General features: G+C 38.5%; 103 protein-coding genes, 4 tRNA genes and 1 pseudogene (1 of these 108 running past the window's edge). 63 read left to right on the top strand and 45 right to left on the bottom strand.

Annotation, left to right across the window (positions count from 1 at the left end):
* Positions 1 to 805, top strand: the final stretch of a protein-coding gene (lepA, locus tag AOB46_RS14160; RefSeq protein WP_062700486.1) for a translation elongation factor 4. The gene continues 992 nt to the left of window position 1, outside the view; 805 of the gene's 1,797 nt are visible here — the last part of the coding sequence; its start codon lies beyond the left edge, outside the window; it ends in the stop codon at positions 803 to 805.
* Between the two features lie 44 nt (positions 806 to 849).
* Here lepA and AOB46_RS14155 read toward each other — a convergent pair whose 3' ends face one another.
* Positions 850 to 1,056 (bottom strand): hypothetical protein, encoded by a 207-nt coding sequence (locus AOB46_RS14155; protein ID WP_062700482.1) that lies wholly within the window; start codon positions 1,054 to 1,056, stop codon positions 850 to 852.
* 112 nt (positions 1,057 to 1,168) lie between these two features.
* Positions 1,169 to 1,807, bottom strand: a complete 639-nt coding sequence (locus AOB46_RS14150) for a DUF1579 domain-containing protein (RefSeq protein WP_062700480.1) — start codon at positions 1,805 to 1,807, stop codon at positions 1,169 to 1,171.
* A gap of 124 nt (positions 1,808 to 1,931) precedes the next feature.
* Between AOB46_RS14150 and AOB46_RS14145 the strand changes: the two genes are divergently transcribed.
* From AOB46_RS14145 to AOB46_RS14060, 17 genes are all read left to right on the top strand, one after another.
* Entirely contained in the window at positions 1,932 to 2,627 is a 696-nt protein-coding gene (locus AOB46_RS14145) for an NUDIX hydrolase (RefSeq protein WP_062700478.1), read from the top strand.
* A gap of 376 nt (positions 2,628 to 3,003) precedes the next feature.
* Positions 3,004 to 3,546, top strand: coding sequence for an NADAR family protein (locus AOB46_RS14140; protein WP_062700475.1), 543 nt, complete (start codon positions 3,004 to 3,006; stop codon positions 3,544 to 3,546).
* A gap of 31 nt (positions 3,547 to 3,577) precedes the next feature.
* Positions 3,578 to 4,126: a prolyl hydroxylase family protein gene (locus tag AOB46_RS14135; RefSeq protein WP_062700473.1), complete on the top strand. Its 549-nt coding sequence runs from the start codon at positions 3,578 to 3,580 to the stop codon at positions 4,124 to 4,126.
* Positions 4,127 to 4,206: 80 nt separating this feature from the next.
* Positions 4,207 to 4,542, top strand: a complete 336-nt coding sequence (locus tag AOB46_RS14130; RefSeq protein WP_062700471.1) for a hypothetical protein — start codon at positions 4,207 to 4,209, stop codon at positions 4,540 to 4,542.
* A 2-nt stretch (positions 4,543 to 4,544) separates the two neighbouring features.
* Positions 4,545 to 5,399 carry a hypothetical protein gene (locus AOB46_RS14125; protein ID WP_062700469.1) on the top strand — a complete coding sequence of 285 codons (855 nt, stop codon included), beginning with the start codon at positions 4,545 to 4,547 and terminating at the stop codon, positions 5,397 to 5,399.
* A gap of 3 nt (positions 5,400 to 5,402) precedes the next feature.
* Positions 5,403 to 6,473: an adenylosuccinate synthetase gene (locus tag AOB46_RS14120; protein ID WP_062700467.1), complete on the top strand. Its 1,071-nt coding sequence runs from the start codon at positions 5,403 to 5,405 to the stop codon at positions 6,471 to 6,473.
* A 15-nt stretch (positions 6,474 to 6,488) separates the two neighbouring features.
* A complete protein-coding gene (locus AOB46_RS14115; protein WP_241489215.1) occupies positions 6,489 to 6,899 on the top strand; it encodes a hypothetical protein in 411 nt (136 codons plus the stop codon).
* Between the two features lie 2 nt (positions 6,900 to 6,901).
* Positions 6,902 to 7,372: a macro domain-containing protein gene (locus AOB46_RS14110; protein ID WP_062700465.1), complete on the top strand. Its 471-nt coding sequence runs from the start codon at positions 6,902 to 6,904 to the stop codon at positions 7,370 to 7,372.
* 12 nt (positions 7,373 to 7,384) lie between these two features.
* Positions 7,385 to 8,617, top strand: coding sequence for a TIGR02452 family protein (locus AOB46_RS14100; RefSeq protein WP_241489214.1), 1,233 nt, complete (start codon positions 7,385 to 7,387; stop codon positions 8,615 to 8,617).
* Positions 8,618 to 8,673: 56 nt separating this feature from the next.
* On the top strand, positions 8,674 to 9,372 hold the full coding sequence (locus AOB46_RS14095) for a DUF4291 domain-containing protein (protein WP_241489213.1): 699 nt from the start codon (positions 8,674 to 8,676) through the stop codon (positions 9,370 to 9,372).
* Complete coding sequence (locus tag AOB46_RS14090) at positions 9,369 to 10,280, top strand: ADP-ribosylglycohydrolase family protein (RefSeq protein WP_062700463.1); 912 nt, start codon at positions 9,369 to 9,371, stop codon at positions 10,278 to 10,280. Before AOB46_RS14095 ends, AOB46_RS14090 begins: the two co-directional genes overlap by 4 nt.
* Positions 10,270 to 10,788, top strand: a complete 519-nt coding sequence (locus AOB46_RS14085; protein ID WP_062700461.1) for an O-acetyl-ADP-ribose deacetylase — start codon at positions 10,270 to 10,272, stop codon at positions 10,786 to 10,788. The genes AOB46_RS14090 and AOB46_RS14085 overlap by 11 nt, the downstream gene beginning before the upstream one ends.
* A gap of 60 nt (positions 10,789 to 10,848) precedes the next feature.
* Positions 10,849 to 11,535: an SIR2 family NAD-dependent protein deacylase gene (locus AOB46_RS14080; RefSeq protein WP_062700459.1), complete on the top strand. Its 687-nt coding sequence runs from the start codon at positions 10,849 to 10,851 to the stop codon at positions 11,533 to 11,535.
* Complete coding sequence (locus tag AOB46_RS14075; protein ID WP_062700457.1) at positions 11,535 to 12,476, top strand: ADP-ribosylglycohydrolase family protein; 942 nt, start codon at positions 11,535 to 11,537, stop codon at positions 12,474 to 12,476. The genes AOB46_RS14080 and AOB46_RS14075 overlap by 1 nt, the downstream gene beginning before the upstream one ends.
* A gap of 23 nt (positions 12,477 to 12,499) precedes the next feature.
* Positions 12,500 to 13,042: an RNA 2'-phosphotransferase gene (locus AOB46_RS14070; protein WP_062700454.1), complete on the top strand. Its 543-nt coding sequence runs from the start codon at positions 12,500 to 12,502 to the stop codon at positions 13,040 to 13,042.
* Between the two features lie 31 nt (positions 13,043 to 13,073).
* A complete protein-coding gene (locus AOB46_RS14065; protein ID WP_062700680.1) occupies positions 13,074 to 13,808 on the top strand; it encodes a metallophosphoesterase in 735 nt (244 codons plus the stop codon).
* A gap of 170 nt (positions 13,809 to 13,978) precedes the next feature.
* On the top strand, positions 13,979 to 15,703 hold the full coding sequence (locus AOB46_RS14060; RefSeq protein ID WP_062700453.1) for a hypothetical protein: 1,725 nt from the start codon (positions 13,979 to 13,981) through the stop codon (positions 15,701 to 15,703).
* Between the two features lie 68 nt (positions 15,704 to 15,771).
* Here the strand turns inward: AOB46_RS14060 and AOB46_RS14055 are convergent, their stop codons facing one another.
* The gene (locus tag AOB46_RS14055; protein ID WP_062700451.1) at positions 15,772 to 16,653 is read right to left on the bottom strand and encodes a cupin-like domain-containing protein; all 882 of its coding nucleotides are present in this window, start codon (positions 16,651 to 16,653) and stop codon (positions 15,772 to 15,774) included.
* Positions 16,654 to 17,177: 524 nt separating this feature from the next.
* Here AOB46_RS14055 and AOB46_RS14050 point away from each other — a divergent pair.
* A complete protein-coding gene (locus tag AOB46_RS14050; protein ID WP_062700442.1) occupies positions 17,178 to 19,928 on the top strand; it encodes a Plug and carboxypeptidase regulatory-like domain-containing protein in 2,751 nt (916 codons plus the stop codon).
* 62 nt (positions 19,929 to 19,990) lie between these two features.
* On the opposite strand, the gene AOB46_RS14045 is transcribed toward AOB46_RS14050, so the two are convergent.
* A complete protein-coding gene (locus AOB46_RS14045; protein WP_062700679.1) occupies positions 19,991 to 20,488 on the bottom strand; it encodes a DinB family protein in 498 nt (165 codons plus the stop codon).
* Positions 20,489 to 20,781: 293 nt separating this feature from the next.
* Between AOB46_RS14045 and AOB46_RS14040 the strand changes: the two genes are divergently transcribed.
* From AOB46_RS14040 to AOB46_RS14005, 8 genes are all read left to right on the top strand, one after another.
* Positions 20,782 to 21,705, top strand: coding sequence for a GLPGLI family protein (locus AOB46_RS14040; protein WP_062700440.1), 924 nt, complete (start codon positions 20,782 to 20,784; stop codon positions 21,703 to 21,705).
* Positions 21,706 to 21,852: 147 nt separating this feature from the next.
* The gene (locus tag AOB46_RS14035) at positions 21,853 to 22,107 is read left to right on the top strand and encodes a ferrous iron transport protein A (protein ID WP_062700438.1); all 255 of its coding nucleotides are present in this window, start codon (positions 21,853 to 21,855) and stop codon (positions 22,105 to 22,107) included.
* Entirely contained in the window at positions 22,107 to 24,140 is a 2,034-nt protein-coding gene (gene feoB, locus AOB46_RS14030; protein WP_062700436.1) for a ferrous iron transport protein B, read from the top strand. Before AOB46_RS14035 ends, feoB begins: the two co-directional genes overlap by 1 nt.
* Before the next feature lie 221 nt (positions 24,141 to 24,361).
* Positions 24,362 to 25,381, top strand: coding sequence for a DUF4421 family protein (locus AOB46_RS14025; protein ID WP_062700435.1), 1,020 nt, complete (start codon positions 24,362 to 24,364; stop codon positions 25,379 to 25,381).
* A gap of 72 nt (positions 25,382 to 25,453) precedes the next feature.
* Positions 25,454 to 26,836: a phosphoglucosamine mutase gene (gene glmM / locus AOB46_RS14020; RefSeq protein WP_062700433.1), complete on the top strand. Its 1,383-nt coding sequence runs from the start codon at positions 25,454 to 25,456 to the stop codon at positions 26,834 to 26,836.
* Positions 26,837 to 26,889: 53 nt separating this feature from the next.
* Complete coding sequence (locus AOB46_RS14015; protein WP_062700431.1) at positions 26,890 to 27,465, top strand: Crp/Fnr family transcriptional regulator; 576 nt, start codon at positions 26,890 to 26,892, stop codon at positions 27,463 to 27,465.
* A gap of 200 nt (positions 27,466 to 27,665) precedes the next feature.
* Positions 27,666 to 28,634, top strand: a complete 969-nt coding sequence (locus AOB46_RS14010; RefSeq protein ID WP_062700429.1) for a zinc-binding alcohol dehydrogenase family protein — start codon at positions 27,666 to 27,668, stop codon at positions 28,632 to 28,634.
* A gap of 362 nt (positions 28,635 to 28,996) precedes the next feature.
* Positions 28,997 to 30,379 (top strand): tetratricopeptide repeat protein, encoded by a 1,383-nt coding sequence (locus AOB46_RS14005; RefSeq protein WP_062700427.1) that lies wholly within the window; start codon positions 28,997 to 28,999, stop codon positions 30,377 to 30,379.
* A 326-nt stretch (positions 30,380 to 30,705) separates the two neighbouring features.
* Here the strand turns inward: AOB46_RS14005 and AOB46_RS14000 are convergent, their stop codons facing one another.
* From AOB46_RS14000 to AOB46_RS13990, 3 genes are read right to left on the bottom strand one after another with little or no spacing between them, the layout of a single operon-like run.
* Positions 30,706 to 31,590 (bottom strand): DMT family transporter, encoded by an 885-nt coding sequence (locus AOB46_RS14000; RefSeq protein ID WP_062700424.1) that lies wholly within the window; start codon positions 31,588 to 31,590, stop codon positions 30,706 to 30,708.
* Positions 31,577 to 32,230: a leucyl/phenylalanyl-tRNA--protein transferase gene (aat, locus tag AOB46_RS13995; protein ID WP_062700414.1), complete on the bottom strand. Its 654-nt coding sequence runs from the start codon at positions 32,228 to 32,230 to the stop codon at positions 31,577 to 31,579. Before aat ends, AOB46_RS14000 begins: the two co-directional genes overlap by 14 nt.
* 58 nt (positions 32,231 to 32,288) lie before the next feature.
* Positions 32,289 to 32,666: a DUF3127 domain-containing protein gene (locus AOB46_RS13990; protein ID WP_062700412.1), complete on the bottom strand. Its 378-nt coding sequence runs from the start codon at positions 32,664 to 32,666 to the stop codon at positions 32,289 to 32,291.
* Positions 32,667 to 32,847: 181 nt separating this feature from the next.
* Here AOB46_RS13990 and AOB46_RS13985 point away from each other — a divergent pair.
* The 4 genes from AOB46_RS13985 to AOB46_RS13970 all read left to right on the top strand — a co-directional run bounded on the left by AOB46_RS13985 (position 32,848) and on the right by AOB46_RS13970 (position 33,635).
* Positions 32,848 to 32,929: transfer RNA gene (locus AOB46_RS13985), tRNA-Leu, on the top strand.
* A gap of 4 nt (positions 32,930 to 32,933) precedes the next feature.
* A tRNA-Gly gene (locus tag AOB46_RS13980) sits at positions 32,934 to 33,009 on the top strand.
* Between the two features lie 6 nt (positions 33,010 to 33,015).
* Positions 33,016 to 33,099 (top strand) — tRNA-Leu (locus AOB46_RS13975).
* A gap of 200 nt (positions 33,100 to 33,299) precedes the next feature.
* On the top strand, positions 33,300 to 33,635 hold the full coding sequence (locus AOB46_RS13970; protein WP_062700409.1) for a hypothetical protein: 336 nt from the start codon (positions 33,300 to 33,302) through the stop codon (positions 33,633 to 33,635).
* 13 nt (positions 33,636 to 33,648) lie between these two features.
* Here the strand turns inward: AOB46_RS13970 and AOB46_RS13965 are convergent, their stop codons facing one another.
* The 4 genes from AOB46_RS13965 to AOB46_RS13950 all read right to left on the bottom strand — a co-directional run bounded on the left by AOB46_RS13965 (position 33,649) and on the right by AOB46_RS13950 (position 36,186).
* Positions 33,649 to 34,176: a hypothetical protein gene (locus AOB46_RS13965; protein ID WP_062700407.1), complete on the bottom strand. Its 528-nt coding sequence runs from the start codon at positions 34,174 to 34,176 to the stop codon at positions 33,649 to 33,651.
* Positions 34,177 to 34,236: 60 nt separating this feature from the next.
* On the bottom strand, positions 34,237 to 34,827 hold the full coding sequence (locus tag AOB46_RS13960; protein ID WP_062700405.1) for a hypothetical protein: 591 nt from the start codon (positions 34,825 to 34,827) through the stop codon (positions 34,237 to 34,239).
* Positions 34,828 to 34,877: 50 nt separating this feature from the next.
* The gene (locus AOB46_RS13955) at positions 34,878 to 35,363 is read right to left on the bottom strand and encodes a hypothetical protein (RefSeq protein ID WP_062700403.1); all 486 of its coding nucleotides are present in this window, start codon (positions 35,361 to 35,363) and stop codon (positions 34,878 to 34,880) included.
* 259 nt (positions 35,364 to 35,622) lie between these two features.
* A complete protein-coding gene (locus AOB46_RS13950; RefSeq protein ID WP_062700401.1) occupies positions 35,623 to 36,186 on the bottom strand; it encodes a zinc-ribbon domain containing protein in 564 nt (187 codons plus the stop codon).
* A gap of 366 nt (positions 36,187 to 36,552) precedes the next feature.
* Between AOB46_RS13950 and AOB46_RS13940 the strand changes: the two genes are divergently transcribed.
* A tRNA-Leu gene (locus AOB46_RS13940) sits at positions 36,553 to 36,634 on the top strand.
* Positions 36,635 to 36,854: 220 nt separating this feature from the next.
* On the opposite strand, the gene AOB46_RS13935 is transcribed toward AOB46_RS13940, so the two are convergent.
* Positions 36,855 to 37,466: a helix-turn-helix domain-containing protein gene (locus AOB46_RS13935; protein WP_062700391.1), complete on the bottom strand. Its 612-nt coding sequence runs from the start codon at positions 37,464 to 37,466 to the stop codon at positions 36,855 to 36,857.
* Positions 37,467 to 37,588: 122 nt separating this feature from the next.
* Between AOB46_RS13935 and AOB46_RS13930 the strand changes: the two genes are divergently transcribed.
* From AOB46_RS13930 to AOB46_RS13815, 24 genes are all read left to right on the top strand, one after another.
* Complete coding sequence (locus AOB46_RS13930; protein WP_062700389.1) at positions 37,589 to 37,984, top strand: YbjN domain-containing protein; 396 nt, start codon at positions 37,589 to 37,591, stop codon at positions 37,982 to 37,984.
* 18 nt (positions 37,985 to 38,002) lie between these two features.
* Positions 38,003 to 38,704: a PspA/IM30 family protein gene (locus tag AOB46_RS13925; RefSeq protein ID WP_062700387.1), complete on the top strand. Its 702-nt coding sequence runs from the start codon at positions 38,003 to 38,005 to the stop codon at positions 38,702 to 38,704.
* A 1-nt stretch (position 38,705) separates the two neighbouring features.
* Positions 38,706 to 39,356: a hypothetical protein gene (locus AOB46_RS13920; protein ID WP_062700385.1), complete on the top strand. Its 651-nt coding sequence runs from the start codon at positions 38,706 to 38,708 to the stop codon at positions 39,354 to 39,356.
* 122 nt (positions 39,357 to 39,478) lie between these two features.
* Positions 39,479 to 41,500: a flotillin family protein gene (locus AOB46_RS13915; RefSeq protein WP_062700382.1), complete on the top strand. Its 2,022-nt coding sequence runs from the start codon at positions 39,479 to 39,481 to the stop codon at positions 41,498 to 41,500.
* Between the two features lie 223 nt (positions 41,501 to 41,723).
* The gene (locus tag AOB46_RS13910) at positions 41,724 to 46,526 is read left to right on the top strand and encodes a DNA repair ATPase (protein WP_062700380.1); all 4,803 of its coding nucleotides are present in this window, start codon (positions 41,724 to 41,726) and stop codon (positions 46,524 to 46,526) included.
* A 179-nt stretch (positions 46,527 to 46,705) separates the two neighbouring features.
* Positions 46,706 to 48,106, top strand: a complete 1,401-nt coding sequence (locus AOB46_RS13905; protein WP_062700378.1) for a T9SS type A sorting domain-containing protein — start codon at positions 46,706 to 46,708, stop codon at positions 48,104 to 48,106.
* Between the two features lie 300 nt (positions 48,107 to 48,406).
* Positions 48,407 to 48,772, top strand: a complete 366-nt coding sequence (locus AOB46_RS13900) for a hypothetical protein (RefSeq protein ID WP_062700376.1) — start codon at positions 48,407 to 48,409, stop codon at positions 48,770 to 48,772.
* A 44-nt stretch (positions 48,773 to 48,816) separates the two neighbouring features.
* Complete coding sequence (locus tag AOB46_RS13895; protein ID WP_062700374.1) at positions 48,817 to 50,232, top strand: PLP-dependent aminotransferase family protein; 1,416 nt, start codon at positions 48,817 to 48,819, stop codon at positions 50,230 to 50,232.
* 131 nt (positions 50,233 to 50,363) lie between these two features.
* Positions 50,364 to 50,843 (top strand): GNAT family N-acetyltransferase, encoded by a 480-nt coding sequence (locus tag AOB46_RS13890; RefSeq protein WP_062700372.1) that lies wholly within the window; start codon positions 50,364 to 50,366, stop codon positions 50,841 to 50,843.
* Between the two features lie 60 nt (positions 50,844 to 50,903).
* Positions 50,904 to 51,611, top strand: a complete 708-nt coding sequence (locus AOB46_RS13885) for a response regulator transcription factor (RefSeq protein WP_062700370.1) — start codon at positions 50,904 to 50,906, stop codon at positions 51,609 to 51,611.
* A gap of 3 nt (positions 51,612 to 51,614) precedes the next feature.
* A complete protein-coding gene (locus AOB46_RS13880) occupies positions 51,615 to 53,015 on the top strand; it encodes a sensor histidine kinase (RefSeq protein WP_062700368.1) in 1,401 nt (466 codons plus the stop codon).
* Positions 53,016 to 53,419: 404 nt separating this feature from the next.
* Positions 53,420 to 57,073: a hypothetical protein gene (locus AOB46_RS23105; protein ID WP_131724383.1), complete on the top strand. Its 3,654-nt coding sequence runs from the start codon at positions 53,420 to 53,422 to the stop codon at positions 57,071 to 57,073.
* Positions 57,074 to 57,098: 25 nt separating this feature from the next.
* Positions 57,099 to 58,661: a hypothetical protein gene (locus AOB46_RS13870; RefSeq protein ID WP_131724382.1), complete on the top strand. Its 1,563-nt coding sequence runs from the start codon at positions 57,099 to 57,101 to the stop codon at positions 58,659 to 58,661.
* A 19-nt stretch (positions 58,662 to 58,680) separates the two neighbouring features.
* Positions 58,681 to 59,160, top strand: a complete 480-nt coding sequence (locus AOB46_RS13865) for a hypothetical protein (RefSeq protein WP_062700364.1) — start codon at positions 58,681 to 58,683, stop codon at positions 59,158 to 59,160.
* A 56-nt stretch (positions 59,161 to 59,216) separates the two neighbouring features.
* Positions 59,217 to 61,610: a hypothetical protein gene (locus tag AOB46_RS13860; RefSeq protein ID WP_062700362.1), complete on the top strand. Its 2,394-nt coding sequence runs from the start codon at positions 59,217 to 59,219 to the stop codon at positions 61,608 to 61,610.
* Complete coding sequence (locus tag AOB46_RS13855; protein WP_062700360.1) at positions 61,610 to 62,140, top strand: hypothetical protein; 531 nt, start codon at positions 61,610 to 61,612, stop codon at positions 62,138 to 62,140. Before AOB46_RS13860 ends, AOB46_RS13855 begins: the two co-directional genes overlap by 1 nt.
* A gap of 340 nt (positions 62,141 to 62,480) precedes the next feature.
* On the top strand, positions 62,481 to 62,975 hold the full coding sequence (locus tag AOB46_RS13850; protein WP_062700358.1) for a hypothetical protein: 495 nt from the start codon (positions 62,481 to 62,483) through the stop codon (positions 62,973 to 62,975).
* Positions 62,976 to 63,004: 29 nt separating this feature from the next.
* A complete protein-coding gene (locus AOB46_RS13845) occupies positions 63,005 to 63,832 on the top strand; it encodes a YoaK family protein (protein WP_062700356.1) in 828 nt (275 codons plus the stop codon).
* Between the two features lie 237 nt (positions 63,833 to 64,069).
* The gene (gene mutL, locus AOB46_RS13840) at positions 64,070 to 65,857 is read left to right on the top strand and encodes a DNA mismatch repair endonuclease MutL (RefSeq protein WP_062700355.1); all 1,788 of its coding nucleotides are present in this window, start codon (positions 64,070 to 64,072) and stop codon (positions 65,855 to 65,857) included.
* Positions 65,858 to 65,859: 2 nt separating this feature from the next.
* Positions 65,860 to 66,588 (top strand): rhomboid family intramembrane serine protease, encoded by a 729-nt coding sequence (locus AOB46_RS13835; RefSeq protein WP_062700353.1) that lies wholly within the window; start codon positions 65,860 to 65,862, stop codon positions 66,586 to 66,588.
* Between the two features lie 9 nt (positions 66,589 to 66,597).
* Positions 66,598 to 67,602, top strand: a complete 1,005-nt coding sequence (locus tag AOB46_RS13830) for an endonuclease/exonuclease/phosphatase family protein (protein WP_062700351.1) — start codon at positions 66,598 to 66,600, stop codon at positions 67,600 to 67,602.
* Positions 67,603 to 67,678: 76 nt separating this feature from the next.
* Positions 67,679 to 68,653 (top strand): endonuclease/exonuclease/phosphatase family protein, encoded by a 975-nt coding sequence (locus tag AOB46_RS13825; protein ID WP_062700349.1) that lies wholly within the window; start codon positions 67,679 to 67,681, stop codon positions 68,651 to 68,653.
* Positions 68,654 to 68,657: 4 nt separating this feature from the next.
* Positions 68,658 to 69,017, top strand: a complete 360-nt coding sequence (locus AOB46_RS13820) for a hypothetical protein (RefSeq protein WP_062700346.1) — start codon at positions 68,658 to 68,660, stop codon at positions 69,015 to 69,017.
* A 29-nt stretch (positions 69,018 to 69,046) separates the two neighbouring features.
* Entirely contained in the window at positions 69,047 to 69,457 is a 411-nt protein-coding gene (locus AOB46_RS13815) for a hypothetical protein (protein WP_062700344.1), read from the top strand.
* Between the two features lie 85 nt (positions 69,458 to 69,542).
* Here the strand turns inward: AOB46_RS13815 and AOB46_RS13810 are convergent, their stop codons facing one another.
* Complete coding sequence (locus AOB46_RS13810; RefSeq protein ID WP_157845066.1) at positions 69,543 to 71,360, bottom strand: helix-turn-helix domain-containing protein; 1,818 nt, start codon at positions 71,358 to 71,360, stop codon at positions 69,543 to 69,545.
* Positions 71,361 to 71,680: 320 nt separating this feature from the next.
* Between AOB46_RS13810 and AOB46_RS13805 the strand changes: the two genes are divergently transcribed.
* Together AOB46_RS13805 and AOB46_RS13800 are read left to right on the top strand one after the other, a co-directional pair.
* Complete coding sequence (locus tag AOB46_RS13805) at positions 71,681 to 71,881, top strand: hypothetical protein (RefSeq protein WP_062700341.1); 201 nt, start codon at positions 71,681 to 71,683, stop codon at positions 71,879 to 71,881.
* Between the two features lie 2 nt (positions 71,882 to 71,883).
* Positions 71,884 to 72,102, top strand: a complete 219-nt coding sequence (locus tag AOB46_RS13800) for a hypothetical protein (RefSeq protein ID WP_062700339.1) — start codon at positions 71,884 to 71,886, stop codon at positions 72,100 to 72,102.
* Positions 72,103 to 72,359: 257 nt separating this feature from the next.
* Here AOB46_RS13800 and AOB46_RS13795 read toward each other — a convergent pair whose 3' ends face one another.
* From AOB46_RS13795 to mraZ, 16 genes are all read right to left on the bottom strand, one after another.
* On the bottom strand, positions 72,360 to 73,874 hold the full coding sequence (locus AOB46_RS13795) for a GH3 auxin-responsive promoter family protein (protein WP_062700337.1): 1,515 nt from the start codon (positions 73,872 to 73,874) through the stop codon (positions 72,360 to 72,362).
* Between the two features lie 103 nt (positions 73,875 to 73,977).
* Positions 73,978 to 74,388 carry a BrxA/BrxB family bacilliredoxin gene (locus AOB46_RS13790; protein ID WP_062700336.1) on the bottom strand — a complete coding sequence of 137 codons (411 nt, stop codon included), beginning with the start codon at positions 74,386 to 74,388 and terminating at the stop codon, positions 73,978 to 73,980.
* A gap of 424 nt (positions 74,389 to 74,812) precedes the next feature.
* Positions 74,813 to 75,259 carry a GatB/YqeY domain-containing protein gene (locus AOB46_RS13785; RefSeq protein ID WP_062700334.1) on the bottom strand — a complete coding sequence of 149 codons (447 nt, stop codon included), beginning with the start codon at positions 75,257 to 75,259 and terminating at the stop codon, positions 74,813 to 74,815.
* A gap of 87 nt (positions 75,260 to 75,346) precedes the next feature.
* Positions 75,347 to 77,272 carry a cell division protein FtsZ gene (ftsZ, locus tag AOB46_RS13780; protein WP_062700332.1) on the bottom strand — a complete coding sequence of 642 codons (1,926 nt, stop codon included), beginning with the start codon at positions 77,270 to 77,272 and terminating at the stop codon, positions 75,347 to 75,349.
* 115 nt (positions 77,273 to 77,387) lie between these two features.
* Entirely contained in the window at positions 77,388 to 78,767 is a 1,380-nt protein-coding gene (ftsA, locus tag AOB46_RS13775) for a cell division protein FtsA (RefSeq protein WP_062700330.1), read from the bottom strand.
* 89 nt (positions 78,768 to 78,856) lie between these two features.
* On the bottom strand, positions 78,857 to 79,825 hold the full coding sequence (locus tag AOB46_RS13770; RefSeq protein WP_062700328.1) for a cell division protein FtsQ/DivIB: 969 nt from the start codon (positions 79,823 to 79,825) through the stop codon (positions 78,857 to 78,859).
* A gap of 53 nt (positions 79,826 to 79,878) precedes the next feature.
* Positions 79,879 to 81,237: a UDP-N-acetylmuramate--L-alanine ligase gene (murC, locus tag AOB46_RS13765; protein WP_062700326.1), complete on the bottom strand. Its 1,359-nt coding sequence runs from the start codon at positions 81,235 to 81,237 to the stop codon at positions 79,879 to 79,881.
* Positions 81,238 to 81,283: 46 nt separating this feature from the next.
* On the bottom strand, positions 81,284 to 82,381 hold the full coding sequence (gene murG, locus AOB46_RS13760; RefSeq protein ID WP_062700324.1) for an undecaprenyldiphospho-muramoylpentapeptide beta-N-acetylglucosaminyltransferase: 1,098 nt from the start codon (positions 82,379 to 82,381) through the stop codon (positions 81,284 to 81,286).
* A gap of 93 nt (positions 82,382 to 82,474) precedes the next feature.
* The gene (locus AOB46_RS13755; protein ID WP_062700322.1) at positions 82,475 to 83,713 is read right to left on the bottom strand and encodes an FtsW/RodA/SpoVE family cell cycle protein; all 1,239 of its coding nucleotides are present in this window, start codon (positions 83,711 to 83,713) and stop codon (positions 82,475 to 82,477) included.
* 22 nt (positions 83,714 to 83,735) lie between these two features.
* On the bottom strand, positions 83,736 to 85,073 hold the full coding sequence (murD, locus tag AOB46_RS13750) for a UDP-N-acetylmuramoyl-L-alanine--D-glutamate ligase (RefSeq protein ID WP_062700320.1): 1,338 nt from the start codon (positions 85,071 to 85,073) through the stop codon (positions 83,736 to 83,738).
* Between the two features lie 63 nt (positions 85,074 to 85,136).
* Positions 85,137 to 86,378 carry a phospho-N-acetylmuramoyl-pentapeptide-transferase gene (gene mraY / locus AOB46_RS13745; RefSeq protein WP_062700318.1) on the bottom strand — a complete coding sequence of 414 codons (1,242 nt, stop codon included), beginning with the start codon at positions 86,376 to 86,378 and terminating at the stop codon, positions 85,137 to 85,139.
* Positions 86,379 to 86,412: 34 nt separating this feature from the next.
* On the bottom strand, positions 86,413 to 87,873 hold the full coding sequence (locus AOB46_RS13740) for a UDP-N-acetylmuramoyl-L-alanyl-D-glutamate--2,6-diaminopimelate ligase (protein WP_062700316.1): 1,461 nt from the start codon (positions 87,871 to 87,873) through the stop codon (positions 86,413 to 86,415).
* Between the two features lie 63 nt (positions 87,874 to 87,936).
* Complete coding sequence (locus AOB46_RS13735) at positions 87,937 to 89,928, bottom strand: penicillin-binding transpeptidase domain-containing protein (RefSeq protein ID WP_062700314.1); 1,992 nt, start codon at positions 89,926 to 89,928, stop codon at positions 87,937 to 87,939.
* A complete protein-coding gene (locus tag AOB46_RS13730; RefSeq protein ID WP_062700312.1) occupies positions 89,912 to 90,277 on the bottom strand; it encodes an FtsL-like putative cell division protein in 366 nt (121 codons plus the stop codon). The genes AOB46_RS13735 and AOB46_RS13730 overlap by 17 nt, the downstream gene beginning before the upstream one ends.
* Positions 90,278 to 90,373: 96 nt before the next feature.
* On the bottom strand, positions 90,374 to 91,267 hold the full coding sequence (rsmH, locus tag AOB46_RS13725; RefSeq protein ID WP_062700310.1) for a 16S rRNA (cytosine(1402)-N(4))-methyltransferase RsmH: 894 nt from the start codon (positions 91,265 to 91,267) through the stop codon (positions 90,374 to 90,376).
* Positions 91,268 to 91,308: 41 nt separating this feature from the next.
* Positions 91,309 to 91,767 carry a division/cell wall cluster transcriptional repressor MraZ gene (gene mraZ / locus AOB46_RS13720; RefSeq protein WP_062700308.1) on the bottom strand — a complete coding sequence of 153 codons (459 nt, stop codon included), beginning with the start codon at positions 91,765 to 91,767 and terminating at the stop codon, positions 91,309 to 91,311.
* A gap of 272 nt (positions 91,768 to 92,039) precedes the next feature.
* Between mraZ and AOB46_RS13715 the strand changes: the two genes are divergently transcribed.
* The 3 genes from AOB46_RS13715 to AOB46_RS13705 all read left to right on the top strand — a co-directional run bounded on the left by AOB46_RS13715 (position 92,040) and on the right by AOB46_RS13705 (position 93,936).
* On the top strand, positions 92,040 to 92,801 hold the full coding sequence (locus tag AOB46_RS13715) for an alpha/beta fold hydrolase (RefSeq protein ID WP_062700306.1): 762 nt from the start codon (positions 92,040 to 92,042) through the stop codon (positions 92,799 to 92,801).
* A gap of 69 nt (positions 92,802 to 92,870) precedes the next feature.
* On the top strand, positions 92,871 to 93,494 hold the full coding sequence (gene yihA / locus AOB46_RS13710) for a ribosome biogenesis GTP-binding protein YihA/YsxC (RefSeq protein ID WP_062700675.1): 624 nt from the start codon (positions 92,871 to 92,873) through the stop codon (positions 93,492 to 93,494).
* Positions 93,487 to 93,936, top strand: coding sequence for a GNAT family N-acetyltransferase (locus AOB46_RS13705; RefSeq protein ID WP_062700304.1), 450 nt, complete (start codon positions 93,487 to 93,489; stop codon positions 93,934 to 93,936). The genes yihA and AOB46_RS13705 overlap by 8 nt, the downstream gene beginning before the upstream one ends.
* Before the next feature lie 71 nt (positions 93,937 to 94,007).
* Here the strand turns inward: AOB46_RS13705 and AOB46_RS23220 are convergent, their stop codons facing one another.
* The 6 genes from AOB46_RS23220 to AOB46_RS13685 form a co-directional block, all read right to left on the bottom strand.
* Entirely contained in the window at positions 94,008 to 94,298 is a 291-nt protein-coding gene (locus AOB46_RS23220; RefSeq protein WP_131724381.1) for a hypothetical protein, read from the bottom strand.
* A gap of 17 nt (positions 94,299 to 94,315) precedes the next feature.
* Positions 94,316 to 94,684, bottom strand: coding sequence for a DUF6232 family protein (locus AOB46_RS13700; protein ID WP_062700302.1), 369 nt, complete (start codon positions 94,682 to 94,684; stop codon positions 94,316 to 94,318).
* Between the two features lie 19 nt (positions 94,685 to 94,703).
* Positions 94,704 to 94,910 carry a hypothetical protein gene (locus AOB46_RS23655; RefSeq protein ID WP_082377141.1) on the bottom strand — a complete coding sequence of 69 codons (207 nt, stop codon included), beginning with the start codon at positions 94,908 to 94,910 and terminating at the stop codon, positions 94,704 to 94,706.
* A 124-nt stretch (positions 94,911 to 95,034) separates the two neighbouring features.
* Positions 95,035 to 95,700 carry a response regulator gene (locus AOB46_RS13695; RefSeq protein WP_062700300.1) on the bottom strand — a complete coding sequence of 222 codons (666 nt, stop codon included), beginning with the start codon at positions 95,698 to 95,700 and terminating at the stop codon, positions 95,035 to 95,037.
* Positions 95,701 to 95,712: 12 nt separating this feature from the next.
* Complete coding sequence (locus tag AOB46_RS13690; RefSeq protein WP_062700298.1) at positions 95,713 to 97,350, bottom strand: tetratricopeptide repeat-containing sensor histidine kinase; 1,638 nt, start codon at positions 97,348 to 97,350, stop codon at positions 95,713 to 95,715.
* 75 nt (positions 97,351 to 97,425) lie between these two features.
* A complete protein-coding gene (locus AOB46_RS13685) occupies positions 97,426 to 97,626 on the bottom strand; it encodes a hypothetical protein (protein ID WP_131724379.1) in 201 nt (66 codons plus the stop codon).
* 382 nt (positions 97,627 to 98,008) lie between these two features.
* On the opposite strand from AOB46_RS13685, the gene AOB46_RS13680 reads away from it, so the two are divergent.
* Positions 98,009 to 98,863, top strand: coding sequence for a hypothetical protein (locus AOB46_RS13680; RefSeq protein ID WP_062700290.1), 855 nt, complete (start codon positions 98,009 to 98,011; stop codon positions 98,861 to 98,863).
* A 40-nt stretch (positions 98,864 to 98,903) separates the two neighbouring features.
* Here AOB46_RS13680 and msrA read toward each other — a convergent pair whose 3' ends face one another.
* From msrA to AOB46_RS13635, 9 genes are all read right to left on the bottom strand, one after another.
* A complete protein-coding gene (gene msrA / locus AOB46_RS13675) occupies positions 98,904 to 99,458 on the bottom strand; it encodes a peptide-methionine (S)-S-oxide reductase MsrA (protein WP_062700288.1) in 555 nt (184 codons plus the stop codon).
* Positions 99,459 to 99,804: 346 nt separating this feature from the next.
* Positions 99,805 to 100,773: an ROK family protein gene (locus AOB46_RS13670; protein ID WP_062700286.1), complete on the bottom strand. Its 969-nt coding sequence runs from the start codon at positions 100,771 to 100,773 to the stop codon at positions 99,805 to 99,807.
* Between the two features lie 82 nt (positions 100,774 to 100,855).
* Positions 100,856 to 102,067 carry a PepSY-associated TM helix domain-containing protein gene (locus tag AOB46_RS13665; protein WP_062700284.1) on the bottom strand — a complete coding sequence of 404 codons (1,212 nt, stop codon included), beginning with the start codon at positions 102,065 to 102,067 and terminating at the stop codon, positions 100,856 to 100,858.
* Positions 102,068 to 102,118: 51 nt separating this feature from the next.
* On the bottom strand, positions 102,119 to 104,242 hold the full coding sequence (locus AOB46_RS13660) for a TonB-dependent receptor (RefSeq protein ID WP_062700673.1): 2,124 nt from the start codon (positions 104,240 to 104,242) through the stop codon (positions 102,119 to 102,121).
* Positions 104,242 to 105,438 carry a PepSY-associated TM helix domain-containing protein gene (locus AOB46_RS13655; RefSeq protein WP_062700282.1) on the bottom strand — a complete coding sequence of 399 codons (1,197 nt, stop codon included), beginning with the start codon at positions 105,436 to 105,438 and terminating at the stop codon, positions 104,242 to 104,244. The genes AOB46_RS13660 and AOB46_RS13655 overlap by 1 nt, the downstream gene beginning before the upstream one ends.
* A 41-nt stretch (positions 105,439 to 105,479) precedes the next feature.
* The gene (locus AOB46_RS13650) at positions 105,480 to 107,687 is read right to left on the bottom strand and encodes a TonB-dependent siderophore receptor (RefSeq protein WP_062700280.1); all 2,208 of its coding nucleotides are present in this window, start codon (positions 107,685 to 107,687) and stop codon (positions 105,480 to 105,482) included.
* A gap of 152 nt (positions 107,688 to 107,839) precedes the next feature.
* Positions 107,840 to 110,914, bottom strand: a complete 3,075-nt coding sequence (secA, locus tag AOB46_RS13645; protein ID WP_062700278.1) for a preprotein translocase subunit SecA — start codon at positions 110,912 to 110,914, stop codon at positions 107,840 to 107,842.
* Positions 110,915 to 111,038: 124 nt separating this feature from the next.
* Entirely contained in the window at positions 111,039 to 111,260 is a 222-nt protein-coding gene (locus tag AOB46_RS13640) for a DUF2795 domain-containing protein (RefSeq protein WP_002662059.1), read from the bottom strand.
* Between the two features lie 143 nt (positions 111,261 to 111,403).
* Positions 111,404 to 112,426: a GDP-mannose 4,6-dehydratase gene (locus tag AOB46_RS13635; protein WP_062700276.1), complete on the bottom strand. Its 1,023-nt coding sequence runs from the start codon at positions 112,424 to 112,426 to the stop codon at positions 111,404 to 111,406.
* Positions 112,427 to 112,512: 86 nt separating this feature from the next.
* Between AOB46_RS13635 and AOB46_RS13630 the strand changes: the two genes are divergently transcribed.
* Positions 112,513 to 113,367 (top strand): DUF2797 domain-containing protein, encoded by an 855-nt coding sequence (locus tag AOB46_RS13630; protein WP_241489212.1) that lies wholly within the window; start codon positions 112,513 to 112,515, stop codon positions 113,365 to 113,367.
* Here the strand turns inward: AOB46_RS13630 and AOB46_RS13625 are convergent.
* Positions 113,295 to 115,313: pseudogene (locus AOB46_RS13625) on the bottom strand (cytochrome c biogenesis protein CcdA); the annotation flags it as partial. The gene AOB46_RS13630 and the pseudogene AOB46_RS13625 sit on opposite strands and share 73 nt — an antisense overlap.
* Positions 115,314 to 115,343: the final 30 nt, after the last annotated feature.

Raw genomic sequence — 115,343 nt, 5'->3', positions numbered from 1 at the left:
AGCACTTGGTTTTGGTTTCCGTTGCGGATTCCTGGGAATGCTTCACATGGAGATCGTACAGGAGCGTCTGGACAGAGAATTTAATATGAACGTAATTACTACAGTACCCAACGTTTCTTATTTCGGATATTCCAAAAAAGAACCTGAAGTGCCGATCCTGATTAACAACCCTTCAGAAATGATGGATCCTTCAATCATGGACAGAGTAGAAGAGCCGTTCATCAAAGCTTCAATCATTACCAAATCTGATTTCGTAGGACCGGTAATGACACTTTGTATCGAAAAAAGAGGAGAAATCGTCAATCAGAGCTACCTTACCTCAGAAAGAGTAGAGCTTATCTTTAATATGCCTTTGGCAGAAGTTGTTTTCGACTTCTATGACAGACTGAAATCAATTTCCAAAGGATATGCCTCGTTCGATTATCACCCAATCGGATTCAGAGCATCCAAGCTGGTAAAAATGGATATCCTGATCAACGGAGATATGGTAGATGCCCTTTCTTCACTGATTCACGACAGTAATGCTTACACCATCGGTAAAAAGATGTGCGAAAAGCTTCGTGAGCTGATTCCTAGACAACAGTTTGATATCGCTGTACAGGCAGCGCTTGGAACAAAAGTTATTGCGAGAGAAACAATCAAAGCTTTAAGAAAGGACGTTACCGCAAAATGTTACGGAGGAGATATTTCCAGAAAACGTAAACTTCTGGAAAAGCAGAAAGAAGGTAAAAAGAAAATGAAGCAGATCGGAAGGGTAGAAGTACCACAATCTGCATTCATGGCAGTTTTAAAACTCAACGACTAATCATAAAAAAGACCGGTAATTTCTTTACCGGTCTTTTATTTTCATCAGTTTCTCTGCTTTTCAATCATATTAGACTGTATTACCAAAGCACCAATTCCGAGAATAATTTCGGCAATGCCCAGTGTTCTTATAAGATTGATCCCGCATACAATACACTCCGGTTCGGGGAACGGTTTTTTCCCTACAACAATGATTAATACTCCGCCTATGATAATAATAATTACTATTAAGGCTGTTAATAAGGTTTTCATGATGGTATAAATTATTTTGGTGTTTCGGTTTTATCTATACCAAAGTTCGTCATAACATTATATAAATCAGCAAGTAAAATCACTGTTTCCGAGAAGGTGTTTTTCCTGTATTTTATTTTTTGCGGGTGAATTTAATTTCCATTGTTTTCATTTCCTTGCCGGTTTTCCAGTCGGGACCATACATTTCCAGGGTGTGATTGTTGTCATCGGTAAATGTATAGACCTCTCTTACGTCACAGTCTTTTTCCGGACGGCTGGGATCTGTCATTTTTCCTTTAAATTCAATGGATTTTTTGGCAGCGTTCCAGTCACCTTCAGCATGCATCATTCCTGTTCCCATATTATCGATCCAGGTACTGACAAATTTTTTCTTGGCATTGTCATAGCCCATAATGCTCATTCCTTCGAATGGCATTCCCATAAAATCACCTTTATAGGTGCTGTATTGATAGCGTCCGTCAAAAATCATTTTATTAGTACATTCAGACTGGCTGGTTATAGGCTTGGCACCTTCCTCCATCCATGTAGTGGTGGTACCGGTCCAGTTTCCGTCAAATTTAGCCAGCATCTTATGAAGTTCACCAGGAGTGGCAAATTCCATCCAGGCTTTAGTGGCGGCAGCAGAATCTACAGGCTTCCATGCTGTTACAGCAGAATCCTTTTTATCAGATCCTTTATCAGTGGTAGTTTTACCTTTTTCACAGGCAGTAAATAAAAATACAGCCCATAAGGCGAATAGCAAATTTTTCATAATTAATTAATTTTAAGTGGTTTATATTAATAACATAAAGGTAGGTCTTTTTATTATTCCGTAAATTTTTTTTCTTATGTTATTATTAATTGTACCTTTGTGTAATCGTAACGCAAATTAATCAATGGAATCTCCAAAAAAATTACAGGATATAAAAGTGGCTGTGGATGCCGTTATTTTCGGGTATTTTGATAAAAAAGATCTTCAGATCCTTTTAATAAAGAGAAATATTGAGCCTTTTAAAGGAGGCTGGGCACTTCCGGGAGGGCTTGTTCTGGATGATGAGGATGTAGATACCGCAGTAAAGCGAGAATTATACGAGGAAGCAGGTATAAAACCTGATTTTCTGGAGCAGCTCTATACTTTTGGAAAAGTAGGGCGTGATCCTAGAAACAGGGTTGTTTCTGTAGCTTATTTAGGTCTTGTGAACCCTTCCTATCATGAATTATTTGCCGATTCTGATGCTGAAGACGCACAGTGGTTCAGTGTCAATAAACTTCCGTCTCTGGCATTTGATCATAAAACCATTATTGATACCGCGCTGCAAAGATTGCGCACCAAAATTCGTTATCAGCCTATAGGTTTTAATCTTCTCAATGAAGAATTCCCTTTTTCAGACCTTGAAAACCTTTATAAAACAATTATAGGACAGGAAATAGACCGCCGTAATTTCCGCAAAAAGATCATGAGTTACGGACTTCTCAACGAAACCAATAACGTTAAAAAAGAAGGCAGCGGCAGGCCTGGCAAGCTCTTTACTTTTAACCAGGAAAAATATGAAGAACTTGAAAAAGAAGGGTTTTATTTTGAGATCAAATAATTCTTTATTTCAATTTATATCTAGCTCTATTCAATAACAGGAGTTTTTCTAACCGAAGCTATGATATATATTATAGTTAATTGACACCGTATTTTAATTTGTTATACAAGATACATTCAGATCTATAACCAAACATGCATTCTGATCAAAAGACCTCCTTATTCGATAGAGGAAGGTATTATTCTGCCTTGAAATTTCATGATCAAATAATCGGTATATCCCATTTCAGTTAAAACCATTCCCAATCCTTCTCATATTTTATTAAAAATTTATTCATTGATAATCAGTTGTTTAAATTATTTAGCGTAAAATAAACACAAATAAATTTGGAAGCTAGAATAATTATCCTTTAAATTTGTGTAAAAATAACGCAATAATGAATTACACCTTACAGCATATTATAGAAAAATTTCAGAAAAATGAAGCATTACAGTTTTTATTTTTCTGGGGACATACAGTAAAAGAGGAAATTACCAAATCATGTTTCAGTCAGTGGTTTCCTGCCTCTTTTAAAGAAGAAGGAATAGAATATCACACGGCAGAACATTATATGATGGCCGGAAAAGCAAGATTATTTAATGACAGGAAAATATTGGAAAAAATTCTGCTGTCCAAAAACCCGAATGAAGTAAAGTCTTTGGGCAGAAAAGTGAAAAACTTTGATCCGAAACTTTGGGATGAATATAAATATGAAATTGTGAAAAAAGGAAACTTTTTAAAATTTTCTCAAAACCCAAAGTTAAAAGCATTTCTTTTATCTACCGGGGACAAAATTCTTGTAGAAGCCAGCCCATATGATAACATCTGGGGAATCGGAATGCTGGAATCAGATTCAAGAGCGCTGGATCCATCTTTGTGGAACGGAGAAAATCTTTTAGGTTTTGCATTAATGGAAGTCAGGGATGAATTAAGAAGGTAAAAACACAATCACCAAACGCAGAATATTGATTATGAAAAAAACAGAATTACATCCACAGATTTTTTTGATAGAAAATTTCCTTACAGATGCAGAATGTGACGAATGTATTGATAATTCTGAAGAAAAAGTTTTTGAAGAAGCCAAAATCACCATGTTCGGAAAGCAGCTGATGAGTAAAGGGGTAAGAAATAATGACAGGCTGATGATCTTTGACCGTGATCTGGCAGAAAAGCTATTTACCAGAGCATATGATTTTCTTCCTGAAGTTCATGAAAATTATAAAATTCACGATTTTAATGAAATGTTCAGGGTTTATAAATATACTCCGGGACAACGATTTAAGATGCATCATGACGGAAGCTATATCCGTAACGAAAATGAAAAAAGTTTCTATACCTTCCTGATCTATCTGAATGATGATTTTGAAGGAGGAGAAACCGAATTTGAATGCTTATTTACGGTAGCACCAAAGAAAGGATCAGCATTGGTTTTCTATCATCCGTTAAGACATGAAGGAAAAATCCTGATCAGCGGAACAAAATACGTATTGAGAACCGATATAATGTATACCAACATTTAAAAATGCTCTGTGCAGAAAGGAAAAACTATGTCGTTTTTAATTAGCGTTAAAACAACACAAAAAACTCAAATGCAGCCAATATGGAAAACGAATTGAAATCAAGGTTCATTGAATCACTACAGAGGAACAATGACCAGATCAGAAAAGACCGTGCACACACAATCGGAGAAGATTCAGAATTAATCTACAGAAGAACAGTGGAGGATATTGAACTCAGGATAAAAAGACTGGAACGTGAGCAGGAAGGTCTTATCGATATCAGCCCTCTGGACAGGAACAGCTTAACCTTCGCGGATTTTCATCCCGAAGAATTTGTTCAGAAAGACATAGAATTATCATTAATCATCAGGAACTTAAATATTCAGCTGGAAGTAACCAAAAAGAGATTTGAATATTTATTCGGAAAAACAATTTAATTATGGGAGGTACAAAATACGATCTGCATGCCCGTTTCGAGAAAGCCAGAAAAGCTGGGTACGGATCAAAATCAGCCGGTGAAATTTTCACCCAGAATGCTAAAAGAATGGCACACGAATCTATGAATCCGAAAGGAATTTCTTTCAGGGAATCCCGGGATTCTGAAGCTAACCCGAATTCCGTTCCTATTATTTTAGGACTGGATGTAACAGGAAGTATGGGATATATTCCCCATGAACTGATCAAAGATGGGCTCCCTAAACTGATGGGAGGAATTATGCAGGGCGGCGTTCCCGATCCCGCACTCCTGTTTTTGGGAATTGGTGATCATGAATGTGACAGCTACCCGTTGCAGGTAGGACAGTTTGAATCCGGTGATGATGAGCTGGATATGTGGCTTACCCGCACCTATATTGAATCCGGAGGCGGAGGAAATGGAGGAGAAAGTTATCTTCTGGCATGGTATTTTGCTGCTTTTCATACCAGAACAGATGCCTTCGAGAAAAGAAATCAGAAAGGATTGCTGTTTACAATAGGAGATGAGCCATGCCTTAAAGTACTTCCCGCTTCAGCGATAAGAGAAATTATGGGAACAGGACAGCAGACTTATACACATACAGAGCTGTTGAAAGAAGCCCAGAAAAGATATGAAGTTTACCACATCAGTGTTCTGCATTCAGGCCAGGCATTAACAGCAGATAAAGGCTGGAAAGAGCTGCTTGGGAAAAACTGTCTATCCATAACTGATCATACCGAAATTCCGGATGTTATCAAAGGAATTGTATGTGATCATTTTAAAAACACGGCTTCCGGAACCGGAATTGCAGGCGGACTGGACAATATTCAAATGTTTTAAACCATGAAAAAGGCACAAATAGTAATAGGACTGGGTTTTGGTGACGAAGGAAAGGGAATCACCACAGATTTTCTGGCAAGCCGGAACCCGGATTCCATTGTCATAAGGTTTTCAGGAGGACAGCAGGCCGCACATACCGTGATGATCGGTAATGAAAAGCATGTGCATTCCAGTTTTGCGAGCGGTGCGCTTAGAGGATTACCCTCTTATTTTTCTGAACACTGCACCATTCATCCGGAATTTATGCTGAATGAAAGAGAAGAATTGAAAGAGAAGAACGGAAATACAGAACTGTATATTCATCCTCAGGCAAAAGTAACAACACCTTTTGATGTCTTGCAGAACAGGACCAATGCGAGAAATCTGGAACACGGAACCTGCGGAAAAGGAATCGGAGCAACAATGAAAAGGCATGAAAGCCCCTATAAACTATTTGCTGCCGATCTTGTGGCGCCACGGAAAATGCTGATTGAAAAGCTGAAAGGAATTGCTTATTTCTATGGATTTATGGATCAGGACCAGATCCGGGAAGAGCTGGATATTTTTCTGAATGCAGTAGATCAGATCGAATGGAAAATCATTGATTACAGCTATCTGGAATCTTTTGATAACCTTATTTTTGAAGGAAGCCAGGGAATTCTGCTGGATATGGATCACGGCGTATTTCCCAATGTGACTTACGCACATACCACTTCGAAAAATGCATATGAGATTTGCAGAAGACTTAAAATTGAAGATATAGAAATGTATTATGTGACCAGAAGCTATTCCACTCGCCACGGAAACGGCTGGATGAGCAATGAGAGAGAACTGATTTTAAAAAATAATGAAGAGGAAACCTGTGTTTTCAATGAATATCAGAAAGAACTCCGTTACGGTGATCTGGATTATGATCTTCTGAATTATGCACTGCTGCTGGATGGAGCTTATATTTCCGGAACCCGCAAGAACCTTGTGGTTACCTGCCTGGATCAGACAGAGGAAGCATTTAAATACGGAAACCTGAATACTGAATTTGAAACAATATACGGATCATATTCTCCGTATTCAAAAGATTTTAAACAACTGAAATAATAAAAAACACAGATAATGATGAAAAAAATATATGTATTTGGTAACGGAAACCTGTCTTGGGAGAAATTCCATGAATTATATGTTACTCCGCTAAAAAATATAGACTTTGATGATTGTGAGTTTATTATAGGTGATTTTTCAGGAACAGATACCCTAATGATGGAATACCTGAAGGATAAAACCGAAAAAGTAACCATTCTTCATATCGGGATGAAACCAAGATATAAGATCAACACCTTTAAAACTAAAGCTGCAGGCTGGACTTTTTCCGGTGGTTTCCATTCAGATGCTGAACGGGATGATTACGGTGTCTCACAGTGCACTCATTTTCTCGGTGTAGATTTTAATTCAGATCCAAAGAGAAAAAGCGGTACCTTGAAAAATATTGAAAAATGCCTGAATTCAGGTAAAATAAAAATAGAATAGCCATGAAAATACAGTATATGCAAGGTGACGCTACAGCTCCGGAAACTGAAGGGAACAAAATAATTGCCCATATCTGCAACGATATAGGAGGCTGGGGAAAAGGTTTTGTAACAGCCATTTCCAAAAAATGGAAAGAGCCGGAAAATGAATACAGACAATGGTTTAAAAAAGGAGAAGATTTTTATCTTGGAGAAATCCAGCTGGTAAAGGTTGAAGATGGAATCTGGATAAGCAATATGATTGCGCAGCACAAAATTATCACCAGTTCAGGGGGAATTCCACCCATACGATATGATGCCGTGGAAAAATGCCTGGAAAAGCTGGCAGAAGCAGCTCTACAGATCAATGCCACAATCCACATGCCGAGAATAGGATGTGGACTGGCCGGAGGAAAATGGGAAAAAATAGAACCTCTTATTGAAAAAACATTATTGAAAAACAATCTCGGAGTATACGTTTACGACTTCGGATAAAAAATAAAAGCAATGAAAACAACAACACTTTACAGGCCTGTAGGAGAAAAAGAAATGATCCTGATCATGGAAAGCGGGTATAAAAAATTCCCTCCGAGATTGGAATGGCAACCCATATTTTATCCGGTGCTGGATGAAGATTATGCCTCTGAAATTGCTGAAAAGTGGAATACCAGGGATGAAGCAGGAAATTATCTTGGCTTTGTAACGGGTTTTGAAGTGCTTAAAGAAACCGCAGATCAATATCCTGTTCAGAATGTAGGAGCCGGAAACCATAATGAGCTATGGGTTCCATCCGAAGAACTGGAAACATTCAATGAAGCCATTGTAGGAAAAATTAAAGTGCTCAGGGTATTTATGGGAAAAGACTTTAAAAAACCTGCCAACGATGAGGTAGAGAATTTATTATTAAATATAAAAAAACTAACGATGACCAATAAAGAAATGGCAAAAGATACCTTAGAGATCCTTGTCAGAAAATATTATATAAACGAAAACAACGAAAGAATAGATATAGAAAAGGAGCTGGAAATCAGCAAACGTGAAACCATTCTGTTCTCTTCAGAAAAACTTGCAGAATTGGCAGAAACCCGGCTGCCGCAAGCTACTTTTGAAACTAAGTTTGAGACATGGAACTGCAGCTCACTGAAAGCTATTTTACAACTAGCAGAAGAAGAAAATCAAGAGAAGCTGATGTGCCTTAATTTCGCTTCGGCAAAAAATCCCGGTGGTGGATTTATCAACGGAGCAGAAGCGCAGGAAGAAAGCCTGGCAAGAACTTCAGGACTTCATGAAAGCCTGCTTCAGGCTCCGTATTATTACGAGGTTCACCGGGCTATGAAATCCTGTTTTTATACAGACATGATGATCTACAGTCCTAAAGTACCCGTTTTCAGAAAAGATAAAGGAGAATTGATTGAGAAACCGGTTATATGTAATTTCATCACTTCTCCCGCTGTAAATGCAGGTATTGTCAGGAAGCAGGAACCGGAAAAGCAGAATGAAATATTAGGGGCAATGGAGGTGAGAATGGATAAAATGCTTTCCCTTGCCCTGCACAGAGAAAATGAAGTATTAATCTTAGGGGCTTGGGGATGCGGTGTTTTTAAAAATGACCCCAAAGAAATCGCAGGTCTTTTTAAGAAGTACTTTCAGGGAAAATATAAAAATACATTTAAAAGAGTGGTCTTTGCCGTGCTGACTAAGAAAGCAGAAGTATTAAAACCTTTTGAAGAAATATCCTGAAACTGACAGGAGAAGAATTATTCAGAAGTATCCAGATCAGGAAATTTAACCTGAATGTGCCGAAAGAAAAATATAATTTTCCGGACGAAGACTACAAAACCATTGAAAACAGAACAATGAATTTTAAGGTAAAAAAATATAAAGAACAATTACAGGACTGGCCCCGTAAAGGACATCACATCATGGCACAGTACGACGATGAAAAAATCATTGTTTACCAGTCCTATCGTAAAGAAATAGGCGAATTTGCCGTAAGGAACCAATATTTCGGGGGCTCTTTCAGCCTGGAACGGATGACCTGGATAAAACCCAATTTCCTCTGGATGATGTACCGCAACGGATGGGGAACCAAAGAAGGACAGGAATACGTTCTGGCTATTCACCTGAAGAGGGAAGCCTTTAAAAAATACCTTGAAAATGCAGTATATTCGTCTTACAATGAAAATTTAGGTATTTCCCGTGAAGAATGGCAGGATCAGGTAAAGGAATCTTCCGTAAGGCTGCAGTGGGATCCGGATCACGACCCTTTCGGACAGAAGCTGGAAAGAAGGGCTATACAGATCGGCCTGAGGAATGAATTTACCCGCTCTTTTGCCAAAGAAGATATACTTTTCATTGAAAATATTTCAGATTTTGTAAAAGAACAGCATGCATTCGTATTAAACGGAGATCTGGACAGCCTGATGATTCCTGAAGAGCACCCATTGCTGTTTGAAGATGAATATTTAAATAAAAAACTGAGATTAAAACCATGAAAACAGACAGGCTGTTCTTCGCTTCAAAATCCCTGACAGGAGTTTCCCTAGGAGATGCCTTTGGAGAAAGCTTTTTTGGAGAGGAAAGCCTGATGAAAAGCCATATCCATCAAAGAATTCTTCCCGGGACTGATCTGGATTTTACCGATGACACAATTATGACAGTGGCCATTTTTAAATCTTTGGAAAAATTCGGTGAAATTGATCAGGACTTTCTGGCAGAAGAATTTACCAGGAACTATTATCTGGACATCAACAGGGGATACGGGCCTTCCATGCATCAGTATTTCAGGGCTGTGAAAGACGGAGACTACTGGAAAGACGTTTCTTATGCAAAGTTTGAAGGACAGGGCTCTATGGGAAACGGTGGAGCGATGAGAGCATCTGTGATCGGAGCCTATTTTTATGATGATATAGAACAACTTAAAAAAAATGCAGAACTTTCCTGTGAAGTAACTCATGCCAACAAAGAAGCCATAGAAGGAACAAAAGCTGTTGCTTTGGCAGCGGCTTTAGCAGTTCAGGAAAAACTGGGGTTGAGAAAATTCGTACAGCAGGAGTTTATCCGGAATATTCAGAATGAGCTGGATGATTCTGATATGAAGAGCAAGCTGAATAAAGTTCTTTATTTGGACGGAAATCCGGGCATCGAAATGGTAATTAATACATTAGGAAACGGCGTTAAAATGACCGCTCAGGATACCGTTCCGATTGTCATCTGGATGTTGTCAAGATACCGGTATAATTTTGAAGAATGCCTCTGGAATACGGTCGATGCACTGGGTGACAGAGATACAACCTGCGCTGTGGCCGGAGGAGTAAGCATTCTTTGCAGTCAAGAAAATACTCTTCCTGATTGGATAAATAAAGCAGAAAACTGGGGAAAAAGCAAATTTTATGAACATTGAACTGATAAAAGCAGATATCACAAAGATCCATGCAGACGTTATCGTTAATGCGGCCAATTCCTCATTGCTGGGCGGAGGCGGGGTAGACGGAGCGATTCACCGTGCAGGTGGAAAGCAGCTCCTTGAGGAATGCATTGAGATCAGAAACCGGCAGGGAAAATGTAATACCGGAGAAGCGGTTGTAACCTCTGCGGGAAATCTTTCTGCTGATTATGTAATTCATACAGTGGGCCCGGTGTGGAATGGAGATGAAGAAAAGTGTTCAAAACTTTTAGCTGACTGCTATAGAAATGTATTAAAGCAGGCGGAGAGACTTAGCGTAAAAAGTATTGCTTTTCCCAATATCAGTACAGGAATCTATCGGTTTCCAAAAGACTTGGCAGGAAGGATTGCTGTAGATGAAGTCAGAAAATTCAAATCAGAAAATATAGAAAAAGTTATTTTTGTCTGCTTTGATGATGAAAATGAAGAAATTTACAGAAAGCTTTTAAAAAAGGAACTTCAGTAAAAACTCGGACATCAGTGGTAAATTAAATGTCTGTTGAACAAAATTAAAACATATAAACCAATGAAAAAACTAACCATATTAAGCGGTGCAGGAATCAGTGCCGAAAGCGGAATTAAAACATTCAGAGACGGAGACGGGCTCTGGGAAAATCATAATATAACCGATGTGGCCAGCCCTGAAGGGTGGAGAAAAGACCGTGCACTTGTATTGGAGTTCTATAACCAAAGAAGGCGTCAGCTGCATGAAGTGCAGCCCAATGAAGCCCATTACCTGCTGGCTGAGCTGGAAAAGCATTTTAAAGTTCAGATCATTACCCAAAATATTGATGACTTACATGAAAGAGCAGGATCTACAGATATTCTTCATCTTCACGGAGAGCTGTTCAAATCCTGTTCGTGCAATAATAAAGATTTGATCTATGAGCAGAAGGGAGATATTAATATCGGGGATAAAGCAGAAGACGGAGCTCAATTGAGACCTTTTATCGTATGGTTCGGAGAAGATGTTCCTATGTTCCAGCCTGCAAGGGAAATTGTAAAAGAATCAGATATTCTTCTCGTTATCGGAACCTCTCTGCAGGTATATCCGGCAGCAGGACTGATCCACGATATCAAAGATGATTGTCTGCTGATCGTTATCAACCCTAATGAAACAGGATTCGGATATGGGCAGAGAGCTGTGGTAATGAAAGAAACCGCAACCCAGGGAATGAAGCTTCTATTTGATAAGCTGGTTAATTTAGCATAATGGAAAATATGGTAAAAGCAGGGATTTTTGGTGTTTGTATTGGGGATGCACTGGGTGTTCCTGTGGAATTCAGAAGCAGAGAACAACTTAAACGTTCTCCAGTTACTAAAATGAGAGCTTTAGGAACACATCATCAGCCGGCAGGAACATGGAGTGATGATAGTTCTTTAGCTTTATGTCTTGCAGACAGTCTATGCAACGGATATAATCCGGAAAATATTGCATTGAAGTTTCTTCAATGGTATAATGCAGAAATCTGGACACCTCATGGGCATGTTTTTGACATAGGTATTGCTACCAGGCAGGCTATTTATAAAATTAGCAAAGGATTGGCTCCCCAGCTATGTGGAGGAATCAGTGAATATGATAATGGAAACGGGGCATTAATGAGAATTTTGCCACTATTGTTTTACATTAAAAATTTTAAGATTGAGCAGAGGTTTGATATCATTAAAGAAGTTTCTTCTATTACTCATGCACATATCCGTTCCGTATTAGCATGTTTTATTTATCTTGAACTTCTGTTGGAAATTGTAAATGGAGCTGAAAAAAATAAAGCATATGAAAAGATGCAGTCATCACTAATTCATTTTCTGGATTATAATCCTGTCTGTTCACAAAACGAAATAGATCAGTTTGAACGGATTTTAAAGAACCATATCGCGGACTATCCCGAAGATGAGATCAAAAGCAGCGGATACGTTCTCCACAGCCTTGAAGCTTCATTATGGTGCTTCCTGAACTCAGAAAGCTATTCTGAAGCCGTTCTGAAAGCCGTAAACCTGGGTGAAGATACAGATACCACAGGAGCAATTACCGGTGGAATAGCCGGAATCTATTATGGCTTCGGAAATATTCCGAAGGAATGGGTTGATGAGCTGGTGAGAAAAGATGATATTGCCGCTCTATGCAAAAAACTGGGAAATACATATTCCCAATAGTATAATTATTAAGAACATAAGTTATGAACGAAATAGAAAAGAAAAGAATAAGTAAATTTTTGAGCCTTATTCTGAGGCATCACCCGGAAACCATTCAGCTGAAACTGGATGAAAACGGATGGGCAGATGTAGAAGAACTGAGAACAAAATCAGCGAAGAGAAAAGTCTTCTTTACCGTTGAAGAACTGGATGAGGTGGTAGAAACAAATAATAAAAAACGGTTTGCCTTCAATGAAGATAAAACAAAAATCAGGGCAAGCCAGGGCCATTCCATTGATATCGATCTGGGGGTTGAACCACAAAATCCGCCTGAATATCTGTACCACGGAACAGCAGAAACCAATATTGCCTCAATCCTGGAAAAAGGAATTGAAAAAAGAAGCCGTCAGCATGTACATTTAAGCATTGATAAGGAGACGGCAACAAAGGTCGGGATGAGACACGGTAAACCTGTTATTTTAACCATCAGAACAGGAAAAATGGCTGAAGACGGAGTGTTGTTTTACCTTTCTGCAAACGGAGTCTGGCTGACAGATTTTGTTGATGCTAAATATATTTCAAGGTAAAAGCCGGAATTTTGAACCGGATAGAGAAAAAATGAGCAGAACATTAGCAATAGGAGATATTCACGGAGGATTAAGGGCCTTAAAACAAGTGCTGGAAAGGGCAGAGGTTTCAAAGGGAGACCGCTTGGTTTTTCTTGGAGATTATGTAGACGGATGGAGCGAATCTTCTGAAGTAATCACCTTTTTAAAGAAACTTTCAGAAGAACAGGATTGTATCTTTATCAAAGGAAATCATGATGTCTGGTGCGAAGACTGGATTGCTTTCGGAAATAAGCCGGAGGTTTGGCTTTTCAATGGAGGCAAAAGCACTGTGGAAAGCTATAAAAACTTTTCTTTGGAAGAGCTGGAAGTTCATCTTGAATTTTTTCAGAGGATGAAAAATTATCATATCGATGAAAAGAACCGTCTGTTCATTCATGCCGGATATTCTTCCATGCACGGTCCTGAAAAAGAAGTCTATTCCAGCAACTATCATTGGGACAGAACCCTTTGGGAAACGGCTGTTTCAATGGATGTAAAATTAGACAAGAACTCTGAGCTGTATCCCAAAAGATTGCTGCTATACCATGAAATCTTTATTGGCCACACCCCGACTTTATATATCGGAAGTAAAGAACCAGTTAGTAAAGCCAACGTCCGGAACCTTGATACAGGAGCTGCTTTTACAGGAGCCCTGACTATAATGGATATTGATACCAAAGAGTTCTGGCAGAGCGACCCGTTGCCGTCCTTATACCCGGATGAAAAGGGAAGGAATAATGATTAATTTACACCTTAAAAGCAGTGAAAAAATTATTTTAAAATACAGAATCCAATCTCACAGACTTCAAAATCGGTGAGGTTTCTTTTTCCAATAATTTTAATCAGAAAATTGAGTTCTCTTTAGTTTTGTGTTTAGCAGCAGTTCCGTAATTTTGAAGTCAAAATACTGCTTCAATGAAACTGCAATGTCTCCTGTTAATCCTAAGCTGTTCTCTTCTGTCTGCTCAGAAGAACTTTCAGACCCCTTTTGAAAAAGGAAACGGAAACCAGACTGTTACCTATTCGGAAATGAATGAATATTATCAGGACCTGGCAAGGAGTTTTAACACCATCCAGTACCTTAAAAAGGGCGAAGATGACAATGGAAAGCCTATTTATGTGGTGCTGTACAATCCTTTTCCTGAAAAAGACCTCGAAAAGCTGAGAAAAGACAAAGCCATTCTTTTCATCAACAACGGAATACATCCCGGAGAACCGGACGGAATAGATGCCACAATGATGCTGATGAGAGATCTGGCAGCAAAAAAAATAAAAGAACCCCAGAACTTTATTGTTGCCGCAATTTCGGCCTACAATATTGGTGGAATGCTGAATAGGGGAGCTCATTCAAGAGCCAATCAGAACGGCCCGGAACAGTATGGTTTCAGAGGAAATGCACGAAATTATGATCTGAACCGGGATTTCATCAAAGCAGATTCTAAAAATGCCAGAAGCTTTCAGGAAATCTATCAATGGCTGAAACCGGATGTGTTTATTGATAATCATGTCAGTAACGGTGCCGATTATCAGTATACCTTCACCTATATTTCTACATTTAAAGAGCGTCTGGGAAATGTTTTGGGAGATTATTTTTATAAAAATTATCAGGCTGCCAATCTCGAAGAGATGAAGAAGCTGGGTTATGAAAGCACGCCATATGTAAATATTCACGGTGATGTTCCGGATATTGGCTTTGCTTCATTTGAGGATTCACCCAGATATTCTACAGGCTATACCTCTTTATTCAACTCATTAGGAACCGTTCCTGAGACCCATATGCTCAAACCTTATGATAAAAGAGTAGATGCTACCTACAAATATATGTTGGTGAACCTTCAGAATCTGGATAAAGACTATAAAAAGATAAAGCAGCTCCGTATTGAGAATTTGAAACAGTACAAAGCCGGACAGCAATACGGAATCCGTTGGAAGATTGATTCTACCCGGTTTTCAACCATGGATTTTAAAGGCTATGAAGGAAGCTATAAGCCCAGCAGTATTTCCGGCAAGCCTAGGCTGTATTATGACAGAAACAAACCTTTTACTAAGAAAATAAAGCTTTTTACCGAGGCAGTTCCTACAGGATATATTACCATTCCGGAATATTATGTAATTCCGCAGGCCCAGTACCGGGTTCTTGAAGAGTTTAAAAGGAACCGGATCACCATGAAACCTCTTCAGAAAGACAGCCTGATCACCGTAGACTCATATAAGATTAAAGATTTTAAAACAGTGAAAAATCCTTACGAAGGACATTATCTGCACTTTGATACTACAGTGGAAGCCACTAAAAAGAAGCTTATCTTTTCTGCCGGAGATTATCTCATTCCGACAGATCAGCCTGGCGTAAAATATATCATAGAAACCCTTGAGCCTGAAGCAATAGACTCTTTTTTTAACTGGAATTTTTTTGATGGAATTCTGGCACAGAAAGAATACTATTCAGCCTATATTTTTGAAGATACCGCAGCAGAACTGCTGAAGAATGATAAACAGCTTAAAAATAATTTTGAGGCCAAGAAAGCATCAGATAAAAAGTTTGCAGAAGACGGAGAGGCACAGCTTGACTGGATCTACAGGCATTCCCCGTATTTTGAGGAGAAAACGTTCAGGCAGTACCCGGTTTACAGGGTTTTGTAAAGAGCGCTTCAGATAAAGGGGTAAAGGCCATAAAAAAAGACGTCTCATTCATATGAAACGTCTTTTTTTTATCTTGGAAGGCCTCTTTTCAGAGCAAGTTCTGCTCTTTTAATGGCTTTCTTCTCCTTCCAGTCCATATACTTCTTTTTGAAGTTCTTTTTCATAATATCATCAAACTTGCGCTGTACAGTAAGGTTCCATAATGAGTGAGCTTTTACTGCCCATGATTTATCCCAGGCTCTCAGGGATATTGAGAAACTTCCGTCCAGATACTTCATCCAGTGCCACCATCCGGTTGGCATGAAAAGGGTATCACCATGTTCCAGGAAACATTCAATTCCTTCAACACCGTCAAGGGCCGGGAATTTTGTGAAATCAGGATTTTCAATATCATAATCTTCCAGCGCATAGGTTGCATAAGGAATCTGATACAGCCTGTCTTTCCATTTATAATCGAAAAGAAGTATATGCTTTCTTCCGTTAAAATGCGTATGGAAAATGTGGGCCATATCAATATCATAGTGAAGAAAAGTTACCGAACCTTTACCTCCGAAAAACATTGATGGATATTTATCTAAGAAACCTCCCATAAGGTCTTTAGGTGAAATATAATCCTGTAATAAATTTTTAGCGTGTTTAATGGGATCAAAGAAGAAAATTCTCAGGTCAGTAGGCTCTCTCTGAATAAGATCAATATAATCTCCGAATTTCATTTCGGCAGTAGGGGCATTGATCGGAGCTGCAGGATCAGCTTTTGAACTGTCATATAAAGGAACTGTTACATCTCCTACCGTCTCCTTCATATATTCCATTGTCCATTTCTGATAAGCAGGCCATTTCTTTGCCATGTTTTTAATGACAACGGGCCTCCTTGGCTTAAGATATTTTTCGTAGAAATCTTCTTTAGAAATATCGTCTACAACATCTATAGGCTTTAAAATAATTCCCATTCTATAAATTTTATGTTACAAAATTATTAAATAAATATATATGAATCAGTGTTTAAGTTTTTTTTAATCTATGATTCAAATCATTTTCAACTATTTAGACTAAATAAAAACACCTGAACTGATCCTTTCTTATCAGTTTCTGAGTTTTTTCCGTTTAATAAGACAATATTTCTAAGAAAAGGTTACAACCGAACAAAATAATTGATGTTTCTATTGATGTTTCTAATGTACAAAATATTGCCGGCATTTTATAGATTTGATATGCCATAAGGATTACGATTGAAAAATTGAATAAAATTTTTTAAACAAAAATGATAGCGATTTCAACAAAATATTGCTTTTATATTTTTTGAAGCTAATTTTATACATTTCCAATAAAAAGATGAAAAAAAATAAATTGATAATAAAAATTATCACTAGTTTTATAGTGTTAAAAAACGATTTAACTTTTAGCTTGGAAATACATCTTTAAAAAAGTGTAACAAAAAACACAACAAACAAACTAATTAGGCAAATAATAAACTATGAAAAGAAAGATTTCTTTATTTCTGATGCTTTTCTTTACAGTGCTTGCCATGGCACAGAAAACGGTTTCAGGAAAGATTACTGATGAGGATGGAACGGCTATTCCCAGCGCCAGTGTTACCGTAGAGGAACCCGGTAAAGATGCTATTCTGGCATATGGGATTACCAACTCTAAAGGAGAATACAAGGTAACATTTACTTCTTCAGAATCTAATGTAGACCTTAAGGTAAAGGCATTCAACCAGAAATCGCTCATTAAGCAGATCAGCAACAGCGATCAGACCCAGAACTTCAAAATGCAGTCTGAAGCTACAGAAATAAAAGAAGTACAGCTGAAAACCAGAATGATCACTGCGCGTGGAGATACCATTGCTTATGATCTTAAAGCTTTCAGTAATCAAAATGACAGAACGCTTGCCGATGTAATGAAGAAAATTCCGGGGATTGAAGTTAATAAAGACGGAACTATTCTTTACCAGGGAAATGCCATCAATAAATTCTATGTTAACGGAAAAGATCTGATGGAAGGAGGCTACGGAACCATCAACAACTCCCTGCCAAAAGACGCCGTACAGAAAGTGGAAGTCCTTGAAAACCATCAGCCGGTAAAGATCCTTCAGGATAAAGTACCTTCCGATCAGGCAGCCATCAACATCAAACTGAAAAAGTCCGTAACCATGACGGGAAGAGGAGAAGTAGGCTCGGGTTTCGGAGACCCATGGCTTTGGAATGTAAAGCTTACCCCAATGTTTTTCGGACAGAAAAGCCAGTGGGTAGTCAATTATAAAACCAATAACATGGGGGAGCAGGTTGAAAATGAAGGAAACATCCTCGCATTCGGAAGTTCCTGGGAAGGAAGAAGAATCAACGCATCCCAGAACGACTGGCTGAATGTGGAAAATGCCAGCACCCCGAATCTTCCGGTAAAAAGATATCTGATGAACAGTGTACACTATCTTTCCGCCAACTATCTCACCAATATCGATAAAAAGAAAGAGTGGGAACTGAAAGCGAATACCAATTATACCAATAACGCCGTTGAAAGGGAGGATATCACAGAAGAAGTATTCAGCCCGAGAGACAACAGCCCGATGTCAACGGTAGTTACCAGCACCAGAAATAATTTCTATACAGATAAACTGAAAGGAGAACTTATCTTTACAAAAAATGCCAAGAAGGGCTTCTTTAAAAATACAACCAGCTTCAGCCAGTTCTGGAATGGTGACCGTGCTGTAGCAACCAGAGTGGGAAGACTTGGAAATCAGGCAGTAGAATCGCCTACCTCTTCATTTCAGAACTCTTTAAGTACCATTATTCCGTGGAAAGAAAAAATGATTAACTTCAAGTCCTATATCAGTTATCAGGATGACAGACAGACATTGGAGGTTTCTCCTGCTAATTATCTTCAGGTGTTATATAGAAACCCGGTTGTAGACTCAATCAAACCCATCATTTTTGCTCCGGGTACATCAGTACTTCAGAGCACGAGGCTTAAAACATTAGAAACTTCTCATTCTGCCAATATCAGCTTTACCAAAAAAGGATGGACGTTCACACCACAGGTAGCCCTCGATTTCTCTTCCAAAAAACTGAATACAGACTTCATGGGAACCGCAATTCCTAATCCGGCAATTCCGGGAGATATTGCACCAACCTTTGATGGTCCGGAGTATGAAAATAATCTGAGATTTACAGAATTTAATCCTTCGGGATCTTTAGGAATCAATTATAAATCTGAATCATGGCTTTTATTTGCCAATCTTCCAGTAAACTTTAATACCATTAAAGCTGAGGATGATCTTAGAAATGTTCATAAATCTCTGAATAAAACAACTTTCACTCCCAATGCTTTTGTACAATACTCGTTTGCTTCTTTCTTCAAAGCCAGTCTAAACGGTAACATTAGTAATAATTTCGGTGATGTTAAAACAGCTTATGCCGGATATACTCTATTAAGCCCGGGTGGATTTAATGTAATGGATCCGAATAACCCAATTCCACAAACCACGTCAAAAAGTGCAGGATCAAGAATTGAATACAGAAACCCGCTGAATAATTTATTCTTTAATGTAAGCTATGCTTTGAGTGACAGCAAAAGGAACCTTCTTGCATCCCCATTCCTGGATACTAATACAGGTTTCACCTTAACAAGATATAAAGAGCAGGAAAATCATGCGAAAAGCAACAGATTTGGTGCTGAAATTGGAAAATACTTCCCGAAATTCAAAACCAATATGTCGGTAAACTATAGCAATACTTTATCAAAAGCAGATGCATTCCTTGATGATACACAGTATCTGAGTAAGAACAATACACAGACATACGGCCTTAAATTTAACAATACCTATTTCAACTGGATGAGCATAGACTATAACCTTAGCTTTTCCAGAAATAAACAGGATAACGTAGGTTTAAATGCCCAGGGTGGAAGATTAGGAGTGAATGAAGGCTTTAATCATAATCTTGCAGCGTATTTCTATCCGATAGAAAACCATACCATCGGATTCAATTGGGATCAGGTGAATACAGGAGACGGTGAGAAAAAATATAACAATGCATTTTATGACCTTTCTTACCAGTTCTCATGGTCTAAAAAGAAAATAGATTTCGAACTGAAATGGATGAATATCGCCAACAGAAGAGTATTCGAAACGTATAATATCAACCAGGTTTCAAACAGTGTGTCATACACCAGAGTTCAGCTCCGCCCAAGCCAGGTAATGCTCAGCGTAAAATTCAACTTTAAATAAATAAAAAAGAGACTGTCCGAAAGACGGTCTCTTTTCTGTTATATCAGTGATCAATATTGTTTCTAAAAACTCGGATGGTCTGCTGATGGGCCATAACTTCCCGGAAGCGGAATATCATTCAGCCTGTAGTAAACGCCCAGCTGAGCACGGTGATGGGTAATCTGGTTCAGGGCATGCCGGATAGCGTTGTATTTCGTCCATTTGGCCAGTTCCTGACCGTTATTTTTCAATGCCCAGGTATCGTTAAGGTCATCTTCTTTAGCATTTTCTAGAGCCTTCTTTCCGGATTTAAAGTTTTCATCAAGAGTGTTGAGGAGATCCTCCCTGCCAGCGAGATGCTTTGGCTGGAAATCACCATTCGCAAAATCCAGCTCGGAAGTTTTCAGAATGGTATCCGGCCATCCAAAAATTTCGGCAATATGGGTGGCAAGATGCATCATTTTCATGCTTTTCTCATGTGGAGCATAGTCGTTTTTCCCGTCAGGGTAAGCTTCTGTAAATTTCCTGGTGGTGTGGTACTCGGCTTCAAGCTCGTCTCTTAGTTGTGATAAAGTATCCATAATATTTTGTTTTTTAAGCCCATTAAAGATAAAGCTTTTCCCGCTGAAATGTTTTAACGGAATCATAATTTTGATGAAGCCTTCTGCTTGGACTAAACATAATAAAACTTTCTTTCCCTCCAGATCTCAGCATACCTCTAATTTTACCCCTCAATTTTAAAACCGTGATATAAAACAATATTTTATTTTAATGTTTCTGATAATCAGTTGAATAAAATAAATTGAAATAAAAAAATCAAAAAAAATTGTAACATATTTCAACATTTGAGCACTAATTGATAAACGCCACAACAATGAAAAAGCTATTTTCAGTATTCTTAATTGCTCTCTTTGCATTTGCAGGAGCCCAGGAATCTAAAGAAACAGCCAACAGATTCTTTTATGAACTGACTTTTAAACCTAAAAAAGATTCTGCAAAGCTGGATAAGGTAATTACGGTACTGGATATTACAGATAAAAACAGATCTGTTTACCAGGACTACACTATAATAGCACAGGATTCTATAATGAAGGTAGAATTTGAAGCCATGCAGAAGGCAGGGGTAATGAAAGATCTTTCAAAATCAATTAAGACCCCAAAAATTTCAGCCAGGGTATATAAATTTTATCCGGGAATGAAAATTCAGTATACAGATAAAATAGCCAATGGGTTTATTCCGAGTAATATAGGGTATAATGAGGACCTGAAGTTTAACTGGAAAATTCTTAATGATAAGCAGAAAATTGGAGAATACAATGCTCAAAAAGCAACCACTGAATTTGGCGGAAGAAAATGGATCGCATGGTTCAGTACAGATATTCCTTTCCAGGACGGACCCTATAAGTTCTGGGGGCTTCCGGGACTTATTGTAAAGATAGAAGACGATCAGAAAAACTATTCATGGGTACTGCAGGGAAATAAAAAAGTAAAAGATTATACAGAGTTTTCATACATCGAAACATTTGCCCAGGCTACAGGTGGAAAAGTAAGAGAGTTATCAAGAGAAAAATTTGAGAAAACATTCAGCGATTTCAAAAAGGACCCTTTTGCAACTGTACGCCCCATGATGACGCAGGAAATGCTTTCCAAAACAATTCCCGGTATGGACGGAACAGTTGGAGACATGATGAAAAAACAGGAAAAACAGTATAAAGACTTTTACAACGCCAATGATAACCCTATCGAATCGTCATACACAAAATTAAGTGTGGGGAATGTTGAAAAGGTAGAAAAATAGGCTTCAGAATAAGCATTCATATCAACTAAATTATATTTTGAATCAACCCAGATACAGCAATGTATTTGGGTTGATTTCTTTCATGGCTTCTCGTTATTTAGATTAAATTTAAATAACGTATATTTGCAGGTACTAAAATTTCAGGCTTTGAAAGAGAAGGATTTACATAAATTAAGCGGATTCCCTAAAAATAAGCAAGGGAAGATATTGGGTTATGATAATGATCACCTAAAAATGCCCAACAAGATCATTGAAATGGGGCTTCTTCCGGAAACCGTTTTCAGGATATTGTATCAGGCTCCGTTTAATGGTCCTATGTATGTAGAATTTGGAGAAGAAAAAAGCCGTATCGCCCTTCGTGAGGAAGAAGGAGAGTATATCATTGTTGAAGAATTGAATTAATGCAGGCAAACAAGAAAAAACAGGTACTTTTAGTAGGAAACCCCAATGTAGGAAAGTCTACGGTTTTCAATGCACTTTGCAATAAAAAACAAAAAACCGGAAATTATGCAGGGGTTACCGTGGCAAGCCATTCCGGGAACTATACCTATAAGAACGAAGAGGTTGAGGTAGTTGACCTGCCGGGTTCATATAGTATATATCCAAGCTCCGAAGACGAAGCCATTTTTTCCAAATTTTTAATAGATGAGCAGGAAAATTATACCGGGGTCATCTATATACTTGAAGCATTAAGCTTAAAAAGAGGATTGCTTTTATTTCAGCAGATCCAGGACCTGGGTGTTCCTATAATCCTGGTGGTCAACCAGATTGACCAGGCGGAAAGAAGGGGGATTACAATTGATATTCAGAAATTTTCAGAAGCCTTAGGCAGTAAAATTATTCAGACCAATGCAAAAGAACAGCTGGGAATAGATGAAATCAAAGAAGCTGTTTTGAAAAATGATTTTGCCAGAACAGAAAAAGCCTCTTTTGAAACTCCTGCCGAACATAAAGGTTTTATTCAGAAAATTGCAGCTCACAAAGGTCTTGATAATGAATATAAAGCCTGGATAAGCCTGTCCTCGGGAACCGACCTGGGAAAGATAGATTCTGTGAAGGATCTGATGAACGAAGCAGATGCTAAAAGTCTCGTTCCTAAAAGGCTGCAGGTCCAGGAAACGGTAAGAAGATACCAGAATGTGGATAAGATCCTGGCAAATGTCATCTCTAAAAAAACTCAGTTCAAAGAGCTGCTGACAGAAAAATTAGATAAAATACTCGTTCATAAATTCTGGGGATATGTAGTTTTTCTTGGAATTCTTCTGCTTATTTTCCAGAGTGTGTTCTTCCTGGCAGAATATCCAATGAACTGGATTGATGATTTATTCTCATGGCTCTCTGCCTTCACAGGCGAGCATCTGCCGGAAGGGCCTATTAATTCACTCATTTCAAACGGAATTATTCCAGGGATTGGCGGAATTGTTGTTTTTGCCCCGCAAATCGGTATCCTTTTATATTTCCTTTACCTGCTGGAAGATTCCGGATATATGGCCAGAGTAGTATTCCTTATGGACCGCCTTCTGCGTCCTTTCGGACTGAACGGGAAAAGTATTGTACCCTTGGTTTCAGGGACAGCCTGCGCCATTCCTGCAGTGATTTCTACCAGAAATATTGAAAACGTAAAAGAAAGGCTGCTTACCATTCTGGTGACCCCTTTCATGACCTGTTCCGCAAGACTTCCGGTGTACAGCATTATCATCGGGTTGATTATTTCAGAAGGAACATTCCTGGGAATCAAATATAAAGCCCTTGTATTGATGGGAATGTATCTCTTAGGATTTTTTGTAGCATTATTTTCTGCGGCAATTCTTAACAGGTTTATTAAAAATAAAGGTAAAACTTATCTTGTGATGGATCTTCCTGCCTATAAAAAGCCACTTTTCGGATACGACTTTAAAATGGTTCTGGGAAAAGTATGGGACTTTATTACAGGAGCCGGAAAAATTATTTTCATTGTCAGTATCATTATCTGGTTCCTGAGTTATTTCGGACCGAAACAAACCCCTGATGAAATGGTGGCAACAAACGTTGAGCTGGATCATTCTTACCTGGCAAAAATGGGGAAAAGTATTGAACCCCTTATAGAGCCCCTGGGCTACGACTGGAAAATGGGCGTAGGAATTTTAACAAGTTTTGTAGCAAGAGAAGTTTTTGTAGGAACGATGTCTACCCTCTACAGCCTTGAAGATGATGCTCCTGAAGTGAAAGTGATTGATAAAATGAGAAGAGACGTAAAACCAAACGGAGAGAAAGTATTCAGCTTTGCTACAGGCGTTTCTGTACTTTTATTTTATGCATTTGCAATGCAGTGTGTTTCTACACTTGCAGCGGTCTACAGAGAAACCAAAAGCTGGAAATGGACTGGCTTTCAGGTGGCGATGATGACAGGTTTGGCATATTTTGTGTCAATGATAATATACCAGATTTTAAAATAATGGACACTTCATTAATCTTTCAGTACATACTCGTTGCATTAATCGTTGCGTTTGCCTGTTATTCCTTATTTAAGGTGCTCAGGAAAAACTTCGCACCGAAAAAATTCAGCTCCAAGAGGACAAACTGCGACAAGGATTGTGGCTGCTCTTAACATGATTTTAAATTCAAATTGAAAAAAATGTAGTAATTTTCGGTCTTTAAACTAAAAACCGTTTCAATTTTGAATTTAAAAGCAGTATCTGCATTCCTTTTTTCTTTATCAGTAATATTGGCGGATGCCCAGACTGATACTACCACTATTAAATCATATGCGGACCAGGTAATGGTCCGGGTGAACTTTGATACTAATATTGAAAAGTATATTTTTACTGAAGGACCTGATGAACAGGCAAAAGAGACTTCTCTTTCAATCAATAACAAAACCAGAGCCTCTTTATCTCTGGATTACAGGATCATAAGTGCCACCCTTTCCTTTACACCCAACTTTCTTCCAGGAAACAGCGATGATGATGTGAAAGGAAGAAGTTCCTATACTGATATAAGGTTCCGATTTTTCCCGAAAAGGTTTATTCAGACTGTTTATTATAAAAATGTAAAAGGATTCTACATAGATAATATGAAAGACCTGTATCCGGGATGGCAGGAAGGAAGAGATCCCTATCTGAAATTCCCCGATCTCAGGGTTCAGAGTTTCGGAGGGTCTACAGCCTATGTTCTTAAGAAAGATTTTTCCCTGAAAAGCACTTATACCCAAGGGGAATGGCAGAGCGTGAGCAAGGGAAGCTGGGTACCGATTGTAGATTATGATCTTTCCATATTCCGGGATATTATAGATGGGCAGAAATCCAAAGAATACCAATATAACATTGGGGCGAGCATGGGGTACTTCTATAACTGGATCATCAGTAAAAAAGTAAACGTTTCCCCTCATGTTTCATTCGGTCTTGGCGGGATGTTTTCCAACAGCCGCAGCTATGAGAGAGACGGAACCTTTACAAAAGAAAATACCCAATATATGACCGTTAGATTTTCAACAGGACTACATATAGGTTATAATACGGACCGGTTTTTGTTTGGGGGTAAGTTCAATATCAATGCACAGGCTTATGAAGAAAAAGAAAACCAGACGGTACAGAGCAACTCCATGTACGGACTTTTGTACATAGGCTATCGTTTTGCACCGCCAAGGGCTGTAAAGAATACCTATGACGCCGTGCAGAAAAAGATCCCGGTTTTATAAGTTAAAAGTCTTTTTAAGTATCTTTGTTCAGGAAAAAATAAACACAATAACAATTAAAAATAATCAAGCAGAATGTCATTAATAAAATCTATTTCAGGAATCAGAGGAACGATCGGCGGAAAAGTGAATGATAACCTGACTCCTTTGGATGTCGTAAAATTCGCTTCTGCATTCGGAACCTGGCTTCAGAATAATAAAAATAAAAAAGATTTAACCCTTATCATCGGAAGAGATGCCAGAATTTCAGGCCAGATGGTGTCCTCTTTGGTTACTGCTACATTACAGGGGCTGGGAATCAATGTGGTGGATCTGGGGCTTTCCACAACGCCTACTGTAGAAATTATGGTGCCGGAACTGAAAGCAGACGGAGGAATTATTCTAACAGCTTCCCACAACCCTAAACAATGGAATGCCCTTAAGCTTCTGAACGATAAAGGAGAATTCATCAGTGGTGAAAACGGAGCAGAAGTTCTTGCGCTGGCAGAAAGTGAAGATTTCAATTATGCAGAGGTGGATGATTTAGGAAAATATGAAACCAGAGACGATGCTTTTGATATTCACATCCAGCAGATCCTTGATCTTCCAATGGTAGACGCAGAAGCCATTAAGGCGAAAAACTTTAAAGTGGTTCTGGATGCTGTAAACTCTACAGGAGGAATCGCCATTCCTATGTTACTGGATAAATTAGGCTGCGAAACCATCAAATTATACTGTGAACCGACAGGACATTTTCCCCACAATCCTGAGCCTTTGAAAGAACATTTGGGAGACATCTGTGACCTGGTTAAAAAAGAAAATGCAGACCTTGGAATTGTAGTGGATCCGGATGTAGACAGACTGGCATTGATTGATGAAAAAGGAGAGATGTTCGGAGAAGAATACACATTGGTCGCTGTCGCCGATTATCTTCTGAAACATAAAAAAGGAGCAGCGATCTCCAATCTTTCTTCAAGCCGTGCACTTAGAGATGTTGCACAAAGCCACGATTCAGAATACTTTGCAAGTGCAGTGGGAGAAGTTAATGTAGTGACTTTAATGAAAGAGAAAAATGCAGTAATCGGAGGTGAAGGAAACGGAGGTATTATTTACCCTGATCTTCACTACGGAAGAGATTCTTTGGTAGGAGTAGCCTTATTTTTAACCCATCTGGCAAAAGAAAATAAAACTGTTTCGGAACTGAGAGCAGGATATCCAGGCTATTTCATGGGCAAAAAGAAAATAGAGCTTACTCCGGAAATCAATGTAGATGAGATCCTTTCCAAAATGGAGAAAGAATATGAAAATGAAGAAGTTTCTACAGTGGACGGAGTGAAAATAGACTTTGAAAATAACTGGGTTCACCTTAGAAAATCAAATACAGAGCCTATTATCAGGATTTACACAGAAGCAAAATCTCAGGAAGAGGCAGATCAGTTAGGAGATGCTATCATTGCAAAAATTAAAAGTTTAATCTAAATATAAAGAAGAACGGAACAGAAACAGTTTCGTTCTTTTTTCTTGATATTCATATGTTCGAGCATATTCAGGACCGGTTTCTCTTTTCCAAAGAAAAATGGCGGAAATTTCTCCGCTGTTTCCACCGTATGGAAGTTCCGGCCAAAACCTTGCTTCTCCGGGAAGGAGAAAAATCTGAACATGCTTATTACATAGAAAAAGGAGTGGTAAGAGCCTGGTATAATAATGACGGAAAAGATGTAACCTTTCAGTTCTTCATGGAAAATACCATGTTTTCTTCTTTGGAAAGCTTCATAAAAGGCCTTCCCGGCATGGTTTCTTTTGAGACGATAGAACCCTGTATTTTGTGGAGGATCAGTAAATCTGATGCAGATGCAGTTCTGGAAGAAGTGTATGAAGACAGAGAGCTCAGGAGTATGTTCATGGATTCCCTGTTTGAAAGGGTTTTTGATTATATGAAACATTTTTTCTCATTCATTAAAGATACCCCGAAACAGAGGTACCTCAATCTGGCCAGAGAACGCCCCGAAATCATCAGGAGAATTCCCCAACATTATATTGCATCGTACTTAGGAATTACTACGGTACACCTGAGCAGGATCAAAAGCGCCATTTTGAAAGAAAAGTAGCTGGAAAGGGAGGATGGAAGTTAGATTTTCTCTAAAAATACGATTCTGCCCCTATGATTATTAATTTGAAAAACCATTAGCTGTCCTGGACGATAATAAAATTTCCTCGTCAAGCCACCATATTCTCTCCTGAAACTGATAACAAATGTTATTGCATCCTGACAGCTGCTAAATCTAATTTTGTACAAAAATTAAACGTAATGAAAGCAGCAGTTGTATTTGAAAAAGGAGATATTCCCCAATATGCAGATTTTCCGGATCCTGAAATAACAGAGAAAGGAATTCCGGTGATGGTGAAAGCAGCCTCTATTAAAAATCTGGACCGAGCTATAGCCGGTGGAAATCATTATTCCGTAAGCACTGAAACCCATCAACCTGGGATTATAGGAACAGATGGGGTCGGATACCTGGAAAACGGACAGAAAGTATATTTTTTCAGCAAAAAAGGAACCGTAGCAGAAAAAGCTATGGCAGATCGTAATTTTATCGTTCCGGTTCCTGAAACATTAGATTTTGTTACAGCATCTGCACTTCCTAACGCCGTGATGGGCTCAGCGATGGGCTTGAAATTCAAAGCCGGAATGAAGCCGGGAGATACCGTTCTGATCAATGGAGCCACCGGAGTCACCGGGAAAATTGCTGTTCAGATCGCAAAACTGTATGGTGCCGGAAAAATTATTGTAACCGGAAGAAATGAAGAATCATTACAATCCCTCTTCAGTCTGGGTGCAGATGAAAAGGTTTCTTTAAAACTGCAGGATGAAGATTTCAAAAAAAGAATACAGGCAATTCACAGCGAAACACCTATTGACATTGTTCTGGATTACATCTGGGGACATTCTGTGGAAATGATTCTGGCTGCCATGAAAGGAAACGGGACTTTCTCCCATAAAACAAAACTGGTTTCAGTAGGAGGTATGAGCGGGGATACCATTCAGTTATCTTCACAGATCCTGAGAGGAACGGATATCCAGATTTCCGGATCGGGGCTGGGAAGCTGGACGCCTGAGGAATCAAAACTTTTGTTCTCAGAGATCATCCCGGAAATGTTTCAGGCAGCAGCAGACGGAACAATTAAAATAGATACTGAAACCGCAGATATAAAAGACATAGCAACAATCTGGAATAAAGAAATTCCGGGTGGAAAAAGGCTGGTTATTATCATTTAAAGACAGGAAGTAGGAAAAAAGAGACCGGAAGACACTGCTCTGCTTTAAACAGATAATGGTCTTATGGATCATTAGTTTAAAGGATTTCCTGTAATCCTTCATACCTCCATAACCTTCCTCTTCCCGCTCCCTTCTTCATTTCTTATCCATATTTTCCTTTTTTTATCCACAATCTTTTCGTATTGTTTTCTTTTTTTGCTATCTTTAAAATAGAAATTTACGAAACAGGTAATTCAAAAAAAAGTTGCAACTTTGCATAAACATTTGAAATTCAGTTTCAGAAGTTTTGTATTATTAATTAAAACAAGGTTTGCCGAGGTCTGCAAGCATATTCAGACATCAGGCCGACAGAGAAGACACTATTGGAAGAGTATTTTGGAAATGAACTGGTAAAAAAGTTCGAGGAAATGATGGAAAATAATGATGAATTCTACTTCGATACCGAGGAGTTGGAAGATATTATTGTTTATTATCTGGAGCTGGGAGATTTTAACTACGCAGACAATGCTGTTAACTATGGCCTTAAGCTTCATCCCAATTCATTAGATATCAAGATCAAAAGACTTGAGATTCTTCTGGAGTGGGAAGATTATAATACGGCAAAGGATCTTATTGACGAACTGAAAGGCTCATCAATGGAGAACACAGACTTCATGGTCTGCTATGCCAAGTATTATTCGAATCTGGGAAACCCCAGAAAATCCATTGAAATCTGTAAAAAAGCACTTGAACTGAAAGAAGAAGAAAACTTCCTTCACAACTTTATTGCAGACGAATATGTGAACCTGGGAGACCCCTTTAACGCTCTTAAGCACTACAGAAAAGCACTGAAAGAAGATCCTACGGATGAATATTCGCTAGAAAACTGTATGATCTGCTTCAGCGACCTGAATAAGAGCGAGGAGGCTATTGCCTTTCTTAATGAGTATTTAGATGAATTTTCCTATTCTGAAATCGCATGGTTTGAATACGGACAGTTCTATTTCAACCGTAAGAATTATGAAGAAGCTATAAAAGGCTATGATTATCTTTTAGCCATCAATTCAAATTCTGTAGGAGTATATGCTAATAAAGCAGCCTGTTATGAGGCATTGGGACAATATGACAAAGCAGTGGAGGTTTATGAGGAAATGCTTGAGTTGGAATATACCAAGGCTTTCACATTCTATAAAATAGGATTGTGCTATAAAGCTCAGAAACAGCCTATATTAGCCCTTAATGCATTTCAGAAATCGTTGAGAGAAGATCCTCAGTTCTATCTCGCGATGATGGAGCAGTCCTACCTTTACGAAGAAATGGGAGGAATGTCTGAAGCCCTTCATTTTGCCAAGGAAGCCACCATGCTGAATGAAAATAATCTTGACTATCAGAAAAGACTGGCTTTTCTGTTCATCGATTCAGGAAAGTTTGAAGAAAGCCTTTATTGCCTTAAAAAACTGGTAGATGCCGAACCTACAAGGTTTTATAATTGGTATGCCTATTCAGAAGTGCTGATGCTTTTAGGAGAATATGAAGAAGCGGTAACCATTCTGAACAGAGCTGTAAAAGCACATAACAGAGCAGAATTGTATTATCAGCTGAGTAACTGTTACCTGAACCTTAAAAACCAGGAAAAAGGAGCAGAATCTCTTCAGAAAGCCCTAAGCCTTGATTCATCTCTTGTACAGGATATGCAGAAAAAATATCCTTTCATCAAAGATGAGGTGAAGAAAGCAAGAACAAAGCTGAAAAAGAAAAATTCATAAGAAGAAATTAATGAATAATCAAGCCTGGAGGAATACCTTCAGGCTTTTATTTTGTGCGGAAGGGTTAATTTCAACGGTTTAATGTTTCTGCTGCCTGAGTCAGTCATGCAGATTGATTATTCTAAGGTAGCAGGGAGAATAATGACTTTGTCGCTGACTTGGAGGATGATTAAAACATTCGCTTCATCAAATCAACGGAGTTGATTCCAATCTTAGCTCCCTGAAATCAGCGGTATCAGAATGAAAACTTTGCGTTGAAGAAAACCAAAGATTATATATTTTGAAGAAGGTATAAAATAACTTCCATTCTCCCTCTTCTGGCTTTCTTATTTCTTAGGTTTTGCCCTTAAAAAGATGAGTCCGGCAATGATGATACCCGCCCCTGCAAACTGCATCAAAGATAGTCTGTCACCGTCCAGAAAACCCCAGGCAATGGCTACAATAGGCATCAGCAGGGTTACGGTTGAGGCAAAAAGAGGTGTGGATACTTTCAGCAGCCTGTAATTCATCATCATGGCCAGCCCGGTTCCGAAGACTGACAGCAGGCTTACAAACATCAGTCCCAGCATATTACCTTTAGTAAAGCTGAACGTAGAAAAGAAGCCTGTAAACGTTAAGGCAATCACGGAAGGAAAAAATAAAACAAACGAAAATACAAAAGCCGATAAAACGGTGGACGAAACTTCCATAAGCTTAGACTTTACCGTAGTTGTACTCATTGCATAACACAAGGTGGCCAGCAACAGAAGGAGTATCGGGATAAGCTTAAATTTCCCATCCTCACCGTCTCCCCCTCCAAAAGCGAGTAAACAGACTCCTGTAAAGCTGATTAATGTTCCTATAACTTGCTGTTTTGTTGTTTCAAATTTCCAGACTAATGCTCCTACAATGATGACGAAGATCGGCATCATAGAATTGATGATCCCGGCAATGCTGCTGCTTACTTCCGTTTCGGCAATCGGGAACAGGAACATAGGAATGAAATTTCCGGTAAATGCAGCCAGAATAAGCCATTTCAGATGTTTTTTAGGGAAAAGTTTATATTTTGAAATGGCAACCGGCATCAGAATAATTCCCGCAATAAGTACCCTGAGCGCTCCTACCTGGTATGGATTGAAATGTTCCAGAGACTTTTTAATTAAAATAAACGATGATCCCCAGATAATGCTTAATACTATCAGAAGGATCCATTTTTCTTTATCTGCGTTCATTGTTTTTATGTAAAATTTTCAAAAATTCTTTTTTAGGGATCATTACGGCTCCTAAACTTTCCAGATGATCAGTATGTGACTGACAGTCAATAAGATCAAGTTTGTCCTTGTTGCTTTCTACAAAGTGGATAAAGCCTGCTTTTGAAGCATTACTTACCTTGGCAAACATACTTTCTCCACAGAATACATTTCCGATCTGAAGCCCGTAAAATCCGCCTACCAGTTCATCATTCTGCCATACTTCGATGCTCTTGGCAAGGCCGTATTCATGCAGTTTAATGAAAGACTCCATCATTTCGTCCGAAAGCCAGGTTCCGGTCTGTCCTTTTCTGCTGGCCTGCTGGCAGTTTCTGATAACCTCTCTGAAGTTCCGGTTTTCTGAAAAAGTAAAAACATTCCGGCTCAGTATTTTCCGCATGGATTTTGAAATTTTTATTTCATGAGGAAACAGAACAAATCGGGGGTCGGGGCACCACCATAGTATTTCCTCCCCGGGATTAAACCATGGAAAAATACCCAGTTGATAGGCAAACCATACACGCTCTATGGACAGATCGCCTCCAATAGCAATTAATCCTTCATGGCCATCATAAACTTCCGGGTCGGGGAAAGAGATTTCGTTTTCGTCTAATCGGAACATTGTTGAAAAAAAATCCCACTTGAAAAAGCAGGATTTATATTTGATCTTTATTTTCTAATTAAAATGGCAAATCGTCATCATCATCACCCGCGAAAGGGTTTTCGTTGGAAACCGGAGCTGCAGATTGAGACGGAGCCGCCTGGGTAGGTTCAGAAGCATTATCAAATACTTTTTCTACTCTCCATCCTGTAATAGAGTTGAAATATTTCGTTTCACCCTGTGGAGAAACCCATTCTCTTCCTCTGATGTTGATTCCTACTTTTACGTTCTCACCTTCTTTAAGGTTATCTAATAAACTGATCTTATCAGATAAAAATTCTATGTTTATCGGCTGTGGATACTGTTCCTGGGTTAAAATAACCATTTCTCTCTTTTGGAAACCGCTCGCAAAAGTCTGAGCATCAAAAAGTTTCTTTACCGTTCCTTGTAATTCCATATTGTAATTATTAACGTTGTAAAAGTAAGAAAATGAAATGTAATATCAGGTCCTACAGAAAAAAAATGTAAAAATTTTAATTTTTTTTCCTGAAAAGTTTGGAGGTAAAGGAAAATGCCCTATATTTGCACTCACAAAAACGAAACAAGCTCTTTAAGTTTAAAAATATAAAAAAGCAACTGCGGATGTGGTGTAATTGGTAGCCACGCCAGACTTAGGATCTGGTGCCGTGAGGCGTGGGGGTTCGAGTCCCTTCATCCGCACTATGCGAAAATAGCTCAGCTGGTAGAGCACAACCTTGCCAAGGTTGGGGTCGCGGGTTCGAATCCCGTTTTTCGCTCCACACCATGCCCTGGTGGTGGAACTGGTAGACACGCAGGACTTAAAATCCTGTGCCTCTTTTGGCGTGCGGGTTCAAGTCCCGCCCGGGGTACTAAAACCCTCTGTTAACATAAGTTACAGAGGGTTTTTTTATGTTTAAAAGTTACCTGGAAATATGTAGCAGGTTCAACTTAAATAATTCACCGGATTATCCCTCCCCACAGTTTATATAAAAACTTTCAACTGTATCAAATCAACTTTAGAACTTAAATATACAAAAATCAAAGAGTAGCTATTTAAAAAACTAGTTTTATGTTAACAGATAAAGAAATGCTAGAGATAGCCGAGCGTTTTATAAGAAGAGTCGTAGACAAAAGTATTGAACCAATGCTATATGATAATATTATTAAAAAACCATATGGTAATATTTATTCCTTTAATTCTAAGGAATCTATTTTAACGGGAAACTTTAATAAGTCATTGGTAGGCAATGCCCCTTTCTTGGTAGAAAAAGAAACAGGCAGGGTGGTTGGTTTTGGTACATCAGGCAGTTTAGAAGATTATTTGGAAGCCTATGAAAACGGTACTTTCACTTCAGCTTTAGATACTTATTGGTACCCAGATGAAGACAGGTTTGATTACAAGTAATTTTCAGATGGAATCATGGTTTATTCTCCAGTAACTTCTCCAGCCTCAGAAAATCCCCGCAGCTTCCAAAGTTCCTCACATTTTTTTGTGTTCCTCTTAGAATGGCAAAACGACATTGATAACATACTTTAACAACCCCGACTACTTGATGATCTTTCCGGAAAACCAGAATATCTCTGAAAGTCGGAATGCAAAAACCTCCGCCAATATGATCACTGCATTCTTTTTCACTGAAAATATCGGTTAATTCAGGATATAGGGCCTTATCTACAGTCTTTATGCTAAAACCGTGATCCGTTAATGTTTTTGAGATAGCATCGTCTGTTTTCTCAGGGTAATTTCTTCTGATGATCTCCAAAAGGAAAGCATCTTTTTTCTGATTTTTAAACTCCATTTCAGAAATTTCAGCAGTACTTATTTTTATGGAATAATGATCGATCTGATCAAAATCGAAAAAACGGGAATTCTGGTTGTCAGCAAGAGAAGATTGCGACAAAAGAAGACAGGGAATAAGGAATAAAGTAAAGATTATGAATTTCATATGGAGAAGCTGCTTAAATGGTATTAAAAGGAATTTGGTTTATTTTTCGTGCTATCCGGATCACGTGTAATTTAGTTTCAGATGTTTATTTAACTCTGAAGTCAGTCGTTTTGCCTGTGTATACAATTCGGTTTCGGTTTTCTTTGAAGAGATCTGGAAGAATCGGTTGGTATTAATGATGAAGAGCTGTTCCGCTGAATTATTTTTCAGTTTTAGAGTGATGGTGCAATACGTTCGTTTTAGCTGCTCTCCTGTGAAAATTTTCTCTTTTTGTCCGATCACAAGAAGAGTTTCAACTTCATCTAATAGAAATGTCTTTGATGAGAGCAAGCTGTGTTTTGAAATAAGTTTCTTCGTGTTTTTATCTATAATTAAAAGATTTTTTACAGGTTGAAAAACCCGGGAAATTCCTGAAATCGTTTGGTAAACTGCCTGAAAAGCAAAAATAAGTCCGCCGGCTATAGTGATATAGCTCATTGTTTTGATGCCCTGAAAGAGTAAAAAATAAGTAGCAATTGAAATAAGAATTCCAATAATAACGGTAATAGCAGCATCAAAACAGTCTTTAGACGTTTTTTTATAATCAACCGTTACTTTATCAGGAGTTTCAGTAATCGTAAAATTTTCAATCTTTTTTTCAGTGCACTTCATCTTTGTATTACTGACCTTATGCTGTTTTCAATGTAATTTAACACAAAATATTATTTTTTCACCCTCGAATACCTGTTTATTATTTTCATGTCAGGGCCACCCTGTTTTATGGTCAGAATATCAGTGTTTTTATCAAAATCAATGGTATATTGGTGTTTTTGATTTCCTTTCTCATCGGGAATAATTTTCCCGTCAATCAATTTATACTTTAAATTGATTTCCGTCAGCATTCCGCCGGACCGGTAAGAATGAATAGTATTTTTACTGATTTGCAGTTCAACGGTTTTAAACTGGTTGTATAATTTCTGGCCTTCAGCTTTAATTTTATTTCTTTTTTCGTCAGTAGCTGCAAGATTTTTCAGGGTTTTTTCAAAATAACTGAGCGTATACTTTTCAGAATTTTCAACATAAAGAGTATCTGAATCCATAGTATACAGATTCATTTTCCACGTGCCCTCAATTCCGCTGCCGGTTTCTTTTTTCGACATAAACAGAATGCTTATCAGCATGAGCAGGGAAGCCATAATGATTTTCATTGTTGGGTTATTTAGAGTTGATGTTTTGTTTTCTTTGTTGCAATAAAATGTACCATAAAGTTATTGTGGGCAGACTTATAAAGAAAGTCATCAATACCGCAGCGTTATAAAATCCGGATGCCTCATTACCCATTGTGCTGCCCCAGTAACTTACGTTCATAGCAATGCAGGTAATGATCATGGCTAAAAGTAATAAAGAGCTGATAATAGTCAGTATAACAATTAGAATTCTGGAGAACTGTTTCATGGTCTGTGAATATTATAATGATTTAAGCTTTTTCGTGATAAGCCTTTCGTAATATGTTGCTTTTTCCTGCTTATCCCACTGGGTGTAAATATCAACTAAAGTTTTAAGTTCTTCAATTGAAATTTCATGGGCGTCTTTTTTGAGGATCTCAGAAAGGGTGTTGTTTTGAGCTTTCAGCAAACGGACTTGTTTTCTGCATGGTAAACAATTCACCGGCATTGATTCCATTCTGAATTTTAATGTTTCATACCAGAGTTTTTTTTCTTCTTTTGTAAATGTAAATTTTGTTCCGCACGTTCTGCAGGTGACGTCTGTATCGTAGTAAGCCAAATAAGAATCCAGCTCATTATTTTGGAATGTGGGAAATGCAACAATGGCTTTTTTACGGTTTAAACAGTCGTCACAGGCCCATATATAATTACTGTCAATCAACATTTCATAAGCATCAGAAGCGGACATTTCATAGTGTTTCACGATGATCTTTCCAAGAATCGACAGACAGACTGTAATTTCTGTTCTGGGCTTCTCTATGGAGCAGCATGGGCATTTCACGTATTTCTCTTTTTGTTTTCTCATTAAAAGTGTTAATTCATTAATTTAAACTGCTTTTTACGGGGATGCTATAACAGCTAGAGCTGGTCGAAAATTCTAATCCTGTAATAGGGCTGAAAGGATTAGTTTCTGGAAAGTAAAGAGAAAAGATGGGTTTCATGGCAGTTTTAGTTTGGGTATTGTAAGCTGAAAACTTTTCCTGTATGTCAGCTGACAGAAATTTTTGTTTCATATACAGATGAAATACAGTTTTTCAATAATACTAAGCTACAAAAAATTACAGAACTCTAATCTATATACTATCAAATACTTGGTGTTTTTTACCGAATACTCAGGGTTTTTGTTTTGTAAATTTAAATTAAAGCCCTATATTTGCCAACAGAAAATCCCGCGGATGTGGTGTAATTGGTAGCCACGCCAGACTTAGGATCTGGTGCCGTGAGGCGTGGGGGTTCGAGTCCCTTCATCCGCACTAATCGTGCTTTAAAACTCTCTGTCAATCTGGCGGAGAGTTTTTGTTTTTATAATGATTGGTGTTTTGTGCTTAATGCAAGTTACAATATAGTCTGATACTTTAAAGATATAATATTAGATACAATCTTGTATTTCAGGAATAACGAAACGCCTTTGGAGATCTTAAAACGTACTTATTAAACCGAATTTTGTAAAATATCCGGACTTATTCCCCTTTTTTATTTTTTGCCGATACTTTTTTCTAATAAATCGAGCCTCTCCAGAATATCTGTAAAAATATTTTTTTCCGAAGTAGAAACCGATCCTACAACTTTATAAAGGTCTGTATGATCTTCTGAAGCATACTGTAAGCCGCCTTCTGTAAGAGTGAAAAGGGTGGCAGGCGAATCTTTTTTATATTCTGCTTTATTGAGAAATAAGATATCACCGTAATGATAAGGTGAAAGCAAAGAGTTCTGGGGTGTGAATTCATATACAAGATCAACAGATGCTAATATTTTTTGCACTATACTGGAGTTGGCTGAGCTGTTTTCCGATTCCGCGGCCTTTTCAGCAGTGTTCTTTATGGCCAGTTCAGGGAAAAACATAAGCTGGTCAATATCGGAAACACTCGCTAACTGATTTACCTGTAAGGTTTCAGTCAGTAATTTATCAAGATTCAGGTTAAAATGGTTTGCTACTTTCAGAATCGTTTCAATTTTAGGCTCGGCACGTCCTTCTTCATAAGAACTGATGACTCCTCTGTTTAAGTCGAACAGATCAGCAAAAGCCTTTTGGCTCAGCCCTTTAACCTGTCTTATTTTCTTGATATTGGTTCCGAAAAAGCTCATTTTGTCTAATCTTTTTTGCAAATATAGACAAATATCAAACAAATGAATGCTAAAAATATTTGCATTTTGAAAATTTTATTTTATATTTGTGTAAAGAATTTTAAACAACTAAACCAGCCATCATGAAAAATCAAATATTTAGAACAGTCAAAGAGTGGTTGTTAGATTATGAGTTTAATATCACGCTGGAAGATGAAGCTCAGAGAATTTTAATCATAGAGAAAGAATCCAACGGAATCAAGAATATGATCCTTATTGTATCTGATTCCATACTGATCATGGAGCAGTTTCTTTTCGAAATAAAAAATCCTACCGAAAAAACATACAGAATCCTGCTTCAGAAAAACAGGGATATCGTACACGGAGCATTTGTTCTGGACCACACGGGAAAGCGGGTGATTTTCAGAGATACCCTTCCTACCGATAATATGGCACAAAACGAAGTAATGGCCTCCATCAACTCACTGGGAATTCTTGTAGGGGAATTTGCCAACGAAATGCTTGAAATGAGTAAGTAATTCACAAAAGATATTGTCATGAACATTTTTAAAAGATTATTAACAATAGGAAAGGCAGAGATCCATTCGGTGATCGAAAGCTTTGAAGACCCCATCAACTTAACCGAACAGGGAATCCGGGAAATGAAAGAAGAACTGGGCAAAAGTATTGAAGCCCTGGCACAGCTGAAAGCCCTGGCTATCCGAAAAAAAAATGCAGCCGAAGCAGAAAAGCAGGTTGCTGAAGATTACTATAACAAAGCGGTAATGATCGTTCAGAAGGCAGAAAGAGGAGAAGCAAATCCTCAGGAAGCTGACCGGCTGGCCAAAGAAGCCCTGAAAAGGCAGTCTTCTTCTAAAGAAAATGCAGCCACACTACAGAAAGAGCATGAAAAGCTTCAGGCCGACTGTGAGAAAATGCAGACCAGTATTGCCCATCTGAAATCCAGTATTGCCAAATGGGAAAATGAACTCATTACCTTAAAAGCAAGAGTTCAGGTAAGTGAGGCAACCAGAGATATCAACCGGAAAATGACCCAGATGGATACCAGCAGTGCCGTAACCATGCTGGAAAAGCTTAAAGAAAGAGTGGTACAGCAGGAAGCCGTTGCAGAAGCCTATGCCGATATTTCAAAAGCAGGAAAAAGCATTGATGAAGAAATAGATGCCATGGTCAGTACCAAAGATACAGAAGCTGAAGAAGCTTTAAACAGATTAAAAGAAACACTTAAAAAAGGCTGATATGACCTTTCAGGAATTTTTAAACACAGCATTTTCCCCGGTAAATACCGTATTAAGCGTTTTGCTGGCCCTGTCCGTGATTTACTGGATATTTACCATACTCACCGGATTGGATATTGACGTGGGAATACATCATGACCTGGATACCGGTACAGATTCTCCGGACGGACATGTTCATGTTGCTGATCACGATGCCTCCGCATGGATGCAGTTCCTGAAATTTCTTAATCTGGATATTGTTCCTATGACCTATTTCCTTACCCTGTCACTTCTGATCGCGTGGTTAGGATCGTTTTATCTGAATTATTTCGTAAAGCTGCCTACATGGCTGGGAATTTTAGCCTTATTTCCTTTGCTGATTGCAGGAATGCTTCTGACAAAGCTGATTTTGAAGCCCTTAAATCCATTTTTTAAAGAAATAAACCATAAAGGAGAAGTAGCCCATGATTTTCTGGGAAGAGAAGGAAGGCTGAAATCCGGCATTCAGGATGATAAAATAGGAATGATGGAAGTCTTTATCGGAAGTGACCCGATGACCCTGATGGTAAAAAGCGAAAATGGAGTGAAGCTGGAACACGGAACGCACGTCATGATTGTAGACGAAGACTATGATAAAAGAATTTACTATGTACGGAAATCGATGAGATATTAAAAACACTGAAGATATGCTTTCTATTTTTATGATTATATTCAGCTATATCCTGGATATCCTGAGCCAATATTTTTAGAAGAAACAAAAAAACACATTTACTTATAAATAAACATTAATAAACTATGAATTTACCTTTTATTGCTGGAATTATTGTTGCTGTAGTGGCTTCAGTCGGGTTGGTTTTCTGGATCCTTTCCATGTATAAGAAAACCGTTCAGGGAATCGTTATTTTGAGAACAGGATATGGCGGCACGAAAGTATTTTTTAATGCAGGAATAGTAATCCCTATCATTCACCGTATGGAATCTATGGATATTTCCGTAAAAAAACTGGAAATCGCAAGAGAAGGAAAAGCCGGACTGATCTGTAAAGATAACATGAGGGCCGATATTCAGGTAGCCTTCTTTATCCGGGTAAACAAATCCGTAGACGATATTGTCAATGTTGCCCAAACAATCGGATGCCAGAGAGCTTCTGATGCAGGTACCTTAAGAGAACTGTTTGAAGCAAAATTTTCAGAAGCCCTTAAAACAGTAGGAAAGAAATTTGATTTTACCGAATTATACGAAGCAAGAAGCGAATTCCGCCAAGAAATTCTTCATATCATCGGAACAGACCTTAACGGATATGTCCTTGACGACTGCGCGATTGACTACCTTGAACAGACTTCCATTGATAAGCTGGATAAAGATAATATTCTGGATTCTGAAGGGATAAAGAAAATTACTGAACTTACAGCAAATCAGAATATTAAAGCAAATCAGGTGCGTAGGGATGAGGAAAAAACCATCACCAAACAGAATGTTGAAGCCCGTGAAGCCATCCTGGAGCTCGAAAAGCAGCTGGCGGAAAAAGAAGAATCTCAAAAAAGAGAAGTAGCCAATATCAAAGCCCGTGAAAATGCAGAAATTTTAAAAGTAGAAGAAGAGGAGCGCCTGAGATATGAAACCGTAAGAATCGCTACAGAAGAAAAACTTCAGATTGCAGAAGAAAATAAGCTTCGCCAGGTGGTTATTGCTGCCAAAAATAAAGAACGTGCCGATCTTGTAGAAACAGAAAGAGTAATGAAAGACAAAGCTCTTGAAGCAACAGAAAGAGAAAGAATCGTTTCCCTTGCACAGATTGAAAAAGACAAAGCCATTGAACTGGAAAAGAAAAGCATTCAGGATGCGATCCGTGAGCGTCTGACCATGGAAAAAACCGTGGTGGAAGAACAGCAGGGAATCAAAGACCTTGAAGCATTCAAAACTGCCGAGAGAAACAAGCAGGTAGAAATTACGCTGGCTACCCAGGAAGCAGAGAAAAAGCTGATTGAAGAAACCAGAGCCGCAGAAGCAAGAAAACTGGCAGCAGAGAAAGATGCACAGAAATACGTAATTGAAGCACAGGCAAAAAGAGATGCAGCAGAAAAAGAAGCAGAAGCTCGTAAAATTATCGCTGATGCCAAAGCAAAAGAAGAAGCAACAGTAGGATTATCTGAGGCTCAGGTATTACACGCTAAAGCTGATGCAGCGGAAAGACAGGGTATTGTGGAAGCTGTTGTCATTGAGAAAAAAGCAGAAGCTGTTAAGAAAGAAGGAATTGCCCAGGCAGAAGTAATCAAAGAAAAGGCTTTAGCGGAAGCAGCTGGAATCAACGAAAAAGCAGAAGCAATGAAGAAACTGAACGATGCCGGAAAAGATCACGAAGAATTCCGTCTGAAACTAAACAAAGAAAAAGAAGTGGAACTTGCTCAGATCGCTATCCAGAAAGATATTGCAGACGCGCAGTCGCTGGTATTGGCAGAAGCCTTTAAATCGGCCAAGATTGATATCGTAGGTGGAGACAACACCTTCTTTGATAATGTGATCCGCCAGGTTTCAGCAGGAAAAGGTTTGGATAAATTTGTAAATCACAGTGAAAATGCCCGGGTTCTTAGAGATAACCTTCTAGGCGATGGTGAAAATATCATTGGTAAAGTGATGGGAATGGTAGACAAATACAGGATCTCAACAGATGACATTAAAAATATGAGTATCGCTTCCCTGATCTTCAAACTAAACAGCGTTGCAGACCAGCAGGAAAAAGGTATTCTGGAAAAAGCTCTGGACATGGCAAAACATCTGGGGGTGGAAAATAAACCGGTAAATAACAACTCTATTTAATACAGGCATAAAAGCTGAAAATGTATTTCTCAACGAGAGTTTTTTACTTTGCTGAAATCTGATTATGCATTGATAATCAGATTGAAAAAAAAGTTAATTGTTTATAATGCAAAACTTATAGGTTTCAAAAGCCTATAAGGTTTAGAAGATAAAAGCAAAGACTTATTCGTTCCACACCAAGATCTGCTGTGTTATAGCAGCCGTGACAACCTAATCCAACACTATGTCAGAAAAACTTAATTCCGGAACATACGAAATTATTCAGAACCGTCTGAATGAGCAGAAGAATGACCTGATCCAAAGACTTCAGAAGCTTAATGAAAGCCGTAAAAGCATTTTTGGAGGAATAGATTTTTCTCTTATTGCCAACGAACGGATTTCCACAGACCACAACTGTATTGCCAAAGATATATTTTCTCTCGGAGATCAGCTTATTTTCGGATCCAATGCCCATCTGGGCCTGCAGACAGAAATCAATATTTCGGATGTTTTTTCAATATACAGAATCAATAAAAACCGCTTTGAACCTCAGGATTACACCCTGATTAATGATGAGGTTTTTATTGATGAATTCAAAAACCTTTATAAATATTACAGGAATACCTTCTTTGCAAGGTTCGCTTTTACGGAGAACTACCTTTACATGGTTTTCCAGCTTTCAGAAAGCACTTCCGATATCAAAGCCTTTAAGTGGCTGATTAAAAACAATCAGCTGACTTATATTGATTCAAGAAGCGCTTCGGAAACGTCATACCCGCAGCAGCATGGCTTCGTATGGACAAAAGCTACGAGAGATATGCAGCGGTCCGGAAAACATCCCCATGTTTCCCTGGCAGATAAAGTTTTCGTAGAAAGTATAGGGGGAGATATTACCATCAAGGTTGAAGATAATACAGACACCGGAAAAGGAATCTATTCCGAAGATGTCATCCATAAAGACCAGAATCTTGATGATGCAGAGATCCATTTCTGTGACCTGGATAACCTTGTTTTGTTTAAAATAAAACCTTATCAGGAAACAGAACGCTATTTCATTTATAATCACAAGGAAAAAACCGTTTCAAGAGCAGATGCCCTGAAATATTCAGGATTGCTGCTTCCTGAAAGCCAGGGAGTATTATTCTCCAACGGTTATGCGCTGCAAACCGGAGGACTGAAAGTAATTTCACAGGATCTGAACAGGCTGTATTACCTGAAAACGGTAACAGAGCCTAATGGTGAAAACTTTCTTTATATATTCTATGATGATAAAACGAATAACTATCAGCTTATCTCCTACAATATCATCACACAGACCATAGAAACGCCGATCCGGTGCAGTGGTTTCTCTCTTCTGAATGACGGGAAACTAATCTACCTCAGAGAAAGTATTGAGACTACCAAACATCATCTGGCCCAGATCTGGCAGACCCCCTTCTCCAAAGAATTGCTGCCAAATGCTGAAAAAGCAGACAGCTTAATTTATAAAATAGGGAACAAAGATATTGTAAGGGTAATGGCGGAAAGCCAGGAGCTTATCACGCTTCTGAATAAAAAAGATTCGTACAGTGGATTATATGATGATATCGTCAAGCTTTCCACCTTTATTCTGGATACCTATTACTTTTTAGGTGAAAATGAAGTCCAGAAGCTGGATCAGCCGCTTAAAGAAATCCGGAAAATTGCTCATTCCGCCATTAATGAATATGAAAAAGTGGTAGAGCAGAGAAAAAATACGGATGAAGCTTTAGAGAAAATAAAACTTTCCTGCCAGAAAATACTTGATGATACCAAGAGGCTCCATTATTCGCAGCTAACGGAATACATTGACGCCCTGTCCTATATCAGAACTTTAAGAGGTGAAGTAACCGGAGCCCGGGAATTGAAATATGCAGACATGGCGCTTCTCGATTCTCTGGAAAAATCATTGGCTGCCCGTTATACCGAACTATCCAATGCCTGTGTGGATTTTCTGCTACAGGAAGGTGCTTTGCTGCCTTATGAAGAGAAAGCCAGGAGTATCTCGGAAGAGATCATCAATCTTCATAAAGCCATTGATGCCAAAACAATTGAAGACAGCATCAATGCTCTTTCCGGACAGCTTGAGCTGCTGGTAGACATTGTGAACAACCTTAAAATAGAAGATACCTCACAGTCTACCCAGATCATTGAAAATATTTCCCAGATCTTTGCCCGTCTCAACCAGGAAAGGCTTGAACTTGGAAAAAGGAAGCGGGAAATCTCCGGAAAAGAACTGGCTTCAGATTTTCAGGCTCAGATCACATTGTTTGATCAGTCTGTTATTAATTTTCTGGAACTCTCCCAAACCCCTGAAAAATGTGATGAATACCTGACTAAACTTTCTATTCAGCTGGAAGAAATGGGAACCAAATTCGTTGATTTTGACGAGTTCATCCATAAAATCGAGGAAAAGAGGGAAGAAGTTTATGAACACTTTCAGAATAAGAGAGTGCAGCTTACCGAATCCCGAAATAAAAGAACCCAGAATCTTTTCGAAGCCGCCCAGAGAATCCTGAAATCAGTACAAACCAAAGCTGAATCTTTCGATTCTGAAAATGAAATCAATGGCTATTATGCTTCAGACCTGATGGTTGAAAAAGCACGGGATCTTGCAAGGCAGCTGGCAGAGCTGGAAGATTCTGCCAAATCTGAAGAAATTCTGACCCTTTTAAAAACAACCCAGCAGGAGGCCGTAAGAAAGCTAAAGGATAAAAAAGAAATCTATGCAGACGGTGAAAGCATTATTGCACTGGGAGATTACAAATTTGCCGTCAACCAGCAGAAGCTGGATCTTACACTCGTTCTCAGAAATGCTCAATATTATTATCATCTTACAGGAACAAGCTTCTACGAGCCCCTTGTCTTTGATGCTACAGAAGATTTCAGAGAAGTCTGGAACCAGGAATTCGTTTCAGAAAATGCTCAGGTTAAAAGATTTGAATATCTGGCTTGGAATGTATTTTCAGCTCATAAAAAGCTGGCATCGGACCTGGAAATTGAAGCAGCTGTTCAGCAGTTCACTGCAGCACACTTCGGTGAAGGCCTCGTAAAAGGAATTCACGACAAAGATGCGCAGGTAATTGTTTCAAAGCTCCAGCAGATGCATAATGAACTTGGCCTGATGAGGTTTTCTGCAGGAGAAAGAGTGCTGGCCCAGTTGTTCTGGTTCTTTTTAAAACCGGAAAGAAAAGAATATTATACCCGGCAGTTTGAGGCTGCAGAAATTATTTCCCATTCATTTGCCAACGCACAGGGATTTGAATATCTGCTGACAGAACTGTCAGGAGAGATCAGAACCTTTGCCGCAGAAACCCGGTTTCTGCCTAACACTGATTTTTTCAATGCAGCATTATATCTGAAGCAGGAAAACCGTGAAAACTTCCTTATCACAGAACAGGCAGGAGCATTGTATGAGCTGTTTTTAAAGGAATTAAAAGAAAAAGGCAAAGACCTTGAATTTATAGAACAGATCAGAGCAATGTATCTGTACCCTTCGGCCTGTTATTATACAGCAGAAAGTGCCCTGAAAGCTTTTGATCCTAACGCAGATGAAAATGGAATCCGTGAAGCGGCAGCATTCCTGATCACTCAGAAATTTGATCCGAAAAATATCCGGCATGTTTCCTTTGAAACAACCATAAAGGATCTCAGGTCTCTTGAAAAAGATACGGAATACCTTCTTAATTATTTTGAATTTGCATCCCGTTTAAGCCATTTCAATACCATTACCGTTCCTAAATACAGAAAATTGCAGGATCTGAAATACAATTGGGTGGGTGAAAAGAAAAAAGCACTGAAGCTGGATACTTTTAAACCTCAGGTGCTCAGCTCTTTTATAAGGAATAAGCTGATCAATGATGTTTATTTCCCTCTCATAGGGGCGAATCTGGCTAAGCAGCTGGGAACAGCAGGTTCAGATAAAAGAACTGACCGTATGGGAATGCTCCTTCTGGTATCACCTCCGGGTTACGGAAAAACAACCCTTATGGAATACATGGCCGAAAGGATGGGGCTGGTTTTTATGAAGATCAACGGACCGTCCCTAGGGTATGACATTCTTTCAACAGACCCTTCAGAAGCTAAAAATGCAGGAGCAAGACAGGAGCTTGAAAAATTGAATCTTGCCCTGGAAATGGGAGATAATGTTATGTTGTATCTGGATGATATCCAGCATTGTAACCCGGAATTCCTGCAAAAATTTATCTCTCTTGCTGACGGGCAGAGAAAAATAGAGGGAATATATAACGGGGAAAGCAAAACCTATGACCTCCGTTCCAAAAGATTCTGTCTTGTGATGGCAGGAAATCCATACACGGAAAACGGGGAGAAGTTTAAAATTCCGGATATGCTGGCAAACCGTTCAGATACATATAATCTGGGAGAAATCTCAGGCTCAAGAACAGATCTTTTTGATTTAAGCCTTATTGAGAACTCCCTGATGTCTAATGAGTATCTTACAAGATTAACCCAGCCGGGAATTGATAATCTTTACAGACTTTATGAATGCGTGGTAACAAATAATCCTGCAGATAACCTTAAAGGAAACTTCAGCTCCAATGAGATCGCAGACTTCAGAGCGGTGCTGGAAAATACCATTACCGTTAGAAATATGATCCTGAAAGTCAACAAAGAATATATCTCATCTGCGGCCATGTCTGATGATTACAGAAATGAACCGCCGTTCAAGCTCCAGGGATCGTACCGTAATATGAATAAGCTGATCGCACAGATCCAGCCGATCTTAAAAAAGAATGAGGTCGTTCAGCTGGTTCTTGATCATTATCAGAATGAGTCTCAGACTTTGACAACCGGTGCAGAAGCCAATATGCTGAAACTGAAAGAACTCATTGGTTCCCTTTCAGAACAAGAGAAGGAACGCTGGAATGAAATCAAAAAGACATTTGTAAAAAATAAAACCCTAAAAGGACTTGGGGAAAATGACAGGATGTCCCAGATTGTCGCTTTGCTGGCCCAGTTCGGAGACGGATTGGAAGGCATTAAAGAGGCTTTACGAAAAGTAGAATAATACCATGAAATCTTAAATATTTTCAGGCAGGCTGTACCATATTGGGACAGCCTGTTTTTATTGTATGAATTACAATATAATTAATATTTTATTAGTTATGATGAGTTATGTTTAGAAATTTTTGTTTATTTGTTGATATTTTTCATAAATTTGGGAAATAACCAGATCACTAAATAAACATGAAAAAAATTTACCTTTGCCTTGCTCTTTTCGGGGCTTTACATAATGTTTCTGCTCAAAAAGATTATTGTGTAAAAGATATATCAATTACCTATACTACCATTTCAATTTTTACAACAGACGGAAAAATATATACTTGGGGACAAAATAGCTTCGGGCAGGCAGGTACAGGAAATTTTCAGGATCAGAATACCCCTTATCAACGTCCGGCTATACCGGATTTTGCTACTGTTTTTCACGGATTAAGTCATACTGTAGGATTAACGAAAGATGGTAAAATATACGGATGGGGCAGAAATATGAGATCTCAGGTAGGAGACGGAACCATTATAGACCGTAATACTCCCGTGCAGGTGGGTACAGATACAGACTGGAGAAAAGTAACAGCAGGAACTGTACATACCATCGCTCTAAAGAATAACGGAACACTTTGGGGGTGGGGAAATAATTCAGCTTGCGAACTGCATGCAACTCCTGCCAATCCTTATCCTAATGATTATTATGTTCAACCGATACAATTAAGTCCGGATAATACCTGGGAAGACATAACCGGTGGCGGAGCAAGAACTTTTGGTATAAAAAAAGACGGAACATTGTGGGCAAGAGGAAGGAACTCAGGATATGGCTTAGGCATTGGATATGGCGAGAATATGTGTATTACCAATTTTACAAAGATCGGGACAGATACGAACTGGAAAAAGATATTTACTTCTGCTTCAGGAGATTTTACCCTTGCTTTAAAAACCAATAATACCTTATGGGCCTGGGGAGATAATGTTCAGGGAGCTGTAGGAAACGGAACAAGCACTTTTGTTCAGAGCCCCGTACAGATAGGAGCAGATACATGGAAGGATGTAGCTGCGGGACAGAGTTATTCTGTAGGAATTAAAAGTAACGGAACATTATGGGGATGGGGAAGAGGATGCTGGGATTACACCGGGGCTATTATAACCCCTGCACACTCGCTATCTCCTGTGCAGGTGGGTAATGATACAGATTGGGTAAAAGTATATGGAGGTCATTGTGCTTCACTTGCACAAAAAGCAGATGGATCTGTCTGGGCCTGGGGTGGTTATGGAAATATTTGGAACGGAGGTGTTCCTACTTCATCTTTGCAGCCTGTTCTTATTTTTCAATGCGCAAGAGCCTCCACTTCAGAAACAGACTTTGAGCTGTCTGATATCATTTTATATCCGAATCCCGCTGATGATAAGATTTGCTGGGCAAAAAATATTCCTATTGAAAAAGTGACTATTTATGATATGAGCGGAAAGCTGGTGTCATTGCAAAGGGTTTCTGAAAATTTTGTAAACGTTTCAGGCCTTGTCACAGGTTCTTACCTGATAAAACTTGAATCAAAGGATAAATTAATTTACAATTCAAAGTTTATAAAAAAATAACATCTGTTTTATAAAAGCCTGAAGCTGGGAGCTGGAAACGGGAAGTTATGAAGGTTGTCAATAATAATTTTTTATTTCTTTTGAGATAATTTGATTTTACAATGGCTTTGAATAACTATAACGAGAAGTAGCTTCCATGCTCCTTTTTTCCATCTTCCGGCCTTTAATCCGGATTCTGATTATGTCATCTGTAGATTTCAACGGATTATATTCGGTCTGTACCCATAATATTGTATACTTCTGTATCTGTGTCCAATGTTGAATACTCCATAATTTTGTTTAGCTAAAGAAGAAAATACTATGGAAACAATAGTTCAATATCAGGGTCAGATTCAATATGCTGAGGTGTATATTTCAGATATGCCGGTACTGAAGAATATATTTCTGCAGACACAATGTGCCCGGGTTGCCCATACAGATTTTGGGCTTCCTTTTCTTTTGGCAAAAAAGAAAAATCAAATCATCATGTTTGCAAGTCTTCTCATCAATGAAAAGGGAGGAGTTACTTTTAAAATTTATCATAAAAAAGAAGCTGTAGAACAGGAAAAACAAAACTTTTATCTCAAGGCCGAAAATTATTTTAAGCAAAACAAGACCTCCAATTTCCAGAATCCGGAACAGCTTAAAAGCAGTATTAAAAGCATGATAAGCTGGCTGGATTTTTAACAAAGCCTGGAGAAAGTTGTACATTTACTTAAAACCTGAATTTAATGTCTAAAGATGTTCTGTATCTTAAAATAGCCAATTCCGTCACTGAGCAGATTAAAAGTGAAACCCTGCAATATGGGGATAGACTTCCTTCTCTGAGGAGTGCCCAGAAACTATATAATGTCAGCTTAAATACAATAAAACAGGCTTATATGGAACTGGAAAGCCGCTCTTTGGTGGAATCACGTCCTAAATACGGATATTATGTAAGCCAGACTTCCCAACGGAAACTGGCGCTGCCTTCCGTAGGGAAAATAAAGATCTCAGAAGATGAAAATACTCCGGAAGATCTTATCGGAAAAGTCTTCGGAACCATTGCCGGGACAGATGTCACCCAATTCGCACTGGGAATTCCGGGGAAAAGCCTTCTTCCTGTGGCAAAAATGAAGAAATGCATGATTGATGTGATCAAAAGAAAGCATGACAGCGGAACAAACTATGAGCCGGTACAGGGAAGTGAACGCCTCCGTCGTGAAATTGCCAAATGGTCCATCGTGATGGAAGGGAAAATCACAGAAGATGATCTGGTGATTACCTCCGGAGCCATGAATGGAGTTTATAACTGCCTGATGGCGGTTACTCAGCCGGGAGATTCTGTTGCCGTGGAAAGTCCGGTATATTTTGGAATTCTCCAGGCAATTCAGCTTCTGGGGCTCAAAGCAGTGGAAATTCCCACTCATCCAATTACCGGAGTGGATCTGGATGCGTTAAAAAAGATACTTCCTGATCTTTCGGCATGCTGTTTTGTGGTGAATTACAATAACCCGCTAGGCTTCCAGATGCCGGATGAAAATAAAAAACAACTGGTAAATATGCTGACTGAATATAATGTTCCTCTGATTGAAGATGATGTGTATGGAAATATTTATTTCGGAGCAGGAAGGCCAAAGCCCTGTAAATATTATGATGAAACAGGAATTGTAATGTGGATAGGATCAGTTTCCAAGACACTGGCGCCAGGCTATAGAGTTGGCTGGGTAGCTCCTGGAAAATTTAAAGAAAAGATCATCCGTCAGAAATTGGTCCAGACTGTCTCTGGCCCGTCGTTATTTTCAGATGTCATTGCTGATTTCCTTGAACATGGCCGTTATGACCACCATTTGCGAATGTTCAGGAAGAAGCTGTACGCTAATTATCTGCAGATTCAGAAATCGGTGACCCAGTATTTCCCGGATAATACCAAAATATCTGAACCGAAAGGAGGATTTATGCTTTGGCTGGAGCTGGATAAAAGGATTTGCACTGAAGATCTGTACGACGAAGCACTTAGCCAGAAAATTAACTTTGCTCCCGGAAGAATGTTTTCACAATACAATCAGTATCAGAACTGTATGCGTCTGAACTATGCCCTGGAATGGACCGACCGTGTTGAAAGTGACCTGGAGAAGCTGGGGAAAATGATTAAAAACAGAATTTAACCTCAGTTCGGGATAACTCGGGAGGCTTTCAATACCTATAACTAAAATTAACTTCCAGCCTCCTTCTTCCAGCCTTTTACATTAAACTCCTTAACCCGAACTCACGTAAATTTAATAAAATATATATAGTGATGAGTGATATGAATAATGAAGTAACAATTGTGAATTTTGAACCTCAGTATAAAGAGGCTTTTAAAACATTGAATGAAGAATGGATCAGGACTTTTTTTGTAATGGAATCCGGAGATTATAAACTGCTGGATCATCCTGAAAATCAGATTCTGAATAAGGGCGGTCATATTGTTTTTGCTTTACTGGATGGCGAAGCTGTGGGAACCTGTGCCTTGGTAAAAGCCAATGATGAACCCCTCATTTTTGAACTTTCCAAGATGGCTGTAAGTCCTAAAGCTCAGGGAAAGAAAATCGGGTATCTGCTGGGAAATACCTTAGTGGAAAAAGCCAAGGAACTGAAAGCAGAAAGAGTTTTTCTGGAAACCAATTCGGTTCTGGTACCCGCAGTAAAGCTTTACGAAAAACTGGGTTTTCAGCATGTACGGGTTACTAATCCCGGATATGACCGGGCAGATGTGCAGATGGAATTAATTCTTTAGCCAGCTGGCCGTTCCGTCTCCAGAAAAAATTTTCCTATTTTTGTGGAATTCCTTATTTCAATGAAAAAGATTATTCTCATCGAAGACGAAACCAGTGTAGTATCTTTTATTAAAAAGGGGCTTCAGGAAAACGGGTACGAAGTTTCTGTTGCTTTTGACGGGCGTACAGGCGTACAGCTGGTACAGGCGAATGATTTTGATCTGGTTATTCTGGATATTATGCTGCCGGAAATGAATGGTCTGGATGTCTGCAAAGAAATAAGAAAAACCAACCAGAGCGTTCCGATTTTATTCTTAACGGCCCTGGGAACTTCAGAAAATATTGTTCTCGGATTGGAAAGCGGAGGAGATGATTATCTCGTGAAGCCTTTCAAATTCATTGAACTGGTAGCACGTGTAAAATCCCTTTTAAGGAGAAGCCATAACCATATGCCTCAGGAAATTGCAGAGCCGGAACCGGACAATGAGCACGTATTTCAGTTCTCTGATCTCACGGTTAATGATTATACCAAAAAAGTAACCCGTGCAGGAGAGGATATTTCCCTCACTTCTACAGAATATAAATTACTGCTGTATTTTCTGAATAATCCGGAAAAAGTAATCTCCAGAGCAGAAATTCTGGATGCGGTCTGGGGTGTAAATTATGAGCTGGGAACCAATGTTGTGGATGTCTACGTGAATTATTTAAGAAAAAAACTGGATAGTCAGGAGGATAATAAGCTCATTCATACGGTGATAGGAATGGGGTATGTGCTGAAAAAACCTTAATGAATGTTTAACAAAGTTGTCACAAATCAGACCAAAACGATGGTGCTTCTGATGTTGGTTTTTACCGTCATCATTCTGTTGTTCAGTGGTTTGGTTTACTTTTCAATTGTCAACTTTTCGCATCAGAGGTTTTATGAGCTGCTGAAAATCCGTACCGCTACCATTGTACAGATCGAAAAAAGTAAAGAGCATCTCGATCTTCCGGAAAACTATATTCTTAACAGCCTGAATGACGAAGAGCTTCCCATGGAAAGGGATTATGTTTTTGCCGTTCCTTCGGATTCCAATTTCAAAAAGATCTCCCGGGAAGTTCATATCCCAGATTATTTTTTCAAGAATATCGTCAAAAAAGGAGAAGCTAATTATAATGATAAAGAATTCTACTATATAGGGCAGACCTTCAGATATGATGATAAAGATTATATCGCCATCGCATCGGCTAAAAATCATTACGTCATTTATTACCTCGGATTTTTGAAAAGAACATTGATTACGTGTATTGTGCTGTCCCTTTTTTTCAGCATGATCTTTTCTTTCTATCTGTCTAAAACATTATTTAAACCGATTCTGAAAATTACAGGAAAGGTAAAAGAGATCAGCTCCGAAAACCTTCACCTCAGACTGGAGCCGCAGCCGGATAATAAGGAACTGAATGAGCTGGTGGATACCTTCAACGGAATGCTCAACCGTATCGAAACCTCCTTCGAAACCCAGAATCACCTGATCGGAAATGTTTCCCATGAGCTAAGGACACCGCTTACTTCGATTATGGGCGAAGCGGATGTTGCTCTTTCCATCAGCAGAACAGCGGATGAATACAAGGAAACCCTGGAAATCATTCTGGATGAAGCTGAAAAGCTGGACAGAAAGATCAAAGCGTTATTAATGATTGCACAAACCGGTTTTGACGGCAAGATCCAGAAAATGGACAAGGTAAGAATAGACCAGCTGCTGTGGGATGTTATTGAAACATTAAGAAAAATAGATTCCAGAAATAATATCTATCTGGACATCAGCATGCTTCCGGATAACCCTAAAAAGCTGAAAGTTCAGGGTAACGAGCAGCTTCTTCACCTCGCAGTAGCCAACATCATCAGTAATGGCTGCAAATACTCTAATTTCCAGCAGGTAAAGGTTTCGCTGGGAGCCACGGATACCGATGTATACATCATCGTAAAAGACAACGGGATCGGAATTCCTGAAGAAGAAATGAATAAGATCTATGACCCTTTTTTCAGAGCCTCCAATACCAAAAACTACGAAGGCTACGGGATCGGGCTTCCTCTCGCCAGAAATATTGTAAGAATGCATCAGGGAGAGTTGATTGTAAGTTCTCACGAAAATCACGGGACTACCGTTCAGATGCGTTTTCCTAATTTTTACAGTATGTATCCGGAGGGATAAATTTCAAAGTGCCTCTTTGATTTCTTTAAAGAGTATTTATAATTTTAGATTTAGAAACAGTTCCTTTATTTCTTATTGGCACATAAATTTTAGTAGTTGATTTTTCAATAATATCAGCTCTTTTTCTTTGTTTACTTCCTATTTCTCAATGCTTTTTCAGTCTGCTTTAAGATTGTTATAGGTTTCAGGTTATTGTTTTTATAAATATAATACGACGAGTTCTGTCGCTTCCCTGATGGATATTTGCATTATAGAAAACACAGAAAATGAAACTCGACTTAAAACAATCTGGTGGATATCTTTTTGCCGGACACCACCTAAAAAAATAAGGCTAAAACCTGAAGATACCTAATAAAAAGGGCTTCAGACCTTAACCTATATAAAATCAACCAAATTTACAAAAAATGCAAGCAATTAATCAAAATAATGGCTCACAAACTTTATTCAGATTTGCGACAATGCGTAATGCAGAGCTGTCTGACCCGGAAAACAGGGAAAGAAGATTTATTTTCAGAAATTATTCAAGACAAAAAGGCGTTATTGACCCAAGAGTAGAAGCGGGAGAATCATTAAAGTCTGTTTGTGAAAGAATAACAGGTTTAACAATAGAAACAGAAGCTTCTTTAAAAGCACAAGGTCCCGATTTTTATGAATTGGCAGTTTGGGTAGCAAGAAACAAAAGCAAAACTAATAAAACTGAATTTGATGCTAAAATTGACGAATTCAGACGGTCTTTTCATCTGGCAATTCCCAGCGATTCTAATATCTGGGATAATCTTGTCTATCAGGTTGTAACCCAAAAAGATTTCTATGCAAAAGAAACCCTGATACAGCTTTTACACCTTGATCACATTCTAGCCAATTATGACGGAACTACACAAGAGCAATATGAAGATATTATCAGAGCAAAAGTTGTTCTTCCGAAAGAACTTTTTAAGACTGCACGTGATTTTAATTCGGTAATTTATTCCAGGAGTTCTGTGGAGCCAGAAAGAGAGCTAAGCGAACCTTTCTACAGCGAAAAAGACCAGAAATATACAGAAGCAGTGGATAACCTGCAAATGAACCAGGATTTGTCTGCATCCCTGAATAAACTGGAAAAAATTTATCAAAAAGAATATCAGAAAGCCTATAAAGTGGGCTATGAAAACTATCTGCAAGAAGTAAAACCTATTCAGTCTGATTATCAGAAACAGTTATCAGAAATAGAGAGTAGGAAAAAAGTTATTGAAAACCGGGTTAAATACCTTACCGAACTAAGCATTGCTAATCCTGAATTATATGATAGAAATCCAGACCTAAAGGAAGAGTTATCCGGGCTAAATAGAGAGCTTTTAAGCCTTCATGTTTCTCCGCTTGACTTACCAGAGTTTAGTTTTGAATTCAGGCCAGAAATTAATCCTGAAGAAATAGAAAGTACTTTAACTGATGAAAACAGTTATACATTAAGTAGAATCTTCGATGCAGGAACTGTTAACGAGGCTTTAGAAGGAGTTTCTACTTTTGCAGAAATTTTCAGAGCAGTTATACAGGATAGTCAATTGCAGCAGCAGCAAATCCTGAACAATACAGAGCTTAACCAGCCTACTTTTACCAATATAGGAGGCATTTTAGTTCCTGTTACCAATTCCCTGAATAATAATGAAGTTATCCCCTTCACAACAGCAACCCGTAGGGTCCCACTTATGCCTGGTATGGGGCATTCAGTGACTGTTACTACGAATATAAATCATCCCAAACATATTATTACCGCAAATTATCGGGTTAAAGTAGGCGGGCAGACTATTGCGTCAGATTCTGAAACAGACCCTTGGAGCGGTGCGGCTAATGTAACTTCACTCTTCCAAAATAATAAAATTCCTTATGTGGATCTTGAAAAGATAGAGATTATAGAATTGGAAGGAGATGTTGTCTTAAGTGACGGGCTTTCTTATACAATGCAGGCGACGCTAAACAGGACAAACAATTCCAGTCATCTGTTTCAGGGACGTGGAATATTTACACCTAAAGATAGAAGTGTAGGTCCAACCAATCCTGGAACTCCGGAAAACCCCTCTAATCCCAATATCCCGGAAGGTACATTTATTCCCTCAGGTTTTGGGATGAAAAATATTGGTATTGCCGACTATCGAAAAGTAGAACAAAGTACTTATTGCTATGTAGAAGGAGAAGTAGCCCATATTGAGAACATTATGGCAAGGGAGTATAAAGAAAAAGCAACACGAAGACTTAAGCGCAGTGAATCCCAAACCACCAGATCATCAGAATCTGAAAAAGAAAAACTTACTGATACTACCTCTACCGAAAGATATGAAATGCAAAATGAAGTTTCAAAAATACTTCAGGAATCCAAAGATTTTGCAGCGCAGGCTGGATTTAATGCATCATGGGGAGGCGGTGCTTCAAAATATATGCTGAGCACGGCAGCCAATTATGCTACTCACAACTCCAAAGAAGAAAGTAACCGTCAGGCAGTCACTGATGCTAAAGATATTACAGCAAGAGCATTGGACAGGATTGTTACCAAGGTAAAGGAAGAGCGTATTGATAAAATCCTGGAAGAATATGAAGAGAATAACAAACACGGGTTTGACAATACCAAAGGAAGTAACCATGTAGTAGGTGTTTACCGATGGGTAGATAAAGTGGTAAAAAACCAGATCTACAATTATGGTAAGCGTATGATGTTTGAATTTATGATTCCTGAACCTGCAAAACTTCACAATTTAGGAATGAAATCAAGCAAGATTGCAGAAAACCTTTTAATAAAGCCTATAGATCCCAGAACAGCCCCAGTAAACAAGATGGAGAATTTTTCATCATTAGATGGGACTTCAGGTGAGTTGATTTTAAAATACTGGCTAAGCAAATACAATGTAGATATTGATAAAAAACCAGAAGAAATCATTTATGTAGGGAAAGCTTTTTCTAATACAGTCGGAGACTCAGATGGAAGATCAGAATATGACGAAGCTATCGCCGGAGGTGCAGAAATCCAAATCCCTGAAAATTATGTAACTGTTGCAGCTATAGGGGTGGTACAAACAGGTGGAGAAGGTATATTAGGACACTATTTAAGAATTGGAGGAGCTTATATGAATGGCTCTGAGCTTCCGATTAATAATTTTTATCAGGTAGTTCCTGTTTCATTTTCATTGATTGGATCTCATGCAATTGATGTTAATGCAAGTGTTAGATGTAAACTGACTACAGAAGCTAAAAATGAATGGCTCCAGACGACTTTCAATAAAATTATTGATGCGTACGAAGTAGAACTAGGAAAATATGAAGCTGCATTAGCCGATGCAAAAGCATTAGGAGTTCAGATCAAAGGTTCCAATCCTGGTTTCTACAGAAAAATAGAAAATACCATCCTGAGAAGGAACTGTATTTCCTATATGCTGAATCAGAATCCAAATGCAGAATTAACATTCGGGAAAAATAAATATTACCAGACAGACAGCTCTGTGGAGAGTTTTACCAATACTGAGATAAAAGTAAATGAAAGTCTGGACAAGTATTCAGCCTTTGTAAAATTCATGGAACAGTCTTTTGAATGGGAAATCATGAGTTATTATCTATACCCTTATTATTGGGGTAATAGAGCTAACTGGGCAGATCTTTATCAGTTTGATGATAATGATCCTACATTCAGAGCCTTTATGCAGTCAGGAATGGCAAGAGTTATCGTTACGGTAAGACCAGGATTTGAAGAGTCAGTAAGGCATTTCTTAGCTACAGGCCAAATCTGGAACGGAGGAGAAGTTCCGGTAATCGATGATCCGTTATTTCTGTCTATTGTGGATGAATTACGTTCACCAAAAGCCACAAAAGAAGGAGAACCATGGAGGGAAAAGATCCCGACCTCTCTTACTGTTCTTCAGGCCGGGTCCATCGGACTGAAAGTAGAAAAAGCTCTGCCTTGCTATTGTGAACCTGAAGTAAAATTTGATGATGAATTAGGATCAATTTGTGAAACTAATTTTATAGCTAATGATTATCTTCTTGGAGTTGAAACGATTGAAGGACAGGAGGTTATATCAGGGGACTGGACGTAAAAATATTAATAAAAAAAATAAAAAAATGCCAATCATAGGAAAAATTATACGTGTAAATGAATTACCTCCAATAGCTGAGAGGGAAACGAATGTCATTTACCAGGTAGCCGAACCCGGCTCTCCGATTTATACAGATTATGCCATCGATCAAAATGGAGATCTGAAAACACACGCCGTTACAGATGGGAGTGTTCCTCTCGAACTGGCGGATACACATCTGTCGATTTCCAATCAGTCTTTTATTACTGAGGGAATCACCAACCAGGAAAAATACAATGAGGATACTCGTGAAAAACTGAACCAAAAGCTGGATAAACCATTAACAGATGGCAATGTTCAGGATTATCCTAAAATTATAGGTTTAGATAACAATGGAAACGCAGCAAAGTTACCTGCCGGTGATTTAGGAAAAAACATTGCCAACTCCTCTCTGACCACCATATCGGGAGCAGGATTGACATTAGGTGCCAACTGGACACTGAATACTTCAGGACTTTACTATTCGATCACAGGTTTAAGTGATGCCTCCAATGATCCCACATTTAATACATTCTTATGTCAGGATGCTTCGGGACGCATCAGAAAAACCGCAGGAAAAAATATTCTTCTACAGCTTCCAAATGTTTTAACAACCGCAGAAAAAGAGCAGTTTGGTCTGGCTTGGAATAACCAGTACAGTAATGGGGCACTTAATGTTTATTCCATCACACCATCAGTTATTAAACATGAACATACGGTAAAATACCTTCTATTGCAGGGGTTGAATTTAAACTTAAACCCGACAAATACTTCAGTGAAATTTATACCTCAGGAAAATCAGTTGGGAATTGGTGAAATTGACTGTCTGGGCTTTCAAACTTTTGCCGATGGAAAATCTATGGTAGTTACAGTATATGGAGATGCCCTTCCTGCTGGTCAGAATTATAATATTGTGATAAGAACTTCAACTCCTATTGTTCAGGTGCATCGTACGGCGGGTGTTGTTATGGTATCTGCTTCTTCCAACAACTTTGATCTGAGTTCTATTATATGGTCTAAGAAGATTTATAATAATGTTGCTAATGATGGAGTATTCGGAAATGCAGGGGCCGGTCAGTATCAGAGTAATTCAAATGTAAAATCCTATGCTAATGAAGCTACTGTAGTATCTGCTCTGAAATCATCCAAAATTATAGAAGCCAATCAGGATTTTTATTTGAGTTTTGATGTTAGTGTGAATTTTAGTTCTCCGGGCAGTACAACTCCATACCATTCTATCGGTTTGATGCTCGATTCCACTCCGTTAGACCTGCTTAATCTTAATATGGCAAGTCTGAGGGTTGTAGGAAGATCGGATTCATGGGGGCGTCAGGTTTATCTGGACAATAGTTCGGTGGTACACTCGCAAGCACCAATAAACCCAGAAACATTTAATTATATCATTATGAGAAGAGGATCAGTAGTCTATTTTGTTCTTACAAAAAACGGAACTGTTCTTACTTACTCCAAAAGTATCTCAACAGAGGCACTTTCCTTTGCTATGTTCAATACGAATATGAGCGTAAGCGCAAATGTGTCTTTTAATATCACAGAATTAATCCTTTTTTAAACTTAAAATCAAGATCATTATGAATGAACATTTAATAATACCGGAAAACATTAAGGAAATCCTTAACAGCATTGAGAATATATCATCCTATCTGGCAGAACTGCCTCTTCAGGCGCATCCAAAACTTCCACAATTCGAAAGAAGTATCCGGGTGTTGGATATTGATGCCAAGTCCAAGCAGCAGTTTATCTGTTTCAACTATGAGCAGGTGCTGAAAGACAAAGAAACCGGTGAAGAGATCAATATTTCCCTGCCTGCCCCGCAATGGGTAATTTATAAGGAAACATGGAGCTATCTCCGCGACCAATACAATCAGCCCATTGAGTTGCCTTTATCGGAACCTACAGATGATACGGCTGCAGGCAAGGTGAGGGTTTCAAGTTACCAGTATATGCTTTGGTTATTGAAAAATAATAAGGCCGGACTTACCGAGCTTTTGGCTTCTTATCTGCATGAATTTGTGAAAATTCACAAAGAACAGCTGGATAAGCTTTCCTAAGAAGTATTAATTAATGGCAGAGTGTAATGCTCTGCCTTTTTCAAAAATGAAAAAGAATGGAAACACTTGAACTTAGAGAAGTAACCAGCCAAAACTGGCGTACTGATGATTTTATAAAAAAGCAGCTGCTCTGTAATAAGCTTAAATATAGCAACCAGTTACGCATGCATTATATATTGGATTATAATATTGATGACTATGATGGAATTGCGGAAGAAAACAATATAAAGGATGATAAAGAGAACTTCATCCGGCTAAACACTTATCTTAATAAGAATAAAGAACTTGTTGATCTGGTACAGACGCAGTGCGAAATCAAATTTGAGATTGACGGACCAAAGGAGGAAATATCTGCCCAATTGATTTATTTTTATCACAGAGATGCTGATACTGTGTCATTAAGAAGGAAAAAAGCAATTGTATTGGAGACCTTTTCTTATGAAGAATTCAGAAATCTTGTTAGGTTTGTTGGCTATGGCGATTTTGAAAATGGTGATAAATATAAAAAATATTTCATTACTATTTTTAAATCCAGCTTCCTTAATGCAAAAGGTGCAGAAGAGATTAAGTTCCTCTATACTCAGGCACCGGAGTTTGTTCTTAAAGGAATGGCACTGCAAAATGAAACGATATTTGGGCATCTACTTGCTTTAACAAAGCTTGATGATACCGGAATATTCAGTGGCTGGAGAGATGGCAGCTCAGCTTTAGTAAATGTATTAAAGGCTTTTTCAGATCATCATTTTCTGTTGGAAAAATTTAAATCTGACCCTGAGCTCTGTAACAGAATTTATTTTAATTTAGATGGATTCAGTGAGATGAATGGCGAAATGAAATCCAACCGGATTATTTTTGCTACGATTCTGATGGAAGCCTGTCTGCTTTCAGAGAACCGGCCACAGCAAGGAGCTCCCGAATTCAGAATAGGAAACGGGTATAAGGTCAGTACAAGGGTATTGGAATTAGGAGGGTTTCTTTTAGGTTTGGGAAAGTCTGATGAAAAAACATTTTTTCTTCAACAGCAAAAAGAAGTCGTAAAAAGAGTTTTCATTGTACCCAAAGAAGGAGATCCTAATGCAACCGAACAGGTAATAAAAGATCTGGATGAAGGGGCTCAGTTTTATCCATTGGATATGGTCTATTTCAAAGATGAAACCCGAACAGAGACTTTGCATAGGGAAACAGGACAAGAAGATTCCGTCACCATGATGGTTCCTGCTATTTACGTAAAAGCACTTGCTGATGCGGAAAATTGGGAAGATATCAACGAAACGATGCGAATTGTAGCCGATATGATGGGAGTGGTTTTTGGAATTGGAGCATTAGTATTGACAGACAATCCCTATCTGTTATTGTTAGCGGCAGCTGATCTTAGTCTGGCATTACCTGATCTTACCATACAGGTATTCCGGGAAGAAATAGCAAAATTGCCGGGAGGAGAAGAATTTCTAAGGCAATGGGATCTGATTTATACTGTTTTGGGAGCAGCTGTTGCAGCTCCACAGGTTGTAGTTGGTTTGGGACAAATTGTTGTAGCTTTTTACAGAGGCTGTTTAAGCTTAATGAGACTTCCCCAGACCGCAGAAAAAGTAAAGCAAGGGTTGAGGGCAATGGCAATTTCCGTATTTTTGGATTTAAACAGTGGGGTTTTCCAAAGAAAAGACCTTCGTTTGTTTCAGCCAACGGAATGGGTAATCCCAAGCGCAGGATTCTTTTCAAAAACATCGGAATGTGATGCTTTGGTGCAGAATGGAGCTTTTTTTATGGAACTTGATGCCGCTGCTATCATGGAAAATATCGGAAGAAAAGGAGGTATTAACCCTGATGTTATAGGTTCAGTAAGCAGTAACAGGAAGTTTGCATTGGTTTACAAAGGTGAGATTGTTACACAGGGAAGCAGGTACGATAGGGCTTATCAAAAGGTTTTGCAAGAGATAAGAAAAATAAGCTACAATGCTGAAAAAGTTGGAAAGATTTTGGACGAATATAGAATAAGCGCTTTTTGTGAGAAAACACCGAAAATTATCAACAAAGATCCTACAGATGCTCTTCCAAAAGAGGGATTTATTATTGAATATAAAATGGATTCTCGTGGAGTTTTTAAGCAATTGAATGATAATATTTTTCCTTCAAAAGAATTTGATTTTGTGATTACGAAATCAGGAGAATTGAGAATAGGGAAAAAACATCATTTATTAGGAAATAGAGAAGATGTTTTAGCTGCTGGAGGTATTCGTTTTAAAAATGGTAAAATTGTAGAATTTGACAATATGTCTGGGCACTACACACCCACATTGGAAGAAGCAGAGAGGTTGGGGGAAATTTTAAGAGGCCTCGAAATACCTATCAAAAGGGCTCGCAATGAAATCACACCTTTAGGTTTAAATAATAAAGGAGAAATTATACGACTTGGAAAAGATAAAATAATATATATACAAAACATAAAATAATGGAGCAAATTATACAAAAATTACAGCATGGACTAGAAGATAGTGGCTGGGATTCATATAAACCTTTAAAAAATGAATTATTAGCTTATAATTCTAAAGATTTAATTATCAAATTACTAGGCACAGAATATTTTAGATATACAGATGTGAGGAGTCTTTTTACTATTATTCCTGAATTATGGAAAGATTTTAATTTAGATGACTGGATGTATATTATTCGAAAAGTTGATCGTCCTGAGAACTACCGACTATATAAAGATGATGGACCTTATTTTGAAGATATTCGCTTTCTCTATAATTGGATTGGTATTGATAGTATCAGTCTGTATAAAAATGATCCGGGAGTTTCTTCCAAAAATAAACAAAGCTTAGATAGAGTGTTTCCGGTGTTTCTACATGACACATTAAGAAATGGAGATTATATGGAAGAATTTCTGGATGGTACTTTTGGAGATATAAAGTATTTCAGAGATATGAAAATTCGTTTGATGAATCAGGGAGCAAGTGCGAGTCCGATGCCAGATTTATAGCATTGATTTAATAAGTCCCGAATTTCAATAAGTATACTAGAATAAAGTATGAAACAGGATAAATAGTTATCCAGATATATTATATAATGTATATAAAACTGCTCTATTGGGCAGTTTTATTGTTTTATGTAGAAATTATCAGGGATCATGTGTTTTTTATTAAAGGCTTCATAAGCCAGAATACCATCTCTTTCTCAGCCATGTTAACTCCCCTTAACAATTTTCTAATCTCATTTTAATCTCTTTAATCACATTTTAATTCCATTCCAAAGGTCTTTTAATCTGGCCGTTCTAGTTTTGTATCATCAAAAAAGATAAACACAAACAAAATCATAAGAACATGGCTAAAACAATTTTAATTGCAACAGATTACTCTCTTGAGTCTTTAAACATATTGAAAAAAGTACTGAAAGAGAAAGACGCACAGGAAGATCAGAATCAGTATAAAATACTTCTTGTTTCAGGATATGACCAGGGGGATTCTATCAGAGACCTTTTGTTCAATACCAAGAGTACCATATTCAGCAAGATAAGACCGGAAGAATTTTGTGATGCTTATGGTATCATCAGGAATAAATACCCGCATTTAGTAGATAAGATCATCTGTGATATTTTCACGGGAAGTTTCCAGAGAACATTCAACCAATATGTGAAAGCTGAGAATATTGAGGAGGCTTACTATTCTCCATCTATTAAAAGTAAAGGGAAAGGAAAATTCGATCTTACTCCTTATATCAAAAAATGTAAAGAACTGCAGTCTCAGGAAATTAAAGTAGATGTTCCTGAAAGACTTCCGGAAAGAGGAAGGCTGGCTGAGATCTTTGTTGAGGCCTAAAAATAAACCCACAATAAAAAAAATAAAAAATGTTAAGAAATTATAGTAACAGCAGAACATTGGGAGACAACATCAGATTGGGAACGCTGACTGCATTCACTGCAGGTACTATAAATATAGCTTCTCTATTGATTTTCCTCTCATTTACGTCTAACGTAACGGGACATTACGCCATTTTAGCGGCGGAGATCAGTAAAGCCAACTGGACACAGGTCGCAGTAGTAGGAGGGTGGATCTTCTTATTCTTCTTCGGAAGTTTCCTGTCCAACTTCATTGTCATCAACTTTAATAAGAAAAGTAAATATTTTGCCCATGCCATGCCTATTGTGCTGGAGATTATATGTCTTCTGTTTGTAGGGATATACGGCCAGCTGTATTATCAGAAAACACTGGAAGAAACAGAATATCTGGTTGCATTGATGCTTTTTGCCACAGGACTTCAGAATGGTCTTACAGCGAGTATTTCCAATTTCTCGGTAAAAACAACCCACCTTACAGGAACAACAACCGATCTCGGAATTTTATTCTCCATGTTTACCCAGAAAAAATACCGTAAAAACGGCGAACTGATAGGAAGGGCAAAACTGCTGATGAGCATTATGGCAGCCTATGTTTTAGGAGCGGTATTCTCCGGACTGACTTATTATTACCTGGAATTCAGAGTATTTTATGTCATCAGCGTATGCCTTCTGATCGTTATCGGGTACGATGCCTATAAAATTCATGTAAGACACTTCAATACGAGATACCGATACAGCAGAATTTATAAAAAACCGAACCTTTTGGCCTATCTGTATGACAAAATTCACGGAATTCCTAACAGAAAGGAAAAAAGAAAGCTTGTCTTTGAAGACTAAATTATAAAGTAAATATCAGTATTATTTTTGTGTAAACTAGCTGTGAATCAGTCCTCTGTTTGTTATGAGCAATCAGAGGGCTGTTCTTTTTGAATAAAGAATAAGCTGCCAAAGGTTTTATGCCGGCAGCATTTCCGGCAGGATTGTTGATTTGTTGATAATTAAATATTAATTCACAGCTTTAATCTTTTAATTCCCGTTTTCATTAACTATTTTTGTAAGTTGATTACACGTTTTATGTCAGATATTATTCAGCTTTTACCGGATCATGTAGCCAACCAAATTGCGGCAGGAGAAGTGGTGCAGAGGCCTGCATCCATAGTGAAAGAACTTTTGGAAAACGCCATTGATGCTGGAGCAACTAAAATAGAGTTGATCGTAAGAGATGCAGGCAAGAACCTGATCCAGGTAGTTGATGACGGAAAAGGAATGTCTGAGACAGATGCCAGAATGGCGTTTGAAAGACACGCTACTTCCAAGATCAAAGGAACAGAGGATATCTTTAAAATCGCTACCAAAGGTTTCAGAGGAGAAGCTCTGGCCTCTATTGCAGCAGTATCTCAGGTTGAACTGAAAACCAAACAGAATGATGCTAAAATAGGAACGAATATCTACATTGAAGGAGGTGTTTTTCAGTTTCAGGACCCGGTGCAGACGGCAGACGGCTCCAATTTTATGGTGAAAAACCTGTTTTATAACGTTCCGGCAAGAAGAAAATTCCTTAAAAATAACAATGTTGAATTCCGTCATGTGATTGATGAGTTCCAGCGTGTGGCCCTGGCCCATGAAAATCTTGAGTTCTCTCTTTTCCATGATGATGAAGCTGTTTTCAGGCTGAGAAAAGGAAGCCAGATGCAGCGTATTGTTGATGTGTTCGGAAGAAAGCTTCAGCCGCAGCTCGTTCCTATTAAAGAAGATATTGTCTGGTGCCAGCTTCACGGATTTGTTGCAAAACCGGAAGGCGCTAAGAAAAACCGGGGCGAACAGTTTCTTTTTGTTAACGGAAGGTACTTCAAAAGCCCCTACTTTAACAAAGCGGTTCAGGAAGCTTTTGAAGGTTTACTGTTGCCAGGCTATGTTCCTTCTTTTTTCCTTTATTTAGAATTAGATCCCGGAAAAATAGATGTGAATATTCATCCGCAGAAAACGGAAGTAAAGTTTGAGGATGAACACCTTATTTTTGCTTTATTGCGTTCAACCATTAAAAGGTCTTTAGGAATTTACAATGTTTCACCAAGCCTCGATTTTGACAGGGATCCTGATCTGGATGAAATGATGAATAAACCCGTCCCAAGCAAAAGCAACGGCGGAGGCGGAGGAGTGATCAAGATGCCGGAAATTATTGTAGATAAAGATTATAATCCGTTTCTGGAAGAAAGAAATGTACAGCCGGAAGAAATTCAGAACCTTACAGAAATGTATCATCAGAATATTACTGCGGAACCTTCTAAAATTAATTTGTTTGAAGATGAAGATTTTGATGAGGATCTGATGAGGCTGCCTAATGGGTACTGGCTGTTCAATAAAGGAGATGTAACCCTGATGCTGGACCTGGGAAGAATGCACAGGCTGCTGGTTTCAGAAAATAATAAATCTACCCGGAAATCCAATACAAACAGCCATGCATTGCTGTTTTCCCTGGAATACCACATGAATGAAATAGAGAAAACAAAATATAATGCCTTCAAAAAATATCTTCCTGAACTGGGATTTGAAATGAAAATTGCCCATGAAAGCGTACTCAGAATAGATTCACTTCCGGAAGGACTGAAAGAAACACAGGCGATGAAGTTCCTCGAAAATCTTTTCGAAATTCTGGAATATAAGACAGAAGAAGAATTCATGCAGTATTACCATAGCCAATGGAATAAAATGCAGTCGAAATCGAGATTCGATTTTATTTATAAGAAAGATGCGGAACAGGTTATCAAAGATTTTACAGCATTAGGTTTTCCGGAGTTTTTACCGGATGGAAAAAGATGCTTCTACGAAGTTCCGTTTAATGATTTTAAAAACAAATTTTAAAGATGTTCAACAATATACCGCCAATTACAAGGAATATAATCATCATTAATATCATTGTATTTATCGGCTCTTATTTTCTCGGAAGTAAGGCCATAGAATACCTTGCCGGATTTTATCCTTTTTCTCCGTTCTTCCATTCATGGCAGATCATTACCCACATGTTTATGCATGGAAGCATTATGCATATTTTGTTTAATATGTTAACCCTGTATAGTTTCGGACCTATTCTGGAACAGACATTGGGCGAAAAAAGATATCTCATCCTCTATTTTGTAAGCGGGCTCGGGGCATTTTTCCTCTTTAACGGGTGGAACTTTGTTGAAGCTCAGCAGTATACCCGTGAGCTGCAACAGCTTGGGTTCAATGTTAATGCTTATTTATCCGGTGCCAGTGTTGAATTTTCAGGAAATGCAGAGTCGGTTCTGCGGCAGAAGGAGCTGCTGGAAAACTTCAGGGGCATTGTTGCTACTCCAATGGTAGGAGCTTCAGGTGCTATTTTCGGAGTAGTAGCAGCCTTTGCAACCCTTTACCCGGATTCAAAGATTATGATGATGTTTATTCCGGTTCCTATAAAAGTAAAATACCTGATGCCTATTGTTATTGTGGTTTCTATATACCTGGGAGTTTCCGGAAACGGGGGGGGAATTGCCCATTTGGCTCACGTTGGAGGTGCGCTGGTAGGGTGGCTTCTGGCACGGAACTGGAAGAAGCATCTGTACCGTTTCAATTAAAGACCTGCTGTGAAAGTTTTCCGTCTCATCGTACTTATCCTGCACTTGGGCATTTTGTTCATGTTGTTGGGGACCTTAATGAATGCTTATATTCCGCCTAAGATATTTCCATGGTTCAATCTGCTTTCATTAGGATTTCCCGTTCTTATTGCAGCTTATATCATCTGTACCCTGTTCTGGCTTTTCAGCTGGAAAAAAAGAACTTTTGCCTTTATGCTGATCGGGTTGGCTTTTATCAGCCCCGTTAAAAGATGGATTAATTATTCCTCTGATAAGAAAGTTAGTTCCGATGATATAAAAGTGGTTACTTTTAATATCAAAGCCGGATTGCTTGGAGCTCGGGAAATAGAGCAGTATCTGAACAGGATTGATGCAGATGTAATTTTGATCCAGGAAGAAGGAAGAGAGGCGTTTACAATACAGGGAATGTCGAAAGCTAAAATTGCCCATAATAACGGGGTTCTTGCTTTTTATTCCAGACACAGAATAATAGAGACTAAAAGCCTGATTGAAGGAAATTATGATCTGAATAACGCTTACGGAACCCAGGCTGATATTGAAATCAGGGGAAAAGTATATCGCTTTGTCAACGTTTATCTGGAACCATATAAATTTGATAAGTCAATGGTGAAGATGAATGGTGATAAAGAGCAGGATGAAAGAAGGCTGCGGGATATTGTAAAAAAGCTTATTCCGGTTTTTAAAAAGCATCAGGATCAGGTGAGTGAAATCCGGACGGGAATCGATCAGTCTCCGTATCCTGTATTTCTGGCGGGAGATTTTAATTCAGTACCGAATTCCTACGAATACTATCATTTATCCGAAGGGCTTGAAGATGCTTTTATGAAAGCAGGAAAAGGCAGCGCTACCAGCTTCCATGACTACAGATTTCCCATCAGGATTGATTATATTTTTACCTCAAAATCAATACGGCCCGTTTCCTATAAAGTTGACCGTACGATAAAGCTTTCAGATCACTATCCTGTAGTGGCAACCTTCTCAGTAAATAACTAATAATCATAAAATTAGTTAAAGTTTATCGGCTTGGTAGGATTTTTGATTAAAAAAATCCGTACCTAGACCGTTATTCATGAAGCCGAATCAGATATTGCTATTTCTACATATTGCTGTTGCCGTTTTATTATTATGCACATTAGGGAATGCGTGGATTCCGCCTAATCTTTTGGGCACCCTCAATCTGCTTTCTCTGGGCTTCCCCTACCTGATTATTACCTATATTTTGTTGACATTGATCTGGGTATTTCAAAGAAAAAAAATAGCGATTGCATTTGCTCTGGGAATCCTGGTTTTTTATAACCCCATAAGAAGATGGGTTAATTTTACCCCCAAAACAGCCAATGTAAAAACAATAAGAGATATTAAAGTACTTACATTCAATGTAAAATATGGTGATTTTGGATGGGATAAAGTAAAAAAATACATCAAAGATCAAAATGCCGATATTATTCTGGTTCAGGAAAAAGACACAAATAAAGCCATAAAGAAAGATCTTGTAAAATATCCTACAGTTATTCTTAAAACAAAACATAAGATTGTAAGACAGGAGGAATTAATTCAGGATAAATCAAGGGGGAACTCATTCTATGCAGATGTTGATATCAACGGGAAAATCATACGGGTTGTAAACGTCTATCTGGAACCTTTCAGGCTTCATAAATCTATGCTTCAGTTTGATGGTTTTGGAAAGCAGAAAGATAAGATTGCTACCTTGCTTTCCCACATGACACCTACATTTAAAGCCCATGAGGAACAGATCCGGAAAATAAGAAAAGTGATTGATTTTTCACCTTACCCAGTGATTCTGGCAGGTGATTTCAACTCTGTACCCAATTCTTATGAGTATTACAGTCTGGGAAAAGACCTTCAGGATGCTTTTCTAACCGTAGGAAACGGGATCTCTACCAGCTTTCATGATTATAAGGTTCCGCTCAGAATTGATTATATCTTCACCTCAAAATCCATTATTCCTTTAAGCTATAAAGTAGATCATTCTGTAAAATTATCAGACCACTATCCTGTAATTGCAGAATTTCTGTTAAATTAGTTCCATGAAAAATTTATCGGCTTTACTTTTTATTATCCTGCTGTTCATGGCGGCCTGTTCAAAGAAAGAAACTCATAATTTTGAAGGGGAGCGGGAAGTAAAGATGAATTATGATACAACCGCTATTGATTCTTTTTCAGATGGAGCAACATCGGTAGATATTGTCCGCCAGATCAGGATGTCCTCACAGAAGTATAAAGATTCTTTAGTACAGGCTAAAAAGCTTCAGGATGAAGAGGCCAGGCTGAAGGCAGAGCTTGAGAAAGAAAATAAAAAGACACAGGAAGAAGAGAAGAAAAAGGCAGATGCTGAGAAAAAGCAGAAAGAAGCAGCCTCTCCGGCCGCAGAAGTCAAAACACAATAAAATATCAGTTAACTTAAATAAAATATAATATGAAAAAACAATTTTTAGCAGCAGTTGTGATCGCTTCACTGGCTGTAGTATCCTGTACAAAATCAACCACTAAAACAGAGCAGGTTGAAAATCCGGACGGGTCTGTAACCACAACCTCTACCACAGTAACGGAAGGGCCTGGTATAGATACTTCCAAAATTAACAAAGCAAAAGAAGATATAAAAAACAAGGTAGATGCAGCAGGGAATAAGATAGATGCTGCTGCCCAGAACGCTAAAGATAAAATTGACGAAACAGCAGATAAAACAAAGCAGGACCTTAACAAGGCCGGAAACGATATTAAAAGCGGAGTTCAGGAAGCCGGGAAGGATGTAAAAGATGCTGCCGCAAAAGGAGCTTCCAAAGTAGAGGAGGCCGCTAAAAAAGTAAAAGAAGATTTAAAGAAATAAATTGATACAATTTAACTAAAAACGCGCAAAAGGCAATTTTGCGCGTTTTATTTTTAAAAATCAGAAGAAACACAAACCTTTAATATCAGGATTTTTCAAAATACTCTCTTGGTGTTTTTCCGTATTTTTCTTTAAATGCTGTGGCAAAGAACTCAGGAGTTCCAAATCCAAGATACCTGGCAATTTCTTTTATTTTCCTTTCTTTGAAATCAGTATTGCTCTTTAAAATGCTTTCAAGATGGGCAAAGCGGAGATCATTAATATAGCTGTTAAATGTTTTTCCTGTTTTTACTTTAATAATACGGCTCAGGTATTTATCGTTCGTATTAAACTTTTCGGCAAGGGTACCCAGTCTTAAATCCGGACTGAGGTATTTATTTGATTTTTCAAAATCATCTAAGCTTTTAAGTAGCTGCTTCACAGTATATTTGTTAATAGGCAGATAAACTTCATAATCAATCTCCGCAGGATTGTTTTTTTGTTGGTTTCGTGGGCTGTAAACAATGGGGATATCATCTTCCGGAACTATTCCTGGAGCATCATTAATTTCTTTTTTTTCAGAAACAGCAGCTATTTCCTTGTCATTATCGCCTTTCCCGGTGGGCTGTGTATGATCCGGTGCTCCTATGGCTGCAGTCTGGATAGATGGCTGAAGGGTTTTATTTTTTTTATTCTGATACATAAAAAAACCGGTAACAGCAATGATTCCTAAAGCTCCTATACCAAGAAAACTCCAGCGTTCTTTTTTTCGGTCGTAAAGCAGGTTTTCCTTTTCTTCTAAAAGCCTTTTTTCATCATAATCTGTCTTTAATTTCTTAGCAATATTGTTTTGCTCTTCTTTAAACCTGTTCTCATATTGTAAAAGCTCGTCTACGGCGATAAGCTGTTTCTCTCTATTTCCTTTTTTCTTATAATAGTCTATAAAAAACTCAAAAGCCGGACGGAATTCTAAAGAAATTTTACCTGTTTTTTTATAATCTTCAATGATTTCCTGGAAAAAAGGAATTGCCTTTTCAGCCTGTTGTAATTTCCAGTAGCTCATTCCCAGATAAAACTTTTCATAGAGATGATTATCAGAATCATTATTTAAACGTAAAGATTTTTCTAATTTTTGGATCGCTGAGGAATATTTTCTCTGACAATACTCGTTAAATGCATCGGATGAGATTAAATCTGCTAAATAAAAAGCAGTATCCTGGTTATTTTCAATAAACGAGTAGGCTTCTTTTAATAGAGGCGTATTCTGGTCAAAATTATTTATGGCAGAATTTATTTTGATTAAATTATTTAAGGTGTAAATATAAGAGGCTCGGATATCAGCCGTATTTTTCTTGTCCTTTTTCCATTTATAATATTCATATATTTCATTGGCAATCTTCTGGGCCTCAATATTATCTCCGATTTTACTTTTAAGTCTGGCAATTGTAAACAGCCCTTCATAAGCAAACTCTTTAGAAGTATCATTTTTGAGGTAATCATTGGCTATTATAGCCATTTCTAATGCTTTTTTATAGTCATAATTTTTAAAATTTGCATTAGCGGCACTGGCATAGGCCATGCCGATATATCGATTGTCTTTAGTCTTTACAGATTCTATAATCAGACTATCTGCATATTTTATCTTTTCATGATCAGGAGCAAACGTGGTGGCGTATCCATAGCCGGTAATCAATTCCTCAGTGTGATTATCCTTTTTGGCGAGCTCTATATATTTTTGGGTTAGCGTAAAAGCTTGTTTTCTGTCTTTCGAAATGACAGATATTCTGTTTTGAAGTCCTTCGAAATCTGTTTTTTTTGAATGAATATCGCCCTGCTGTATAAAAGAAGTCCCTAATAGGAATATGAGGATATTGAGTAAAAGTAAATAAAAATACTTTTTTTCTGTTTTTTCAAATATTTTCATTTCAAAACAAGGAAATATTTTGTTTGCATGCATTTTTTTAAAATGTATTGATTATCAATAGTCTATTTTTTTTGTTTTTCTGTTTCTAAAATGTTTTTTCCTATTTGCGAAGTTTTTTTGTGATTTTAAACAAAGATATTTTAATTTTTTACATACTGCGTAAAAAGGAAAATTTGTTTTTAGAAAACCTGCGATTATATATTTGGAACAACAGAAAGGAACATCATTTTAACAAAAAAATTAAAAGGGGTCCACATTAATATCAGGAAAGTTTAAATAAATCATAATCATATAAACATAAACAATAAACTTTAACGACTATGAAAAACAAATTAATGCTTAAAACAACTAAAATTTCGGGTTTGGTACTGCTTGCTTTTATGACTGTATACAGTTTTTTTGCAGCATATAAAAACATAGATCTTCCCAATGGCTGGAAATTTTACTGCAGTGCTTTAGGTTTTGTACTGTTCAGCTCTCTTTTAGTACTTGCCCTGTTCAAAACCAACAAAAAAAACTAACCATGAAAAAAGAACATATTTCTATGATTGTATTTGCTGCTCTGTTCATTACTGCCCTGTCACGCTTCCTGGATTCTTCTGTTTATACAATGCTATCTGCAGATCATGCAGGTTTAATACAGGAGTATATGAAAAAAGCGTTCTCATGGGGAATTTTTTTCGGAGGGGCCATTGCGGCCGGCATTGTCCTTATAACAAAGTTATTAAAGAAATCTAAATAGTTATGAATATGAAAAAGTTGATGTTAATGGTTGTATTCTTCTCTATCAATTCTGGATTGAACTGTTTCCTGAATTCTGAGTATAAAATTACACTGAAAAGTGGTTTTGTATTAGTGCTGAGCAGTATTTTATTTGCTGTTTTTATGTCTTTTTTTATGAAGAAATCAGATTCGTAGATAAGCTGGCAGTTATATGAGGAATTTAAGAGTAAAAAGATAAATTTTTATAAAATGCCGCCGCAAATTTTGCGGCGGCATTTATTTATTCATTTCCAGTAAAGGATCAATATATTCTCTGTCATTACTTAGTCTGGGTACCTTATTCTGGCCGCCAAGCTTTCCCTTGGACTCCAACCATTGGTAGAACAGATTGTCTTTAGCAATGTGAACAATAGGCCTTTTCAGGGTAATATTGTTGTATCTTTTAGCTTCATAATCGGAATTAATGGTTTTAAGATGCTGGTCGAAAGCATCAATAAAATGTTCAAGATCGTCAGGATGACGGCTGAATTCAAAAATCCATTCGTGTGCTCCTCCTTCATCTCCTTTCATGAATACCGGTGCTCCCGTAAAATCTGTTACAGATGCTCCTGTGCATTCGCAGGCTTTGGAAAGGGCAGACTCTACATTGGTAATCATAAGTTCTTCCCCGAAAGCATTGATATAATGTTTGGTTCTTCCTGTGATCTTAATTCTGAAAGGACTGACAGAGGTAAAAATAACAGTGTCGCCAATCAGGTATCTCCAAAGTCCGCCATTGGTTGTAATAACCATTGCATAGTTTTTTCCGATTTCCACGTCCTCAAGACTGATAACTTTCGGGCTTGAAAAATGAAACTGATCCATCGGAATGAATTCATAAAAAATTCCATAGTCCAGCATCAGCAGCATTTCATCACTGTCCGACCGGTCCTGAATCCCGAAGAAGCCTTCAGAAGCATTGTAAATTTCGTAGTAATTGATGTTTTTTCCGATGATCTGCCTGTATTGCTCCCTGTAGGGCTTAAAACTGATTCCGCCGTGAAAAAACACCTCTAAATTAGGCCAAAGCTTAGCAATACTTTCAGCACCCGTTTCCTTTAAAACTCTTTGGAGAAGAACCATCATCCAGCTCGGAACCCCGAGAATACTTCCCACATCTTCATTTTTTACTTCCGAAGTAATCGCTTTAAGCTTACTTTCCCACTCAGACATCAGGGAAACTTTTTTGCTTGGGGTGGTGGTAATTTCTACCCAAAACGGAAGATTATCTATTAAAATGGCAGACAGATCCCCGAATTTTGTATTGAAATCTGCATACAATTCAGAGCTTCCCCCCAAACGTAAATTTTTATTGGTAAAAAGCTGGTTTTCGGGATGGTTGTTGGCATAAATGGAAACCATGTCTTTTCCTGCCTTCATATGACAGTATTCAAGACTTTCCGATGAAATGGGAATGAATTTGCTTTTGGCATTCGTTGTCCCGGAGGACTTGGCAAAGTGCTTGATATATCCGGGCCAGCTGACATCTCTGCAGCCCTGCCTCGCCTTTTCGATATACGGTTCGAAATCTTCATAAGTTACAACCGGAACCTTGTTTTTAAAGTCCTGATAACTGGAAATCGAATTGAAGCCGTGTATTTTTCCATATTCTGTATCTTCCGCATGGAAGAGCTGAGAAAAAAGTATACCTTTTTGGGTTTCAATAGGATGGTTCATGAAATTCTGTATCTGATCTATCCTTTGGCGGATAAACCAGTTGACTACCGTATTGAAGAGTGCCTTTGTTGCCATTTCAACAAATATAATGATATTTGGAAGTTCAGAAAATTTTTATAGCATGAAATAAAAAAACCGCCACAAATTTGTAACGGTTTATTATTTAGATTATTGTTTCTTAGCAATACTCATCATAGGCAGCCTGAAGATTGGCAGCAATAGCCCCTGCAGGATTTCCTTCAATGTGGTGTCTTTCCAGCATGTGAACCAATTCTCCGTCTTTGAAAAGCGCTACACATGGGGAGCTTGGCGGGAACGGAGCAAGGTGCTTTCTTGCTTCTGCTACTGCTTCAGTATCATATCCTGCAAAAACAGTCGTTAAATGATCTGGTTTTTTATCTCCCGTTAAAGAATATACTACACCTGGTCTTGCAGCTCCGGCAGCACATCCGCAAACAGAGTTGATCACTAATAAGGTGGTTCCTGACTGCTTTAAAGCTCCTTCTACCTGAGCAGGAGTTGTAAGATCTTCGAAACCTTTATCTGTAAGTTCAGCCTTCATAGGCATTACTAAATCTGTTGGATACATATATTTTGTTTTTTATCACCACAAAGTTAAGCAATTCTTTACGTTTGTTCAATACATAAAAACTATCAGTAGTTTAGGTATTGAAAATTAATTAAATATTAATAATTCAATAATATTTGAAGAAAAATAAGATAAAATGATAAATAATGAAAAATAATTGTTAAATTTGAAATGATTCTGAAAAACAAAGGACCATGAAAAAAACAATTACGGCTTTCCCTCAGGCAGACAAATTATTCAATACTGCTTAATAGGCAGTTAGATGAAAGCTTTTTCAGTTTTAAATACTATTAAACTGAAATTAATAATCCTGAATATCCAAAAATGAAGCCCGGAACTAAACAATTCCGGGCTTCTTTAATCAAATCGATATGCAAAGGTTGTATATCCTTATAAAATAGGTTGGTGTCTTTTCAGCAGCCAACTAAGAAAGGAGCTTCTTAGCCATCTCGGAAATACTTTTTCCATCAGATTTTCCGGCTAATGCCTTTGAAGCAGCTCCCATTACCTTCCCAAGGTCCTTAATAGATCCTGCTCCGGTTTCTGAAATAATATTTTTAATCTCTGATTCCAGCTCTTCCGGGGAAAGCTGTTTGGGTAAAAATTGTTCAATTACCTTCATCTGTGCTTCTTCTACTTCAGCAAGGTCATTTCTTCCCTGTGCAGCAAACTGTTCAAAAGAGTCTTTACGCTGTTTGATCATTCTCTGCAGAATGGCTATTTCCTGTTCTGCAGAAACTTCAGCACCTTTTGCTTCTGTTTTCAGAAGTAATATCTGAGATTTTACAGCACGCAGAGAATCCAGAGCAACTCTGTCTTTTTCTCTCATGGCTGTTTTTATAGCTTCGCTTATAGTATTTTCTAAACTCATGTTTTTATGCTTTTGGCTTCTGGCATCCGGCTGCTTGCTTTGATATGACTTTTAAAGCCATTTGCTAGTAGCTGGCTGCCATCAGCATTAATCTACGTCTTTATTTAAGAATCTGTTTTCTCTGATCTGCATAGATCCGTTATTGTCAGACAGATAGGTGTTGATATTCTGGTCTGATGCATTGGTTCCGTCAATAGAGATGTTTTTTCTTTTGAAAGCCGGAACAGATTCAAATTCGCTGGTGCTGTCAAAGCTCTGGTAGCGTGAGTTGAATTCTTTCAGCTTGTTTCTTCTTTCCAGTACTCTTTCCTGGTCAACCGCTTTATTCACAAAGGTGAATTCTGATTCTTCTGTTTTCGGAGCTTCCGTTTCCGGAGCTTGCTCAACAGCCGGTTTGATTTCAGCTCTTGGCTCTTCCTGTCTGGTCTGGAAGAAGGTTTCAGCCTGCTGAACCGGAGTTTCAGTTAAAGTGCTTACAGGTGCATTGAATTCTGCTTTAGGCTGTCCGAAATCCGTCTTTGGCTCATTGGATGAGGGCTGGTTTACAAAGAAGCTGAATTCTACTGGTTTTTCATCAGAGAAAGAACTGCCGGAGTTGCCGGAAGAAAGGGAAGGGGTATCGTCTTTCTTCGCATCAAAATCAAATTTAAATGATTCAATTTCCAGGTCATTGGGATCTTCTCCTTCTTCATCGTAAGAGAAAAGGCTGTAGGATTCCTGTTCGGATTCTTCATTATTTCTCCACTCCTGAGCCGGATCCTGTCTGTTTTCTTCTCTGTCGTAGAATTTTATTTCTGTTTTGGTTTCTTCTTCCTCAACAATTATTCTTTTTTCAGTGGTTGTTACACCAAACTGAGGAGTATCGTGGTCTTCATCATCCAGTCTGAACAGGTTTTTACCTCCGAAATCACGCGGAGTTTCCGTTGTAGTTTCTCTCTCTTCTCTTGTTTTGAAAGGAGAGGCTTTTGGTGCTTCAAAACTGTCATTAAGGCTGATTCTGATTTTTTCTGTCGGGCCGGCAAATTTCTTGTTGTCATTTGAAAATCCTGTGGCAATAACAAGAACGCTTACAGAGTCTCCCAGCTCTTCATCAGCGCCTACCCCAAAGATGATGTCGGCCGTATTTCCTGCTTCTTTCTGGATGTGGTCCATAATCACCCCGATTTCGTCCATGGTTACTTCTTCTGCACCACTTCTGATCAAAAGAAGTACATTTTTCGCACCGGTGATCTTGTTGTCATTCAACAACGGAGAATCAAGGGCCTTTTTAACGGCTTCTTCTGCTTTGTTTTCCCCTGATGCAATTCCTGTGGACATCAATGCTGTACCGGAGTTCTGAAGTACAGATTTGGCATCTCTAAAGTCAATGTTTACATCGAAATAACCGGTAATAACTTCTGCCATTCCTTTTGCTGCATTGGTTAATACTTCATCGGCTTTTGAGAATCCCTGTTTGAAACCAAGGTTTCCGAACTGCTGTCTCAGTTTATCGTTATTGATAACAATAAGTGAGTCTACATTATTTCTCAGTTTTTCAAGACCGTTTTCTGCCTGTTCAAGTCTTCTTTTACCTTCAAAGCTGAAAGGTACGGTAACGATACCTACGGTAAGAATACCCAGATCTTTGGCTACCTTGGCAATTACAGGAGCTGCTCCGGTACCTGTACCACCGCCCATTCCGGCAGTGATGAACACCATTTTGGTATTCTGGCCCATTGCGGCTTTGATGTCTTCGATACTTTCGATAGCGGATTTTTCTCCTACTTCAGGATCTGCTCCGGCACCAAGACCTTCAGTGATGGTAGTTCCCAACTGCACTTTGTTGGCTACCGGGTTATTATCTAAAGTCTGGGCATCTGTATTACAGATCACGAAATCTACTCCGTGAATTCCTTTCTCGTACATGTGCTTCAGCGCGTTGTTTCCACCGCCTCCAACACCGATCACTTTTATAATGGATGAATTTCCTTTTGGCAAATCAAATGAAAATCCTTGTGTGCCTATATTTTCCATAACTATATTTTTAATAATTGATAACTGATAACGACGGCTGATAAATGTTTTAGTTTAAGATAATAAATCTCCTGCTATTTCTTGCAACATTTATCAGATCTTTTATCATTTATATTTATTCTACTTCTTCAAAGAATTTTTTTACTTTTTCCATGAGCGACTGTCCAAAGGTCAGTTTTGCCCTTTTACTTTCCTGCTGCTCGGTTAAAACAGGCATTTCTTCAGTGGGAGCTGCCTGCTGAACCGGTTGTGCTGTTTCTGTCTGTGCTTCAATTGCTTCTGCCTTGGGCTGTTCCTGAACAGGTTCTGCTATTTCAGCATTCTGCTTTTTATCCCTGATTTTTAAGCTTTCCATAAGCAAGCCGATAGACGTAGCAAATTCCGGACCTTTCAGATACTGGTTTTTATCGTTGGCGATATATTCATTCGCAAAACCGATTCTGCTGTCGAAACCTGTTGTATAATTGGCAAGCTGACGAAGATGCTTCAGGTTTGAACCGCCGCCGGTAAGAACGATTCCGGCAATCAGCTTTTTCTTCTGTTCAAAAGCACCATAAGCTTTCAGTTCGGTATTTACCATTTCCAGAATTTCTTCCACTCTGGCATTGATGATCTGTGCTAAAGTTTTTAGAGAAATTTCTTTATCTGGCCTGCCGTGAAGTCCAGGTATTGTAACAAATGTACTGTCTTTTTCTAATTCCGGAACTGCTGATCCGAATTTTACTTTCAGCTGTTCTGCATGTTTTTCTATAATGGAGCAGCCTTCTTTGATGTCTTCTGTAATAATCCCTCCTCCGTAAGGAATTACACAGGTATGACGGATGATGTTATCTTTAAAAATAGCTATATCTGTGGTACCACCGCCGATATCTACGATAGCAACGCCGGCTTCTTTTTCTTCTTTGGTAAGTACGGCTTCTGAAGAGGCTAAAGGTTCCAGTGTAAGAGCTTCCATTTCAAGGCCGGCTTCTCTTACGCATCTGGCGATGTTTCGGATGCTGCCCATCTGTCCCACTACAACGTGGAAGTTAGCTTCTAAACGTTTTCCGTGCATTCCTATTGGCTCCTGAATTTCGCCTTCGGAATCTACTTTATACTCCTGAGGAAGTACGTGGATGATTTCTTCGCCCGGAAGCATAACCAGTTTTTTTACCTGATCTTTCAGTGCTTCAATGTCGTCATCTGTAATAAATTTATCCGGGTGTTCACGCATAATATAATCGGAATGCTGCAGGGAACGGATATGTTTTCCTGCAATACCTACGGTGACTTTGCGGATGGGAACTCCTGCGCTGGACTGCGCCTCAGACACAGCAGCCTTGATTGAATTAATGGTCTGTGAGATATTGTTCACAATACCCTTATGAACTCCAAGACTTTTGGCCTTCCCTACACCGAGAACTTCTATTTTCCCGTGTGCATTCCTCCTTCCGACAATCGCGACAATCTTTGTTGTCCCGATGTCCAGACCTACTGAATACTCTTGATTTTCCATTTGTTTATATCGATTTGATTTTTTTCTACTTTTTTTCCCGATTGGATTGTATCCAATTTTGTGCTAAATTATCTTTCTGAAACTAGATTTTATTCTATTTTGACCTTTGCTTTAGGCTTTGTTGGCACCGGCTTTTTTTCTGCTTTTTTAGTTTCCTTTGGCTGGCCTGCCGTTTTGGGCTTTATGTTTTCCTTAGGCTTTGCTGAGGATGAAGCCGGTTTCTTTTTCTCCGAGGGCCTGGATGATGCTAAATCCGGTTTCTTCGCTGCTGTAGGGATTGGGGCTTTGGCAAGCTCCTTATTCCCTGCCTTCAGGATACTGTCGTTTTCTTTAAAATAAGGATTTAAAGTGGTTACAATCTGGTTCTGATATTTTACAGAAATCATATTGTATTTTTGAGGATCCTGGTAGACCAGGTATTTTTCTACAAAAGCTTTGAAACCTTTTACTTTAAATTCAATATTATCAAGATCACCTATTTCAACTTTATAATTTCCTTCGCTGGTCAGAAGGTTATAATCGTCCCTGTATTTAGAAATTCCGATAAAGAATTTCTTACTGAAGTTATCTTTGTTTATCTTTTCAACCAATTCAGCCAGCTTCTGATATTCCTCGGGCTTTACATTTCCCGTTACCAGCATACAGGGGTGAGAATAGGTCTTTGAAATAGGAAACTCTACTCCTTTCTGATCTACATAAAAATCTCTTCCGTCTTTATTAAGCCTGAAAACAGGAACTCTTTGCTTAATATCCAGATTAAGTTTACCATTCAGATTTAAATATACATTGGCACTGTCTACGGCCGGAAGGGAATTAATTTTCTTTTCCAGTAACGGGATATTGAGATCACCAACTTTACCTGAAGGGTTTTCTTTTTTAACAATGCTTCTGATATCTTTTTCATCAATGAAGTAAACCGGAGTTTTTTCATTCATTTTTACAGAAATTTTTTGGTCCGTAATCTTCTGGCCGCTGAATCTCTTTAATGAGAAACTCAGCAGTAATCCTAAGATGATCACGGTGACCGCAATTTTTAATATTCTGTATTTTTTTTTCATTTTTTTGTTCTGTAAAAGCTATTGCTGCAAGTTTTTTCCAGTTTACATTAAACTTATATTTTTGAAATCCATTCACAGACAGGGTCGTACAGGGTGTCAATATTTCCTGCCCCAACGGTGAGAAGAATGTCAAAATCTTTTTCTTTTATCTTTTCAAAAGCATCGGATAATGCTGATACTTCTTTTTTGTCTAAGGTCACTTTTTCCAGCAGCCAGTCTGAAGTAACTCCTTCAAAGTTTTCCTGAAGTTCTCTTGCAGGGTAAATATCCAGAAGGATCAGCTCGTCAGAATTGCTGAGGCTTTCTGCAAATCCGTCTGCAAAATCTCTTGTTCTGCTGAACAGATGGGGCTGAAAAACGACAAGTAATTTCTTATCCGGATAAAATGTTCTCACTGAGCTCATTACAACATTAATCTCTGTTGGATGATGTGCATAGTCGTCAATGTAGATTTTACCGTTCGGATAAATATGTTTGGTATATCTTCTTTTAATGCCTTTAAAGTTGGCAATGGCCTTTTTCAGGGTTTCAAAATCTGCTCCTAAATTGTGCAGGATCGCCAGTGCTGCTGTGGCATTTTCAACATTATGGATTCCCGGGATTTCCCATACAAAATCTTTTACTGTTTCAGCCGGTGTATGGAAATCAAAATAGATTTTATCATGATCCATACGCAGATTATCTGAATAGTAATCCGCTTTTTCATTAACGGCATAGGTCTGGTGGGCTCTGCCGATTTCCAGCCCTTTTCTTACAAAAAGCTGTCTGTCTTCCGGAACCAATGCTGCAAACTGTCTGAATCCTTCTTCAATATGGCTTTTGTCGCCATAAATATCAAGGTGGTCTGCATCGGTGGAGGTGATTACCGCCCAGTCCGGAGAAAGATTCAGGAAACTTCTGTCATATTCATCTGCTTCTACTACAGAATACTGCGTTCCGTTGTACAGGAAATTGGATTTAAAATTCTCAGAAATTCCTCCTAAAAAGCATGAGAAAGGAAGGTCTGCTTCTTTGCACAAATGGGAAACCAGGGTAGAGGTGGTCGTTTTACCATGGGTTCCGGCTACTGCTATACATTCTGTGTTTTCTGTGATCAGTCCTAATACTTTGGCGCGTTTTAAAACTTCAAACTGGTTTTGATTGAAATAATCAAGGATTCCCAGTGTTTTAATAGCCGGAGTATAGATCACCAGAGTATCTTCTTTCTGTAGGGAAGTGATTCTTTCGTCAATATTATCTTCAAAAACAATATCAATTCCTTCTTTCATCAGCTGCCGGGTAAGTTTGGTATCGGTTTTATCATAGCCTGATACTTTTTTGCCTGATGCGTTAAAATAACGCGCCAGTGCACTCATTCCGATCCCGCCGATTCCGACGAAGTAAAATTTCTGATATGTTTCTAAAATGTTCATTTCTTTTTATGTTATTCTATGATGTAGAATGTATTGCTGTTATTTCTTACAGTTTCTCCATTATTTCGTCTACAATCTGTTTTGCAGCATCGGGCCTGGCAAAATATTCCAGATTTTGAGACATTTCTTTTCTTATATTTTCACTTTCGCAGATCTCTGATAAAGTGCTCCAGAACTTCTCCTGCATTTCAGAGTCTTTTACCATTCTGGCTGCATTTCTTTCAACCAGATTCATGGCATTTTTGGTCTGGTGGTCTTCTGCTGCAAAGGGAAAAGGAACCAGTAAAACCGGTTTTTGGGCTACTGCCAGCTCTGAGATGGCAATGGCTCCGGCTCTCGAAACAATAATATCTGCTGCGGAATATGCAAGTTCCATGTCCTTAATGAATTCGCGGATCTGGATATTTCCGGTATCAATATTTTTTGTCTCTTCACTAATATCTTTATAATCAAGCTTTCCTGTCTGCCAGATCAGCTGATAATCTTTGGTTATAATGTCATTCAGATGTGATTTCCAGGCATTGTTTAATGTTCTTGAGCCTAAAGATCCGCCTACGGAAAGGATGGTAAGTTTATCTTTGTTTAATCCCATTTTTTCTTTGGCAAGAGCGGTTTCCGTCATTCCGGTAACGATATTCTCACGAATAGGATTGCCCAGGAATTTTATTTTTTCTGCCGGGAAGCCTTCCACTTTAGGATAAGCAGTAAATACAGCCCTGGCTTTTTTGCTCAGGATTTTATTGGTTACACCTGCATGGGCATTTTGCTCCTGAATGAAGATGGGAATTCCCATTTTGCTTGCTTCGTATAAAGCTGGGCCACTGGCAAAACCTCCTGTTCCGACTGCGAAATCCGGAGCAAAATTTTTAATGATCTTTTTGGACCTGGACAGGCTTTTCAGAATTTTGAAAGGCAGCCCCAGATTGGATAAAAGATTTCCTCTGTCTATTCCGGCGATATCAATTCCTTCAATTTTATAACCGGCCTGAGGAACTTTTTCCATTTCCATTTTTCCGTTGGCTCCGATGAACAAAAATTCTGTATCAGGAAATCTTTTTCTGATCTCATCTGCAATAGCAATTGCCGGGAAGATATGTCCTCCTGTTCCGCCGCCGGATAATACTACTTTTAATTTTTTGTTCATTTTAATGGGGCCGTGCCCGGTTTTTATTTTAATTTCAATATCATTAGGATTTTATCCTGTTCTTTGTTTAATCGTCCTTTCGGGACTTTTTGGTTATGCGATATCGTTAATTTCTGCTATGCTTTGTTTTTTGCCCATTCCTTCTTCATCATAGATCTGTATTCGTGAGCTTATATTTAAAATAATTCCCAGCTGGAGATAAGTTACCAGCATTGAGGTTCCTCCGTAGCTGATGAGTGGCAGCGGCTGTCCGGTTACGGGAATCAGGTTGACGGCAACTGCAATGTTTACTGAGAGCTGTATGAAGATCATTACTCCGAGGCTGAGCACCAGCAGGGACCCAAAAAAGGCGGGCATTTTACTGGCAATCATGACAATCCGGATCATCATGATCAAATAGAGGCTTATCAGAAATGCGGCACCTATCAATCCGTATTCTTCTACAATAACGGCGAAGATAAAGTCGGAGGCAGACTGGGGAAGCATTTGTTTCAGTGCACTTTTTCCCGGTCCCATTCCGGTAATTCCGCCGTGAACGATGGCTGCTTTAGCCTGCATAACCTGATAGTTTTTGGCTTTTACACTTTCGTCATCTACATCTGCTGTTTTTGCCTTGCTTGAGGTAAATGTTTCGATACGGCTCATCCAGGTATGTACACGGTTTCCACCAATCAGATTGGTATTCAGGGCAATGAGCAGGAAGAAGACAATGGCTACGAATGATGCGGAGATAAACCCTGCAATGTATTTCCAGTGAAGCTGTCCTATGATCAGAACGACTACGGAAACCATGAGAATCATCAATGCGGTTGAACCGTTATCTTTAGCTACCAGTATAAATACGAGAAGGATGGGTCCGAAAATGTACATGATATTTTCTATCGGCAGTCTTTCTCTGGTTATTTTCTTTGTTAAATACCTGCACAGATAAATAATCAGCATTAAAAATGCGAATGAAGACGGCTGGAAAGAGATTGGTGTTCCGGGAATTTTAAGCCACCTGGATGCGCTGGCTCCGTCAATGGTTTGCCCTGTAAACATCGTGACAATCAGCAGAATAATCATCAGTCCCAGCAGGATACTGCTTAGTTTTCCGATGTACTCATATTTTACGGTTCCTACCAGCCTCATGATTCCAAGGCCTAAGACTACAAAGAACATATGTTTGATAACGTGACCGGTGGTGGTCCCGTTATTAACGATGTATTCCAGATTTGAACTTGCAGAATATACCGGGAAGATAGAGAAAATGGAGATCACAAGAATGACCATCCAAAGTACTTTATCGCCCTTTAGAAATTCAAATCTGCTTTCTGTGTTCTGTTCGTCCATATTTAATGCTATTGGCTTTTGGCTAATGGCCATTGGCTTTTAATACCTGTTCTTTAAACTGTCTTCCTCTGTCTTCATAGCTTTTGAAAAGGTCAAAGCTTGCGCAGCATGGGGAGAGTAAAACCGTATCTCCGTTCCTGGCCAGAGATTTTGATATTCTTACAGCTTCTTCCATGCTTGAAGTATCATAGATAAATTCTTTTTTGTTTTTAAAGAAGTCTATAATCTTCTGGTTATCTATTCCAAGGCATATGATGGCTTTAACTTTCCTTTTAACCAGGTCCTCAATTTCTGAGTAATCATTTCCTTTATCCAGTCCTCCTACAATCCATACGGTAGGAGTTTTCATACTTTCTAAGGCGTAATAGGTGGCATTTACGTTAGTCGCCTTGCTGTCATTGATGTATTTTACGCCTTCAATTTCAGTTACAAATTCCAGCCTGTGTTCTACTGCCTGGAAAGTCATCAGGGAATTCCGGATACTGTCGTTGTTGATTTCCAGTATTTTACCGGCAATTGATGCGGCCAGACTGTTGGCAACATTGTGGTTTCCGAGAAGAGACAGCTCATCAATTTTCATGGTGAACTCGTCTTTCATCTTAACTTCAATTTTATCATCATTGATAAAACCGCCTTCTGCCAGCTTTTCCTTGGTTGAAAAAGGGATCATTCTGGCTCTGATCTCCAGTTTTTCAAGAATGTTTTTGCTCATTTCATCATCTTTATTGTAGATGAAGAAATTGTCATTTTCCTGATTTTCAGCGATGCGGAATTTAGCCAGTGCATATTCCTCATAATTATAGTTGTACTGATCCAGGTGATCCTGAGACAGGTTCAGCAGAAGGGAAATATAGGGCCTGAAGTTCTGAATATCATCCAGCTGGAAGGAACTGACTTCCAGTACATAGTACTCGTGGTTTTCATCAGCAACCTGTCTGGCAAAGCTGTAACCTATGTTTCCGCCCAGGCCTACATTCAGTCCGTCATTCTTCAGGATATAGTAGATCAGGGAAGTTGTGGTGGTTTTTCCGTTACTTCCGGTGATGGCAATGATTTTGGCATTGGTGAATTCTGACGCAAATTCTATTTCTGAGGAAAGTCTGATTCCTTTTTCATGAATTTTATGGATGATTTCTGCCTTTTTGGGAATTCCCGGGCTTTTTACAATCCAGTCTGCGTTTAAAATTCTTTCTTCGTTGTGATTTCCTTCTTCAAATTCAATTTCATTTTCAGTCAGAAACTGTTTGTAGTGATCCTTAATAGCCCCTTTGTCTGAAAGAAAAACTTCCAGACCTTGTTTTTTAGCCAAATAAGCAGCACCACATCCGCTTTCTCCTCCTCCTAAAACAACTATTTTCATATTATTTTGATTTAATGATTAAAAGATTTTAAATGCTTCAACCTTTTAATTTTTAAATTGATTTTATCTCATTTTCAGTGTGATCAGACATACGATAGCCAGTATTACTCCAATAATAATCATACGGTTCACGATTTTGCTTTCGTGAAACCCTTCTTTCTGATAATGATGGTGTAATGGTGACATTCTGAATAGTCTGTTATTTTGGGCATATTCCAGCCCGTATTTTTTCTTTCTGTATTTGAAGACGATTACCTGAAGCATTACGGATAGGTTTTCAATTAAGAAAATTCCGCATAAAACAGGAATCAACAGCTCTTTTCTCAGGATAATAGCTAAAACAGCGATTACTCCTCCCAGCATTAAGCTTCCGGTATCTCCCATAAAAACCTGTGCTGGATAGGTATTATACCAGAAGAACCCGATTACGGCACCTACCATGGCCACGGCAAAAATGGTTGTTTCTCCCATATTCGGAAGGAACATGATATTGAGGTAGTCTGCAAAGATGATATTCCCGGAAAGGTAGGCGAATAATGCAAGAGTAAGCAGTATAACAACACTGGTTCCTGCGGCAAGGCCGTCTATACCGTCTGTAATATTAGCTCCGTTGGATACGGCGGTTACAATGAAGATAACGATAGGAATAAAGACAATCCATGCCCATTCATGGGCATCTTTATCATTCATCCAGAACAGAATTCCGCTGTAATCGAATTCATTGTTTTTAGCAAAAGGAACAGTGGAAACTGTTATTTTTTCTGTAGGCATGAAGTTCTGCTCTACGTTGTTTCTGTTCACTACTTTTGCATCTGCATATTTTCTTTTAACGGTAATGTCCGGGTGGAAATACATGGTGATCCCGACAATCAGTCCTAATCCCACCTGCCCGACTACTTTAAATTTACCGCTCAGGCCGTCTTTATTTTTTTTAATTTTCTTTAAATAATCGTCCAGAAAACCAATTGCGCCCATCCATAACATAGAAACCAGCAGAAGGACGATGTAAACATTGGTGATCCTGGTAAATAACAGAACCGGAATGATGGTTGCCAGAATGATGATTAATCCTCCCATGGTAGGGGTTCCTTCTTTCTGCTTCTGTCCGTCTAATCCAAGATCACGTACCAATTCGCCCATTTGTTTTGTTCTCAGGTAGTTGATGACTCTTTTTCCGTAAACCAGAGCAATCACCAGAGAGAAAAGCACGGCAATCCCTGCACGGAAGGAAATGTATTTCAACATTCCTAATCCGGGGATATGGATTCCATGGCTGGTTAAGTATTCGTATAGATAATATAGCATGTTGTCAAGTTTTAATTAATGATCGTTTTAAATTTTACTTACTCATTAATTTCCAAAGTTCATTAATCGTTTCTTTATCGTCAAAATGATGTTTTACACCATTGATTTCCTGATAGGTTTCGTGTCCTTTTCCGGCTACGAGAACAATATCTTTCGGTTCTGCAAACTTTATGGCCATTTTGATGGCTTCTTTTCTGTCCGGAATTGAAGTGTATTTGCTGAAGTTCTGAGGTTCAACGCCTGCTTCAATTTCTTTGATGATCTGTGCCGGATCTTCTGTTCTCGGATTGTCTGAAGTGATGATGGCCAGTGTTGATTTTTTTGTGGCAATATTTCCCATTTCAGGTCTTTTCGAGTGGTCTCTGTCTCCTCCGCATCCGAATACGGTAATCAGTCTTTCATTCTTGGTTCTGATGTCATTAATGCTGTCCAGAATATTTTCTAAGGCATCAGGTGTGTGTGCATAATCTACGATGAAGAAGATTCCTCCATCTGATTTGAAGGTTTCAAATCTTCCGGAAACTCTTTTCAGCTTACTTACAGCCTGAAGAATTTCATCCTGTTCAAAGCCTAGCTCCTGAGCAATTCCGAAAACCAAAAGAAGATTGTATACATTGAATTTTCCGGTCAGTGTTGTCCAGAATTCTTTTCCGTTGAAGTTCAGCAGCATCCCGTTAAAGTCAACTTCAAGAAGCTTTCCGTGGTAGTCTGCCATGGTTTTCAAAGCATAGGATTTTTTCTTTGCTTTGGTATTCTGAAGCATTATGTTTCCGTTTTTATCATCAACATTGGTGATGGCGATGGCTGTATCTTCCAGTTCGTCGAAAAATCTTTTTTTGGTTTTAAGATATTCGCTGAAGGTTTTATGATAATCTAAATGATCGTGGGTAAGGTTAGTAAATCCTGCCACTTTGAAGTGCAGTCCTTCTATTCTGTTTTGTGCAATACCGTGGGAACTTACTTCCATGAAAGCAAATTCGCATCCTTTTTCTACAGCTTCAGCCAGAATTTTATTGATGGTGATTACATCCGGGGTGGTATGGGTGGCCGGAATGATTTGGTCTCCTATTCTGATCTCAACAGTGGAAAGTAAGGCAGAGTCATAGCCTAAATTTTTGAAAACATCAAAAAGCAGGGTAGATACAGATGTTTTTCCGTTGGTTCCCGTAACTCCTACCAGTTTTAATTTTCTGGATGGGTTTCCGTAAAAGTTAGATGCCAGATGTCCTAAAGCTTTGGAAGAATCATTTACCTGTATGTAAGTTATATTTTCCGCCAATACTTCAGGCAGTTCTTCGCAGACAATTGCAGAAGCTCCTTTTTCAATTGCTGACGAAATGAAAGAGTGGCCATCAGAAACAGTTCCTTTTATTGCAATATAAAGGGAGTTTTCTGTAGCTTTTCTGCTGTCGAACACCAACTCGGAAACTTCACGGCTGCTGTTGCCATGAATTGCTGTTACCTGGATTCTGTTTACTAATTCTGTTATTATCATTTTTATTAATAGGATCTCATCCTATTCCTTGTTAAATCGTTCCTTCGGAACTTTATTTTTCCATTAATTCTGCAGCGAAAGATAAATTCTCTGGTTCTTACTGATTGTAGTGCCTTCCAGCGGGAACTGCTCTTTGATTCTTCCTACTCCTTTATAATCGACACGGTATCCTAAGTTTTCCAGTTGTGGAATTACATTTTTACCGATAAGTCCTACTACGTTAGGCATTTGTTTATCATTAACTGCTATTTTAACATTGGGCTCAACCATTTTGCTCAGGTCTACCTTTTTGTCTACCAGCATTTCTTTTTCAATATTCTGCGGTGTTTTCAGGAATGTTTTTCCTGCAATTTCTTTAAACACCGGTGCTGAAACGGCTCCTCCATAAAATCCTTTTGCTGTATTGGGTTCGCTGACCATTACATAGCAGGTGTACTTCGGATTATCAGCCGGATAGAAGCCCGCGAATGATGCACGGTATTTCATGGGGCCCGGAATCCAGTATTCAAATCTTGCGGTTCCTGTTTTTCCTGCCATTTTAAGGTTCGGGGTGAAGATGCTTCGTCCTGTTCCTTTTTCTACGGCTTTGGTCAGGGCGCTGGTCATCATTTTGATGGCTTTTTCTGATGCCATTTTACTGACCATTACCTCAGGTTTTGCGGTGTACATCACTTTTCCGTCTTTCATGATTTTGTCTATGAAAAGAGGTTTTACCATTTTACCACCATTAGCAACTCCGTTGTAGAAAGTTGCTAACTGTAATAGATTGATGTTTGATGAATACCCGAAAGAAATAGAGGCCAGAGTGGCTGCGTTCCATCGTGAATGCTGCGGGGTAAGGATTTTAGGCTTTGTAATCCCCGGCAGCTCGATATTCATTTTATCAAATAATTTCCAGCGTCTGAGATGATCCAGAAATATCTGTGGCTTTTCAGCATAATATTTGGTGATCAGTTTGGCGGTTCCCACGTTACTGGATTTGGCCAGAACATCACTGATGTCATAGGTTCCTCCGCCGTGGCCGTCTGAAATTCTTTGCTTGCCATAGATCCAGATACCGTTTCCTACGTTCACTGTGGTATTTTCATCAATAAAACCGTCATCCATTGCTGCCAGCAGGGAGATGGTTTTAAAGGTAGACCCAGGTTCTATATTATCTTTTAAAGCGTAGTTGTATGAATCTTCATATTCACCTGATTCTGTTCTTTTTAAATTCACCAGTGCACGTACTTTCCCGGTTTCTACTTCCATAACGATTACGGTTCCGTGCTTTGCTTCGTAATTGATGAGCTGTTTTTCTAATGCGGAGTGGGCAATGTCCTGAATCCTAAGATCCAGGGTTGTGTATACGTCTTCTCCGTCTACAGGCTCTTTAACTTTCCAGTAATCAATTGGTTTCCATTGGGAAGAATTGATTCTCTGTTCCAGCCTTTTTCCGTCAGTTCCGGTCAGATATTTGGAGAATGCGCCTTCCAGTCCGGATTTGTATTCACCGTTATCCATCCCGATGGTTCCGGCTCCGATTTCTGAAGTGGCTAATTCTCTTTTGTAATTTCTGTCAACAATAAATCCTCCTTTATTTTTTCCTTTTTTGAAGATCGGGAAGTTTCGGATTCTGTCGTACTGATCAAAATCAAGACCTTTTACCAGTGTGTAGTATTGGTTTTTTTTCTTTTTCTGCTCGTCAAATTTCTGTCTGAATTCTCCTCTGGATTTTCCGAACATTTTGCTCAGGGAATCTGTAAGGGCCCCGATATTGTTGGTGTAGACACTGTCTTTCATGGTTTTAAAATCAAGATAGATGTCATAACGCATTACGGTGGTTGCCAGAATAGAACCGTCTGAGGCGAAAAGGTTTCCGCGGGCTGCTTTCAGGGTAGCCTCGCGATAGTTTTTATTAATGTAATCGTCTTTAATTTCCTGAACGTTAGTGTTTTGCAGTACTACAATTCTTGCAAGAAACATTACAAATACGCACAGGGCTGCCACTGCGAAGAGATAGCCCCACCTTAACGTTTTTTTACGTTTGTTGTCGTATTCATTTTGTTTTTGCATCTGTACTGTCTAGTTTAATTAGCAGTTTGTGAGGATGGTTTTCGAGGGTCATTAAAGAATCCCTCGCTACTTCTTTCCCCAGTTCCGATTCCATTTTTACTTTGATCAGCTTACTCTGGGCGTAAGCATTTCTCGATTTATATTCTTCTGTTTCTTCTTTTAAAGCATTAACAATCTTAATCTTTTTATTGACGAGGTGATTGGTGTAGATCATCGCCATCATCAGGACAAACAACAGGAGAAAATACTTGTAATGTATTTTGATCTCATCACGGTTCAGAAAATTCCCTTTTATAATGTCTATAAAAGTGAGTCTTTTCTGTGGGCGATTTGTTGTTCTTTTTGCCAATTTATTTGTCTGTCAATTTGCTTTGCCGTGAATTCACTTCGTTGTCAATTGCCAATTTTGTGATGTAAAAACACAAATGACTTTTCACGATTCACTTTATATTTTAATTCCTGTTCTCATTTTGGCACTTCTTGCTCTTGAGTTTTCTTCGATCTCCTCACTATCCGGGATAACCGCTTTACTCTTCAGAAGTTCAAATGCTTTTTTATAATTTCCGTAGATATCTCTTTCCGGTTCACCTTCAAACATTCCGTTCTTTAAAAACCTTTTTACCAGACGGTCTTCTAATGAGTGGTAAGAAATAACAACAAGCCTTCCTTCCGGTTTCAGAATATTGTAGGCCTGAACAAGCATTTCTTTTAAAACATCCAGCTCCTGATTCACTTCAATTCTTATGGCCTGAAAAAGCTGGGCATAGAATTTATTAACCTTATGGGGTGGAATGTAACTGAATAACTTTTTCAGGTCTTCCGTGGTATTGATGTTTTTCGTTTTTCTGTGATGAACGATTTCTCTTGCCAGCTTTCTGGCTTCTCTCAATTCTCCGTAGTGGTAGAAAATATCAGCCAGTTCTTCTTCTCCATATTCGTTAATTACGCGTTTGGCATCAAGATTCTGCATCACGTTCATTCTCATATCCAAAGGAGCATCACTTCTTGTTGAAAATCCTCTTTCTGCTTCATCAAACTGATGGGATGAAACGCCCAGATCTGCAAGAATACCATCTACCTGAGAAACTCCATACATCAGCAGGGAGTTTTCCAGAAATCTGAAATTCTGGTTTACCAGTGTAAACCTGGGATCATCAATTGCATTTTTAAGGGCATCGAGATCCTGATCAAAGCTGAACAATCTTCCTTTATCCGAAAGCCTGCTCAGGATTTCCCTGGAGTGGCCTCCGCCTCCAAAAGTGCAGTCCACGTATATTCCGTCCGGATTCGTCACCAAATCATCAACACTCTGCTTTAATAAAACGGGGTTATGGTACATGCTTAACTTGTGTTTTTTATCACGCTACAACTGCGTGGTTCTTATTCTTCATCGAAAGAGCCCATCACATCTTCAGCAAGGCTGGCAAAATCGGCTTCGTTGGTAGCAATCACCTTTTCATAGGCGTCTTTATCCCAAATTTCGAAAAGCTCTCCTGCGCTGGTAATTACAGTGTCTTTCTGAAGGTTTGCAAAGGTTACCAGATCTTTAGAGATCTGAAGTCTTCCTGCATTATCCAGTTCTACTGTTTTTACGCCTGCCGTAAACATTCGTATGAAATCAGCATTCTTTTTAATGAATCTGTTTAATTTGTTTATTTTGCCCATCAGTTTGTCCCAGGCATTCATTGGGTAAACTTCCAGACAGGGTTGGAACACAGATCTCTTGACTACAAACGCCTTATCGTCGAAGTTTTCCATCTGTTTAATTAAAGATGAAGGAACTTTTAAGCGGCCTTTGTCGTCAATTTTACACTCATATGTTCCAATGAAATTTTTCATTTGGGACAAATTTATATAAAAGTTTCCAAAATTTCCCACTTTTTCCCACTTTTTGACTTAATGTTAATAAGTTTTATTAAAGATTTAGCTTTTAAGGGGTAAGTGGCTGGTATCCGGAAGGTTGTGAAAAGTCTTATTTAAGCCATACTAAAGTGGTTCTGAAAAAAATGAAGAAAAAGGGGGAGATTATATTATTTTTATTTTAAATTAGGGTAATCAAAATATTTTTGAGGTTTAATTTGTATTTTTGCAAGGCTTTATTAAGGCATTATATGATATTTAGTACAAAAAAAGAAAAGAAATATACTTTTGTAGAGGCGGGAGAAGGACATCCATTGGTGCTGTTGCACGGTTTAATGGGTGGTTTGAGTAATTTCGATAAAATGGTAGATTTTTTTTCGGAAAGAGGTTTCAGGGTATATGTGCCTCAGCTGCCGATCTATGATCTGCCGGTACTCAATACAAATCTTACCACGCTTGCAAAATATATTATCAAGTTTATAGAGAGTCATATTTCAGGACCTGTTACTATTGTAGGAAATTCAATGGGAGGGCATGTAGGGCTTATTTTAACCCTGGCAAGACCGGATCTGGTAAAGAATCTTGTTCTTACCGGGAGTTCAGGTCTGTATGAAAGAACTTTCGGAGACAGTTTTCCCCGAAAGAATGACCGTTCCTACATCAGGAAGAAAACGGAGGAGGTTTTTTACGATCCGGCAATTGCAACAGAAGATCTTGTAGAAGAAGTATTTTCTGTGGTGAACGACAGGATGAAAGGAATCAAGACGGTGATGCTTGCAAGAAGTGCCATCAAACACAATATGCTGAATGACCTTCCCAAGATCAAGACTCCTACGTGTCTTATCTGGGGAAAACAGGATAATGTAACACCTCCGGAAGTAGCAGAGGATATGCATAAGTTTATCCCGAATTCAGATCTGTTCTGGATTGATCACTGCGGGCATGCTGCGATGATGGAAAAACCGGATGAATTCAATGAGATTCTGTACAGCTGGTTAAAAAATAAAGTATAAATACATACAACATATAATGACCATTAAGAGCTTTTCTTAATGGTTTATTTTTCTAAAAATATTCGAGAAATGGTTATTAAAACAGCAAATTTTGTAAAGAGCAGCGGAAAATGGCAGGATTGTCCTGAGCCAACGCTTCCTGAATATGCTTTTATCGGAAGATCTAATGTAGGGAAGTCGTCCCTGATCAATGCGATGATGAATCATAAGGATCTGGCCAAAACTTCTCAGACTCCGGGAAAAACACAGCTGATCAATCATTTTTTAGTAAATGAAAACTGGTATTTAACGGATTTACCAGGCTATGGATATGCCAAAGTTTCCAAGTCTATAAGAAAGGATTTTGAAAAACTGATTACCAATTATATTTTAAACAGGAGGAATCTGGTGAATCTTTTTGTGCTGGTAGATATAAGACATAATCCTCAGAAAATTGATCTTGAATTCATCCAATGGTGCGGGGAGAGCGGAGTGCCGTTCTCTATTGTATTCACTAAATCAGATAAAATCAAGCCGGGAGCTGTGGTAACCAATGTGGAAGCTTATAAAATGGAACTTCATAAGACCTGGGAGGATCTTCCAGAGCTGTATGTAACGTCTGCGGAAAAGAAGGAAGGCTGTGAGGAAATCCTGGATTTTATTGAAAAGACGAATGACTTTTTAACGCTTAACCATGTCACTTTTGATGAGTAATATAGTCTGGAAGATTAAAACATTTGATGAATTTACCGTACCGGAGCTGTATGCTATCCTTAAAGCCCGTATTGATGTATTTGTGATAGAGCAGAACTGTCCTTATCCTGATCTGGATAATTATGATCAGAAAGCGGTTCATATCTGGGCAGAAGAAAACGGTGATGTTCTGGCTTACTGCCGTATCTTTGATAAAGGAATCAAATATGATGAAACTTCTATCGGAAGAGTGCTCACAACAGAAAGGGCGAGGGGAAAAAGCTTAGGAAAGCAGCTGATCCAATATGCTGTGGAAACAATAGAAAACCGTTTTCATACAACAGCGGTAAGAATTTCTGCACAGGATTATTTACTGAGGTTCTATTCCGGGTTCGGATTTGAAGATACCGGGAAAAAATATCTGGAAGATGATATTCCCCACACGGAAATGGTCAGAAAATAAAAAAGCGAAGAGAAATCTTCGCTTTTTTGATATATGTTGAGTGTTTTTAGTTTTTTTAGATGGATAGAGGTTTAATTACAACCTGAGCAATATGACCGGTCTACATATTGTTTGCTGTTTCCCGTGTAATAATAACAACCACCTCTTTTGCCTACATACAATTGGTTTCCGTTATAAGTACATCCTCTGTTTGATGCGTATGATGTAAAGCTTCTGCTATTGCTGTTTTTTTTGCTTTTTGAAGTTTTTTTCTTTGGTTTCTTGTTAGAGATTTCAGACTTAGTCTTTTGTGGTGCAGCCGTGAAGCTGGCAGGAAGTAATAGACCTGAGCCTAAGAGGGTAGTGAAGAGTAGTTTTTTCATAGTAAAATTGTTTTTAATTAACCTCGGTGGATGATGGCATCATTTAATGCATTGACGATTTTTTGAATGTAATCTCTGTTTTTTGAAGTGATACTGTTAGCCTCACCCGCATTAGTGCTTATTCTCACAGCATATTCATTCTTAATTGAAAATAGCCACCAAATTCCTAAAGCTATAATGATTATTCCTATCCAGAAAATATCCTTTGAGAAAAGAAGAAATAATCCGAAAATGATCATTAATACTGCTTTAGTTCTACTTTTAATTATTTCAAAAACATGAACAGAAGATATATTTCTCATGGCGTATGTTTTTGATTCGGTAACATACCGGGATTGTGTAACTGTTACAAACCCGTCTTGGTAAAATGTAAGTTCGTTTTCCATGATTTAAGTCTTGTTATGATTATTTGGTATGACAGGCATTTGAGCAATAATAGCAACCGTTTGACTTTGGGTAATCTTTTTTTGCTTCTTTTATAGCCTCTACACAAGAGGAAAACGTACCTAAGTATTTTCTGTTTTCAATGCTCGGCAGAAATGAGCAATTTTCGTTATGTACCTCGTGATCTCCATCAGATTGTGCTGTTTTGTTTACATAGTACTTTTTCATAATCGTTTGTTTTAATTGATTTATTTTTCAAAAGTAATGTCCTTTAAAACCCAATCCTTACGGGAATCCGTAAAACAAAAAAGCCTCTCAAAAATGAAAGGCTGTATCATGAGTTTTTGAAATCTTAAATAATTCCCAGGTCTTTACAAAACGCTACAAGCTGTTCGTTGCTGGTTACCTGCAGGTCTTCTTTTAGGCTGTTCAGCTTTTTTTCTACACTGCTCAGGCTGTTGGGGGTAATTCCTTTTGCTTTAAGATGATCAGGAATGTTTTTTTGCAGAATTCCTTTGGAAAGAAGGGAGACAATGTTGATGTCATAGGCTGTGAATTCGTAGCTGTTGAGCTTTTTAACTTCTCTTTTCAGGTCTAAAGATAAATAGTTTTCATTGATAAAAACAGAGGCAATGGACTTTTTTAATTCCTTGGAGTCGTTTCTCGCTTTTCGGACGTAGCCGTTGATGTGGTATTGGGTAAACAGGGAATCTATAATTCCGGATTTATGCTCTGCAGAAAAAACGATCACTTTAATGGAAGGCTGCAATTCCCGGATTTTCTGGATAAGTTCTATCCCGTTTTTTATATTTTGCTCGCGGTGGTCTTCTTCAAAGGAAAGATCGGTAATGAGCAGATCATACAGATCATTTTCCCGGATGGATTTCTGGATTTTAGCGAGTGCATCATCACAATAGTAGACATAATCAGCATTGGTAATATGAAGGTCTTCTAATGTTTTCTGTACAGAGATGCTGCTGCTTTCATGGTCTTCGGCTATTAAGATTTTTTCGAACATTGTTTTACATTTTTAAGAAACAGGAAATGAAATGTTGATTTTCAGTCCTTTTTCGGTTTTGGTGTCAAAAATAATAGCTCCTTTTATAGCTGCAATACGGGAAACCGTATTGGTAAGGCCATTTTTGTGAATGATGTCACCCGGAATTCCAATTCCGTTATCTGTATAGTGGATCTCAACCTGGTTTTCAGATCTTTCAAATTTTAAAACGACACGGGATGCCTGGCTGTGTTTTTTCATATTTACGAGCAGCTCGCGGATGACCTGATAAACTTCTTCAAAATGAGATTGGGGCATGGTTGTCCATATTTCTTCTTCATTGCCTACGGTATAGGTGTCTGTATCATCATTTTTGAACGAAGCGATAAGATTGGAAATTTTTTCCTTACAATCTTTTGGGCTGCCCATCTGATCCAGTTTATCGTAGGAAATGTCTCTTGATTTTTCGTAAACAAATTCAAGCTCGTCAAGGGCCTTTTCTTTATCGAAGCTTTCCTGATTTTCTATTTTGGTCATCACCTGATAAATACCGTTAGCCACAACATCATGAACTTTTTTGGACATTTTGAGCTGGGTGTTTTTGACTTCGAGCTCTTTTTCCTGTTGAAGTCTTATTTTTCTTTTTCTATACCAAAATCCTCCACCAATCAAGAGAGTAGATAACGTCAATAAACCAAAATTCTTTTTTAAACTATTGGATTTTAGTATTTCATTTTCGGCTCTTCTTCCTTCTAAATCATAACGGACAAATGCAAATTGATTTTTTGCTTTATTTCTTTCAGTTTGGAGATCACTATTGATAGAAATAAATTTTTGAAAATTTGTTAGATAATTCTGCGGATCTAGTATTATAATTTTTTGTAATGCTAGTATTTGATCGCTAGGTCTTTTAGTATTGACAGCTGTTTCAAACATTTTTTTGGCAAAGGATAATGATAATGATTTATCTTTTTTTGCATAATATTCTGATAGAGTTTCAAAACTAGAGTTTTTTCCCAATTCATCTTTATTACTTTCTCTAATCTCTAATGCCTGATATAATTCAGGAAGAGGATTATAATTTTCATCATCAAGATATTTTGCTTTCGCAAGATTATTTAAGGCCTTTGAGTAATTAGTACTATTATTGGTGAGTAAAGCCTTTTGTAAATATTTTTTAGCCAGTTTAAAATTTCCTTGTGTAACTAATACATCGCCAATGTTATTATAGCATAAAAGTTTATCATCTTCATTTTCTATATATGTTAAAGCTTTAAAATAAAAATCAAAGGATTTGTCAAAACTTTTAAGAAAATGAAATGCTAGAGCAATATTATTGTAATTTGTTGCTAACGTACTCCTTACGGTACTGTCTTTTTCCTTTTTAAGATATTTGTTGGCCTCCAATGAAGATTCAATTCCTCCATAAAAATCTCCTTTGTTGGTCTGAATCATAGCCATATTTACTAAAGATTTTGCTATCCCTAATGAATCGTTAATTTTAAGATAATCATTTTTAGCCAAGTTATAATAGTAAAAAGCAGAGTCTGCTGCATTTGATTCTCTGCAAACCCTCGCCTTTTTGTAATTTTTATTATCATATGCTATATATTTTTTTTTCTTACATGAGAATAGGGCTAATCCTAATAGGACAAATAGTAACCATTTCATAGCTGCTTGTTTTACATGCAAAATAAGAAAAAGGACAGATTTGTACAATCTGTCCTAGTATTTTACGTGTTCTTATTAAGGTTTAGGCTGAGGCGGCGGCGGTAGTTGACCTGAGTTTCCTCCTACAGGCTCTCCAGGTTCTCCCGGATCTAAACCTGCACCGCCGCCGCCGTCGCTCTGCACGGTTACCGGATTTTGTCCGTTATTATCTGTTACTGTATGGGCATTATTATTTGAGAATGCTAAACCTAATAGCATTAGAATGAACTGTATCATCTTCTTAAAAATTTAAAAATTGGGTACTTCTGCAGTTGCCCGCGAAACCGATCACAGGTAGAGCTGCATGCTTAAAAAATTTGAAGCGCTTCTAAATTTTTGGGAAGTGAACCTTCAAAAACGGAGGAGAAAACATCTGCTTCCCAACCCGGAGTTTTACCTCCGTTTTATCTGGTAGTTTGAAATCAGTTTTGTATTTTTGTTTCTGTAATGTTTTGTTTGTCACTGATTTCTATGGCAAAGTTGTAGAAAATAATGCAGGTGATTGCTGACAGAACATCGACATCGATAGACAAAGAATGGACAGATGCTGTGTTACGGAAAGCCGTAATGTGGTATGATGAAAAATTACCTATTTTGTAACGGCTGTAAAAAACTAAATATGTCCAAGGTAAAACTATTAATTCATGAGGTTTTTAGACTAGGAGAGATAGGCTCAGGAAGGGATACGAAGAATGGGATAGCTTTATATTTAAGTCTATATTTAAGCGATACATTGAATTTTGATATTGCAGACAGAACCTTAGTAAGGTATTACGATGCTTATATTGCAGAGACAGGGGAAAAAGTCAAGATTGAACCCTATAAGCTTGATAAGCTTAGCCAATATGCAGGCTATAGAGATTTCTCAGAATTTTCCAGGACTTTCATTAAAACAGATGAAAAAGCGAACTCTACAACGGTAAAAATAAGGGTGGACAAAGATGAAGAATCTATTACCGAAAATCTTTCTAAAATCAACATCAATATTACAAATGAGCAGCATTTTAAGATGCCGGACTTTATGAAAAAGAACGGTATGGGTATTATGGAGATTGCTCTACTCATCTGTCTGGTTACCGGAAATGTACTTTTTTCCAATAATAAGAAAGTGAATAAAGACTATTCAGGAGCTTTGGGGTTTATGTCAATGGGGTCTTCTGCCGAAAAGAAATACATGTACTGGAATGGAGAGAGGTATATAGGGACCGACAGCAGTTTTATCAGACCCGGGCTTACAATAGTCGCCATGAACAAACATGATTTTATATATTTCAAAAAGATTATGAGAAAGGATACATTGACAGACCTGAATGCTGCCGGGAAAACATGGTATTCAAAATATAATAATGAAGTTGAGTTTTTTACAGCTGATGGTGTAGATCCCGATACAGGACGGGAATTAAGAAGATCAACTTCCTGGATTATATTCAAATATGCAGGAAAACAAAAAGATACACTAGTGGCAGAAGAATAAAAAAAGAGAGACAAATTTTATTTTATCTCTCTTCCTGTTTTTATTCTGCATTCAGCATTTCCAATGCTCCGTAATGTTTTTTGAACTTCTGGATCTTAGGCCCTACCACTGCGCTGCAGTAAGGCTGTGTGGGGTTTTCATTATAATATCCCTGGTGATACTGTTCTGCCGGCCAGAATTTTTCAAACTTTGTAAGTTCTGTAACATATGTTCCTGGCCATCTTCCCGAGGCTTCAGATGCTTTTAAAGCTTCTTCTGCTTTAGCTTTTTCAGCCTCATCTTTATAGTAAATAACCGAACGGTATTGGGTGCCTATGTCATTGCCCTGTCTGTTCAGCTGGGTAGGATCATGAAGGAAGAAAAATACATCCATAAGCTGTTCATAAGAAATAACAGCAGGATCATAAGTAATCTGTACAACTTCTGCGTGGCCCGTTTCACCGGTGCAGACTTCTTCATAGGTCGGATTTTCCTTGTGCCCTCCCGAATATCCGGAAACAGCAGACTTTACTCCTTTCAGCATATTAAAACAGCTTTCCACACACCAGAAGCAGCCGCCTCCGAAAGTGATCTGCTCAAATTTATTATTCTCCATTGTAATTGATTGTTTTTATTCATTGTTTTTGCAGGGTTGTGGTCCCGAAAAACCAATCAAAAGTAAGAAAAACTTTAGTGGTTTTAAATACAAATAATGCAAATGTTACATCGATAGAAACTATAAATGAATGAAATATCTTGGTGTCACGATACTAAAGCCCGTGGATGGTCTTTTATTATTTAGAAGGATTAATGTCCGCCTCTATTGAATAAATTCTACTAACTGTATTAAAGGATTTCTGTGGCATTATATTCCCTTATTTACTAAAAGAAGATCTGTACATATTTGTATCGTGAACAAAAAAAGCAGCCATATAGACTGCTTGATTATTTAATTTATTCTCTTATTTCTCCCAGACAAGGGCACTTGCTCCTAAGATTGCTGCATCTGCTTCATCCAGCTCACTGAAAACCAGTTTTACCTTATTTCGGAAGATCGGCAGAAGGTTCCTTTCCATGTAGAGTTTAGCGGGCTTCAGAATAAAGTCTCCAGCTTTGATTACGCCTCCGAAAAGAAGAATGGCTTCCGGTGAAGAAAACATTACAAAGTTGGCTAGAGCTTCACCCAATTTCTGTCCGGTATATCTGAAAACCTCAATAGCGATAGGGTCTCCTTTCAATGCACATTCATGAACAGTTTTAGAATTGATTTCATCTTCAGGGTACTGATTCAGCATGGATTCAGGAAATTCGGCTCTCATTTTCTTGGCTGTAATAGCGATTCCGGTTGCAGAAGCATAGGCTTCCAGGCTTCCTTCAGATCCTGTGCTCCAGTGCTTTCTTCCGCCGGGCTTTACAATGGTATGTCCCAGCTCTCCGGCAAAACCGTCATGTCCGTAGATCAGGCTGCCATTGGAAATAATTCCGCTTCCAACGCCTGTTCCCAGGGTAATCATGATGAAATCTTTCATTCCGCGGGCTGCTCCGAAAAGCATTTCTCCAAGAGCGGCAGCATTGGCATCATTGGTCACCTTACATGGAAGGTTGAATTTGGCAGTCATCAGATCTGTAAAATGAATAACGCCTTTCCATGGCAGGTTAGGGGCCTGTTCTATTGTTCCTTTATAATAGTTGGCATTAGGAGCGCCTACTCCGATTCCGTCAAAGTTTTTTTCCGTGCCGTGCTTTTCTATTAAAGGGTGTACCTGTTCATATAAAGCATCAATGAAATCTTCTACCTTATCATATTCATCGGTTCTCAGACTTCCTTTTTCCAGGACTTCGCCGCGGTGGTTTACTACTCCGAACTTTGTATTCGTTCCTCCGATGTCAATTCCCAGGGCAACTTGTTTTGATAAATCTATTAATGACATTTCTATTATAATTCTAAGGCGTTAAAATTATAAAAAAGATTGTATTAATGGATTATTAACTAAACATTTATTTAAAAAAGTTTCAGGCAGCTCCGGCCGGTTTCTTTTTTCTTCTTCCCCACCAGACCATAAACCCTGTAACCGGAAGAGAGGCGCATATTAGACTGACAATGAATGCAATAATTTTGGTTGGCAATCCCAGAATGGCACCAACATGAATGTCATAATTGGCATTAATCACTTTTTCCCCGAAGTTTTTATCCTTAGGGTCGTGGGTGTGGAGAAGTTCTCCGGAATTTTCATCAAAGATCAGGCTGCTGCTTTTGTGGTAAGAGTAGGAAAGGTGCTTTACATACACCTCGAAATTCGGATGTTCATGATCGTCCATGTGTTCGTGCCCCAAATCTATAGCAAAACCATAAGAATCAGGATATTTCTGCTTCACTGTGTTGATGATTTTATCCAGTGTACCTTCTGTTCTCAGCTCAACAGGTGCTTTGGTTTTAATGTAGGAAAAGTCCGGATATTTTGTTTCTCCTCCGGAAAACAGCATATAAATCATGGCCTGAACAACGAAAAATGCATAGAATAATCCGGTGATGGAGAAAATTAAAGCAAAGACGGAAGCGTAAAACCCAAGCACGTTGTGAAGATCATAATTCTTTCTTTTCCAGCTTTTAACATTTTTCCATTTAAATGAAAAGCGCTGTTTTCTTGCCGCTTTATTTCTGGGCCACCATAAAACAATTCCCGTGATCAGCATAATGATAAAAATAATAACAGGGATTCCTACAACATAAGCTCCCCAGTCCTGCTTCAGAAGGAAACTCCAGTGGATCATTTTTACGATGTTGAAGAATCCGTTCTTTTCATCATAAACCCTTAAGACTTTTCCGGTGTAGGGATTAACATAAGCCTGCTTATAGATTGGGTATTCGTCAAAATAATTCCAGGCCTTCGTATTGTGCTCATACCAGAAGAACATGTAAGACATTTTCTTATCAATAGGAATATTTACCCAGTGGATAGGGTATTTTTCCTTTACCTGTTCCGCTACGGCTTTTTCCATCACTCTGATCGGAAGGACCTCTTTTTTCTCTATATCCTGCTCGTTATGATAAATAGCATCTTTGCGGGTAAAGTTTTCCACCTCGTCTTTAAAGACGTATAATGCTCCGGTGATAGAAATAATGAAGATCAGGAACCCAATCCCCAATCCAAACCATAAATGCAGTTTAGATGACCACTTTTTAAAAAATCCCGGTTTCTTTTTATGATGATGTTTTTTCTTCATATAGGTAGGAAAAGCAAGACAAAGATAAGTTTTACTTTTTATTTAGATTAATTAAAATTTATATTCCAGCATTAAAGTTCCTCTGGTTCCCGGTGCGTTTACAAATTCACTGTCTCTGGCAGACCACCAGGCAATAGCAGGCTGATACATTCTGTTGAATATATTTTCAACACCAAGAGAGACTTTCCAGTTTTTATTCACCTCATAGCTAGATTTGAAATTGAAAACAGTGTATTCAGGAACATAGCCTTCACCGTAAGCAAATAGCCCTGTCTTGGTATTAGGCTGGAATCTGTCCTGTTGGAAAGCGTGAAGCATATCAATTCCAAGGGAAAGGGCAGGAACCGGTTTTGCCTGGATATAAGCAAGAACTTTAGGGGCGGAAATTCTGCTGTTGTTGATTTTGGCTGAATAATCACCATCGTCTTTTAATGAGGTAATTCCTTCCATCCAGCTGTAGCTTCCACCGAAGCTGATCCATCGTGCAGGATTAAAATGTAAAAAACCTTCCACGCCATACACAATTTCAGGCGATCTCTGAATGGTTAAAGCTCTGTCTGGGCTTTGTACAAATGAAGCTCCTAATTTTGAAGTACTCACATAAGATGTGATCTCATAATTGATCCATTTTGAAATCTGTCCTGTAGCTCCCAACTCATAATTGTTGACGATGATTGGCTTGGTTTCAAGTTTCTGAATGGTTCCCTGCGTTGAGGTTCTTAAAATTCTTCCCAGCTCATTGATGGAGTAGGATTGTGAGAAGCTTCCGAACAGGTTCAGGAAAGGGTCGATGTTATAACGTACTCCAAGGTTGGCTACCAGGGCATTGTATTTTAATTTTCCGCCTGCTACAAAAATACTTTCTGTAAAAGTGCCGTCACTTTTGAGGGTGGAAAGGGTATTGAAATCTCCCACATTAACTTTCATATTTTCATAGCGGAGGCCTCCTTTAAGGGTAAGCTTCTTTAAAAGATCCACTTTTATCAAAAGGAAAGGGGCAAGGTTGGTCATGTTCATATCCGGGGTCCAGTAGCGGCCGTCCTCCAGTTTCTGAACGGTCTGATCATTCAGGATATCCATTCCGTACATGATTTCAGCCTGTGAGTTTACTGCATTCCACAATCTGGTGTCAAAATTAATTCTGGCTCCGTATTTTTTGGATATGACATTAGACTGTCCGCCTCCGAAGAAAGTGTCGCTATAACCATATACAGTTTTAAAATCCTGCATATAGGCGTTAAAGTTCAGTGAAGTGGTGCCCCAGAACATATTCTGGTTGTCGTAATTGATTCTGAAATTATGATTTTTAGGGGTTCCCTGAGGTGTAGTTTCAAGGCTTTTTCCGATACCGTCTCCGATAGTCGGCTTAATTCCATATTTTCCGGTTTTTAATCCTAAGTTGAGATCCGATTTTGAAGCATAGCCAATGTATGAGGCTTCAATTCTCTGGTCATTATTGATGTTGTATCCTAATTTCAGCATACCGTTGTAATTGTCCATCTTGGCGGTACTGTAGGTTGGGGTAAGGTATATCCCGTCTGCATCTTTCATATAACCTGTTCTTTCGTAGGCTAAAGAGAATAGATAATCAAACTTACTGATCTTCCCGGATAAAAGCTGGCTGGCTCTTACGCCAAGCGTACCCCCGCCTTTGTAAGGCTGTCCCGTAAATCCGATCTGTGAAAGCCCGGAGATTTTTTTATCAGACTTGCTTCTTTTTGTGATATAATTGATAATTCCTCCATCTGCCCCGTTTCCGTAAATGGAAGAAGCCCCTTTAATTACCTCAATCCTTTCAATAACGGAAGGGTCGATACTTCTTAAATCTCTGGCTCCGTTTCTGAGTGGGGTAGATTGCGGGATGCCGTCGATAAGGACAAGAACCTGGCGGCCTCTTAAAGTCTGTCCGGTGTTAGACGTCTGCCCTGAATTGGTTCCTAAGCTGGGAACCGTATACTGAAGAATGCTTGTAATATCTGAATTGACGGTCAGCTGAGACTGAATCTGCTTTTCGGCAACAACGGTTACAGAACTTGGTATTTCTTTGATGTTTTCTTTTTTCCGGGAAGCGGTCATGATAACCTCTTCCACATTTTTTGTCTGGATACTGTCTTTAATCTGTGCAAATACGGTAACAGATCCTAAACACGCAGCTGATAAAAGCGCTTTTTTCATTATATTTTCTTTCCTTGTTTCTTTTGCTTTCCCCACCATACCAGAAATCCTGTTACAGGAAGCGAGGTACAGATAAGTCCGGTGATGAACCAGATGATTTTCCCAAACAGCCCGAAATACGATCCCGTATGAATGTCATAATTGGCGTTCGCATATTTTTCAGCATTGCTTAGCTTCTGATGAGGTTTATTGGCCAGAAGTTTCCCTGAGTATCTGTCAAAGACCAGCATATTTCGTTCACTGAACTTTCCTTCTTCTCCGTAGATGGTGATGGGAATGTTTTTAAGGTCTTTTCCTTTCTTGTTTTTTCCGTTCAGAGGAATCCGGAAGCTGGCAGATCCTGCATATAATTTTCTTGTTTGCTGTGCCGTAAGATCATACACTGAACTGTTTTTAGCCATTAGTGAATCGGGAGATTGGATTTCTTTGTCCTTCGGAAGGTCTGCCGATCCGGATAACGTAAAATGAATGGCATTTTTCACATAAGGATAAGCGAAATAAATCCCTGTAATACTCATTAACAAGGCTATAAATGAGGCATAAAATCCTAATACATTATGAAGGTCATAGTTTCTGCGTTTCCAGGTCTTAACATTTTCCCAGCGGAACCAGAAACGTCCTTTTCGTGCTTTTTTATTTTTCGGCCACCATAAGACAATCCCGGTGATCAGCATAATGATAAAGAGAACTGTGGGTATGCCTACTACATATTTTCCCCACTCGGAATTGAGAAGGAGGCTCCAGTGAATGTATTTCAGAATGTTGAAGAAATTATATTTCTCATCATATACAGCGAGAATTTTTCCGGTATACTGGTCTACATAGACCAATTTGTTGATCTTTACTTCCTCAAAATAATTCCACCCTTTTTTATTTTTCTCATAGTACAGAAAACGGTAGGACTTATTTTTATCCAAAGGAATTTCTACGGAGCTCAAAGGAAACTTTTCCTGAAGCTCACGACTGACTTTATCCTTCAGAACATGAATAGAGATGGGATGGAATGCTGTTCCTTTTACATAAATGGCTTCTTTTCGGAGACTGTTCTGTATCTCATCTTTAAACACATACAGGGTTCCCGTAAGTGAAACGATGAAAACAATAATTCCAACAGACAAACCTAACCACAGATGCAGTCTGGCCGACCATTTTTTTGCAGGTGAAGCTTTCTTCTTATAATGATGCTTTTTTTTCATACCAAAAAAGTTAACCCGATGAAGGGCTAACTTTTCATTATTTAAAATTTATATCCTATTGATAATCTAAAATTACGCGGGGCTTCAGCCTGATAATAATAACCTCCTTTGTATGTTCCATCAGCCTGAAGAAAATCTATACTGCTTCCGCTGTATAAGTACCTGTCGAATATATTAAATACATTAAGGTTGACTCTGAATTTGGTATTTTCCCATGATAATCCGGCATCAAACTTTACATAGTCATTCATATCAAGTGTGGTAGAGCTTCCCCAGTTCCAGCTGCTTCTGTCTGCAAGATAGCTTCCTCCGAAACTTAATCCGAATCCTTCCAGTGCACCGTCTGTGAAAGTATAGTTCAGCCAGCCATTAGCCGTATGCTTGGCATATCCTGGTACACGGTCGCCTTTTGTTGCCTTTGCTGTGGTTTCAGTATATTTATTTTCTGTAAATGCGTAATTGAATATCGCGTTAAATCCTCTGGTAATCTGTCCTTTAAGGTCAAATTCAACTCCCTGTACCCTTGTTTTTCCAAGAAGAATGGAATATTGGTAGCTTGGATCTGTAGGGTCACTGGTGATCGTGTTATCTTTATTGATGTTATATAAAGACAGGGTAGTGTTCCATTTCCCTGCGAACCAGTCTTTTTTGAAGCCAACTTCTACATTGCTTCCTGTTATAGGTTTCGCTGTTGTTCCGTCTCTGAATATACCGGATTGCGGAGAAAAGGCCTGATCGTACAATGCATAGGCAGACATATCTTCGCTGATAGAGTAGCTTAATCCTATACGAGGGGTAATTCTGTTGGCACTGGATTTTGTTCCGTAGCTGTTTTCTTTTACGGTAGTGTATCTTGCAGCTAACGTTAATCTTAAAGCATCATCAAGAAACCCTAATTCATCCTGTAAATAGAGGCCTGTATAATTTTGGTTAATCGTCCCGCCTGCACCTGCTCTTACGGAAAGAGGGCTGCTGTTGTTAAAAGGCTTGAAATCATTAATTGGTCCGGAGTAGGGAGCGGTTCCTTTGATGTCATAATTATTCGTATCCATATTATACCAGTATCTGAAATCCGCGGGTAAGCTCCTGTCATTGGTTTCATTGAATTTATCCAGATTATAGGCCTGCGACCAGTCTGCTATGTATTTTTTGCTTCCCAGATCAAGCCCTGCTAATATTTTATGGGAAACACTCCCGGTTTTGGCATAGCCGTTCAGGAAAATCTGTCCAAATTTCATTTCGTTGTTGGCTTCCCAATAGTTAAGTCCGCGAAGTATATAATTACCCTGGAACATACTTGGCCAGATATCACTTCCCATTGTATACTCGTTTACATAGCTTAATTGGGAGGTCAGTTTCCAGTTGTCATTAAACTTATGCTGCAGGTTTAAGTTTACGGTATTATTGGTTACTTTGGTTGGATCAAGATTGGGATCTGAAACGGTATATTCTCGAGGCTTAACCCCATATCCCTGAAAACTGTATACATATGCAGAACCAACTTCAGACATTTTGGCTCTCTGGTAAATATATTCTGCCGTTAAGGTTGTGTTATCCGTAAGATTTATTTTCAATGAAGGATTGATAATATACCGGTCATTGAATTCATAATCCCTGAAGCTGTTTCTGTTCTGAGCCATTAAGTTCAGTCTGAATGCTACCTTATCTGTTATTTTGGAGTCGATATCAGCCTCTCCACGGTACATATTATAACTTCCTAGTGTTACTCTTGCCGTTCCGTTTAATGAGTTCCCGGTAGGTTTTTTTGTCACAATATTGTAAATACCGCTTGGCTCTCCATTGGACATCAGAAACCCGGAAGGGCCTTTGATGAATTCTATATGATCAACAAAGCTCATATCTTCACTTAAAGGTCCCCAGTTTGAAGTTACATTCACACCGTTCATAAAGGCTGCCGCCCTTGATCCTCTCATGTTTACTCTGGTGTACATATCTCCCCAATGTTCCAGTCTTTGTGCTCCGGCAACATTTCTTAATACACCATCACTTAATGTAGTAACCTGCTGGTCTTCCAGTGCTCTGTTGGTAATAATAGAAATATTCTGAGGAATTTTGATTAAGTCTTCATCCAGGCGGAGAGAGGATGAGCCTTGTTTTTCTACATATTTTTTATAATACCTTCCGTTCACTACAACTTCTTCAATAGCATTGGATTTGATGGTATCTTTTTCCTGAGCGAAAGCCACCGTAGAACCAAGCATTGAGACACAGATCAGTACATTTTTCATGAAAGAGAAATTTTCTGCAAATATATTGTTTTTAATTATTCTAAATAAATAACCTGATTGATATTTGTCATAATTTTATTATACACTAAATAATAAAGCCCCGCTTCAGAAGTACATGAAGCGGGGCTTTAACGTATTTTATTAATTATTTCCTAAGCAGGAATTTCTCCTTTATATAAGAAAGAAATAATTTCTTTGTTCATTTTATCAACCATTTCACTAAATAAGTGGAACGATTCCTGTTTGTAAATAACAAGTGGATCTTTCTGCTCATAAACGGCACCCTGAGAAGATCTTCTAAGGTCATCCATTTCACGAAGGTGAAGTTTCCAGTTTTCATCAATAATGGAAAGGGTAATGTTCTTTTCAAAATCGTTGATAAGGCTTTCACACTTCGTTTCATAAGCTTCTTTCAGATCGGCTACGATGGTCAGTGTCTTATGTCCGTCTGAGAAAGGAACCTGGATCATTTTAAACATAGATCCCTGATTCTGATATACATTCTCAATGATAGGGAATGATTTTTCTTTCAGAAGGTTAAGCTTCATCTGATAGTCTTCCTGAGCCGCTTTAAATAGAATATTCGTTAAATCCTGAACGTTTTTCGTTTTGAAATCATTTTCAGAAACCGGAGATTCCATGGTAAAGGTTTTGATGATATCATACTCGAAATCTTTAAAGTTTCCGGTAGATTTTCCTTTAGCAGCAATAGAGTTGGCTACATCAAAAATCATGTTGGTGATATCATACTTCAGGTGATCTCCGAATAGAGCGTTCTTTCTTCTCTTGTAGATTACATCACGCTGTTTGTTCATTACATCGTCATATTCAAGAAGCCTCTTTCTGATTCCGAAGTTGTTTTCTTCTACTTTTTTCTGAGCTCTTTCAATAGACTTACTGATCATGGAGTGCTGAATAACTTCTCCTTCTTTATGACCCATTCTGTCCATCATCTTAGCGATTCTTTCAGAACCGAATAAACGCATCAGATTATCTTCAAGAGATACATAGAACTGAGAGCTTCCAGGGTCCCCCTGACGTCCTGCTCTACCTCTAAGCTGTCTGTCAACACGTCTTGAATCATGTCTTTCTGTACCAATGATGGCCAAACCACCCGCTTCTTTTACTTCTTTGGAAAGCTTAATATCGGTACCACGACCGGCCATGTTGGTGGCAATGGTTACCACTCCGGGTTGTCCTGCCCCGGCAACAATTTCAGCTTCTTTCTTGTGAAGTTTTGCGTTCAATACCTGGTGCTGGATCTTTCTTAACTGAAGGGCTTTGGAAAGGAGCTGTGAAATTTCAACAGAAGTTGTTCCTACAAGAACAGGTCTTCCGGCAGCGGTAAGCTTTTCAACTTCTTCAATTACAGCGTTATATTTTTCACGGTTAGTTTTGTAAACTAAATCCTGTCTGTCATGTCTTAAAATAGGACGGTTGGTAGGAATTACCACTACGTCAAGTTTGTAGATCTCCCAAAGTTCGCCTGCTTCTGTTTCAGCAGTACCCGTCATCCCCGCAAGTTTATTGTACATACGGAAATAGTTCTGAAGGGTAATTGTTGCAAAAGTCTGGGTTGCAGCTTCAATTTTTACATTTTCTTTTGCTTCAATTGCCTGGTGAAGACCGTCTGAATAACGTCTTCCTTCCATGATACGCCCTGTCTGCTCGTCTACAATTTTTACCTCGCCATCAATAACCACGTACTCATCATCTTTTTCAAATAATGTATAGGCTTTCAATAGCTGGCTCATGGTGTGTACACGCTCAGATTTTTCAGCGAAATCAGAGAAAAGTCTTTCTTTGGCTTCAAACTCTTCTTCTTTGGAAAGGTTTTTAGCTTCCAGTTCAGCAATCTCGGTTCCGATATCCGGAAGAACAAAGAAATTAGGATCTGAGTTCCCCTGAGACATGTATTCTACTCCCTTGTCTGTAAGGTCTACCTGGTTGTTTTTCTCCTCGATTACGAAATATAGATCTTTGTCTACAATCGGCATATCGCGGTTGTTGTCCTGCATGTATTGTGCTTCAACTTTCTGAAGCAATGCTCTGTTTCCGCTTTCTGATAGGAATTTGATTAGCTGTCTGTTTTTAGGAAGACCTCTGTAGGCCTGAAGAAGTTTAAATCCTCCTTCTTTAGTGTTTCCAGCAGCAATCAATTTTTTAGCTTCATTGAAAATTGCAGAAACTGTTTTCTTCTGAACTTCAACAATTCTGTCGATTGATGGCTTAAGAACATCAAACTCCTGTCTGTCTCCCTGTGGAACCGGACCGGAAATAATCAAAGGAGTTCTGGCATCATCTACCAATACAGAGTCCACCTCATCCACAATAGCGAAATTCAGCTCTCTCTGCACCAGTTCTGAAGGTGAAGTTACCATGTTATCTCTCAGATAATCGAACCCGAATTCATTATTCGTTCCGTAGGTAATATCTGAGTTGTATGCTTTTCTTCTTCCGTCTGAGTTTGGCTGGTGGTTATCAATACAGTCAATAGACATTCCGTGGAACTGGTAAAGAGGTCCCATCCATGCGGAGTCCCTTTTGGCAAGGTAGTCATTTACGGTTACTACGTGAACCCCTCTTTCCGGAAGAGAATTTAAGTAAATAGGTAATGTTCCTACCAGAGTTTTACCTTCACCGGTTGCCATTTCGGCAATTTTACCGCTGTGAAGAATAACCCCTCCGATAAACTGAACATCATAGTGGACCATATCCCAGACTACAGGAGTCCCGGCAGCATCCCATGAGTTTTTCCAGATTGCAGTATCTCCCTGAATCTCTACAAAATCTTTCCCCGCAGCAGCCAGCTGTCTGTCCCAGTCCGTTGCTGTAATGCGGATTTCACCGTTCTGTGCCCATCTTCTTGCGGTTTCTTTTACAAGAGCAAAAGCTTCCGGAAGAATCTGGCTTAGAACCTTCTCTTCAATTTCGTATGATTCTTTTTTCAGAGATTCAATCTTTGAGAAAAGAGCTTCTTTTTCATCTACGTTCGTTGAATTTTTTACCTGCTCTTTTATCTGTTCTATCTGAGCTGTTATTTTGCTGGTTGCAGATTTTATATTCTCTTTAAATTCAGCAGTTTTTTGTCTCAGTCCATCATCAGTGAGCTGTTGGATGGCTGGTTCTACAGCTTTGATTTTTGTTACAACTTTTTTTACTTCTTTTAGGTCCTGCGCTTTTTTGTCTCCCAAAAACCCTTTAAGAACTTTGTTTAAAAAACTCATAAATTTTTTGCTTTATGCCTAAAACATATCGTTTTAAGCGTTTTACTGACACGCTTATCGTGTGATTTTATATCTGAAAAAGGGCAAAAAAGCTCTAAGCATTGTGCTTAAAGCTTATTGCTAATTAATATTCGTCTTCGTTCCAAAGGAAATCCTCATCTGTAGGATAATCGCTCCAAACTTCTTCTATAGATTCATAGATCTCTCCTTCGTCCTCAATAGCCTGAAGGTTTTCCACTACTTCCATAGGTGCACCAGTTCTGATTGCATAGTCAATAAGTTCTGCTTTTGTCATTGGCCAAGGTGCGTCACTTAGATATGAGGCTAATTCTAATGTCCAGTACATAATTTTCTGATTTTTTTGCAAAAGTATAAAAATAGCTTATATTATATGCTTTTTTATTACTTGATTTTCAATTCTTTTTAATTAATTTTTGTTCATTGCCCGTCATAGAAAGCATTGCAGCTATGTCAGGAACGTATCTGATGTCATTTTCTCAAAAACCATTCCACAAATTTTTTTATGCCATTTTGGAAGTCTGTGTCTGGTTTGTAGCCTATTAATGTCCGGGCTTTTGCTATATCTGCATTGGTTTTTCGGACATCTCCCGGTTGCATTGGCAGATTTTTTCTGGTGGCAGATATTCCAAGTGTATCTTCTATTACGGCTACCATTTCAGATAAAGTGATAACCTGGTTTTCACCAAGATTCAGGATTTCATAAACGTTGGAATGGCTCTCTAAATAAAGGGCAGACTTAATAATTCCATCAATAATATCATCAATATAGGTGTAATCTCTTGCGGTATTTCCATCCCCATAAAAAGGGATTTCCTGTCTTTCAGAAATCAGTTTTGTAAACTTATGAATGGCAAGATCCGGTCTCTGTCTCGGGCCGTATACCGTAAAAAACCTCAATTGGATCATATCGATACCGTAAAGGTTATGGTATACGTGTCCCAAAATTTCTCCGCATTTCTTGGTGGCAGCATACGGGGAGATCGGGTTATCTACATTATCTGTTTCTTCAAAAGGGATTTTCTCATTGTTCCCATAAACACTTGATGAGGAGGCGCATATGAATTTTTTTACATTGAATTCTTTACAGAGCTCCCAGAGATTCATAGTTCCGCGAACATTAACCTCTTCGTATTCTAAAGGTCTGTCAATGGAGGGACGTACCCCGGCTAAAGCGGCCAGGTGAATAACCATATTGATGGAATGGGTTTTGAAAATATTTTCAAGTCCCTTTTTGTCTCTAATGTCTTGATAATAAATGGTGTATTGGTCGGATTTAGTATGTTCGGCCAACAGGCGGATATCTGTCTCTTTGTCAGAGAATGCAAAATCCGAATTTTCATCAATAGACTCTAAAGTATTTTTAATTTTGATCTGATAACTGTAGAAATCATCAAAATTGTCAACGTTTATGACAGAATGTCCGTTTCTTAATAATTTTTCTGTTAAATGAGATCCTATGAATCCGCTTCCTCCTGTTATTAGATAAACCATTTGTGATTTTTTTTCCGTACAAAAATATAAATTTACTTTTTGAAAATATAATTATTAAATTTACTTAAAAAAGTAATATAAATACAATGCAGTTTCAAGGGCAAATTTTAAAAATGACAAGTTTCGACGCACAGCCGATTCAGTATTATCTAAATCTTTCAGGGGATCTTATTCATATGAATGAGCTGTTTGGAAAAGAACTGTGCATTAAGCATACCGGATTTCAGTGTGTAAACTGCGGAGAAAATAAGCCGGTTTACAGGATGGGCTTCTGTAAAAGCTGTTTTTTTGAAAGCCCTTATGCCAGTGACACAATTATCCGGCCGGAATTGTCTACGGCACATTTAGGAGTTGCCGAACGTGACCTGGAAATTGAAAAAGAAATACAGCTGCAGCCTCATACTGTATATCTGGCCTATACCGGAGATGTAAAAGTAGGAGTGACAAGAAATACTCAGATTCCTACAAGATGGATTGATCAGGGAGCTACTTTTGCCTTGCCGATTGCCAGAACTGAAAACCGCTACGAAGCAGGGATGATAGAAGTTGCTCTGAAAGAACATCTTCCCGATAAAACCAACTGGAAGAAAATGCTTCAGGATGATTTTGAAGGTGAAGTAGATCTTGCAGATTTTCAGCAAAAAATAAAAGAATATTTCCCGGATGACTTCCAGAAATTCTACAGCGAAGGTGAAAACTTATGGAGCTTTGATTACCCTTATGAAAAGCCGGCAAAAGTAAGTTCTTTCACACTGGATAAAAAGCCTGAATTTACCGGAAAGCTGGTTGGGATTAAAGGGCAGTACCTTGGGTTTGAAGGAGGCGATTTTATCAATATAAGAGGACATGAGGGATATGTAATTGAGCTGAAATCCTCTTTCGGCATGTATCCTGAAACCGGGTTGTTGATTACTTTTCCGCCAGGTGTTATTAACACATAGTGAGGCTGTGAATTGTTATTGAAGTTAACCTGCTGGAATAAGCTCCAGCGATCACCAATAGTTTTTACTTTTTTAATCTGCCCGTCCCCAAGGTCAATCTTTGTTTTCTGGTCCTCGGGAAGCTCTTCCTTGTCATCAACATATAAAGAAGCCAGGACGACATCGTTTTGAAGGGTAGGGAGGATATCCGGCTCACTCCATACGAATTCTTCCATTTTACGGCAGTTTTCACATCCGTATCCGGTAAAGTCAATCAGGACAGGCTTGTTTTCTTTTTTCGCAATTTCAATGGCTTTAAAGAAATCATGCTCAGGGTGCATTCCTAAAATTCCGTCTTTTTCATCATGGAAATAACTTACATTCAGAGGAGGCAGGATTCCGCTTAAGAGCTGAAGTTTCGGTCGGTCTGAAGGAGTTAATCCCTGAACCAGATATATCACAAAACCTATTCCCAGTGCCCCTAAAATCTTTCGGGTAATGGAAATTTTTGGTTTTTTATCATCATGCGGGAACCGGATCAGGCCTAACAGATATAAAGCCAGTCCTAATGCAATGATGATCCATATCGCAATGAAAAGCTCTCTTTTTAAGAAGAATGTTTTAGAAACAAGGTCTGCCTTGGATAAGAATTTTAAAGCTAAGGCCAATTCAACAAAACCTAAAACGACTTTCACGGTATTCATCCATCCTCCGGATTTCGGAAGACTTTGCAACGCCTGCGGGAATAAAGCCAGCAGTCCGAAAACAATCGCCCATGCCAGTCCGAATCCTGCCAGCGCAAAAGTAAGGAGCATCGGCACGTTGGCAGAACCTGTTACGGCGCTTCCCAGCAAGCTTCCCAGGATAGGCCCTGTACATGAGAATGAAACAATCACAAGGGTTAAAGCCATAAAGAAAATCCCGATAATTCCTCCTGCTTCCTCAGCCTTTGAAGATTTGTTGGCAATAGAGCTGGGAAGGGTAATATCATAGTATCCGAAGAAACTGCCTGCAAAGAAAATGAATATGATGAAGAAGGCGATATTCAGCCATACGCTGGTGGAAATTTCATTGAAGATATTTCCTGCAATTCCATCAATTAAATGGAAAGGTAGGCTTAATAAAACAAAGATTAAAAGGATGAAAAAACCATAGATCAGCGCATCTCTTTTTCCTTTTGCCTTGTTTTTGCTCCCTTTGGTGAAGAATGAAACCGTTAATGGAATCATGGGGAATACACAAGGGGTGAGTAAGGCAATTAGCCCTCCAATGAAGCCTAAGAACAAATAGGTCCAGTAATTTTCCTCCACCTTTGCTGACGCTGTTCCGCAATCCGTGAGTGGTTTCCGGAAATCCAGGGTTTCAATTTTCAGCTGTCTGGGATCAAGCTTAGATGCTTCAGTGACGATTACTTCCCCTTTTGCCGGGCTTGCTGTAACCGTTTCTGTTATTGTGGCAGAATCTTTGGTCGTTTCAGGGTTTTCCTCTGTTGCTGTTTCTTCAGCACCTTTGGGTGTCACTTTTTGATTGAATTCTAAAGTATTGGGGGCCAGGCATACCCTGTCATCACAGGTCTGGTAGGTGATTTCAGAGGTAACCTCTGCCGGTTTTGCGGGATCTTTTAGCTTGAATTTCTGTTTGAATCCTGCTGTATTGGAATAATACACAATGGTTCCGCCGAAAGCTTCAGAGAATTCTTCGTGCTTTTTACCAACCTCTGTGAATTTCCCGATCAGTTCAATATTTTTTCCTGAAACTTTGTATTCAGTAGGAATTCCCGTGTCTTCCGGAAGGTCTTTGGAATAAATATGCCATCCGCTCTCCATGGTGGCATTCAAAACAGCTTCATACTGATTGTTCCCCAGGTCATTGACGGTGAACTTAAATTTTACGGGATTTTTAATCTGCGCATTGATTCCTGCCGCTAAAAAGAGGAGGACTGCTAAAAACCAGTTTCTAAATTTCATTTTACTTTTCATTAAAAATTTTGAGAATAC

Origin of the sequence: Chryseobacterium indologenes (assembly GCF_001295265.1) — a bacterium.
GTDB lineage: Bacteria > Bacteroidota > Bacteroidia > Flavobacteriales > Weeksellaceae > Chryseobacterium > Chryseobacterium indologenes_A.
Note: the sequence above shows the minus strand (reverse complement) of the source record. Positions and strands in the feature narration are given on the sequence as shown.

Bases quoted from the DNA above. Each gene is read 5' to 3' on its own strand.
- AOB46_RS14040 (WP_062700440.1), top strand. From the start codon at position 20,782: ATGAAAAAGCTATTTTCAGTATTCTTAATTGCTCTCTTTGCATTTGCA.
- AOB46_RS14010 (WP_062700429.1), top strand. From the start codon at position 27,666: ATGAAAGCAGCAGTTGTATTTGAAAAAGGAGATATTCCCCAATATGCA.
- AOB46_RS13885 (WP_062700370.1), top strand. From the start codon at position 50,904: ATGAAAAAGATTATTCTCATCGAAGACGAAACCAGTGTAGTATCTTTT.
- AOB46_RS13770 (WP_062700328.1), bottom strand. From the start codon at position 79,825: ATGAAAAAAAAATACAGAATATTAAAAATTGCGGTCACCGTGATCATC.
- AOB46_RS13960 (WP_062700405.1), bottom strand. From the start codon at position 34,827: ATGAAGTGCACTGAAAAAAAGATTGAAAATTTTACGATTACTGAAACT.
- AOB46_RS13915 (WP_062700382.1), top strand. From the start codon at position 39,479: ATGAATTTACCTTTTATTGCTGGAATTATTGTTGCTGTAGTGGCTTCA.
- AOB46_RS13920 (WP_062700385.1), top strand. From the start codon at position 38,706: ATGACCTTTCAGGAATTTTTAAACACAGCATTTTCCCCGGTAAATACC.
- AOB46_RS14120 (WP_062700467.1), top strand. From the start codon at position 5,403: ATGAAAAAGGCACAAATAGTAATAGGACTGGGTTTTGGTGACGAAGGA.
- AOB46_RS14000 (WP_062700424.1), bottom strand. From the start codon at position 31,590: ATGAACGCAGATAAAGAAAAATGGATCCTTCTGATAGTATTAAGCATT.
- AOB46_RS13900 (WP_062700376.1), top strand. From the start codon at position 48,407: ATGGAAACAATAGTTCAATATCAGGGTCAGATTCAATATGCTGAGGTG.
- msrA (WP_062700288.1), bottom strand. From the start codon at position 99,458: ATGGAGAATAATAAATTTGAGCAGATCACTTTCGGAGGCGGCTGCTTC.
- AOB46_RS13790 (WP_062700336.1), bottom strand. From the start codon at position 74,388: ATGTATCCAACAGATTTAGTAATGCCTATGAAGGCTGAACTTACAGAT.
- AOB46_RS13895 (WP_062700374.1), top strand. From the start codon at position 48,817: ATGTCTAAAGATGTTCTGTATCTTAAAATAGCCAATTCCGTCACTGAG.
- rsmH (WP_062700310.1), bottom strand. From the start codon at position 91,267: ATGTACCATAACCCCGTTTTATTAAAGCAGAGTGTTGATGATTTGGTG.
- AOB46_RS13845 (WP_062700356.1), top strand. From the start codon at position 63,005: ATGTTAAGAAATTATAGTAACAGCAGAACATTGGGAGACAACATCAGA.
- AOB46_RS13855 (WP_062700360.1), top strand. From the start codon at position 61,610: ATGGAGCAAATTATACAAAAATTACAGCATGGACTAGAAGATAGTGGC.
- AOB46_RS14115 (WP_241489215.1), top strand. From the start codon at position 6,489: ATGATGAAAAAAATATATGTATTTGGTAACGGAAACCTGTCTTGGGAG.
- AOB46_RS13825 (WP_062700349.1), top strand. From the start codon at position 67,679: ATGAAGCCGAATCAGATATTGCTATTTCTACATATTGCTGTTGCCGTT.
- aat (WP_062700414.1), bottom strand. From the start codon at position 32,230: ATGTTCCGATTAGACGAAAACGAAATCTCTTTCCCCGACCCGGAAGTT.
- ftsZ (WP_062700332.1), bottom strand. From the start codon at position 77,272: ATGGAAAATATAGGCACACAAGGATTTTCATTTGATTTGCCAAAAGGA.
- AOB46_RS13705 (WP_062700304.1), top strand. From the start codon at position 93,487: ATGAGTAATATAGTCTGGAAGATTAAAACATTTGATGAATTTACCGTA.
- murG (WP_062700324.1), bottom strand. From the start codon at position 82,381: ATGAACAAAAAATTAAAAGTAGTATTATCCGGCGGCGGAACAGGAGGA.
- AOB46_RS14130 (WP_062700471.1), top strand. From the start codon at position 4,207: ATGGAAAACGAATTGAAATCAAGGTTCATTGAATCACTACAGAGGAAC.
- AOB46_RS14065 (WP_062700680.1), top strand. From the start codon at position 13,074: ATGAGCAGAACATTAGCAATAGGAGATATTCACGGAGGATTAAGGGCC.
- ftsA (WP_062700330.1), bottom strand. From the start codon at position 78,767: ATGGAAAATCAAGAGTATTCAGTAGGTCTGGACATCGGGACAACAAAG.
- AOB46_RS13810 (WP_157845066.1), bottom strand. From the start codon at position 71,360: ATGAAAATATTTGAAAAAACAGAAAAAAAGTATTTTTATTTACTTTTA.
- AOB46_RS13665 (WP_062700284.1), bottom strand. From the start codon at position 102,067: ATGAAGAAAAAACATCATCATAAAAAGAAACCGGGATTTTTTAAAAAG.
- AOB46_RS13715 (WP_062700306.1), top strand. From the start codon at position 92,040: ATGATATTTAGTACAAAAAAAGAAAAGAAATATACTTTTGTAGAGGCG.
- AOB46_RS14060 (WP_062700453.1), top strand. From the start codon at position 13,979: ATGAAACTGCAATGTCTCCTGTTAATCCTAAGCTGTTCTCTTCTGTCT.
- AOB46_RS13905 (WP_062700378.1), top strand. From the start codon at position 46,706: ATGAAAAAAATTTACCTTTGCCTTGCTCTTTTCGGGGCTTTACATAAT.
- AOB46_RS13820 (WP_062700346.1), top strand. From the start codon at position 68,658: ATGAAAAATTTATCGGCTTTACTTTTTATTATCCTGCTGTTCATGGCG.
- AOB46_RS13865 (WP_062700364.1), top strand. From the start codon at position 58,681: ATGAATGAACATTTAATAATACCGGAAAACATTAAGGAAATCCTTAAC.
- AOB46_RS13630 (WP_241489212.1), top strand. From the start codon at position 112,513: ATGCAGTTTCAAGGGCAAATTTTAAAAATGACAAGTTTCGACGCACAG.
- AOB46_RS13785 (WP_062700334.1), bottom strand. From the start codon at position 75,259: ATGAGTTTAGAAAATACTATAAGCGAAGCTATAAAAACAGCCATGAGA.
- AOB46_RS14135 (WP_062700473.1), top strand. From the start codon at position 3,578: ATGAAAAAAACAGAATTACATCCACAGATTTTTTTGATAGAAAATTTC.
- mraY (WP_062700318.1), bottom strand. From the start codon at position 86,378: ATGCTATATTATCTATACGAATACTTAACCAGCCATGGAATCCATATC.
- AOB46_RS14050 (WP_062700442.1), top strand. From the start codon at position 17,178: ATGAAAAGAAAGATTTCTTTATTTCTGATGCTTTTCTTTACAGTGCTT.
- AOB46_RS14075 (WP_062700457.1), top strand. From the start codon at position 11,535: ATGGAAAATATGGTAAAAGCAGGGATTTTTGGTGTTTGTATTGGGGAT.
- AOB46_RS13680 (WP_062700290.1), top strand. From the start codon at position 98,009: ATGTCCAAGGTAAAACTATTAATTCATGAGGTTTTTAGACTAGGAGAG.
- feoB (WP_062700436.1), top strand. From the start codon at position 22,107: ATGCAGGCAAACAAGAAAAAACAGGTACTTTTAGTAGGAAACCCCAAT.
- AOB46_RS13950 (WP_062700401.1), bottom strand. From the start codon at position 36,186: ATGAGAAAACAAAAAGAGAAATACGTGAAATGCCCATGCTGCTCCATA.
- AOB46_RS23655 (WP_082377141.1), bottom strand. From the start codon at position 94,910: ATGAAAAAGTACTATGTAAACAAAACAGCACAATCTGATGGAGATCAC.
- AOB46_RS14150 (WP_062700480.1), bottom strand. From the start codon at position 1,807: ATGAAAAATTTGCTATTCGCCTTATGGGCTGTATTTTTATTTACTGCC.
- AOB46_RS13740 (WP_062700316.1), bottom strand. From the start codon at position 87,873: ATGATAATAACAGAATTAGTAAACAGAATCCAGGTAACAGCAATTCAT.
- AOB46_RS13670 (WP_062700286.1), bottom strand. From the start codon at position 100,773: ATGTCATTAATAGATTTATCAAAACAAGTTGCCCTGGGAATTGACATC.
- AOB46_RS14140 (WP_062700475.1), top strand. From the start codon at position 3,004: ATGAATTACACCTTACAGCATATTATAGAAAAATTTCAGAAAAATGAA.
- AOB46_RS14070 (WP_062700454.1), top strand. From the start codon at position 12,500: ATGAACGAAATAGAAAAGAAAAGAATAAGTAAATTTTTGAGCCTTATT.
- AOB46_RS13800 (WP_062700339.1), top strand. From the start codon at position 71,884: ATGAAAAAAGAACATATTTCTATGATTGTATTTGCTGCTCTGTTCATT.
- AOB46_RS13860 (WP_062700362.1), top strand. From the start codon at position 59,217: ATGGAAACACTTGAACTTAGAGAAGTAACCAGCCAAAACTGGCGTACT.
- AOB46_RS23220 (WP_131724381.1), bottom strand. From the start codon at position 94,298: ATGAAAAAACTACTCTTCACTACCCTCTTAGGCTCAGGTCTATTACTT.
- AOB46_RS13655 (WP_062700282.1), bottom strand. From the start codon at position 105,438: ATGAAAAAAAAGCATCATTATAAGAAGAAAGCTTCACCTGCAAAAAAA.
- AOB46_RS13690 (WP_062700298.1), bottom strand. From the start codon at position 97,350: ATGAAATGGTTACTATTTGTCCTATTAGGATTAGCCCTATTCTCATGT.
- AOB46_RS14155 (WP_062700482.1), bottom strand. From the start codon at position 1,056: ATGAAAACCTTATTAACAGCCTTAATAGTAATTATTATTATCATAGGC.
- AOB46_RS14110 (WP_062700465.1), top strand. From the start codon at position 6,902: ATGAAAATACAGTATATGCAAGGTGACGCTACAGCTCCGGAAACTGAA.
- AOB46_RS13795 (WP_062700337.1), bottom strand. From the start codon at position 73,874: ATGGCAACAAAGGCACTCTTCAATACGGTAGTCAACTGGTTTATCCGC.
- AOB46_RS13880 (WP_062700368.1), top strand. From the start codon at position 51,615: ATGTTTAACAAAGTTGTCACAAATCAGACCAAAACGATGGTGCTTCTG.
- AOB46_RS13870 (WP_131724382.1), top strand. From the start codon at position 57,099: ATGCCAATCATAGGAAAAATTATACGTGTAAATGAATTACCTCCAATA.
- AOB46_RS13850 (WP_062700358.1), top strand. From the start codon at position 62,481: ATGGCTAAAACAATTTTAATTGCAACAGATTACTCTCTTGAGTCTTTA.
- AOB46_RS14100 (WP_241489214.1), top strand. From the start codon at position 7,385: ATGAAAACAACAACACTTTACAGGCCTGTAGGAGAAAAAGAAATGATC.
- yihA (WP_062700675.1), top strand. From the start codon at position 92,871: ATGGTTATTAAAACAGCAAATTTTGTAAAGAGCAGCGGAAAATGGCAG.
- AOB46_RS13755 (WP_062700322.1), bottom strand. From the start codon at position 83,713: ATGGACGAACAGAACACAGAAAGCAGATTTGAATTTCTAAAGGGCGAT.
- AOB46_RS14085 (WP_062700461.1), top strand. From the start codon at position 10,270: ATGAACATTGAACTGATAAAAGCAGATATCACAAAGATCCATGCAGAC.
- AOB46_RS13965 (WP_062700407.1), bottom strand. From the start codon at position 34,176: ATGAAATTCATAATCTTTACTTTATTCCTTATTCCCTGTCTTCTTTTG.
- AOB46_RS13835 (WP_062700353.1), top strand. From the start codon at position 65,860: ATGTTCAACAATATACCGCCAATTACAAGGAATATAATCATCATTAAT.
- AOB46_RS13815 (WP_062700344.1), top strand. From the start codon at position 69,047: ATGAAAAAACAATTTTTAGCAGCAGTTGTGATCGCTTCACTGGCTGTA.
- AOB46_RS13925 (WP_062700387.1), top strand. From the start codon at position 38,003: ATGAACATTTTTAAAAGATTATTAACAATAGGAAAGGCAGAGATCCAT.
- AOB46_RS14055 (WP_062700451.1), bottom strand. From the start codon at position 16,653: ATGGGAATTATTTTAAAGCCTATAGATGTTGTAGACGATATTTCTAAA.
- AOB46_RS13660 (WP_062700673.1), bottom strand. From the start codon at position 104,242: ATGAAAAAAGCGCTTTTATCAGCTGCGTGTTTAGGATCTGTTACCGTA.
- mutL (WP_062700355.1), top strand. From the start codon at position 64,070: ATGTCAGATATTATTCAGCTTTTACCGGATCATGTAGCCAACCAAATT.
- AOB46_RS13955 (WP_062700403.1), bottom strand. From the start codon at position 35,363: ATGAAAATCATTATGGCTTCCCTGCTCATGCTGATAAGCATTCTGTTT.
- AOB46_RS13640 (WP_002662059.1), bottom strand. From the start codon at position 111,260: ATGTACTGGACATTAGAATTAGCCTCATATCTAAGTGACGCACCTTGG.
- murC (WP_062700326.1), bottom strand. From the start codon at position 81,237: ATGAACATTTTAGAAACATATCAGAAATTTTACTTCGTCGGAATCGGC.
- AOB46_RS14145 (WP_062700478.1), top strand. From the start codon at position 1,932: ATGGAATCTCCAAAAAAATTACAGGATATAAAAGTGGCTGTGGATGCC.
- AOB46_RS13890 (WP_062700372.1), top strand. From the start codon at position 50,364: ATGAGTGATATGAATAATGAAGTAACAATTGTGAATTTTGAACCTCAG.
- AOB46_RS13695 (WP_062700300.1), bottom strand. From the start codon at position 95,700: ATGTTCGAAAAAATCTTAATAGCCGAAGACCATGAAAGCAGCAGCATC.
- secA (WP_062700278.1), bottom strand. From the start codon at position 110,914: ATGAGTTTTTTAAACAAAGTTCTTAAAGGGTTTTTGGGAGACAAAAAA.
- AOB46_RS14090 (WP_062700463.1), top strand. From the start codon at position 9,369: ATGAAAACAGACAGGCTGTTCTTCGCTTCAAAATCCCTGACAGGAGTT.
- AOB46_RS13935 (WP_062700391.1), bottom strand. From the start codon at position 37,466: ATGAGCTTTTTCGGAACCAATATCAAGAAAATAAGACAGGTTAAAGGG.
- AOB46_RS13700 (WP_062700302.1), bottom strand. From the start codon at position 94,684: ATGGAAAACGAACTTACATTTTACCAAGACGGGTTTGTAACAGTTACA.
- AOB46_RS13635 (WP_062700276.1), bottom strand. From the start codon at position 112,426: ATGGTTTATCTAATAACAGGAGGAAGCGGATTCATAGGATCTCATTTA.
- AOB46_RS13990 (WP_062700412.1), bottom strand. From the start codon at position 32,666: ATGGAATTACAAGGAACGGTAAAGAAACTTTTTGATGCTCAGACTTTT.
- AOB46_RS14015 (WP_062700431.1), top strand. From the start codon at position 26,890: ATGTTCGAGCATATTCAGGACCGGTTTCTCTTTTCCAAAGAAAAATGG.
- AOB46_RS13970 (WP_062700409.1), top strand. From the start codon at position 33,300: ATGTTAACAGATAAAGAAATGCTAGAGATAGCCGAGCGTTTTATAAGA.
- murD (WP_062700320.1), bottom strand. From the start codon at position 85,073: ATGAAAATAGTTGTTTTAGGAGGAGGAGAAAGCGGATGTGGTGCTGCT.
- AOB46_RS14125 (WP_062700469.1), top strand. From the start codon at position 4,545: ATGGGAGGTACAAAATACGATCTGCATGCCCGTTTCGAGAAAGCCAGA.
- AOB46_RS14080 (WP_062700459.1), top strand. From the start codon at position 10,849: ATGAAAAAACTAACCATATTAAGCGGTGCAGGAATCAGTGCCGAAAGC.
- AOB46_RS14045 (WP_062700679.1), bottom strand. From the start codon at position 20,488: ATGGATACTTTATCACAACTAAGAGACGAGCTTGAAGCCGAGTACCAC.
- AOB46_RS13685 (WP_131724379.1), bottom strand. From the start codon at position 97,626: ATGATACAGTTCATTCTAATGCTATTAGGTTTAGCATTCTCAAATAAT.
- AOB46_RS13650 (WP_062700280.1), bottom strand. From the start codon at position 107,687: ATGAAAAATGTACTGATCTGTGTCTCAATGCTTGGTTCTACGGTGGCT.
- mraZ (WP_062700308.1), bottom strand. From the start codon at position 91,767: ATGAAAAATTTCATTGGAACATATGAGTGTAAAATTGACGACAAAGGC.
- AOB46_RS13930 (WP_062700389.1), top strand. From the start codon at position 37,589: ATGAAAAATCAAATATTTAGAACAGTCAAAGAGTGGTTGTTAGATTAT.
- AOB46_RS13805 (WP_062700341.1), top strand. From the start codon at position 71,681: ATGAAAAACAAATTAATGCTTAAAACAACTAAAATTTCGGGTTTGGTA.
- AOB46_RS13910 (WP_062700380.1), top strand. From the start codon at position 41,724: ATGTCAGAAAAACTTAATTCCGGAACATACGAAATTATTCAGAACCGT.
- glmM (WP_062700433.1), top strand. From the start codon at position 25,454: ATGTCATTAATAAAATCTATTTCAGGAATCAGAGGAACGATCGGCGGA.
- AOB46_RS13735 (WP_062700314.1), bottom strand. From the start codon at position 89,928: ATGCAAAAACAAAATGAATACGACAACAAACGTAAAAAAACGTTAAGG.
- AOB46_RS23105 (WP_131724383.1), top strand. From the start codon at position 53,420: ATGCAAGCAATTAATCAAAATAATGGCTCACAAACTTTATTCAGATTT.